Consider the following 115,343-nt stretch of genomic DNA (forward strand, 5'->3'; position numbering starts at 1 on the left):
CGTCCGGCGGAAGAGTTCGAGCAGGTCAAGGAATTATTAGCCATCACGACGGAAGCAACGACGGTTTACCGGTTGCGTGACCGTTATCCGTTCGGTGGATTGACAGATGTCCGCAGTGAAGTGAAACGAGCAGAAATTGGTTCGGTCCTCTCGACGAGTGAACTTTTATCCGTCGCAGACGTCGTTTATTCAGGACGTCAAGTGAAGGCGTTCCAAGAACGATTGCATGAGGATCACCCGGATCTACGATTACCACGACTCGATAGTCGAATCGAACAGATCACGAAGCTCGTTGAGATCGAACAGGGGATTCGTCATGCCATTGACGACCAAGGAACTGTTCAAGATTCGGCAAGTGATAAATTACGAGCGTTACGTAGTCAGTTGCGTTCGCTCGAAGGACAAGTTCGTTCAAAAATCGATAGTGTCTTACGTAGTAAAGCGAAGATGCTGTCTGACGCCATCGTGACGATGCGAAATGATCGCTACTGTGTCCCGGTCAAACAAGAATATCGTCAAGCGTTCGGTGGGATCGTCCACGACCAGTCAGCTTCTGGAGCGACGTTATTCATCGAACCGCAAGCCGTCGTTTCTGCGAACAACGAGATTCAAGAAGCGCGTTTGAAAGAACGGGCGGAAATCGAACGAATCCTCGCCCAATTATCAGCACTTGTCGGGAGTGTCGGTGACTCGCTGCGCATCAATCTTGATGTATTAGCAGAACTTGATTTCATCATGGCGAAAGCGTTGTATGGTCATCAGATCGGAGCGGTTGAACCACGCTTGAATGAAAATCGCCATATCATTCTGAAGGAAGCACGACATCCCTTCATTCCAAAAGAAGAGGTCGTACCGATCACTGTCTCGCTAGGTGGCGATTTTACATCACTCGTCATCACCGGTCCTAACACCGGTGGTAAGACAGTTACTTTAAAGACGATTGGTCTTTTGCAATTGATGGTGCAATCAGGACTATACGTACCGGCAGCAGATGAGACGGAGCTCAGTGTCTTCGATGCGATTTATGCCGATATCGGGGATGAACAGTCGATTGAACAAAACTTGTCGACGTTCAGTTCGCATATGACGAACATCGTCTCGATGATGGAGAAAATCGATTTCATGAGTTTGGTGCTGTTTGATGAATTAGGAGCGGGAACGGATCCGACAGAAGGAGCTGCCCTGGCGATCGCGATTCTTGATGAAGTGAAACGGCGCGGAGCACGTGTTGCAGCGACGACGCACTATTCGGAGTTAAAAGCGTACGGCTATAACCGAGAAGGAGTCGTTAACGCGTCGATGGAATTTGATGTTGAATCCCTCAGTCCGACGTATCGCTTACTCATTGGTGTACCGGGACGTTCGAACGCGTTCGAGATTTCAAAACGTCTCGGACTCGAAGACCGGATCATCGATGCGGCACGTGGTCAAATCGGTAGCGACGCACAGTCTGTCGAGACGATGATCGAACGACTGGAAGAGGCGAAACAGCGTGCTGAAACGTTAGAGGCTCAGTTGCTAGAAGAGAAGAAACGACTCGTTGCAGAGCGTGAGCAATTCGAGCAAGAACAAGCCGAGATCCAGGAAGAGAAAAATGAGATTCTGGCAAAAGCGGAAGAAAAAGCAGCACGTGCAGTCGAACGTGCCCAAAAAGAAGCGGAAGGCGTCATTAAACGTTTGAAGGAATTACGAGACGCTGGTGCCGTCAAAGAGCATGAATTGATCGAGGCACGTAAAAAACTTGAAGATGCGAAGCCGAGTCTGCAAGAAAAACGGATCGCTAAAGTTAAAGCGAAATACGATCAAACGCCACGTTTTGATAAAGGGGAAGAAGTTAAAGTCACGACCTTCAATCAAAAAGGCTATATCATCAACCAACAGGCGAACGGCGAGTACACCGTTCAAGTCGGCATCATGAAAGTGAACGTCAAACCGGAAGATCTCGCGAAGATCGGCAGTACTCCAAAACGTCCTCAAACAAAAGGGCGTTCTGGTGGTACGAGTGTGACGAAACAATCGGCGCCTTCAGCTGAACTGGATTTACGTGGCGTCCGTGTTGAAGAAGGATTATCGAAGCTCGAACGCTTCATGGACCAAGCTTTGTTATCGAACTACGACCATATTCGTGTTATCCATGGTCTGGGTACGGGAGCGATGCGTCAAGGTGTCCAAGAATTCTTGAAAGGTCATCGTCACGTCAAAGGTCACCGCTTAGGTGGTCAAGGTGAAGGCGGACACGGTGTGACGATCATCGAACTGAAATGAGGAAAGCAGGATGAACATTTTTGAGAACGTCTATGTCTATACGACAGCGCTCTATTCGGTCGCGGGATTACTGATCATTTTAGGACTTGCACTTTTTGAGTTGACAACCCGGTATAAAAACTGGGAACATATCAAGAGTGGCAACATCGCCGTTGCGTTAGCAACAGGTGGAAAAATCATCGGACTCGCCAATATCGTTCATTTCGCTGTTCAAGGGGAAGAACGGGTCGGGTCGATATTTCTTGAAAGTGCTTTTGGCTTCTTACTGTTGATATCGACATACTGGATCTTTGAATTCCTGACACCGAATTTGCCGGTAGACCGTGAAATCGAGAACGGCAACATTGCTGTCGGTATTATTTCATGTGCCTTATCGATCGGCATGTCCTACGTCATCGGATCAGCGTTAGTGGGGTGAATCCGTGTTAGAACGTTTAGCGAAAATCATGTTCGGGGTTTCGATCGCCTTTTTGGTCGTCGGTATCCTTTGGATTGTATTTAATTAAAAGAACCGGTCTTACCGTGTGATCATTCCGTACTGACATCGTTTCAGTACGGAATTTTTATTGGAAGCCACGCCTAATCAAAAAAGGAGGAACGCATATGAACGTACGAAAAACAACAACGGCAGAAACAAGACGCCGTGCTTTTGAAGCAATGCAATTAATTTCTTGGAAGGATATTTTTTGGGTCATCATTGGATCAGCCATTCTTGCCTTTGGCATCAATTACTTTACGATTCCAAACGATTTATCAGAAGGTGGATTGATCGGGATCACGGTCATCTTCTACTACCTCTATGGCTGGGATACGGGACTTGTTTCCCTGATTGCGAACGCTTTGCTGTTCGTCGTCGGTTATCGATTCCTTAGCCGGAAGACGATGCTTTACTCCGTCATCTCGGTCGCCGTCACATCGTTTGTCCTCTCTTCGACAGCAAATCTAGCGACATCATCGGATAGCCGTTTAATTGGTACGGTCTATGCGGGTATTCTAATTGGTGTCGGAATCGGACTTGTTATTCGTGCTGGAGGAACGACGGGTGGGGGTGTGATCATCGCTCGATTGATGAATAAGTATCTCAATCTCAGTATCGCGGTTTCGATGTTCATCATCGACGTCGCAGTCGTCGGCGCATCAGGGTTCCTATTCGGAGAAGAGACGATGCTGTATACGTTGATTGCGATCATCATCGGTTCGTACTTGATTGATCTCGTCAGCGAAGGATTGAATGTCCGCGAAGCGGTCACGATAATCAGTCATCGCCAAGAGGAAATCGCGACAATCCTGACAGAGACGCTCGGCCGTAGTGCAACGGTCATTCACAGTCACGGTCATTTCACGAAACAAAAAAATGATATGTTGTATATGATCGTCGATAAACGACAACTGGCACCGTTGAAACAGATCGTCGAAGCAGCGGATCCCCGCGCCTTCGTCGTCATTCATAAAGTGCGCGAAGTCATTGGAGAAGGATTCACGTATCCATCCCGGTGATGTCTATTAAAAAGCAGTGCTGCTTCTTTTTCGGAAACGAGAAAGGGAAGTGCTGCTTTTTTGTATGATTCTCGATTGAAAGAATCGAAAAAAAACAAGCAGATTCGATTTCTTTTTTTGGATTTTACTGGCATGTCGAATTGGAATCAACGTATAATAAAAATGAATAGTAATTCATTATCTGGGAGGGAAACGTATGGAATCCGTTTGGTTATCTGATTATCCCGAGCAAGTACCCGCATCGATTGATTATCGAGAATTACCTCTTTATCAGGCACTCGATGAGGCAGCGACCGATTTTCCAGAACAACGTGCCTTGAGTTTCTTAGGAAAACGTATGACGTTTCGTGAAGTACGTGACGAGGCCCGCGCACTTGGGAGCCTGTTACAAGAGCACGGACTAAAAAAAGGGGATCGCGTCGGACTGATGTTACCGAACTGTCCCCAGTATATGATCAGTTATTATGCGGTTCTCTATGCAGGTGGTATCGTCGTCCAAGTGAATCCACTCTATACAGACCGTGAACTTGAACAGATTCTCGTCGATTCGGGAGCACATCTACTCGTGACGCTTGATCTACTTTATCCGAAAGCGTCTCGTGTCAAAGCGGCGACGACACTTAAGACGGTCGTGACGACAAGTATCGCGGATTACCTTCCCTTCCCTAAAAATAAACTGTATCCGATTAAAGCACGGAAAGATAACAACATCATCATTGATACGACAGGTTCGATTCCGTTTTTATCTTTGCGGGGGTATGAGCCGATTACACCAGTCGCGATTCAACCGAAGGAGGACGTCGCGGTTCTCCAATATACGGGTGGAACGACAGGCGCACCCAAAGGTGTCATGTTGACACACTTCAATTTGAGTGCAAACGTCGAACAGATTGACAAGTGGTTCTATAAATATAATCGAGGAGATGGACGGAAGCTGTTAGCAGTCGTTCCTTATTTCCATGTCTATGGCATGACGTGTAACCTCAATTTCGGCATATTTAATGCCTATGAACAAATCATCGTTCCAAAATTCGATATTGAACAGGTACTCAAGACGATTCATAAGGAAAAACCGAATCTGTTCCCAGGTGCTCCGACGATGTATGTCGGTCTATTGAATCATCCGAAGCTGAAGAAGTATGATCTCTCTTCGATTGAAGCCTGTATTTCTGGTTCAGCTCCACTACCTGTCGAAGTGCAGGAAAAATTCGAAGCGCTGACGGGTGGGCGGATCGTTGAAGGATACGGTCTGTCTGAAACGAGTCCGGTGACGCATACGAACTGTATCTGGGATCGTCGGATTCCTGGAACGGTCGGTATTCCGGTGCCCGATACGCAAGCGAAAATCGTCCAAGCAGACGGAGAGACACCAGCTGCTCCAGGTGAGATTGGTGAGATCATCGTCACAGGTCCGCAAGTCATGAAAGGATACTGGAAACGACCAGAAGACACGCAAGCGGTACTGCGAAACGGTTGGTTGCATACGGGAGACCTTGGATATATCGGTGAGGATCATTACTTCCGAATCGTCGATCGGAAAAAAGATTTAATCATTGCTTCTGGATTCAACATTTATCCACGTGAAGTCGAAGAAATCCTATATGAACACCCAGCCGTCAAAGAAGCGGTCGTCATCGGTGTTCCAGATGTCTACCGCGGAGAGACCGTCAAGGCGTTCATCGTCGTCAAGGATGAGATGACGGTCACGGAAGAAGAACTCGATCAATTCTGTCGTAAACAGTTAGCATCGTTCAAAGTACCGAAGCAGTACGAATTCCGGCAAGAGTTACCGAAGACGTTCGTTGGTAAGATTCTCCGCCGTGTTCTCGTTGAAGAAGAACGTGCCAAACAACTCGAAGAAAGCAGTTGACAGGATAAAATGGCATGATAGAATAAATATGAATGAACCATCATTCATTTTATGCGTTAGGAGATAGTGGAATGAAACGAACAATGTCAAAGAGTGACCGCATCATTGATGCCGCCGTAAAAGTCATCGCTAAGAACGGCTACCATGGAGCGAAAGTGACTGCCATTGCAAAGGAAGCCGGAGTTGCGGATGGAACGATTTATCTGTACTTCAAGAATAAAGAACATCTCTTGATTTCGCTCTTCCAAGCGAAAATGGGAAGTTTCATCGAATATTCCGAAGGACAAATCGCGAGCCATACGTCAGCGACGGAACAATTGGCAGCATTGATCGAGGCGCACCTCGAGCAATTATCCGTCGACTATGATTTAGCGGTCGTCACGCAGATCGAATTGCGTCAATCGAACCAAGACATGCGTCAAAACATCGCTGCCGTCTTGAAACCGTACTTGCATCTGATTGACCGAGTCGTCAAGCACGGGATGACGACAGGTGAGTTTTCAAACGAACTCGATTATCGATTAGCACGTCAGATGATTTTCGGAACGATCGATGAGGTCGTGACGAGCTGGATGGCAAGTGGATTCAAATATGAGTTGCTTGAGACACGTGACGGGATTCATCGGATGTTGATCAAAGGGCTGAGTTAAGCCCTTTTCATGACAACAATCATGTAAGCGGATACAAAGAATGATGGTGAATAGACGACAAGGGGGAGCATGAGATGGAAATCTATGTACTGTTGAAACGCACGTTTGATACGGAAGAAGCAATCCAACTCGAGAATGGTCAAATCGATGAGGATGGCGCTGAGTTCATCATTAACCCGTACGATGAGTATGCGGTAGAAGAAGCGATTCGTGTCCGTGATGCACAAGGGGGAACGGTGACGGTCGTGACGGTCGGACCGGAAGATGCGGACAAGGAATTACGAACAGCACTCGCAATGGGAGCGGACCAAGCAGTTCGCATCTCGATTGAAGATGATATCGAAGAGGCAGATCATTTCACGATTTCTGAAGTGCTCGCTGGTTATTTGAAGGAACAAACGGTTGATCTCGTCATCGCCGGAAACGTCGCAGTTGATGGCGGAAGTGGTCAAGTAGCACCACGCGTCGCAGAATTACTCGACATCCCTTATGTGACGACGATCACGAAACTAGAGCTCGACGGTACGAAAGCTGTCGTAACACGCGACGCTGAAGGGGATACGGAGACAATCGAAACAACACTTCCGTTACTCGTGACTGCGCAACAAGGGTTGAACGAACCACGTTACCCAAGTCTTCCGGGGATCATGAAAGCGAAGAAAAAGCCGCTAGAAGAACTCGAACTTGATGATCTCGAACTGGATGAAGACGAACTCACACCACGTCTAGAGACGATCGAGCGTTTCTTACCACCGAACAAAGCAGCCGGTAAGATCCTTGAAGGTGAACTAAACGAGCAAGTCGCACAGCTCGCATCATTATTACACAACGAAGCAAAAGTGGTCTAAGGGGGAGAAACGAATGACAAAAGCATTAGTACTCGCAGAATCACGGGATGGCAGTTTACGGAATGTGTCGTTTGAGGCAATCGCAGCAGCGCGACGTGTCGCTGACGAAGTCATCGCAGTCCTGATTGGACACGATGTTGCAAAGGATGCGGATGCACTAGCATCACGCGGAGCGGACCAGGTGCTCGTCGTCGAGGATGAGCGTCTTCTACACTACACGCCAGACGGTTACGGACAAGTCTTCCTCGAGTTGATGAACCGGACGTCACCCGACGTGCTCGTCTTCGGACATACGTCGCTCGGCAAGGATCTATCACCGAAAATCGCGGCAAAATTGCAAGCCGGTTTGATCAGTGACGTGACGGCGATTGAAGGGGAAGGCGCGGATGCGTCATTCGTTCGCCCGATCTACTCGGGGAAAGCATTTGAAAAAGTCAAAGTCGCAGAAGGCAAGACGCTCTTTACGGTCCGCCCGAACAACATCGATCCACTCGAAGCAGGTAGTTCACAAGGGACGGTCGAGTCGGTCACAGTCGAACTGAAGGATTTACGGACGATCGTCGCAGACATCGTACGCAAAGCAACTGGCGGCGTTGACTTATCAGAGGCAAAAGTCATCGTCGCAGGTGGACGCGGTGTCAAGAGCTCGGACGGCTTCGCACCGTTACAAGAACTAGCAGATGTCCTCGGAGGAGCAGTCGGTGCTTCGCGTGGTGCTTGTGATGCGGATTACTGCGATTATGCCCTTCAAATCGGTCAGACGGGGAAAGTCGTTACACCGGACCTTTATATCGCGTGCGGGATCTCAGGTGCGATCCAACACTTAGCAGGGATGTCAAATGCGAAAGTCATCGTTGCGATCAATAAAGACCCGGAAGCGAACATCTTCTCTGTCGCGGACTATGGCATCGTCGGAGATTTGTTCGACGTCGTGCCATTATTGACAGCAGAATTCAAAAAAATGCTCGTTCACGGATAAGTTTGAAGGCCGGTACCATTATCATGGTGCCGGTTGTTTTTGCGGATTTTTCGCGTGAGCAGTTTCGTTTGTTGGAAGAGACTGCTATGATATACTCGAATCAATAAAGAGATCACCCATTTTTTTACCGGGTCGATCTACTCATTAGGAGGTTATGATCAATGGCAATCGTACACGCAACTAGCCAATCATTTAAAGAAGAAACACAAGAAGGACTCGTCCTTGTTGATTTTTGGGCAACATGGTGTGGACCATGTCGTATGCTCGCACCTGTTCTTGAAGAACTCGATGCTGACATGCAAGATGTAAAAATCGTCAAAGTCGACGTAGATGCAAACCCAGAAGTAGCTGGAGCATTCCAAGTTCAAAGTATTCCGACACTCGTTCTCTTCAAAGATGGACAACCTGTCAACAAAACAATGGGCTTCATGCCAAAAGACGCACTTAAAGAATTCGTTGAAACATCTAACTAATTCTTTCCTGCATATCAAAACAGACCGTTCTGCACAGGCAGAACGGTCTGTTTTTTTAGATTACATTGGCGTACAAAGTTCAATCAGGTGACCATCGGGGTCGAGGACATAGGCGACGACTTGCCCCCATGGTTTTTGAGTAGGAGCGAGGATGGTCTCATATCCTGCCTCCACCACCTTCTGAAAAAGAGTCGGGACGTCATCCGTGATGAAACCAATCTCTAACGTCTGTTGTGTTTTTCCACTTGGTATCGGGTAATCCGGAATCAACTGTTGCACGTCTTCACGCGTATTGAAGGCGAGTGTCGTCTGACCGGTCTCGAACTCGATGTAGCTCCCGTGCTCCGCCTTGACGGGTAGTCCAAGAACGTCTCGATAGAATGCCAGCGTCCGTGCCGTGTCTTCAACGTATAAAATCGTATAGCCGTATTGGATCATCCAAAAGCCTCCTGTCAATCCTCGAATAACGAAGCGATGTCTGAAGCAGGTGTCGGGTAAGCGAATCCAGTCTGTTGCATCGAAGTACTTGGAATCCGGTGCTGCATCGCAAACGAGAAATAGTTTGCTAGTTCCGCTGCATTGACACCGATGAAGTGTGCGCCAAGGACTTGATCATCTTCCCCGACGAGCACTTTCGCCCGAGCGAAACTGTCCTTGATCCGTACGTTCGTTTGCCAAGCGGACGTATCAATCAAGCGACCACGATAAGGAATACCTGCTTTTTTCAAAGCAGCTTCCGTCTCACCAACGAGGGCGAGGTTCGGCGCGGTGAATACGACGCTAGGTACAGGAAGCAGCTCTAGTTTCCGATTGTTCCCTTCGAGCATGTTATCAGCAGCGAGTCGTCCTTCGGTTCCAGCGAACGGTGTCAAGGCAGGATTCCCGCTGACAGCGACGTCTCCTGCAGCATAGATATGTTCCACAGAAGACTGGAGATATTCATTGACGTGAATTCCTTTTTCATTATGTGCAACGCCGATAGTTTCAAGTCCGAGCTGATCGATACTCGCGACACGTCCAGTCGCGTTCAAGACGACGTCGGTCTTCAACACGTCACCGTTCGATAAACGAAGTGAGTCCTCTTCGTAAGCGACGACTTCTGCTTCTTTGATGATCGAGATACCAAGTGCCCGTGTGGCTTCTAACAGCACATCGACCAATTCACTTTCGAATTGTTTTAAGGCGTTAGAACGTAAGACGATCGTGACGTCTGCGCCAGCAATACGAGCGAGATGGGCGAACTCGAACGAGATATAACCGCCACCGATGCAGACGAGTCGGCGTGGAAGTTCTTTCAGTTCAAGAAACTCATTACTTGTTATGAAACGCTCACTACCGGGTACAGATAATTCGCGAGGTCGTAAACCTGTTGCGATTAAAAACTGTTTCCCTTCGATTTCTTCTTCACCAATTCGAAGACGATGTGAAGACACGAAATGCGGTTCTCCATGGAAATAGTCGATGTCCGTTTCCGCGTACCGTTTTCGTGTTTGCTCAGGAATAGCACGTGTATATTCATTCTTACGCTCCATCAATTGGCGCCAATCAATCGAAATTAATCCTTTGACGCCGTATCCGAGTAAACGTTCGACAGCATCTTTCGTCTCACTACCCGTCAATAAGATTTTTTTGGCGTCACATCCACGCTGTGCGCATGTACCTCCTGGAGTGAAATTCTCAACGATGGCAACACGTAGTCCTTTTTCGATGAATTTATAAGCCGCTTGATTTCCAGCAGAACCCGTTCCAATCACAATGCAATCATATGTACGCATTTTTCATCCTCCGTATGTCATAATCAATGTATGGTATTTACCCGAACGAGTAAAACTAAAAACGGTGAAAGGAGACATTTATTTGGGACATCAAGAACATATCAAAGCGAAACTATCCCTTTTGCCGGATGAGCCGGGATGTTATCTACACAAAAACGAATTCGGCGAAGTCATCTATGTCGGAAAAGCAAAAAATCTCAAAAACCGAGTCCGCTCTTATTTCACGGGAGCACATGATATTAAGACGGAACGTCTCGTCGCGGAAGTCCGTGATTTCGAATACATCATCACAGCCAGTGAACTCGAAGCGTTGCTGCTTGAGATGACACTAATTAAGAAACATGATCCGAAATACAATATCATGCTGAAGGATGATAAATCTTACCCGTACTTGAAAATTACGAATGAGACCTATCCTCGCTTGATTACGACACGTAAGTTAAAAAAGGACGGCGGTCATTACTTCGGTCCGTATCCGAATGCGTATGCAGCGAACGAAACAAAACGTCTGTTAGATCGTTTATATCCGTTACGTAAATGTCAGCCGATGCCGAAGAAACTCTGTCTGTATTATCATATTGGACAATGTCTCGGCCCATGTGAAATCCCGAATCTTGAATCGGAACAAAAAGCACTCGTATCGGAAATCCGACGGTTCTTGTCGGGCGACACGAAGGAACTCGTTGAAAGCTTGAAGCACAAGATGGCGGAAGCAGCCGAGACGATGGAATTCGAACGTGCCGGAGAATTGCGCGACCAAGTGCGAGCGATTGAATCGATCATGAACAAACAGAATATGATTACAGCAGATTTGACGTCGCGTGATGTATTCGGGATTCATGTCGATAAAGGCTGGATGTGTGTCCAAGTGTTCTTCCTCCGTGGAGGAAAGATGATCGAGCGCGATGTCTCGCTCTTCCCGATCTATGGTACGCCGGCAGAAGAGCTCGAGAGCTTCATCGTCCAGTTCTACGAAAAGAACATCAAGCCAAGTGAAGTCTATGTACCGCCACTCGTCAATCAGTTGTTACTCAAAGAGGCGCTATCGATTAAAATTCACGTTCCGGTCCGAGGATCAAAACGGAAATTACTTGATTTAGCGACGAAGAATGCTGAAAATGCGATCTCGGAACGCTTCGAGTTGTTAGCGAAAGACGAGAAACGGACCGTTCAAGCAGTCGAAGAACTCGCCGATGCGATTGACGTTCATCCATTGTCCCGGATCGAGATCATCGATAATGCGAACATTCAAGGAGCAGACGCCGTTTCGGCACTCGTCGTCTTTGAAGACGGTAAGCCACTTAAAAAGGAATACCGAAAATTCAAGATTCGAACAGTCCAAGGACCGGACGACTATGAATCGATGCGAGAAATCGTGCGTCGGCGTTATCGACGATTGTTACTTGAAGGAGCGCGCCTTCCGGACCTCGTCCTGATTGACGGAGGAGTTGGACAGTTGAATGCTGCTTTAGAAGTCATTCAAGATGAACTCGGCTTATCCCTTCCAGTCGGGTCATTAAAAAAGGATGACAAACACCGAACAAGTCAATTGTTGTTTGGAGAAGGTGCACAGTTAATTGAACTAAGTCCGCGTTCGAGTGCGTTTTATTTGCTCCAACGCATGCAAGATGAAGTCCACCGGTTTGCAATCACGTTCCACCGCTCGCTCCGCTCGAAAGGGATGACCCGTTCCTTGCTCGACGAGATTCCAGGAGTTGGACCGAAACGACGCCAGCAGTTGATTCGTCATTTCGGATCGATGCGCAGCTTGCGACGCGCAACGATCGAACAGTTGGCGGAAGCAGGATTACCTGTCAAGTTAGCGGAAACCGTCGCTGAATATTTAAGTCAAGCGAATGAAGAATGAAAAAAGCCGTCCTCTTGAAGAGGGCGGCTTTTTTAGTGATTAGTTGTTGATGTACTTTTCGTAGTATGAACCAAAGTCACGCTGGTTCCACTGATGGTAGTGACCTTGTAGCCACTCGAAGGATTGTTCAGACAACTCCTTGAATGTTTGCGGTACGTTCATATCACCTTGACGAAGTCCGCCGAGAATCGTGACCGAATGATTCAATGAGCTGTTCGCGAACTCGAGCATCTTTTGTCCTTCATACTGTTTTTCAGCGATGGCAAGAAGTGTTTTGTAAAGATCTTTCACATGTTCGAGTTGTTTTTTATCGACGTCGATCGAATAATGTTTGCCACCGATCTCGAATTTGATCTCGACATCAAGATCGACCGTTCCCGCCGTTTCGAACATGACGTGGCGAATCGGATAATGTGCATACGGATAGCGGTAGAGTACACGTTTTGAACTGACGGCACTTTCTCCATCGAGGTGAATCAAAGCCAGATTCGTAAAGCAATACTCGTCAGATTTAGATTTGATCAAGAAGTAGATTTTCTCGCCGTCTTCATGTAAGACATAATCGTCAGCGGCTGCTTTGTCGAAATCATCAGGATGAATGACTTGTCCGATATCACTGAATCCCGTTAAATCTGCTGCTAGTTTTTTGAACATGTGAAGTTCCTCCTCGCGATTTGTGTACGAATGACTTTACGAGCACTTACTGCAAAAAGTTTCATGAATCTACTTCGATGTTGAAAATCAAGATTCCTGTCACGTTTTATGTAAATTTCACTTGAGCGGTTCAAGTGGATCTTTAGGATCGATTTGGACCGTGATTTGAACGAGCTCTTTAGTTAACTCGGCATATCCTTCCGCGACACATCCGTTAAAACGGGAGAACTGTTCAGCGAGGAAACCGGCTTCGAGTTGGAAGTATCCATGTGGTCGTTCATCTCTCGTCGTATCAGGAGGAGACAGCACGAACAAGACGACCGTGCCTTTACGTTTCTTGATTTCGAGCGTTCCCCAACCTGCTTGTTCAAAAAATGAGGCTAATTCAGATTCATCTACGACAGGGAATTGACGCGCTAGACGTTTACCTGCCCAGTAGATGACTTGCCGATAATCCGATCCGAGAAGATCGGTCAGCACATAATCTCGGATCAATTCGATACCGAAAAGTGGTGTTTGTTTTGGTGTAGCATCCATCATGATTCACTCCTATCTGTGAACCATTATACCGAGATGATTCTTGTCGGTCATTGTTTTCCTAAAAAAATTTGCAGTTAAATGCAACGGCTCGGGTTGTCTTCTAAAAAGGACAGGAGTAGAATAAGTGATGAAAAGACGAATTTCCTTATGAAAGCGCTTTTCTACCAAAATGCGCCAACGGTTGATTGGCAAACAAAAGGGGGGATTTGGATGGCGAATCATCGTGATTTCGTGAGTCGTAAAATACACTCACTGCTCGGCGTCATTCCAATCGGGTTATTTTTACTTTCGCACTTAACGACGAACTACTTCATCGTACGTGGTGAGGAAGACTTCAATAAGGCCGCGGAATTCGTGGGGAACGTTCCGTATCGATTGTTCTTAGAGATCTTTGTCATCTTCATTCCAATCATCTTGCATGGCGTCTACGGTGTGTACATCGCATTCACCGGATCTGCGAACACAGGGCGTTATACATACTTCCGGAACTGGATGTATGTACTGCAACGGTTCAGCGGTGTATTCCTTGTCGTGTTCATCACGTGGCACGTTTGGGAAACACGGATTGCCGCTGCGATGGGAACACCAGTCGATGCAAGCATGATGCAGAACATCGTCGATAACGGATTCATGCTCGCGTTCTATATCGTCGGGATCTTGGCGACGACATTCCACCTTGCGAACGGACTTTGGACGTTCTGCATCACATGGGGAATCACGCAGTCACCAGCATCTCAACGGGCGATGTCTTACGTGGCAGCACTCGTATTCATCGGTTTATCGTTTGTAGGCGTACGCTCGATCTTAACGTTTGCAGGCGTGTTGTAAGGAAAGGGGAACTGACAACATGGCGAACAAGAATCTTGTCATCATCGGCGGAGGGCTTGCCGGTCTGATGGCTACGATAAAAGCAGCGGAGCAAGGCGTACCAGTTAAGTTATTCTCACTCGTACCCGTCAAACGCTCACACTCTGTTTGTGCACAAGGTGGCATCAACGGAGCGGTCAATACAAAAGGGGAAGGCGATTCACCATACCAGCATTTCGATGACACGGTATACGGTGGGGACTTCCTCGCAAATCAACCACCTGTTCAAAAAATGGCGGAAGCAGCGCCGAAAATCATTCATATGTTCGACCGGATGGGCGTCATGTTCAACCGGACACCGGAAGGCTTACTCGACTTCCGACGTTTCGGCGGAACGTTGCATCACCGGACGGCATACGCTGGAGCGACGACAGGACAACAACTGTTGTACGCATTAGATGAACAGGTTCGTAAGTTCGAAGCGCAAGGTTTGGTAGAAAAATATGAAGGATGGGAATTCCTTCGTGCCATCATCGATGACAATGGCATCTGTCGTGGAGCAGTTTGTCAAAACCTCCGGACGATGGAAATCGAGGCATTTGCCGCGGATTCTGTCATCCTCGCGACGGGTGGTCCTGGGGTCATCTTCGGAAAATCGACGAACTCGGTCATCAACACAGGACAAGCTGCAGCTGCTGTCTATCGTCAAGGTGCGATCTATGCGAACGGTGAATTCATCCAAATTCACCCGACAGCGATTCCTGGAGACGATAAGTTACGTCTCATGAGTGAATCAGCACGAGGTGAGGGTGGTCGCGTCTGGACGTATAAAGACGGTAAGCCTTGGTATTTCCTCGAAGAGAAATATCCGGCATACGGAAACCTTGTTCCACGGGATATCGCGACACGTGAGATTTTCGACGTCTGTGTCAATCAAAAACTCGGCGTCAACGGGGAGAACATGGTCTATCTGGATCTATCGCATAAAGACGCAAAAGAACTTGACGTCAAACTCGGTGGGATCCTTGAAATCTACGAGAAGTTCGTCGGTGACGATCCACGAAAAGTACCAATGAAGATATTCCCTGCTGTTCACTACTCAATGGGTGGACTATGGGTCGACTACGATCAAATGACGAACATCCCTGGATTGTTCGCAGCTGGTGAATGTGATTATTCGATGCATGGTGGTAACCGTCTCGGAGCGAACTCACTTCTCTCTGCGGTATACGGCGGAATGGTCGCTGGACCATCAGCCATTGCTTATATGAATGAACTCGAGACATCGGTTCATGAGATGAGTGAGGACGTGGTCGAAGCGCATAAAATCGAAGAAATCAACCGCTTCAACGATATCCTATCAATGGAAGGTACGGAAAACGCGTATCAAATCCACCGTGAGCTTGGAGAAATCATGACGGATAACGTCACGGTCGTCCGGTACAACGATAAGCTCGAAGAGACACTGACAAAAATCAAGGAACTCCGCGATCGCTTCACACGCATCTCGGCAACGGATACAGCACGTTGGAGTAACCAAGGGGCATCGTTCATCCGTCAGCTCGATCACATGCTCGACCTAGCTGAAGCAATCACGCTCGGTGCTTTAAAACGTGACGAGAGTCGCGGAGCGCACTATAAACCGGACTTCCCGGAACGTAATGATGAACAGTTCTTGAAGACGACGATGGCACGTTACACGAACGGTCATCCGGAAATCTTCTATGAAGACGTCGACACGTCGTTGATTCCACCACGGAAACGCGATTACAGCAAGAAGTCGAAGAAAGAGGTGAAAGCATAATGGCGACACCACTCGAATCATCTACTACGCAAAAATCGGTTCAATTCATCGTTCAACGTCAAGATGGACCTGATGGTAAACCGTATGATGAAGCGTTTGAAATTCCGTACCGTCCGAACATGAACGTCATCTCTGCTTTAATGGAGATTCGCCGGAACCCTGTGAATGCAGCCGGTGAAAAAACGACACCGATCAACTGGGACATGGGTTGTCTAGAAGAAGTCTGTGGCGCTTGTTCGATGGTCATCAACGGTACACCACGTCAGTCGTGTACGGCACTCGTTGATAAACTCGAACAACCGATCCGCCTTCAACCTATGCAGACGTTCCCGATCGTTCGTGACCTTCAAGTCGACCGTCAACGCATGTTCGATGCGCTGAAGAAAGTCAAAGCATGGGTCCCGATCGATGGAACGTACGACTTAGGTCCAGGACCACGGATGCCAGAGAACAAACGTCAATGGGCATATGAGTTATCGAAATGTATGACGTGTGGTGTGTGTCTCGAGGCATGTCCGAACGTCAACGATCGTTCGACATTCATCGGACCAGCATCGATCTCACAAGTTCGTCTATTCAACTCGCATCCGACAGGTGCCTTCCACAAGGAAGAACGCCTTGAAGCGTTAATGGAAGATGGCGGGATCATGCAGTGCGGTAACGCTCAAAACTGTGTTGAGGTTTGTCCGAAAGGGATTCCGCTGACGACTTCAATCGCGGCGATGAACCGTCAGACGACACTTCATTCATTCAAAAAGTTCTTCGGTAGTGACGAAGGACGAACAGGTGAAGCCGTTAGTTCATGATTTATCAAAGAAGGAGCTTGCTCCTTCTTTTTTCATTCAGACAGGAGGAACTCATTGTGCGCGTACCAGCTTATATTCCAGAACTTGAGTCATGGCTTGAACAGATGAAACATGGCACACGACTCGACGTCGCTGTTCGTTTTGCGGAGACGGATGCCTATGGTCATATGAATAACCGAGTACCGTTCGTCTATTTTGAAGACGTTCGGACATTGATGTTAGAGGAAACAGGATATTCGCTTGCAGAAGACGGCATTATCGTCGTCGCCGATGCTCAGTGTAACTATATTCGCCAAGTCTATCCACGGGCGCGTCTCGCTGTCTATGCGTATCCGGTACATGTCGGTAGTGCATCGTGTGACGTCCACTATGCGGCATTTGATGAGCAAGGTGAATTGATGTTCACGGGACGGACATCTATGGTACAAATCGATCGTTCGGGGAAAGCATTCCCATGGAGTGAAGCGTATAAAAATTCCTTGCAGAATCGATTCGAATCCGTTATCATTTGATAATGAGTTCACATATTCGAAAACGACTCACTAGTACGTTATTAGTGAAGGGAGATTTCTTAATCATGGAAAAAACATTCAAAGTCATCGCGGATTCAGGCATTCACGCTCGTCCGGCTACTCAGCTCGTCAACACAGCTTCTAAATTCCAATCAGACATCAACTTGGAATACAACGGGAAGACTGTCAACTTGAAGTCAATCATGGGTGTTCTTTCACTCGGAATCGCGAAAGATTCAGATATCAAAATCGTTGCAAACGGTGACGATGCTTCTGAAGCAATCACGACTCTTTCAGATATGCTGACTAGCGAAGGTCTTGCTCAGTAATCCTGTAATCGTACATTCTCGGACGCCGGTCTTGCACCGTCGTCCTTTTTTGTTACCATAGGAAAGAGAGAAAGAGGTGGAGAAGAGTGAATCGAGCGATTGGAGTACTGGATTCCGGAGTCGGTGGGTTGACGGTCGCACGTGAATTGATGCGACAGTTGCCCCATGAGCGAATCATCTATGTCGGGGATACATTGCGGTGTCCGTATGGTCCTCGTCCAGAAGAAGAGATTCGTGAGTTTACGTGGGAGATGATTGATTATCTCGTGCAACAAGATGTGAAATTGATCGTGATCGCCTGTAACACAGCCACGGCTGTCGTCTTAAAAGAAGCGCGAGAACGTTTAAATATACCTGTCATCGGTGTCATTGATCCGGGAGCCCGCGCGGCAGTTAAGGTGACGCGTACGAAACGAATTGGTGTCATTGGAACGAAGATGACGATTACAAGTAATTCCTACGAGAAGGCGTTACGCCACGTCGAAGGGCAAGTCGTCGTCGAATCGTTAGCGTGCCCGCCATTCGTTCCGCTCGTCGAGTCGATGCAGACAGATGGTGCGTACGTCGAACGTGTCGTTGCCAATACATTACGACCATTGATGAATTACGATATGGATACATTGATCCTCGGGTGCACCCATTACCCGCTTCTAGCAGATGTGATTGGACGGGTCATCGGACCAGGCGTCCAGCTAATCTCTTCAGGAGACGAGACAGCGCTCGAGGTAGCAGCACTACTTGATTACAATACGATTTCAGCAGATGTGACACAAATTCCGGAACATCGTTATTACGCGACAGGCGATATCCGCTCATTTGATCAGATTGCGACGGACTGGCTCGATCAGACCATCCATGCGGAGCGCATCGTGCTTGGAACGGAGGAAGATTAAATGCGGATAGACCAACGAACGGCGGATGATCTCCGTCCTATTCAATTATCGATTGATGTCAATAAACACGCAGAAGGTTCTGTCTTGATTGAACTGGGAGATACGAAAGTCCTCTGTACGGCGACCGTCGAGGAGAAGGTGCCACCGTTCCTTCGCGGTAAACGCCAGGGCTGGATCAATGCGGAATATTCGATGTTGCCGCGTGCGACGGCTCAGCGGACCGCACGAGAAGCCGTCCGCGGCAAACAGACGGGACGGACGATGGAAATCCAACGTCTGATCAGCCGCTCGCTTCGGGCCGTCGTTGATTTAGAGAAGCTCGGGGAACGAACGATCTGGATCGATTGTGACGTTATTCAGGCAGATGGCGGTACACGAACGGCATCGATCACTGGTGGTTTTTTGGCACTCGTCCGAGCAGTCGATCAATTGATTCAAGCGGGAAAACTGACAGATACACCGATCAAAGAGGGCATCGCAGCCATCTCGGTTGGAATCGTCGAGTCGAATGTCTTGCTCGATCTATGCTATGAAGAGGACGCTGCGGCGGAAGTCGACTTCAATCTCGTCATGACCTCATCGGGTAAAATCGTCGAGATGCAAGCAACAGGAGAAGAGTCGACATTTTCCCGTCAAGAGATGCTCGAAATGCTCGAACTTGGGGAAAAAGGTATTAAGGAACTGATTGAGGCTGGCCGTGAGGCACTCGGTGTCTCTTGGTGGTATGTAGGAGAAGAAGTGGGGGAACATAGATGAAGGTCATCGTCGCAACACACAATGCAGGTAAAGTGAAGGAACTTGAAAGCATGCTGGGTCGTCTCGGTTATACGGTCGAGTCGTTACTCGATCACGCCGATGCTCCGGAAACGGATGAAACAGGTGAGACATTCGAGGAGAATGCACTTTTAAAAGCAACAGAGGCAGCAGCCTACTTTGGCCACGCTGTACTTGCTGATGATTCAGGTCTTGAAGTCGATGCTTTAGATGGCGCTCCCGGCGTCTACTCAGCACGCTTTGCGGGTTTTGAAAAGTCCGATGCGGCGAACAATGCTCTACTACTTGAAAAGTTAGAAGGTGTTCCGGAGGAAGAGCGGACGGCGCGCTTCGTTTGTGTACTCGCGCTAGCGAAACCAACGGGTGAGACATTGACGGTTCGTGGAACGATGGAAGGGCGAATCGGTTTTGAGGCGTCGGGTTCGAACGGTTTCGGTTATGATCCATTGTTCGTCACAGAAAGCGGACAGACGGCTGCTGAATTGACGAAAGAAGAAAAAGCGATGATTAGTCATCGTGGCAATGCATTGCGCAAGCTCGAACAGGACTTAACTACTTTCTTAGGAGTGTGATGAAGATGAGAGCGTTGATCGTTAGTGATAGTCATGGACTAGAACAAGAATTGCTTACGATATTCGAACGTCACCAAGACGTAGATGCGGCATTTCATTGTGGGGACTCCCAATTGACGCGCGACATCGAATCATTATATCCATATCGTGTTGTGCGAGGGAATTGCGATTACGGACACGATTTTCCGGAAGAAGTCGTATCGGAAATGGATGGTCATACCATCCTCTGTGTCCACGGACATCGGCAGGACGTCAAATACAGTCTAGATGTCTTACAGCATCATGCGAAGGAAAAGCAGGCGGACATCGTCTTATATGGTCATTCCCATGTGGCGAAGGCTGAATATCGGGACGGTGTGTTATTCATCAATCCAGGTTCAATCCGGATGCCACGTCATCGACCAGACAAGACGTATGCGATTCTTGAAGTGGATCAAAACCGTTATTCTGTCGATTTTCTTGATGTGAACGGTGATCCGGTAAATGCCCTTCATCTGGACGGAACATTTTTGTAATAAAATAAATGCAATGTTTGTAATGTGATTGACACGAAAGAATTGTTCTAGTATAGTTTATTCGTGTTGACACGTCCCAATAGCTCAGCAGGATAGAGCAACGGCCTTCTAAGCCGTCGGTCGGGGGTTCGAATCCCTCTTGGGACGCTATAATTAAAATAGAGACTGCCCTTACGAGGGTGATCTCTTTTTTTTATTCCGATTTTCGATTATAATTAAGGTATCATGAACTCGAAAGGGATGAATGCTATGTGGAAGAAAGTTGGAGCAGTCCTTGTGCTAAGTACGTTTCTTGCTGGATGTAGTGAGATTTCAAATACAGTCGACGATGCAAAACAACAAGTCAACGATGTAAAAAATAGTGTCGATTACGCTGGAGAACTTCAAGGCATTGCAAAAGATACAGCACAAGTCACGTCAGATTTGTCGGCTTCCTTGAATGAGGCGGCTACGACAGCGCGTGAATCTGCGAACCCTGAACAGGCACTCGATCAACAAATCGAAAAGTTGAAGGAAAACGGAACGATTGATCAGTTCAATCAAGAACTGGATCAAATCGATCAACGATTAGCGGGACTTGAAAATCCGCCGCAAGAATTGCAAAATTTAAGTGCAAAACTCGAGCAGTACGTGAATCAATCGGAAGATATCGCTCGATTACTTGAAGCTGACGTCTCATTAGATACGTTGAATCGATTAGGAATCGAGCAGGCGGGACAACTTCAAGAAGCGATCACGAACTGGACGTCTTTACTCGATCCATTTACGAAATAAGAAGTTGAATATGAAGGAGTGCCGGAATATGGGGACATCGCGCTGGATGGAACATGAACTAGAAGTAGAACGAGCGCGGATTCTTCGTTTGCCCGCTTCTAAACAAGAACAATTGATTATGGAATTAGAGACTGACCAATTGACAGGAGAAGATGTCTTACACCGGCTCTATGTCATTCAACCACTCTTAATGCATGACCGTGAACGATTTGAAACAGTGGCAGAACGATTTCTTGAAGTCGAGGGTGTCGAGCAAGTGCTCGCACTCTTTCTTTATGAACTCGGAGAACGTTATCCGATGAAACTCGCTTTGCGCTCGGCGTCACCGTATCTGCCTTATGGGCTCGCGCTTCGATTAGATGAAATCAAACAACAGATGCGTGTTCGCGAACAAAAGCCGGCAGTTCAAAACAACCCTGTTGCGAAGCGTGAGGTAACAGCAGCAACGAAATTGATGCATGTGTTGCGACACGGCAGTTGGGTCGAACAAATGCGCCAATTGACCGGTGTGGAATTCGAACGGACACATGAGCTCATTGCATACATCACACAAAAATACCTTCAGGCGCAAGAGACAGCACATCAAAGTCTACTCGTCATTGATCAGTTATTAGGAAGCGTGCTTCATCACGTGCCATATCCGGTAAGCATTCATGTGCCACACGTAGATGTAGACTGGACGATCTCGTCACGTGAAGAGTTAGAAGAAATCCTGCTGGTACATCAACAGGAGCAACAAGCGTTACTGGCATCGATGCATACGTTAGAGCGAATGGATCCGTTCCGAGCGTTGCTCGTCTTGCGATCGGATCAACTGATTCATCTTGAAGAACGAGAACGAATCGGGTCAGACATGGAGAAGTGGCTCGCAGCATGCGAAGAACTCGCAGGTCTGACATTTGAACGTGAAGAACCGGAACGTATCCTCAGTCCGCTGGCGAAGCGGTTATATCGAGCGGCACATATCCTTTATCCGGAAGTCATTGCATTCGAGCAAATTTACTTCGATTGAGACATCAGGAAACGATTCGTTCAACAGTGGTAATCGTCAGAACGATTGTGCTATAATGTGACTTGTTGTACACACATGTACGCTAATTGACAATTTTGGAGGGACTCAGCATGACTGCAAAATGGGAAAAACAATCAGGTAGCCTCGGCGTCCTCACGTATGAAGCGCCTGCTGAAGCATTTGATAAAGCGGTAGACCAAGCGTTCAAGAAAGTCGTTAAGACTTTGAACACACCTGGTTTCCGTAAAGGAAAAATGCCACGCGCAATGTTCAACAAAATGTACGGTGAAGAAGCACTGTACCAAGATGCACTCGATATCCTTTACAAGGACACAATCGAAGGTGCAGTCGTCGAATCAGGAATCGAGCCAATCGCGCTTGAGAACATCGACGTTGAAACACTCGAAAAAGGCAAGCCAGTCGAATTCAAAATCACGTTCGTCATCGAGCCAGAAGCTACACTCGGTGAGTACAAAGGTCTTGAGTACACAGCAGTTGAAACGAACGTTACTGACGAAGACGTCGACGCTGAACTCAAAACATTGCAAGAACGCGGTGCAGAACTCGTCGTTAAAGAAGATGGCGTCATCGAGAATGGCGATACAGTCGTATTCGACTTCGCAGGTTTCGATGGGGAAAACCAATTCGACGGCGGAACTGCTGAGAACTACTCACTCGTCATCGGTTCTGGAAACTTCATTCCTGGATTCGAAGAGCAAATGGTCGGTTTAAAAACTGGCGAGCAAAAAGATCTTGAAGTGACATTCCCAGAGGAATACCACGAAGCATCACTCGCTGGAAAACCAGTTACATTCAAAGTAACAATCCATGAAGTTAAAGCACAAGAGCTCCCTGAATTGACAGATGAGTTCGCAAAAGAAATGGATGAAGAAGTTTCTTCACTCGACGAGTTGAAAACAAAAATCCGTACGCGTCTCGAAAACACACGCAAACAAGAAGCTGATGCTTCAATGCGCGATGAGTTAGTCGAAGCGGCTACGAAAAACGCGACAGTTGATCTTCCAGAAGTCATGGTCGAAAACGAAGTCGAGCGTATGGTTCAAGAGTTCACACAACGTATTCAATCACAAGGCATCGACCTCAACATGTACTTCCAGTTGACTGGAACGACAGAAGAGGCAATGCGTTCTGAAATGAAAGAGCAAGCGGAAGAGCGCGTTAAAGCACGTCTCGTCCTCAAGCAAATCGTTGCTGACGAAAAAATCGAAGTAACAGATGAGGAAACTCAAACTGAACTTCAATCAATGTCAGAACTCTACAACATCCCTGCAGATCAACTTGAAACGATGCTTGCACCACAAGGTGGTCTTGAAACGCTTAAAGGCGATCTTCAATTCCGTAAAGCTATCGATGTTCTCGTCGACAACGCAAAAGCAAAATAAGCCATTTCATGGTTTTCGATCGACTTCAAGCCCAATTTCTGGTCTTGGAGTCGATTTTTTTGTACGATAGGTCAAACAAGGACAAACGATCCTTGGTTCAGAACATCAAACTGTAAATCGTTCGTCCAGGATTTGAAAGACTTTCCTTGTTCATGCTACAATCATAAATAGTAAAACGTGAGACGGGATGCTACAGGCATCCATACAATTTCCACGTTAAAGGGGTGGACCTTTATGTTTAAATTTAACGAAGAAAAAGGTCAGCTAAAATGTTCTTTCTGTGGAAAGACACAAGAACAAGTACGCAAACTTGTTGCTGGACCTGGCGTTTACATTTGCGACGAGTGTATCGAACTCTGCAATGAAATCGTAGAGGAAGAACTCGGCACTGAAGAAGAAGTCGAGCTAAAGAATGTTCCGAAACCGCATGAAATTCGTACGACACTTGACGATTATGTCATCGGTCAAGAAAAAGCGAAGAAGTCGTTGTCTGTAGCGATGTATAATCACTACAAACGAATCAATGCTGGTGGTCGCGCAGATGATGTCGAGCTCTCAAAATCGAACATCGTCATGATTGGACCAACAGGTAGCGGTAAGACACTTCTTGCCCAAACGATGGCACGTATCTTGAACGTACCGTTTGCGATTGCAGATGCAACAAGTTTGACGGAAGCCGGTTATGTCGGTGAAGACGTCGAGAACATCCTGTTGAAACTCATCCAAGCAGCGGATTACGATGTTGAGAAAGCTGAAAAAGGCATCATCTACATTGATGAAATCGATAAGATTGCTCGTAAATCAGAAAACCCGTCGATTACACGTGACGTATCTGGTGAGGGTGTCCAACAAGCCTTGCTGAAGATTTTGGAAGGAACGGTTGCGAGTGTACCGCCACAAGGTGGACGGAAACACCCACATCAAGAATTCATCCAAATCGATACGACGAACATCTTGTTCATCGTCGGTGGCGCATTCGATGGGATCGATCAGTCAATCAAACGTCGTCTTGGTAAAAAAGTCATCGGATTCGGAAACGATTCAGAAAACCGTAACCTTACACAAAAAGAAATTCTGGCAGCTGCATTACCAGAAGATCTTCAAAAGTTCGGTTTGATTCCGGAGTTCATCGGTCGTTTGCCGGTCATGGCGACGCTCGAGCCACTTGATGAAGAGGCACTCGTTCAAATCTTGACGAAACCGAAAAACGCCCTCGTGAAACAATATAAGAAAATGCTTCAACTCGATGATGTCGAACTCGACTTCACGGAAGATGCACTTCTTGAGATTGCAAAACTTGCAATCGAACGTAAAACAGGTGCACGTGGTCTTCGTTCCATCATCGAAGAAACTATGCTTGATATCATGTTCGAAATCCCATCGCGTGAAGACATCGCGAAAGTCATCATTACAGCAGAAACGTTGACTGGTAAACGCGGTCCAACGCTTGAGTTGAAAGATGGTACAATTGAACATGGGAAAGAAAAAGAAACGGCGTAACACCGTGACAAATCGGCTCGGAGGCTACTTGTACGCCTTTCCGAGTCTTTTTGTTTAGGAGGAATTCGAATGAAGAAAAAACAATATCCACTTTTACCGTTACGCGGTGTCGTCGCGTATCCATTGATCGGATTGACGATCGATGTCGGGCGTCCGGTATCCTTGAAAGCCTTACTTGCATCAAAGGAACACGAAATCGATCTCGTCGTCGTCACACAACGTGATCCAGAAGCAGAGCCGTCTGTCGACGGGTTGCATCAGGTTGGTACGCTCGTTCAAATCGCGAAGATGAGTGAACTCGGGAATGATACGGTCCGTGTCCGCGTCATCGGGAAGGAACGCGTCCGGATTGAAAACGTCGAGGAGACGGACGAGGGTTATCAAGCTGTCATCGAACCAATCGAGAAGATGGACATCAAAGGAGCGAAACAAGAAGCGCTCGTTCGTCTCATCAAAGAACAGTTTGGTCAACTCGTCTCCCGGATTAAAGGAATCGGAACCGATGAACGTCGCCGGTTCGAGACATACGAACGCCTCGATTCATTGACGGACTATATCACGTCGAAGCTACCAATCGATATTTCGAAGAAGCAGGAGTTTCTCGAACAACAGGATCCGGTCGAACGAGGATTGATGTTGCTTGACGTCATGAAACACGAATATGAAGTCGTCGAACTCGAACGTGAGATGCGTGAACGGACGAAGAAGACGATTGAACAATCGCAACGCGAGTATTACTTGCGGGAACAATTGAAGACGATTCAACAAGAACTCGGTGGCGAGTCGGCTTCTGTTGAAAGCGATGCGACGAAATACCGGGAGCAGCTTGCGATGCTTGATTTACCAGAAACGACGGTTGCGAACGTCGAGAAGGAAATCAGTCGTTTAGCGGTCGTACCGGCGACGAGTCCCGAACATGGGGTCATTCGCAACTATCTCGAATGGTTCTTCTCATTGCCGTGGAATGAAGCAACCGATGATTTCTTGAACGTCTCAGCTGCTTCGGAACAGCTTGAAAAGGACCATTACGGTCTAGAGAAGGTCAAAGAACGAATCCTTGAGTATCTTGCCGTTCGTCAATTGACCGACTCATTGCGTGGACCGATTCTTTGTCTTTCTGGTCCTCCAGGAGTCGGGAAAACGTCGCTTGCCCGTTCGATTGCTACAGCACTTGAGCGGAAGTTCGTCCGTGTCTCACTTGGTGGCGTGCGCGACGAAGCGGAAATCCGTGGACATCGCCGGACGTATATCGGTGCGATGCCAGGACGGATCATTCGCGGTTTAAAACAAGCAGGAACGAACAACCCGGTCTTCCTGCTCGATGAGATCGATAAGATGTCAAATGACTTCCGTGGTGATCCGTCGTCCGCGATGCTCGAAGTTCTTGATCCAGAACAAAACAACAGCTTCTCCGATCACTATATCGAAGAACCGTTCGATTTATCGAATGTCCTGTTCATCGCGACAGCGAACGATGTCTCGAACATCCCCGGACCGTTGCTTGACCGGATGGAACTGATTCAAATCGGTGGCTATACGGAACAAGAGAAGACGGAGATCGCTGTTCGTCATCTCTTATCGAAGCAACTGGCTGAACACGGTCTGAAAAAGAGTCAATTGACGGTCAAAGCAGACGCGCTAGAAGAAGTCGTCCGTCGTTATACGCGAGAAGCCGGTGTTCGGAATCTCGAACGTGTCCTCGGCTCACTTTGCCGGAAAGCAGCGAAACAAATCGCGATGGGGGAGAAGAAACGGGTGACGGTGACGAAGCGTAATCTGGACGATTTCCTAGGCAAACCGATTTACCGCTATGGTCAAGGCGAGCTCGAAGATATGATTGGCGCGGTGACTGGTTTAGCGTATACTGCTTTTGGGGGCGATACGTTGACGATCGAAGTCAGCCTTGCTCCGGGTAAAGGGAAATTGCAGTTAACCGGGAAACTCGGTGATGTCATGCAAGAGTCGGCTCAGACCGCCTACAGCTTCGTCCGAGCGAATGCGACGTCGCTTGGCATCGAACCGAACTTCTACGAAACGCAAGACATCCACATCCACGTTCCTGAGGGTGCCGTACCAAAAGATGGTCCATCTGCTGGGATCACACTCGCGACAGCATTGATTTCCGCTTTAACAAAACGTCCGGTTCGCCGAGACGTCGGAATGACGGGTGAAATCACGTTGCGTGGACGTGTCTTACCAATCGGTGGACTAAAGGAGAAGTCACTCGCAGCACACCGTGCGGGCTTGACGACCGTTCTGCTGCCGCAAGACAATACGCGGGACATCGATGATATCCCGGAAAGCGTCCGCGCAGGAATGGAATTCATTCCGGTCGCGACGATGGAGCAAGTGCTCGAACATGCATTAAAAGGAGAGTAACATGAAAATTTATAAAGCTGATTTTATTACGAGTGGCGTCAATCCGGAACATTATCCGGAGCCATTGTTGCCAGAAGTGGCACTCGCAGGGCGATCGAACGTCGGAAAGTCCTCTTTCATCAATAAACTGGTCCAGCGTAAAGCACTCGCGCGGACATCTTCGAAACCAGGTAAAACGCAAACCTTGAACTTCTTCAACATCAATGATGAAGTCATGTTCGTCGATGTACCGGGTTACGGATATGCGAAAGTTTCGAAGACGGAGCGTGAAGCGTGGGGCAAGATGATGGAGAAGTACTTCACACAACGTGAAATCCTTAAAGGTGTCGTACAGCTCGTTGACATCCGACACGATCCGTCTGCGGATGATGTGACGATGTATGATTTCTTGAAGTATTACGATCTACCGGTCATCGTCGTTGCGACAAAACTCGATAAAATCAAGAAGAGTCAACGTGATAAACATATCGCGGCGATTAAACGTAAGTTGCAATTTGATGGTCAAGATACATTGATTCCTTTCTCGTCCGAGACAGGAGAGGGCGTCGATGCAGCGTGGGAAGCGATTTATCGCTTATTGTAAAGATTAAAGCCTACGAAATCTGCAGGATTTCGTAGGCTTTTTTACTTTCTATACATAAAAAGTGCTTTGTGAAAAATCTATTATTTCGTAATATAGTGTGTAAGAATAGCTATAATGACTATGTAATAAATGGGAGTGTGAATGGTTTGGATTTGCTTCGAAACAAATGGTTTAAGGCATTAATCTGGGTATTAGTGATTTTTCTCGTTATCTGGGTCGGTACAAAGATCTCATTTTTATTCCAGCCGATTAAAGTCATGCTGGCATTGATCTTCCCGCCGCTGATCATTGCGGGGATTTTCTATTATTTCACGCTCGGTATCGTAGATGCATTGCAAAAACGCGTCAAGAAACGTGGTCTTGCCGTGTTGATCGTCTTGCTTGGTTTCATCACGGTTCTGACGATTGCTGTCGCTTCGATCGGACCAATTTTAGTCGAGCAGGTGACGGATTTTGCGACAAGCATTCCGACGCTCGTCATCGAATTACGCGATCAGACGTTAAACTTACGCGATCAATTGATGGACAATCGTTTCATCTCGACATGGGTTCACGAGAATACGGACTTATTTGACAAGTGGACGAATGAAGCGACGTCGTATATCGGTACAGTCTTTAAGTCTGTCTCGACGTCTGTCGGAACGATTTTCGGTGTCATCTCTTCGACCGTCTTAATCATCGTCTTAGTGCCGTTCATCTTAGTTTATATGTTGCTTGACGGCTATAAGTTTCCGGATTCCGTCGTGAAGCTGTTGCCGAAAAGCTATGAAACAGAAACGCGTAAAATCTTGCACGATATGCACGTGACAGTGAAGCATTATGTCAATGGACAGGTTATCGTCTCAATCTGTGTCGGTCTCATGTCATTGATTGGCTTCTTCATCTCAGATATTCAATATGCGTTACTGCTTGCCTTATTCTGTACGGTCACGAACATCATTCCGTATCTTGGACCTTACATCGGTGCTGTACCGGCGGTCATCGTCGGGTTCATCGATGATCCGATCAAAGCCGTCTATGCGATCGTCACGATCGTCGTCGCGCAGCAAATTGAGTCGAACTTGATTTCTCCTTATGTCCAAGGGAAAACACTCAAGGTTCATCCGCTGACGATCATCATCGTCTTGCTCGTTGCTGGGAAAATCGGTGGAATCATTGGTGTCATCCTAGCAGTTCCGACCTATGCGGTCACAAAAGTCGTCATTCAAAATATCGCTCGGATCTATCGTTTACGTCAGCAACGTCTCGACGTACCGGACGTGACGGTATCACCTGAATCCTTGAAGTAAAGTGTAACCCTCTGACCTTTTTAGGAGCAGAGGGTTTGTGATTTTCATGAGAGAGGGATAAGGTAGAAGAAGAGAAAAAATGAAGAAGATTTCACAACTTCGACTCATTTTAGTTTATAAATTGATTGGAATCTTTTTTATAATGGTTATAATGTAGGATAGAGAACGAAAAGATAGATCGGAACGAAATCTTTGGACGTAAGGGGTAGAGCGCATGCATATCGTAGTGGTCGGCTTGAATAACAAAACAGCGCCTGTATCAATACGCGAACAAGTCTCATTTGGGGAGCATGAGATGAAGGGAGCGGTCGTCGCATTGCGCGATGAAAAAAGTATTTTTGAAAGTGTCATCGTCTCGACATGTAATCGGACGGAACTGTACGTCGTGACGGATCAGCCACATACAGGACGATATTATACGAAACGTTTCCTTGCAAACTGGTTCGGTTTGACGATGGAGGAACTCGAGCCGTATCTCTTCATTCATGAAGGGTTTGATGCGATGAAGCATCTGTTCCGCGTGACAAGTGGACTTGATTCGATGATTGTCGGTGAAACGCAGATCCTTGGTCAAGTGAAGACAAGCTTCTTCATGGCGCAGAAGCTTGAAACGACAGGAACGGTCTTCAATAAACTCTTCAAAGAAGCGGTCACGCTCGCCAAACGGGCTCACGCAGAAACTGGAATCGGTGAAAATGCCGTTTCTGTCAGTGCTGCTGCTGTCACGCTTGCCGAACAGTTACTTGGATCGCTTGAAGATAAATCAATCGTCGTCATCGGTGCGGGAGAAACCGGCGAATTGACGACGCTCAACCTATATGAAGCAGGGGCACGCGATATCACGGTCTTTAACCGGACGTTAGCTAAAGCAGAAGAGGTCGCGAATCGGTTCGAAGGATCGGCACATTCGATTAACGAGATGCAGTGCGGTTTGCTTCGGGCAGACATCGTCATCTCTTCAACAGGTGCCAAACGTGCCATCATCAAACGGGAAGACATCGCGGCAGCACAGCTGTTCCGGCACGATCGTCCATTCCTCTTGATCGATATCGCCGTACCAAGGGACATTGAACCGACCGTCGGTGATTTACCGGGTGTTCATTTGTACGATGTCGATGATTTGACATCGATTGTCCAACAAAACATGGCGGAACGGATGAAGGAAGCGGCGAAAATCGAACAACGGATCGAAGCAGCAATCGCTGAGTTCGAAGGTTGGATGACGACACTCGGTGTCGTACCGATCATCACGGAATTACGAGACCAGGCATTGCGGATTCAACAAGAAACGATGCAAAGCTTGGAACGGAAATTACCGGATATGTCAAAACGCGAAAAAACCGTCATTGGCAAACACATGAAATCAATCATCAACCAGTTGTTGCGTGAGCCGTTGTCTTATATTAAAGATGCGGCAGCGAAGCCAGATGCCGATGAGCGGATTGCGCAGTTCATGGATACGTTTGCATTAAACGAAGACTTGTTCGAAGGGCTCGAAGATGATGTCATGACATCAGAAGAGACGACACCTTCTGCAAAAGCTGTGAACCGGTGAACAAAGCACGATTTGTGTTACAATAGAAAATGCATGGGGCGGACTTGTGCCGCCCCTTTATCATTGTACAGGGGGATTTTAGCATGCGAAAAATCATTGTTGGATCGCGAAGCTCGAAGCTAGCGATGACACAGACGAAATGGGTCATTGACCAGTTGAAACAAGCCGGCGCGCCGTATGAGTTCGAAATCAAGAACATCATCACAAAAGGGGACCGCATTTTGGATGTGACGCTCTCGAAAGTCGGCGGTAAAGGATTATTCGTAAAAGAGATCGAGCAACAGATGATTGACGAAGAAATCGATTTTGCCGTTCACAGCATGAAGGATCTACCTTCTGAATTACCGGATGGTCTCATCATCGGTGCCACACCAGCACGTGTCGATGCGCGTGATGCCTTGATCACGAAAACAGGCGAAGGTCTTGCTTCCTTGCCAGAAGGTGCAGTTGTCGGCACGAGTAGCTTACGTCGTGGGTCGCAATTGCTAAAACTCCGCCCTGATTTAAAAATCGAATCGATTCGCGGAAACATCGACACACGACTCGATAAATTAAAGAATGGTCCGTTTGACGGAATTTTGCTCGCAGCAGCTGGTCTACAACGGATGGGTTGGTCTGAAGACGTCGTCTCGGAATATCTCTCGACAGATGACATGATTCCAGCCGTCGGTCAAGGAATCCTCGGTATCGAATGTCGCGAACATGATCAAGAAGTACGTGACCTTCTGCACCTGATCCATGATCAGATGACGGAAAAAGTAGCTTACGCAGAGCGCGCGTTCTTAGCGGCGATCGAAGGTAGCTGTCACGTTCCGGTCGGTGGATTCGCAACGATCAACGAAGACATGTCAACGACACTTGTCGGATTCATTGGATCCGTCGATGGTGAGCAAATCCTACTCGAGCGCGAATCAGGTCTTGACCCGATGCAACTCGGTCAAGATGTTGCAGAACGTCTGCTTGCTTCGGGCGGTCGTGAGATTCTCGCGACACTTCCGGATGACTTGTAAGCAGGTACTCTTCACGGGCAGCCGACCACCGACGACCGAGCAGATGGCGCGACTGCGCGCCGTCGCGATCGAGTCAGTGCACTATCCTGTCATTGAAACGCGACCGGTTTCGTTTACATTGCCTAAGGGAATGGATTGGCTAATCGTGACGAGTCCGAATGGTGTCCACCGGATTGCTGATGCGTTGCCTGAATTAACAGCAACACGTATCGCGGTCGTTGGACGAAAGACGGCAGACGCACTTGCGAAGTACGGTCGAACGGCCGACTTCTGTCCGTCGACCTTTACAGGAGACGCACTCGTCGCAGAACTCGGACCACACTTGTCTGACGGCGATCATATCGTTTTTGCGCGTGGGAATCGGTCGCGTCAAGCACCAGTCGATCAGTTACGGAAACTGAATCGATTCACAATTGAAGATATCATCACCTATGAAACCGTCACCCGTCGACTACCTGAAGCACTTGTCAGAACTGCCACCTATATTGGACTGCAGAGTCCTTCCGCTGTCGAAGCGATTGCGCCGTTAGCCCCACAGACGATATTCATCGTCATCGGGACGGTCACGGAGCAAGCAGCAAAAGCAGCCGGACTTCAACCGATCCATGTCGCCCGTGAATTCACGGTGGACGGCATGATTGATCGTATCATTGAGGAGGAATCAGCATGAACACATTAGAATACGCACGTCACCGTCGTTTACGTCATACCGCATCACTCCGGTCACTCGTCCGCGAGAATCAGTTGCATAAATCAGATTTGATTTATCCGATTTTTGTCGCTGAAGGCGAAGACATTAAACGCGAAGTCAGTTCGATGCCTGGCGTCTTCAACTTATCACTCGATCATCTGACGGCTGAGATTGAAGAAGTCGTCGCACTCGGAATCGAATCTGTCATTTTATTCGGTGTCCCGCACGACCACTTGAAAGACGAGCAAGGATCAGGTGCGTTTCACGATCACGGGATCGTTCAAGAAGCGACACGTCTCGTCAAGAAGGTTGCCCCGCAGCTAACGGTCATCGCCGACACATGCTTATGTGAATATACGTCGACAGGTCATTGTGGAATCGTCGCCGACGGTACGGTCGATAATGATGCGTCATTACCGCTTCACGTCAAGACAGCAATCTCACAAGCCCGAGCAGGTGCCGACGTCATCGCGCCATCATCGATGATGGACGGATTCGTCGCAGCGATTCGTCAAGGATTAGACGAGAACGGCTTCAGCCACATTCCGGTCATGAGCTACGGTGTTAAATATGCGTCTGCTTATTACGGTCCATTCCGTGATGCAGCGAACTCGGCACCGGGAGAAGGCGACCGGAAAGGTTATCAAATGGACCCGGCAAACCGTCGCGAAGCGTTCCGCGAAGCAACAGCGGACGTCGATCAAGGAGCTGACTTCATGATCGTTAAACCTGCACTTGCGTTCATGGATATCATTCGCGATGTGCGCGAGCGAATCGATCTACCAATTGTCGCATATAACGTATCGGGTGAGTATGCAATGGTCAAAGCCGCTGCCTTGAACGGCTGGATCGATGAAGAACGAATCGTCCTTGAGACGATGCTTGGCTTTAAACGAGCAGGCGCTGATTTAATCATCACCTATTTCGCAAAAGACATTTGTCGTTACCTGGAGGGGTCGAAATGAGCTTAATTAACCAGAACTCAAAATCAAAAGAAGCATTCGAGCGGGCACTCCCGCTCATGCCGGGTGGTGTCAACAGTCCGGTCCGTGCTTATAAATCGGTCGGGATGACACCGATTTTCGCAGATCATGCGAAAGGATCGAAGCTCTATGATATCGACGGAAAAGAATATATCGATTATGTCTTGTCATGGGGACCAATGATTCTCGGTCATGCCGATCCAATCGTCACGTCAGCAATTCAAGAACAAGCAACGCGTGGCTGGAGCTACGGGACACCAACGGAAATCGAATCAGCGATGGCGGAAGTCGTCATCAGTCGTGTGCCGTCGGTCGAAGTCGTCCGGATGGTCAACTCAGGGACTGAAGCGACGATGGCTGCCCTTCGTCTCGCACGTGGCTACACAGGTCGGACGAAAATCTTGAAGTTCGAAGGCTGTTACCATGGTCACGGTGACTCGCTCTTGATCAAAGCAGGTTCAGGTGTCGCGACACTCGGATTACCAGATTCACCAGGCGTTCCGGCGCAAATCGCGAGCATGACGCTGACAGTTCCGTACAATGATTTGGACGCTGTCCGGATCGCGTTCGAAAAACATGGCGACGATATCGCCGGTGTCATCGTCGAACCGGCTGCTGGGAACATGGGCTTCGTGCCACCAGAACCAGGATTCCTCGAAGGCTTACGGGAAATCACGTCAGAAAACGGCGCTTTACTGATCTTTGACGAAGTCATGACCGGTTTCCGTGTCGGATTCCACTGTGCCCAAGGACATTTCGGTGTCACACCGGATATCACGTGTCTCGGTAAAGTCATCGGCGGCGGAATGCCAGTTGGTGCTTACGGTGGACGTCGTGACATCATGGAGCAGATCGCACCACAAGGTCCAATCTATCAAGCAGGTACGTTATCCGGGAACCCACTCGCGATGGCAGCAGGTCTAGCGACATTGACACAATTGAAACCAGAACACTATGCAGAGTTCGACCGGAAAGCGAGCTGTTTGTCAGAAGGCTACCTGAACGCTGCGGCGAAGTATAACATTCCGTTGACGACGAACCGTGCAGGCGCGATGTTCGGTGTCTTCTTCACGGATGAGCGCGTCACGAACTTCGAAAAAGCGAAAACATCGAATCTTGAGATGTTCCGTTCGTATTATCAAAAGATGGCGGCGCGTGGTGTCTTCTTACCACCGTCACAATTCGAAGGTCTCTTCCTGTCAATCGCCCACACGGACGAAGACATCGAGCGGACGATCGAAGCCGTCGAATTGACGTTCCAAGAACTCCAAGTTGAATTTGGTCGTTAAGCAGTTCTTGACGATTGCTTGAACTCTCGGCTAAAATAAGTAAAGAAGAAAATGGCAACAGCGATGACGGGAAGAGTAGTCCTGTATTCGTACCGGTGTAGAGAACACATCCTTGGCTGAAAGATGTGACGGGCGAACAGGAGGAAGGTCACCCCACGAGCTGGTATCGTGAGTCTTACGAGCGATATCCGTCCTCCACACGTTACGTGGCTCGAGGGCATCCGATTGTGGATGAACTAAGGTGGTACCGCGGAAAAAAGCAACGGCTTTCTTTCGTCCTTAGCATAGGACGAGAGAAGCCGTTTTTATTATGGACAAAAAGGGAGCGATCAGGATGCAGGAATTATCAATGCCAACGAAGTATGATCCGCAGGCAACGGAAGAAAAATGGTACGACTTTTGGGTGAAAGGTGACTATTTCAAAGCCGATCAGGATCCAGAAAAAGAGCCGTACACGATCGTCATTCCACCACCGAACGTCACAGGTAAATTGCACCTTGGTCACGCGTGGGACACAACGTTACAAGACATGCTGACACGGATGAAGCGGATGCAAGGATTCGACGTTCTTTACCTACCAGGAATGGACCATGCCGGTATCGCGACGCAAGCAAAAGTCGAACAAAAACTGCGGGCAGAAGGACAATCACGTCTTGAAATGGGTCGCGAGAAATTCCTCGAGCAATCATGGGCATGGAAAGAAGAGTACGCGTCAACGATCCGTGCACAATGGGCAAAACTTGGTCTCGGACTCGATTATTCGCGTGAACGCTTCACGCTTGACGAAGGATTGTCAGAAGCGGTTCAAGAAGTCTTCGTGAAACTTTACGAAAAAGGCTTAATCTACCGCGGCGAATACATCGTTAACTGGGACCCAGCGACGAAAACAGCGATCTCGGATATCGAAGTCATCTACAAGGATATCGAAGGTGCGTTCTATCACTTCAGCTATCCACTAACGGACGGTTCAGGTCACGTTGAACTAGCGACGACACGTCCTGAGACGATGCTCGGTGATACAGCGATCGCCGTGAACCCGAAGGATGAGCGTTATGCTCACCTCGTCGGAAAAACAATCACGTTACCAATCGTTGGTCGCGAGATTCCGATTGTTGCCGATGACTATGTCGACATGGAGTTCGGTACAGGTGTCGTTAAGATCACACCAGCGCACGACCCGAACGACTTCGAAGTCGGTAACCGTCACGAGTTACCACGTGTCCTCGTCATGAATGAAGATGGAACGATGAACGAGAACGCAGGGAAATACGAAGGTATGGATCGCTTCGAATGCCGGAAACAAATCGTTGAAGATTTAAAAGCAGAAGGTGTTCTAATCAAAATCGAACCACACTTGCACTCTGTCGGTCACTCGGAGCGTTCAGACGCGATCGTTGAGCCGTATCTTTCACTCCAATGGTTCGTCAAAATGGAACCACTCGCGCAAAAAGCACTCGAGGAACAACAAGGACCAGACAAGGTCAACTTCGTTCCACAACGCTTTGAGAACACGTATGTGCGCTGGATGGAAAACATCCGTGACTGGTGTGTCAGCCGTCAACTCTGGTGGGGACACCGGATTCCGGCTTGGTACCATAAAGAAACAGGCGAAGTCTACGTTGGTAAGGAAGCACCAGCCGATATCGAGAACTGGGAGCAAGACAACGATGTTCTTGATACGTGGTTCTCTTCAGCGCTTTGGCCGTTCTCAACGATGGGATGGCCGAACACGGACGCAGCGGATTATCAAAAATACTTCCCGACATCGACACTCGTTACGGGTTATGACATCATCGCTTTCTGGGTATCACGGATGATCTTCCAATCGTATGAATTTACAGGACAACGTCCATTCCAAGACGTCTTGATCCACGGATTGATTCGTGATTCGGAAGGACGCAAGATGTCGAAATCACTCGGGAACGGAATCGACCCGATGGATGTCATCGAGAAGTATGGTGCCGATTCTCTTCGTTGGTTCTTAACGACAGGATCAACACCAGGCAACGACCTCCGCTTCTACTGGGAAAAGATCGAAGCGACATGGAATTTCTCGAACAAATTGTGGAACGCAAGCCGTTTTGCCTTAATGAACATGGATGGTCTAACGTTTGATCAGATCGATTTGACAGGCGAGAAGTCACTCGCAGATAAATGGATCCTGACACGCCTACAGACGACGATTGACGACGTAACGCGTTTATCTGACAAATACGAGTTTGGTGAAGCGGGACGTATTCTCTATCACTTCATTTGGGAAGACTTCTGTAACTGGTACATCGAGATGGCGAAGTTACCGCTCAACGGGGAAGATGAAGCAGCAAAACAGACGACGCGTTCGGTTCTTGCCTATACGCTCGATCGGATCATGCGTCTGATGCACCCGTTCATGCCGTTCATCACGGAAGAGATCTGGCAACACTTACCGCATGAAGGCGAGACGATTACACGTGCTGCATGGCCAACACGTGAAGCGTCACTCGACTTCCCGGAAGCCGTTCCAGCATTCGAAGCGGTTCAGAACGTCATCCGTTCGGTTCGTAACATCCGCGCGGAAGTGAACGCACCGATGTCGAAACAGATCCAACTGTTCATCTCGACGAATGACGCACGTGTTCAAGACGACCTGTCGTCAAACAGCTCGTACTTGCAAAAGTTTACGAACGCATCTGAACTTCGAATCGAAGAACAGATGCCAGCACCAGAAAAAGCAATGAGTGCGATCGTAACGGGAGCAGAATTGTTCATCCCACTCGCGGACTTGATCAACATCGAGGAAGAAATCGCGCGCTTGAATAAAGAACTCGTCAAGTATACGAAAGAAGTCGAACGGGTCGAGAAAAAACTCAACAACCCTGGCTTCGTTGGCAAAGCACCGGCACATGTTATTGATGAAGAAAAGGCGAAGGCACTTGATTATACGGAAAAACGTCAAGCTGTCGAAGCACGCATCAACGAACTCTCACACTAATTACAGCAGTGGCTCAAGTTTCCTTGAGCCACTTTTTTTAAAGGAGCGAACAACATGAGGACGCGAGAAGATGTATTGGATTGGTTATCGAGCTTACTAGCATTTGGCGTCAAACCAGGTCTTGAACGGATGCAGGCGATGTTACTGGAATTACAGATTGACCCGGACGCGATTCCGACGATTCATGTCGCTGGCACGAACGGGAAAGGATCGACGGTTGCGTTCTTACGTGAGATGGGAATTGCGGAAGGATTACGCATCGGGACGTTCACGTCGCCGTATATCATTCAGTTCGAGGAACGGATCATGTTGAACGGGGTACCGATCGCAGAAGATGATCTCGTCGCTGCTGCGATCGCCGTTCAAGCTGCCATCCAGCACATCGATCCGGCACTCGGTACGGTCACTGAGTTCGAGGCATTAACAGGACTTGCCTTCTATTATTTTGATCAGATTCGTCCCGATTTCGTCATTTATGAAGTCGGACTCGGTGGATTGTATGATTCGACGAACGTCTTCAAGAAGCCGGTCGCAGCGATCATCACGTCAATCGGGCACGATCATCAAGCGATTCTCGGAGATACGCTCCAAGAGATTGCTTTACAGAAGTTCGGGATCATCAAACAAGGGACACCGGTCATTGCCGGAAAACTGCAGGAAGAGCTGACGGTACCTTTAATGGCGTATTGCGGTGACCGAAATGCGACGTTGAAATGGAGTCAGGAAGCAATCATCCGTTACCGTCTGAAAGAGACAGGTACCTGGGCGACATATGATGGGATTCCGGAGACACGTCTTGGTCTAGAAGGTCACCATCAAGTCCATAATGCGGCGAATGCCGTCGTCTGTGCGCGGCGACTCGGGTGGTCGAAAGCGGCGATCCGAAAAGGACTACGGGAAGCAAAACATCCGGGACGGTTTGAGATCATCTCACGCAAACCACGAATCATTCTCGATGGTGCCCATAACCCGGAAGGCATCACGGCACTTGTGGAACGGTTAAAAGAGGAATCAAAACCGGTAACGTTACTTTGTTCGATTTTGCGTGACAAAGACCGGACGGCGATGCTAACGCAGTTACGTAGCATTACACCGGATATTTACGAGACGACATTTGATTTCCCGCGAGCGCGGACACTCGATGAGTTAAAACAAGACAGCGCCAATGTAACGACGATTGAAGCGTTCTTCGATCAATTAGAGATGGACCGGACATACGTCGTGACGGGATCACTCTATTTCATTAGTGAAGTGCGTCAAATGTACACAAACTCTTTTACAAAATAGGGAAAATGCGATTTCGCTCGTTATAATGAAATTGGGGAAGTATAGTCCCGGATTTCAACGAAATGATGAGGAGACGATGAGCGATGAGACAGTGGGTCCGTTTGTTAGTAGCAAGCTTACTGATTTTTTCAAGCTTTACGTATATACATGAACCGCATTCAAAAGCGGCAACAGGGGAAAAGTTCAAGATTTTAGAGATTCGTGATGACTGGTCGACGACGAACCGGATTGATCCGGGAACGACAATCACGTCGTTATCATTGTTAAAAGAGTTGAATACCAGTCAATACGAAATCAAGATGATGACGGTCAAAGAGTTGAATGCGTCTCGTTTCTCACTTGATGGTGCATTTGATGCGATCGTCTTTGATCCATCTATTTTTACAGGAACAGACCGTTATTCGATTACAGTATCTGATTCGAAATCCAAACAGCATAATACCAGTAACATCGAAAATGATATTACGAAGTTAAAAGCGAATGAAATTTTGAAGAATTACATTCAAAAAGGATTACCAGTCTTTTTACACGCTGATGTGTTAACACATGCAACGAGTAATTTCACTTCGATTTTTAAGCCAAGCATGACGTCTGGTGCTGCGATTGCCTATACGGATTCAAAACAGGTCGTCTCCCGATTACAATCCGAAAAAATTGAACGACCTCGTTTAAGCAAAGTAGCGGTTTCGCAGGCTGGTCAATCGTTAACATCGGTGGATAAAGCAGCACCGGCTTCACCAGATAAACCAATTGATTTTAATTTTACGCTTGATCAAACTACGGCTAATACACGCGTTCAATTGTATATTGATTTCAATAGTAATGACCAGTTTGAGGAATCCGAAAAGGTCGATGAAAAACCAGCGACGATTTCTGGCTCCTTGTCCTATCAATTTGATGCACCGAGTTATACAGGACCACGGAACTGGATGATTAAAGTCGTAAGTGAAGATGGACTTTCGGATTATAAGACCGGTAGCTTCTTAATGAAGGATCAAGTAGCCCAAGCGAAGATTTTACAAGTCACGCGTTCGGGATCAACCGGCTCCATTAATGGATTCATGTCGGGCACATTGTTGAAACAAGACGGATTATATGACTTTAATGTCGAAGTATTATCTGCAACAACATTCAACTCGGACTTTCAAAAGAAAAATTTAAATACAAATTATGACATGTTGATTTTCGGGTTTCAAGATTCATATGGTGCTGCTGCACTAAGCGATCCTGCATCGAATGCAATCCTTGATTTTACGAATACTGGTCAAGGATTGATGTTGACGCACGACACGATCTTCAGACCAGCTCAATCTAGTAAACCAGAGCTGTTCTGGGAAACGAAATTTGCCGATCTCGCTGGTCAAAAGAACTTTACGAATATGGGATACGGGGCGCAACGACCATCAGGACAGGCAGTCAAACAAAATGCCGGAGTCATGACTTCTTATCCATTTGCTTTGGCAGATACAGTAGCGATAGCAACGACCCACAATCAATACTTCGGCTTGGATCTTGAGCAACCGGACCTTATTCCGTGGTATAACATCCGTGAAAAAGATCTGAATACCTCGAACCAGGCTGCAGGTCGAACGATTGGGGACGCACGCAACCACTACTATATGTACACAAAAGGGAACGTTACGTATTCTGGAGCAGGACACACAACAAAATTTGATCAACAACAAGAAAAAGAATTGTTCTCGAATACGATGTATCGTGCTTTCATCGGTGCGAACCACAAGCCATTAATCAAGAATATCTTGCCAACGGACAAATCGAGCTATCTTGAGAATGAGCCGTTGACGATCTCGTATCAAGTCAACGACTATGATCTGCAAGACCGTGAGCTAAAGACACGGATCTATATTGATAATGAGAAAGTCTTTGAAAACAATAAGTTGAAGAATAACTCGTTCGTCAGTCAATCCTTCGAATCAAAATTAAAAGGTAAAACAAGTGTTACGATTCGAATCGAAGCAGAGGATCAGCGGGGAGCTAAGGCAATCGAGACACGGACCGTTCAAGTTGTTCGACCTGCTGTTTCTGCTCCTTTCGTATTATCTCGTTCTATTGATCCGGCTACTATTCCTAATGGTGAGACGGCTGAAATTTCATATACCATTAAAACAACACCTATGAAGCAACAAGAAGCTATTGGGGAGAATGGCTATATCAAAGGGAAATTTTCTGTGACGATGGAAAATATACTGTTCAATGAAAAATTACCGAGTAATTTAGAAGTGGTTTCAACTAGTGGGTTAAAGGATGCTATTATTTCTGGACAGTCTATAAAAGGCTACGCACCAAACATTGAATACGATGAAGCACTTGACGGCATTTACCAAGGGCAGTGGGTAGCTAAACAATCAGAAATAACATTTAAAGTAAAAGTAAAAGCTAAAGAATCTGTGGGCATTTACACGCTCGATAAAAAAGATAATGTGCTAACATCAACTAAAAATGTCTATAAAAATGAAACAAATCGTTCAGATAAACTAACGACAGTAAATAATGATCCACAAGCATTTCCGACACTTGGCTACGCATTGACACCGGCATTTGCGACAAGTGCGAAGATTCCATCCGTCAAGATGGATATCACGACACCATCGTATAAAGTCTTGCCAGAAATTAATCCGACAGGTAGCCAATACGGAACGTTGAAATGGTCGATCGTCGATCCGACGATTGCCTCAATCGATGAAGCAGGAGTCATTAAACCGAAAAAAGTCGGTACGACACAAATCAAATTAGTCGTTCCTGTAGGTAATGGAAAAGAACTCACGACGACATCTGATCTCGTGATCAATGATGTATTTGGTGGACTGATTGTAAGAAACGTACCGGATACACTGTACGTTGGTGAAACGAAATCCATGACGGGACTCGCTTCGATGATTTCAGGAAACGAGACACCGATTCAATGGATCATCACGAATGATTCGCATGTCAAAACGAATGGTTTATCGAAAAACACATTAGATTTGACCGGGAAAACACCTGGAACGATCACAGTTAAAGCTGTCGTTCCGGCAGAAGCAGGAAGTTCGACATACCTTGCCCAGTCTACGACCTATACAATTCAAGTGAAGCTACCGGAACTTTCGGTCGCCCCAAGTAATCTTGAACTCTGGGTCGGATCAACACAAGATGTGACGGCAACATTCAAACCGAATTACCCGTTACCATTTACGACGTCTACGTTGAGTAGTGCGATTGAACTGATACCAACAGCGAACGGTTATACGATTACAGGTAAGACCGGTACTCCAAATGGAGCTGTCGAAGCATTACTCACGTTGACGGATTTCCCAGATACGGTAGCAAAGACACTCGTTCGAGTCCGTGAGAACCCGACCAGCGTAACAGCTGATGATTTAATCATGACGATGAAGGATGAAAACAAACGACCACTCTTAGGGTGGTTCCCGGAAACGACGACTGAACGATTTTACCGGATGGAAGTGACGCAAGGGAAAGAGTACGTCAAAATCGATCCGACGGGCCAAGCGTTGCAACCGTTACGTCCTGGTGTGGCTCGCATTAAAGTCACTGTGCTAAAAGAAAATAAAGATGTGTTGGAAGTCTTGAAAAATGATAAGAAAACACCTTTGAGTACAACATTCAAGGTGACGATTGGTTCAGATTCAGGATCAACCGACTTGGATGGAGATGTATATTAAAAAGTGGGGAAGTTGGATATGAAACGAAAACGCATCGTTGTCATCCTTTTGATCGTGATTTTGACTGGAGTCGGAGTTACAAGTTACGTCATTCAATCGAATCGAAAAACTGAACTAGAACAGGCGTTACGTTCAGAAAAGCCTATGGAATTAGCATCCGCGTTAAAAAGTTCAGACATGTCTACATCGGAAAAAAATCGTTATATTGGTCGTTTTCAAGAGACGCTTGCATTTGAAAAGGCTGAATTGCTATTAGATTCTAAGACATCTCAAAATCAAATGAATTGGTTTTATGCGGCGCAGTTTGCTCCTCGGGATACAGTGGCTACTTGGCTAAAAAAGGGAGCAAAAGTGAATCAGTTAAATCAGAAGAAACAATCTGTTCTTCATGTGGCAACAAGTGTGAATCGTTCCAGTGATGCGTATGCTTTACTCGTCAAGCGCGCAACGTCTAAAGATTTAAATCGAATCGATGCGTACGGTCATACCCCTTTGTTTTATGCCACACTTGATCAAAATGAGACAGTCATCGAGTTACTTTTAGGGGCTGGTGCCAATCCGAACTTAGGAAAAGAACGTCCGATCTATGAGACAGTCAAACAAAATCGAAAAGATTTATTTGAATTGTTGAAACAGCACAAGGCAAAGGTAGAAACGAAACAAGTAAAGAAGATTGCAAAAATGTATCGTGCTACGACATTCTAAGCAATAACGAAGAGCCCCTCATCGAGTTGATGAGGGGCTCTTCTGATTACTGTTGAATACGTTTTGGTGTTTCGACATACATTTGGACAGAACGATTTAAAGGTAATAAGGAAGTTGGATTTTTCAAAACGGTTGCATCATAGGCCATGCGTAATCGAGAAGCCTCAGCATCCGCAGATTTATTGGCAATCATGAGTCGTTCTAAATCCCTCACATTGGCAGGGAACTGATTCTCTGCTAAATCGAGTTTTCCACGATAGGCGTTTACTTCTAGTTTCCCTTTTGTAAAGATTCCACCACGTACGTTCATCGTCGACCCGACAGAGTAGATCGTATTGATTTGATCGTCATCGCTGTAAAGGAACGCATTTAGGTCGGGCGTAGCTGTTCGGGGTGTTGAAAATTTATTCACCCGATTGATGACGAGTGTTCCTTTACTGAGTAGGATTAACGTGTTTTGTTTCGTTGAGGAAGTGAGACCTTGAATATTCGCATCATCGAGACGACTTGTACCTGTCGTATAAATCGTTGTCGCAAAACCAACATTCCCTCGAACGAGAAGGTTACCTAGGACGACAAGCGGCCGTTTGATTTCCAACGGCTGATCAACGGAATTCAGTGAAGAAATTGTCAGATTCCCATTGATGATCAAAGGCTCGAGCGTCTCTTGTACTAAATCATCCGTCAACGTGATCGTGTTATTTGTGTTCGGTGCGGGGCTAATCATCTGTCGTTTCGTATCAAGTGCCGTCAGAAACGGACCTGTTAAGACTGATTGTGGAATAGCCGAGTCCTTTAAGGAGGTAGTGATTTGTGTAATCGGTGTATTCACCGGCAGCTTCAAAAAGTCATTCAAAGCGTAGTTGAAGTCGAATGGCACAAGCGCTTCTTTCGTTGAGACGAGGTCCGTTGATCCTTTTGGATCAAAAATACTACGGTCACAAGATAAATAATCTTCACATTGCAGCAAAGGTAGATTTTTTTCTTGGAACACCCGAATTTGACCAGCGACATAGGGAAGTGCTTGTGTATTTGTGAACGTCCCATTTTCATTATTGTATTTAAAATAAGGAGTAGCGGTTGCTTTTAAAGGATTTCGCGAGAAGATATTACCTTCGATGAAAGGTGCACCTTTGATAATGACTTGGTTATCCGAACCAAGCGTATAGTACAAGAAGCTTGGAATAGCAGACAGATACACGCGTTGGCGATATGTCTTGCGAATCGCAGGCTGATCGCCCTTTTGTTTCTCGACTGTTGCGGTTAAATCTAATGCTTTAACTCGGATATTCGAGGCGGTCTCGTTTACTTCGACCGAGACACTCGGGACGATGGATTTTAAAGGTAAGATGATTGAGCTATTCAAATTACTGAATAGTGCTTGTGAAGATGTCGTAGGTGAAGTGCCCGTCGTCTTGACGACGATTTGCTGTAATGCAGCAACGGCTTGATCCAAATCATTTTGAGTGGATGTCTCGACATCGATATCCGTTTCACGGATTTCAGTTAATCGTGTGGACTGTAGACTGATACCAATCGTGGCTATGGCAAGAACGGAAAGTACCGTTAGCGTGACGAGTACGAATAATAAGGTGTAGCCTTGTTCAGATTTACGCATGATTAGTTCCTTTCTGAATTAAAATCCAATCGTACTCGTGAAGGTCTGTACTTCTTCTTGATCAGTTGACTGGATTCGAGTCGTGATGGTCAAAATACCATGGATGACATAACGACCAGGATATGTACTTCCGGTGATCGTTTGATATTCAGGACTAGATAATGTGAAGGTTTGAAAAAGTTCGGATTGCTCATCGATTGATTGTGGCTCTGACGTATAGACGAGTTTATCGCCTTGTTGCTGTTCGGTCAGGAATGTATATGTAACAGGCTTCACGGTAGATGCGGATGCTGAAGCTTCTTCTGTTGCATTGAACGGTTGAAATCCACTAGCTCGTTCAAGTAATCCCGTCTCATTGTTTAGCGTAGGCAACGTTCTTTTATAAAAAGAGAGTGTTTTAGATTCATCGATGCGAATCGCATCAAAGCCACTGACCTCATTTAAAATGATACCGATCCGACTATCCGCTTCACTACGTAATTCACTAATGATACCAGTTGCTCGAAAACTTTTCGTTCCGGAAATGAATACCGTCAAGATGACAGCACTGAAAATAGAAGCAACGACGATCGAGACAAGTAGTTCGACGAGTGTGAATCCTTCACTTTGTTGTTGGAAAACTTTGGTTGAGCGTCGCATTCGTAATCGATCCTTTCAAAGTCGTAATCGGTTCAGTCGTTCCTTCTACATACACGTATACATAAAGATCGAGTAGATTCGGATTCACTTCACCTTCCATTTTATGAGGTGTCACACTGTACTTCACATCAAATGAAATATTGTTGATTTCAGGATCAGTAAAAATTGACGTACAAATAGCCGATACACCACAAGAAGGAGTGGCGGGTTCTGGAATCACATAATTTCCATTCAGATAAACGGCCTTCAGTGCTTCTTGAGATAATGAAACGAAAGAAAAGGCTTCATTCGTTGTCGCTTCAATCGCTTCTCGCTTTATGTAAGAAGTAGCATTTTTAGCTAAATAGTTCGCAAACGTCAATTCCGTGCTAGTGCGTGATGCTGAAAGAGATTGCGAAAAGATACTGATCAATGAGACAGAGATAATCGACAGAATCGTAATACTGACAAGGACCTCGATTAATGAAAATCCATCTTGTTTGTGTTGCATATGCTCACCTCTTCATTTCTATCGGAAAAAACATCAATTGGATGAAGTTCAAAAACCTACAGACATTCACAGTTAGAGAAAAGAATTGTCAGGATAGACTTATGTTTCATCATGATATTCATTATAATGGAAATACTAGGCACCTGAAATGATTAATTCATACAGAAAGGAAACAGATGATGCTCAATACAAAGCGTTTTGCTGTACATACACTTTTACTCGTCTTACTCGTGGTTTTGATTTATGTGCCATCTTTCGCCTTAATTTCCTTTACCGGAAAGGCGACTGAACAGACGACTTTTTCTGAAACGGCTAAAGTTGGATCTGTTCCTGTAAGCGGGATGAGTCGTAAAGAAGCTGAATCCGCAGTCCAAAAAGCGATTACGGAATGGTCCAAAAAAACACCGTTGACGACGGGTACAGGAGAAGAAACGTTACCGGTACCAACTGAATTGGTGACATTTGATTCTGAGGAATCTGTTAAAAAAGCGTCTCTGAAAACGGGAGGAGACTTAATTCTCTCAATCGATGACGAAATGCTACAAAGTTTTCTATCTACGCAACCTGTCAGCTATTCACAAGAACAAACGGAAGCGTTTAAAACATGGTTAACGAATACAAGCAAGACATTAGCTGAAGGGAATTTTGATCCTTCACAAACGTCAGAGTCGTCTGCTGAAGGTGAGGTCGTATCAAGTATCACGTTTTCAACACGTTCAGCAGCAGAAGAACAGATGATTACAGGCATGGCAAACGTCGAAATCAAGCCAGATCAATTAATGAATGTGAAAACGTATGGTATGGATCCAATCGCCGCTTCTTACGTTGGAAGTAAATTATACGAATTGTTCGCAAAAACACCATTTGAAATCGTGGAACGCATGCCACATGCGACACTCCCCGATGATATTACACTAGGTTACGATGTCAAAATTGACGAAAAAACAGATTTTGCTGTTCGCAATACGCAAGCATCAGTTTATCGCCTCGTCGCCACGCAAGAGGGAAGCGACGTGACGATTGAACTACGTGGAGCACCGATAAAAGAGGCAGTGACTGTCGTGTTGGAAGGAGAAAAGACAATTCCATTTAGAACCATTACTCGTTACTCAGCTACGCTTTCAGCCGGGACGACGAATGATACGCAAGCTGGCGAAGAAGGAAAATCGATTGAAGTCTACCGTGTAATGAAGACCACTAAAGGGGAACAGAAAAAACTTCTTTCCTTGGATTTTTATGCAGCGATTCCTGCTGTCATCACGAAAAGCAGTCAAGAAGAACAGGCTCCTGTCGTAGTTCCACCAACCGAAGAAACACCATCTGAAGAAATGGATTCAGAGACATCAACTGATCCGAATTCTGAAGATCCACAAACGGATGGAACAGTTGAAACGCCAGAGACACCTACTTCACCGGACAGCCCAGATTCACCAACGACACCAGATGAGAATAATCAAGGTGATCCCGCTTCGCCGGTAGAAGATGAGTCGACAGGAGAAGCTGTCGGCTAAACGAGGAGGGAAGAGTATGAATTGGACGACGATTGCAATTGAACTTGGAATCATCATCGGACTTGCGACAATCATTTGTGGATTGATGTTTGCGGTGACGATTCCATATGTGACCTCGATTCAGGCGAAGTCAGTATTATCCATCGCAGCGATTATCATGGTGACACTGATCTATTTTAGTGTTCAGTTGGATTGGATTAGTAATCCTTTTGTAGCGATCGGTATGGTATTACTGTGTGTCGTAACGGGAGGCGTTACGAGTCTGATTGATGAAAAGAAACAAAAGCGAACTGTAATGATTGAAGACGAATCATGGCATGCGGAAGGATGACGGACTAAATGGCGATGAAGCGAAAACGACTCGGTGAAATGTTAATCGAAGAGAGTTTAGTGACAGAGAGTCAAATCGATGAGGCACTTTCTGTAAAACGACCAACTGAAAAATTGGGTGACGCGTTACTCCGCCTCGGTCATTTGACGGAACAACAATTACTAGAAGCGCTCCATCATCAGTTAAAGATTCCGATCATTCAACTGTATAATTATCCGGTCGATGTCGCGGTGACGAAATTGATTTCAAAAGAGTTAGCACAGCGGCATACGTTAGTTCCGGTCTACCGTGAAGGAAATCGTTTATTTATTGCCATGGCGGATCCGATGGACTTGATTGCAATCGATGATTTACGGATGCAGACGGGTCTAGTGATTGACGTAGGTATTGCGACACGGGACGAAATCAGACGAACGATTTTGAAGTATTATGATATCGATTCATCGTTGCGCGATTTGTTGGAGTCAGATGATATGACGGAGATGGACCAGTCGCGCGACGTGGTGACACGTGAAGATGCGCCAATCATTCGTCTCGTTAATCAAATCTTAGAAAATGCGATTGCACAACGGGCATCCGATATTCATATGGATCCCCAGGAAACATCGATGACGATTCGAATTCGAATCGATGGAGAACTTCGAACGGAAAATAATTATCCGAAGCAGATTCAAAGCATTTTAACGACACGAATCAAGGTCATGAGTGAGCTTGATATTACAGAATCTCGGTTACCGCAAGATGGGCGAATCAAATATGTCTTTAATGGACTAGCTTACGACTTCCGTGTTTCTACACTACCTACCGTATACGGGGAAAAAGTCGTTATTCGAATTCTTGACAGTTCCAACTCAAATATTTCTATCTCTAAAATTGGTTTCAGCTCACGGAATGAATCACAGTTCCGAGAAATGTTAAAACGACCGAACGGTATTATTTTGATTACCGGGCCAACCGGTTCAGGGAAATCATCGACATTGTATGCAGCCTTAAATGAGTTGAATGACGAGTCGCGGAACATCATTACCGTCGAAGATCCGGTTGAGTACCAGGTCGATGGTATTAACCAGGTTCAAGTGAACTCAAAAATTGGTTTAACATTTGCGAGTGGTCTTCGATCGATTCTCCGTCAAGATCCGAACGTCGTCATGGTCGGTGAGATTCGCGATATCGAAACGGCAGAAATATCGATCCGTGCTTCTTTGACGGGACACTTAGTTCTATCCACGCTCCATACGAACTCAGCAGTCAGTTCGATTACGCGGTTGATTGATATGGGCGTTGAATCGTTCCTCGTTGCAGCTTCGCTTAGTGGGTTAATCGCACAACGACTCGTCCGCCGTGTTTGTCGGGACTGCGGAGAAGCCCACTCGTTATCAACGCGGGAACAGGAGCTGTTTGATCAAGAAGGAATCGAAGCGACGACTGTCATGCGAGGTCGTGGCTGCTCATCTTGTAATATGACTGGATATCGAGGTCGTGTCGCGATTCAGGAAGTCATCATGATTGACGAAGTCTTACGGCGCATGATCATGAACCAGTCGACGGAAAGTGACATCACAGCGTACGTTAAATCGCAAGGACAACGTTTCCTTCTAGCTGATGGTCTATCGAAAGTAGCTGATGGTATCACGACGACAGAAGAAATTTTACGGACGGTGATTTCAGAATGAATCAAACGATGGAACGTGCCCAAATCGAAGATATTCTTCGTTCCTCGAAGGAACGAGGGGCATCCGATGTTCATTTGACTGCCGGATCCCCTCCTGTGTTTCGGATCAATGGAACACTGACACCATATGGATCCGAGAAGATGAAACCAGTCATCATTGATGGGTTCGTTCGTTCGTTGATCACGGAAGACATGTATCAGCAACTGAAGCAGGATCGAGATATTGATTTTTCGTTTGGTGTGACAGGTGTAGCACGATATCGGGTCAATTGTTTTTATCAGCGAGGCGCATTATCGATGGCCTTTCGAACGATCCCGACAGAAGTGCCTTCGCTTGAACAGTTAGGACTTCCTCCAGTCATCAAACGATTTTTGACGAAGCCACATGGTCTCATCCTTGTCACGGGTCCAACAGGTTCCGGGAAGTCGACGACGCTTGCTGCGATGATCAACGAAATCAATCAGACGATGTATAAACGGATCATCACACTGGAAGACCCGATTGAATACTTACATAGTCATCGAAAGAGCTTAATTGATCAACGGGAGATTGGAATTGATGCGCCACGTTTTTCGACAGGATTGCGCTCAGCGCTTCGCCAAGATCCGGATGTGATTTTACTGGGAGAAATGCGCGACCTTGAGACGATTGCTACCGCGGTAACGGCTGCTGAAACCGGTCATCTTGTCTTTGCGACGGTGCACACGGCAACAGCAGCTTCAACGGTCAGTCGCATCATCGATGTATTTCCGTCGGAGCAACAAGATCAGATTCGGGCACAGCTAGCGAACGTCCTAGCGGGTGTCATCTCACAACGACTCATGCCACGATCGGACGGAACAGGACGTGTCGCTGCTTTAGAAATCATGGTTGATACACCAGCTGTCTCCAACTTGATTCGGACAGGTAAGGAATATCAGATTCAATCCGTCTTACAGACGGGTAAACAATATGGCATGCAAACGATGCAGATGGCCTTACAGGATTTGGTCAGTCGCGGTTTGATTCCGGCATCTGCTGCAACACCATACATATCGGGGTGAAGGGATGGCAGTATTCATTTACGAAGGTCGAACGATGGCCGGAAAACGAAAAAAAGGCAAGATCACTGCCTTGTCAAAGCGCGAGGCGGCAGAACGTCTTCGGACAGATCAAATTGCCGTAACATTGCTTGAAAAGCAAGAATCAAAAGGGTTAAATACCGAGATTACGTTTTTAAGTGCTAAACCGAAAATCGAGCATCTTGTCATGTACGCGCGTCAGTTTGCAACGCTCGTTCGATCGGGTGTTTCGATTGTTAGAGCAACAGAAATTCTACGTAAACAAACAGAATCAAAACCACTCGAGCGAGCGCTTGTCGAGGTAGAAGATGACTTGCGTAGTGGGATTCAGTTTTCCCAGGCAATCGAAAAACATCCTCGTGTATTTGATACGTTTTTCGTTAGTATGGCGATGGCGGGAGAAGCGAGTGGTAATCTCGAAGAGGCGCTAGATAATATCGTGACGCAGCTGCAAAAACAATATGAGATCAAACGAAAAGTCATTTCGGCCTTAATCTATCCGGCGGTCGTATCGCTTGTCGCGATCGGCGTCGTTGTCTTCCTGATGATGAATGTCGTACCGACGTTCGCTTCGATCTTTGATCAGTTAGGCAGTGAGTTGCCACTGATCACGAAACTCGTCGTCGCTGTCTCCGACTTTTTTGTCGCCTATTGGTGGGTGCTTCTATTGATTGCATTTGGCTTAATCGGACTGTTGTATTTTAACCTCAAGAATGAGCGACAGCGTCTCTTTTTTGACCGTTTCTTGTTAATGATTCCAGTCTTCGGACCGCTGATTCAAAAATCACAAATCGCGCTGATGACACGTGGTCTATCTGTATTGCTCAATGCGTCAGTACCGATTTTAGCTTCACTTGATATTACTGAACGAATCGTTACGAATCGGATCATTCGTAAAGGGATTGCTGGTGCGAACGAAGCGATGTCGCGCGGTATTCCGATGCACGAACCATTAGAGCGAAACAAGTACTTCCCACCGCTCGTCACACAGATGATTGCGATTGGGGAAGAGTCAGGTCGTCTCGATTCGATGCTGACGGAAGTCGCGAACTTCTACGAAACCGAAGTGGAAACGACGACGGATCGTTTGAAATCGATCATCGAACCATTATTGATTGTTGTATTAGCCGCAATCGTTGGTGTTATTGTCATTGCCGTCGTTGTACCAATGTTTAAGATTTATTCCGATATTCAAGCAAGTTGACAATTGTAAAAACATTTACCTGTTGTTAAAAAAAGACATAAACTACAAAAAATGTGGTGCTACTATAATAGTATTCGTTTGGATAGTAAGTCTTACTAACCAAGAACAGTAAAAAAGCACTAGGGAGGCATAATGAAATGATCGAACGTTTAAAAGAAATTTGGTTAGATGCAAAACAAATGCGCGATGAGCGCGGACTGACATTGATCGAGTTACTCGTCGTCGTCGTTATCTTAGGTATCATCGCAGCAATCGCTGTCGTCGCAATTGGTGGATTGATTGATAACTCACGTAAGGATGCACAGGTATCAAATGCAAAACAGTTATTAAGTGCTGCAAAACTTTATACTTCTCAAAACACTCTAGAGAGCGGTGAAGTAGTTCAGTTAGGACTATTAAAAGGTGGAGCAACTATGACTGACTCAACTGACAAAGGTACAACAGCTGCACCAAGAACAGGGAATTTGGACAAATTTGTTGATTCACTTAAGGATCCTATGGATGGTGATGCTGATTATCAAGATGCTTATGTTCAAGTAACAGAAGCCTCGGGTAAATATACATATAAAGTATATTTAGTTGGTTCAAAAAGTTACTTTAACGGTGATGGTCCTGGTGGCTTAAAGCGTGCAGGAGTATCATCAAATACCGTGACACCATAACTTCCCCCCTCCTCGGGGGTTTTTTTCTGAACTTTTTTGAAAGGGAGGTCGTGTCATGACGATCGTCTTCACGGTATATTTTTTCTTGTTAGGTTTATTGATCACATCGTTTACAAATGTCGTCGGTTTGCGTGTTCCGGTCGGGGAGTCGATCGTTCATCCACGTTCCCATTGCCCGACCTGTGGACATGTGCTTGGACCACTCGAACTGACGCCAGTACTCGGATATGTAGTACTCGGTGGGAAGTGTCGTTCTTGTGGACAGGCGATTTCAATCAAGTATCCAGCGCTTGAACTACTCGGTGGTGTGCTTTACGCCTATGCGTTTTGGCAGTTCGGTTGGTCGATGGAACTTGCGTTGACACTCACTCTAACTAGTCTCTTGTTTATTCTTACGATGTCTGATCTTGCCTATATGCTCATACCGAATAAAATTTTACTGTTCTTTTTACCAATTGCTTTGATTGTGCGCTACCTTTCTCCACTTGAAAACTGGTATAATCCAATTATTGGAGGAATTGTCGGATTCGTTCTATTGTTCGTCATTTTTCTTGCATCACGACGCGGTATGGGAGCAGGAGATGTCAAGCTCTTCGGTTTACTTGGGATTTTCCTTGGACCCCTTCATGTCGTCATCGCGTTGTTTGTTTCAGCATTTGTTGGTTCAGTGATCGGGCTGACGCTACTCGGAACGGGACGCGTCAGACGAAAACAACCGATACCATTCGTTCCCTCCATTGCGATCGGGACATTACTTACATATTATTTTGCGGATGATTGGGTGTCGTGGTACCTCGATTTACTGCTTTAAGAAAGGAAGAACGTACATATGACGCAACGGCGTAAAGGTACATATGTTTATTTTAATTTTACGGACGTCGCTATTTTTGGTGCGGTTGTCAAAAAAGGGGTCTTGAAACGACGTGCTGTCGTATCTCTTCCAGCAGGTACGTTACAGGGTGGATGGCTTCAACCGGAAGCGTCGCTCGATCTGATTTTTGATAGTCTATTGACGAAGTTGAAAGTTCCTCGCGGATCGAAAGCCGTTCTTGCGCTGGATGGTTCACTCGTCCTTGCACGGAAACTCGATATTCCGGAGACGATTGCGACGAATCAGATCCGGGGTTATCTATTCATGGAGATTGGTCATAGCATTGTCCTTCCTTTTGAAGAACCGTACTTCGACTACACTGTCCTTGAAGACGGTGAAAAGCGTGAAATCATGCTGTATGCAGCACCGAATGAAGCACTGAAACAATATACGCAATTGTTTAAACAAAAGCACCTTCGATTAGTGGCAGCGGAACCGCAACCACTGTCTACCTACTTTGGTCTTGAAGCGCACTATCCGGCAGCAGATACCGATACGCTGCTGATTTGGAATGCGAACGCGACGAACCATCAATTGATTATCATCGAAGATCGTGTACCACGCCTGATTCGCTCAGTGGATACGTTTTCGGCAGATGCTTGGGATGTAGACGTGATCGAGGATCAATTGCATTATCGCTATCGATCAGATGATCAGACAGTCGAACTCGTCTTGGATGAAATGCTGTTAGAATTTTCGCGTGTGCTAGACTTTTACCGCTTCTCGCTCGCTCGAGAAAGCCGCGAAATCAAGACGGTTGTCCTTGCGGGAGACTTCCCGTTTCGAGATGAATTAGCGACACGATTCCGAACGAACTTTGATCTTCAGTTAGATGAAGTACCGGACATGATGACGATCGATAGTCAATCGGTTCCACGCATTTACTTACCGATCGTCGGTCTAGCCACTGCGCGACCAGATCGTATCAATCTTTTACCGGAAAGTGACGAGGCACCGAAATATCCGCTTGTCGCTTCGCTGATTTTATTATTATTTGGTGGATTGATTGGTGGTTATTTATATTGGCAAACGGATCAGTTCGCTAACCGAGTGGAATCCGTAGACGATCAGATTCAAATCGTCCGACAATTACAATCCGAATCCGATCAGTCGTCTAAACAAGAAGTCGTTCAATTGAAACAGACGGTCGAGTCGCTAGAAGAAGCACCTAAGCCAGCTGTTCCAACACTTGAGCGAATCACACGTTACTTACCGGAACGCGGATACATTCTTCAGTACGCATATGGAGCGGATGATACCGTTGCTATGACGGCTCAGTTTGAGACACTCGATGAGCTGAATGATTTTTACCGAGAGTTGCTGACCGATAAAGTGTTCTCCGGTACGACACTGGCAAGCGTTACGACAAAAACGATGAATGAAAAAACAGATGTCGTGACAACGACAACGGTTGATCCGGCGACCGGTCAAGAGATTCCAACGACGGAAATTACTCCGAATGATGACACGAAGACAGAAGAACCGCGATATATCGGTCAGTTTTCTATGGAAGTCAATCCTGAGGAGGTTGTTAAGGGAGAGACCAATGAGGCAGACCCGGCAGTACCGAAAGAAGATAAGCCATCTGAGCCAGAAATTGAAGGGGACGGTCAAACACCGGATGATCCTTCAGGAGAAGTCATCTCGACAGAAGTTGAGGAGGTGCCTGAAAATTGAAGCGATATAGCAGTTACCTCCTTCTCTTTTTATCAATTCTCATCGTTTTAGGTGGCATTGGGTATTTTGGATATACGACGTATATGACACATCAAACCTTGCAACAAAAAGAGGCGACACTCAAACGAGAGCAAATGGCGTTAGAGCAAGCAAAAGCAAATGAGCAAAAAGTGGACGTGGCAGAATCGAGTTTCCTACAACAAAAAGTTCCGGTGACGGCATCGAATGATGATGTTATCGATGCGATCAACGCAGCAAGTCAGATTGCTGGAGTAAAAGTACAGTCGATTACTTTCGGTCAGTCGACAGAGACTACACCACAATCTCCCGTAACGTCCACACCGGCTGTTGACGGAGCGATGGCGACCGAATCGGATCAAGCGACAACGCCTACAGCGACTACTCCCGCAGCAAATGCGACACCGTTACCAGCTTCTTTGACGATTGAAGCACCGTCATATCTTGAATTGATGGCCTTCTTGAAACAAATTGAGCGAACAGATCGCATTACGATTCTTCGCCAGATTCAGTTGACTGGTCCAGAAGAACAAGGACCTGGCGGTGGCGCAATTCAATTGGAAAACGAAATGCTATCTTTCACAGTCGAAATTGAATCGTATTACCGTCCGGATTTAACGAAGTTGACGCCTGATAAACAGACGCCGCTTAAAGAAAAAACACCAAAGTCAGATCCATTTGTCGATGTGACAGGAAATTAAGATGAGTTTGGCGGTTCCTACTCTGTTAGGGACCGCTTGTTTTTTGTTAGACTATACGATGACTCGAATTATCCGATTCGAAATTAACGGGAAAGAACGTGATACTAATGGTAACGCAACCACACTTGATCCTTGCCTCGGCTTCACCACGCCGGACGGAACTTCTAAAGCAAATTGGAATCCCTCACGAAGTCGTACCTGCGAATGTCGTCGAAGAGGCACCATTTCCGATGTCACCGCATGAGTACGTCCGTTATCTATCGCAAAAGAAAGCGCGAGCGATTACGATAGACGGCGTCATTTTGGCTGCGGATACGGTCGTCGCGATTGATGACATGATTCTTGAGAAGCCAGCAAATAGTTCTGAGGCACGGGCGATGCTTGCGCGTCTGTCAGGACGCGCTCATGAGGTCGTGACAGGCGTGACGATTCGCTTTGGTGAAAAGGAGGAGACGTTCGACGTGACGACACACGTTCGTTTTGGTGCATTGTTAAACGAGTGGATCGAAGGGTATATCGCGACGAACGAGCCTTACGATAAAGCGGGTGGCTATGGTATCCAAGCGATGGGAGGGCTATTCGTCGAGGCGATTGAGGGCGATTATTATAATGTCGTTGGATTGCCCATACACGAGATCACGAAACGTCTCGCGTCGTTTAAAATCAAGCCGATGTTTGCGTAATTCTGAAACAGAGAGGTCGGATGCTGTGATTGAATGGCCGAAGGATATGGTTCAGTTGAAAGGCTTGGCACAAGCGACGACAGTCGAACTGCTCGCGTGTCTTGTCCGAAGTGGGACACGGGACCGGACCCCGCTTGAAATCGCGGAAGAATTACTGCATATCTATCCTTCGCTGATCGAACTCGAAGCGGCTGGAGTCGGAGGACTCGAAAAAGCACCAGGGGTCGGAAAGGCGAAGGCATTGCAAATCATGGCGGGACTGGAACTGGGTCGTCGTCTCGTCACGGAACCGAAGTGGGTGCGACCAACGATTCGTTCACCGGAAGACGCAGCGGAGCTGTTGTTAGAAGAGATGCGTCTTTATCAACAAGAACACTTCATCTGTCTGTATTTGAATACGAAAAATGAGGTCGTTTCGAAAAAGACGTTATTCATTGGAGGATTGAACACGTCGATCGTCCACCCGCGTGACGTCTTCCGGGAAGCGATTCGTTGTTCGGCTGCGAATTTCATCGCTGTGCATAATCATCCGTCGGGTGATCCGACACCGAGTCGAGAGGATATCGAGGTATCAGAGCGGCTCGTTGAGGCAGGACGGCTCATTGGAATCAGTTGTCTTGACCACATCATCATCGGGCACGGACAATTTATTAGTATGAAACAGCGCGGATTTATGTAAGAATAACGTCTGAAGGGAAAGTTTCGTTTCTTTCCATCAGACGTTTTTTTGTGTGTTTTCTAAGGCGAACTGTAAACAAGCTGTAACGTTTTAACGCTTTCCAATGAAGGCTTTTCCGTTATAATTAGTGAAGTGTATTCTCAGAGAGGGGTTTTTTGAATAATGTTTGGATCATTCAGCCGTGAAATCGGCATTGACTTAGGTACGGCTAACACGCTCGTGTATGTAAAGGGGCAAGGAATCGTCGTCCGCGAACCGTCCGTCGTCGCTTTCCGTACGGATACAGGAAAAATTGAAGCGGTCGGTAACGCAGCGAAAAACATGATCGGTCGTACGCCGGGTAACGTGACAGCACGACGCCCGATGAAAGACGGGGTTATCGCGGATTATGAAACAACCGCTACGATGATCAAATACTTCATGGATCAAGCTTCGAAGAAAAAAGGTTTGTTCTCTTCAAAAACAAACGTCATGATCTGTGTACCAAGTGGGATTACATCGGTCGAAAAACGTGCGGTTGAAGATGCAGCGAAACTTGCTGGAGCGCGTGAAGCGTACACGATTGAAGAACCATTTGCAGCAGCAATCGGTGCAGGTCTTCCGGTTTCAGAACCAACAGGCTCGATGGTCGTTGATATCGGTGGTGGTACGACGGAAGTTGCTGTTATCTCACTCGGTGGTATCGTCACGAGTCAATCGATTCGTGTCGGTGGAGACGAGATGGATGAATCCATCATTCGTTACATCAAGTCGAAGTACAACCTGATGATCGGGGAGCGGACAGCTGAGACGTTGAAAATGACAATCGGTTACGCACGCATCGATGAAGAATCAGAAAATGAAACGATGGAGATCCGTGGACGCGATCTCGTGACAGGTCTTCCAAAACAGATTGAAGTCACAAGTGCCGAAATTTGTGATGCACTTTCAGATACGGTCGATGCGATTCTTGCGGGTGTCAAGCACACGCTTGAGCAGACACCTCCTGAATTATCAGCAGACGTCATGGACCGCGGTATCGTTCTGACTGGCGGTGGGGCTCTCTTAAAGAACCTCGATGCTGTCATCGAAGACGAAACACGTATTTTGACACTCGTTGCAGAAAATGCACTCGATTGTGTCGCAATCGGTACAGGAAAATCACTCGAGATGATGAATGTCCTTCGTTCGAAATCAGGCATCTCGCAAAAAAGATAAGGATGGGATGAGCGATGAAGCGATTTTTAAACAATCGAAAACTGCTCATCACACTCCTTAGTTTTCTCCTTTTGGTGATTTTGATCGGCATTTCGCTGCAAGGGCGTAACCAATCCCACTGGTATCAAAGCTTCGTGCGTGATACCGCGGGCGTCGGTCAACGCCTTTTCGCGACACCGATTGGCTGGATTGATGATACGGTCACTTCGATTAGAGAAGTGCGTGACGTTTACAAAGAGAACGAACACTTGAAATCACGATTGAATGACTATGCTGGTAATGCGGTCAAAGTCCGTGATCTTGAGCGTGAGAATAAAGAATTGAAGGATATGCTCGACCTGAACGGATCGATCCGCGACTACAAGTTGTTACCGGCAGAGATGATTGGTCGGACGGCATCTGAATGGCAACGGTTCGTGACGATCAACATCGGTGAACAAAAGGGTGTCAAGGCGAACATGGCCGTTGTAACAGCAGACGGACTAATTGGTCGCGTCATCCAAGCGAGCGCCTATACGTCTCTCGTACAGTTGATGTCGGATACGAGTCGGACGAATAACGTCTCGGCAACGGCTGACGATACGAAGGGAAAAGGTGTTTTCGGTACGATCGAGGGGTTTGATGAAGAAACGAAATTACTCAAGTTCACGAAAATTCCGAACGACGCGAAGCTGAAAAAAGGGCAGACCGTCACGACGTCAGGTCTTGGTGGAAAGTATCCGAGTGGGATCGTCATCGGAAAAATCACGGAAGTGAAATCCGATCAGTATGGGGCTTCAAAAATCGCATACGTCAAACCGGCAGCAGACTTCGAACAGTTCGGTCATGTCTTCGTGATTGAACGCGAAGCGAAGGAACCTTTCGCTGAGACCGATAAGGGAGGGGACACTCGTGAATAACGTTAAGTTGTTTTTCGCCGTGTTCCTTCTTTTCATCTTGGAAGGAACGTTGTTCGCAGGACCTCTCGGAGATGGATCGCCGTATGTCATTCATGCGACATTGATCGGTTTGATGTTCCTTGGTCGATATGGAAAACTCGAACAGGCACTCGGATTCGGACTCGTCTTCGGATTGTTGTATGATTTCGTCTATTCGGATATCATCGGCATTTACTTATTTGCGTTATCCGCCATTCCGCTTTTTAGTAGCTTCGTGCTAAAATATGTAAAGGAGAACGTATTAACGATTCTTGTCACGTTCACGTTCAGTGCCATTTTGTATGAACTCGATATATATTTCTTCACGGCTTCGGTCGTTGGTGTCGGGGTATCCTTCCAGGAACTCGCGACACAGATCATTCCAAGGAGTCTGGTTGCGCAGTTGATCGGGATCATCATCCTGTATTATCCGATGACCCGACTCGTGCAGTCGACCCTTGACGAGAAAAGAGGATGAGTCATGATTGAGCGTAAACGTTATGTAACGATGAAAGGTCATCGTGGTGGCCTCGCCGTCTATGTGAATGAAAGGTGCAGTGTGGATGAATTTCTTGACGATTTAGAGTTGACGCTTGCGGACAAATCCGTCGAGAACGGACGCGCCGTACCGATCACCTTCTTCTTCGGTCGACGTTATGTCGATGAAGGGGTGTTGACGGCCGTCGAATCTATCGTCGCGCGACATGATTCCTTCTCTTTCAAAGGTTATGACAGTGAGTGCATCACGAAGGACGAGGCAAAAGCCTTGTACGGAGAGCGAACGTTCCACTATTTCGGTGGCACGGCACGCAGTGGGCACGTATTAGACGTCGAAGGCTCGATCGTCATCATCGGAGATATCAATCCGGGGGCGGTCGTTCATGCGACAGGAAGTATCTATTGTCTCGGTGCGTTACGGGGGACCGTTCATGCGGGGAAAGGTGGCAATACGGAAGCCGTCATCGCGGCGAGCGTGTTGCAACCGAAGTGGATTGCGGTCGCTGGCACCGTCCATGAGGAACCGGAGGACGCACCAATTCCTGCTCTCGATATGGGTTGTGCATTTTTAGGTGAAGACGGGGTCGAATTCTCCCGCCTTCAAACCGTTCCGCTCGCGCGGATGGATCAGTTTGCGATTGATAGTGAAAGAGGGTGACGGATATGGAACAAGTGAAAGAACAGGTACATATGGAGGCGAAGACGAACATGGGACGCGCCATCGTCGTCACATCCGGTAAAGGTGGCGTCGGAAAGACAACGACGACTGCAAACATCGGAACAGCACTTGCATTGATGGGACATTCCGTTTGTCTCGTTGATACGGATATCGGGTTACGTAATCTGGATATCGTGCTTGGTCTCGATAACCGGAGTATCTATAACATCGTTGACGTCGTGACAGGGCAATGTAAATTGCACCAAGCACTCGTCCGCGATAAACGTTTTGAAGAGATGTATCTGTTGCCTGCTGCTCAATCAAAGGATAAGTCCTCCGTCACACCCGAACAGGTGAAGGCAATCATCGATACACTGAAACTCGAATATGACTTCGTCTTGATTGATTGCCCTGCAGGAATCGAACAAGGCTTCATGAATGCGATCGCTGGGGCCGATGAAGCCGTCGTCGTGACGACACCGGAAAAAGCAGCCGTTCAAGATGCGGACCGGATCATCGGAATGCTCGAGCGTTCAGAACGTAACATCGTTCCGAAACTCGTCATCAACCGGGTGCGTTCACACATGATGGCATCTGGTGATATGCTCGACATCGATGAAATCATGCGTATCCTTTCGATTGATCTGCTTGGTTTGATCATCGATGATGAAGAAGTCATCGCCGCTTCCCACCGTGGTGTGCCTGTGACGATGAATCCGGATAACCGGGCTGGACTCGGCTACCGGAACATTGCCCGCCGGATTCTCGGAGAATCTGTACCACTGCTTGATTTAAATGAACAACCGCAAAAAGGGTTCTTCGTCAAATTGAAGAAGATGCTTGGGATGAAATAAGAATGGGAAATTAGACTAGGACGACATCGTCGCGCCTAGTCTAATTTTTTTGGAGGGATCAGTATGCGATGGATTAGTGAACAGACCGCTTCGCTTGAACGATTGGCATTGGTCGAAGGCGGTCGATTGATTGAATACCATGAGCGGATGCGTGACGAGATTCGGGTTGGCACTTTCGTCTATGCCAAGGTCGACCGGTTGCATCCGACGCTCGGAGCAGCCTTTTTGATTGCGACCGACGGTACACCGCTTTACTTACCGCTAAATGAGACGATTGAAGCGTTGCACCGTTATCCGGACGTACCGACGATCGGACAAGCCGTCCAGGTCGGACAGACGTTACTCGTCCAGGTCGTCAAAGAGGGCGTTGCACCGAAACAACACAAAGTGACGCAAAACATCACCTATGGTGGACGTTATCTCGTTTATTTCCCGTACGGTCGACGCATCCGTTTCAGTCGAAAGCTGGATCTCGTCGTCCAGCGTCAACTGGCGGAACAATTGACGACAACAGAAGAAGAAGGAATTCTCTACCGGACGGAGGCAGCAAAAGCATCAATCGACGAATTGAAGCAAGAGCTGCAGTCGTTACGGACACGACATAAAGAACTCATGCAGGCACCGCGTCTTGAACAAGACGAGGCACTGATCGTCCAAGAAGCGAAACGTCTTCCGCACGTCATGGAAGCACTCGTCATGACGCGTCAGGAAAAGGAACGACTCGAACTACTCGGTCTGTCCGTCGAACGGTCGCTACGAAAAGGGCGCTTACCCGAGATGGAAGCAATCGACGGGGCGATCGAGAAGGCGATGCAACGCGTCGTCTGGCTCGACGGAGGAGCGTATCTCTTGATTGAAGAAGTCGAGACGATGACTGTCATCGACGTCAACAGTGGGAAGACGATTTCCGTCAAGGAACAAAAGCGGACGTTTGACCAGATAAATGAAGCGGCTGCTGTCGAAGTCATGCGGCAATTACGATTGCGCAACATCAGTGGCATGATTGCGATCGATTTCTTACGTGGCTCAAGTAAAGGTCAGACACGGGTGACCCAACTCCTTAAAGAACGGGCAGCGCTCGAGACGAAGCAAATCGAAGTCTATGGGTTTACGAAGATGGGTTTATGCGAACTGACACGACAACGTCACGGGAAATCGCTACAGGAACGTTCACAGGAATCCGGGCAGTGGACGCGATTGAGTGTCTATCGCTTGATTGAACCGAAGTTACTTGAGATTGCTACCTATGCGGAAGCGGTCGTGATTCGTGCACCACGGCATCTGTTGCAGGACGAATTCGTTTCCCGTCAACCGCTCGAAGTCCATGTGCTCGAAGGCGATCCAGCGGTCCTGTTCACGGGGTCGTCACAAGACTGTCTCGATTTCATCAAACGATCGGAATAATCCTTCAGAACAGCATTGACAAGGTAGAAGAACGTTTGGTATTCTGAATAACGTTAGTTCGTTTGGAAGCACCCAAATGACTACAACCGCACAGACCGGGTTTTAAAGCATTCGCTGCCCGTGATGGCGAGTCTGAGTTCCTAAGAGGAGGTGCACGTAATGTACGCAATTATCAAAACTGGTGGTAAACAAGTCAAAGTCGAAGCTGGCCAAGAAATCTACGTTGAGAAATTAAACGCAGACGTCGACAGCACAGTCGAATTTGGTGAAGTATTGATCCTTGGTGGTGACGATGTTAAAGTCGGCGCTCCACTCGTAGAAGGTGCGAAGGTCGTAGCAACGGTCATCAAACACGCTCGCGCGAAAAAGATCACTGTCTTCAAAATGAAAGCGAAAAAGAACTACCGTCGTAAGCAAGGTCACCGTCAACCTTACACGAAGGTCCGCATCGAGAAAATCGAAGCGTAAGCCATGATACGTGTCAAGATTCGACGAGATGAAGCGGAACTCGTCCGCTCCATCGAAGTGACAGGACATGCCGAGTTTGCAGAACCAGGTCTCGACCTTGTCTGCGCCGGCGTCTCGTCGGTGATCTTCGGGGCATACAATGCCATAGAAGCATTACTCGGGCAGGTCCTGCTCCTTGAAATGGCAGAACAACAAGAGGGTGGCTACTTTTATGTAGAACCGTACGCTGACTTAGCACCGGATGTCAGTGAGCGCACCCAATTGTTACTGGAAGCGACTTTGGTCCAACTTGGTACCATCGCTGAAAGTTACGGTGAGTTTATCCAACTTGAACAAGTATAGGAGGTGGATTCCACATGTTGAAACTTAATCTTCAGTTCTTCGCATCGAAAAAAGGGGTAGGTTCGACAAAGAACGGTCGTGACTCGCAATCGAAACGCCTTGGGGCGAAACGTGCAGACGGTCAAACTGTTTCTGCTGGTTCAATCCTCTACCGTCAACGCGGTACGAAGATTCACCCAGGTATGAACGTCGGACGTGGTGGCGATGATACACTTTTCGCAACTGCAACTGGTGTCGTTCGTTTCGAACGTCTCGGACGCGACAAGAAACAAGTCAGCGTTTACCCAGCATAAGGATCGACGAAGCAGACTCTAGCCACTTTCGAGGGTTAGGGTCTGTTTTTTTTAGGAGGGAACGACCGATGGAGGAACAGCAGGTACTTGATCTTTTGAAGACTCTTCGTCACGAGTGGTTGAACCGGATACAACTCGTCCGTTCGTATGGCGCGATCGGAGACGAACAAGCAGTCGAGTCGATCTGTTCGGCGTACCGGGAGCAAGCATCTCGGGAAGGACGTCTAGCGCGAATCGGATTACCGAAAACCGCACTGGCGTTACTGCAAGCTGAATGGTCAGGCAAAACTGTGACGTATGATGTCATCGGAGCACCCCACATGGAAGATGAGCGGTTGAAGCAACTCGTCGAAGCAGCCATCGCCATGATTGATGTAGGAGTAGGTGAAGTATCCGTGACCTTCCACGAGGGCGTGACCATCGAGATCTATCGGGATCTACTAGATATGTCGCGCCTTGAGGATCTAGTGACGCCGATGGAAATCGAGTCGCAGACGGAAAATGAGTGTGTGATTGAGATTGAAAGTCTTCCGTTTGAGGAAGAGAAGTAAGAGGAGGGATCCGACATGTTTGTCGATCAGGTAAATATTTATGTAAAAGCAGGTGACGGAGGACGTGGGCAAGTAGCGTTCCGTCGCGAGAAATATGTTCCGGACGGCGGTCCTGCCGGCGGTGACGGTGGTCACGGGGCACACGTCGTCCTTGAAGTTGACGAAGGACTTCGGACATTGATGGACTTCCGTTACAAACGTCACTTTAAAGCGGTTCAAGGTGAAAACGGCATGTCAAAAGGGATGCACGGTCGTAAAGCCGAGCATCTAATCGTCAAGGTTCCACCGGGCACAGTCGTCTACGATGACGATACGAATGCGGTCATCGCTGACCTCGTCCATCACGGACAACAAGCAATCGTCGCAAAAGGCGGACGTGGCGGACGTGGGAATACACGTTTTGCGACACCAGCCAACCCAGCACCTGAGCACGCTGAAAACGGTGAGCCAGGAGAAGAGAAGTACTTGAAGCTTGAGCTGAAGATGTTAGCAGACGTGGGTCTCGTCGGTTTCCCGAGTGTCGGAAAATCAACGATGTTATCGGTCGTTTCAGCAGCACGCCCGAAAATCGGCGCGTATCACTTCACGACGATCACACCGAACATCGGTGTCGTCGAAACGGAAGATAGCCGCAGCTTCGTCATGGCTGACTTGCCAGGATTGATCGAAGGTGCAAGTGAAGGGGTCGGACTCGGTCACCAGTTCCTCCGTCACGTCGAGCGGACGAAAGTCATCGTCCACGTCATCGACATGAGCGGAATGGAAGGTCGCGATCCAATCGAAGACTACAACATCATCAATAAAGAACTCGCGGACTATAATCTGCGCTTAACAGAGCGTCCGCAAGTCGTCGTCGCGAATAAGATGGACATGCCGGATGCGGCAGAACATCTTGAAGCCTTCAAAGAAGCTTTCCCAGAGCTTGAAGTATTCGAGATTTCAGCGGCAACACGTCAAGGGCTACGCGATCTGTTATTCCGAATCGCTGACCTCGTCGATGCGACACCAGAATTCGGTCTTGAGGAACTCGAAGAGAAAACAGCGACACCACGTGTCGTCTACGGTTATGAAGCACCAGAAGCTGGCTTTACGATTTCGAAAGATGAAGACGATTGCTTCGTCATCAAAGGACCACGCATCGAAAAACTCTTCACGATGACGAACTTCATGCGTGAAGAATCGATTAAACGTTTCGCTCGGACACTGCGTCAAATGGGTGTCGACGAAGAGTTGCGTCGTCTTGGTGCGATCGACGGCGATGTCGTTCGTATCCGTGATTTCGAGTTCGAATTCGTCGAGTCATCATTCTAAGCGGTTCATTCCATTAGGAAACGGAGTGTGAAAGCATCGTGGACCCATTGCCCATGATTTCAGTCGTTTGGTTAATTCCGATTCTCATGTTATCTGCGTTCTTTTCCTCAGCTGAGACGGCACTCGCGAGTGTCAATCGGTTGCGGTTGTTGCACCAATCGGAAGCAGGGGACGCGCGTGCGTCCCGTGTGTTTCGCTTACTTCAACGCTACGAAGAGACACTGACGTCGATTTTGATTGGGAATACGATCGTCAACGTCGCCTTTATCTTATTTGGTGGCTGGTGGATCATCCAGTTCGTCGAGACGATCGCAACACAAACCGTTGCCTTTCTTGCGCTGTTTTTTCTGTTGCTGTTGTTCGGAGAATTGATACCGAAGTCGTATGCTCGTGAACATACGGAACGTTACGTGTTATTGATCGGACGTCCACTGCGTTTCTTCTTACTGTGCTTTCGACCGCTCGTTTTCCTGTTACTCCGCTTACGCCAATTGGCGCTACGATTGATTGGGGCTGATCCGAAAGGACCGCTCGTGACCGAACAGGAACTCAAGGCACTCGTCGATATTAGTCAGGAAGAAGGGATCATGGGGCTTGCAGAGGCTGAACTCGTTCATCAAGCAGTTGATTTTCAACATGCGACGGTCGAAGATGCGCTGACGCCACGGATGGATATTCAAGCGATCGATATTGATGCGCGGCTCGAAGACATCATTGCAGAAGTCCAAAAGGGTGGCTATTCTCGTCTACCGGTCTATAAAGATTCGATTGATCACGTCATTGGTGTATTATCGGAGCGGGACTTTCTGCGTGCATACGTGAAGAACGGCTCCGTTGATATCCGAGAATGGATTCGACCGGTATCGTTCGTCGTACCACAGACGCGATTGATGGATTTATTACCGGAACTCAAAGTCAAGCAGTCCCACATGGCAGTTGTCCTTGATGAATTCGGAGGGACGGCAGGTCTGATCACCCTTGAGGATATTTTAGAAGAAATCGTCGGGGAGATTTGGGATGAACACGATGAATCGTTGGAATATACGAAACGGATTGGTCCAGAGCAATACGAATGTCTAGCGGAGTATGACATTGAAGACTTCTGTCAGCAATTTCAATTGACGATGCCGGACACCGATGCCCAGTCACTTGGGGGATGGATCATGGAGGAGAGCGGTCAATTGCCAGACGTCGGAACGGCGATGCGTTATGAACGTGTCACGTTGACCGTCTTGCATATCGAAAACCGACGCGTCCGCAAAGTCTTAGCAACGTTCGATCCTCCTGCTACGATGCCGGAGACACGACTTGAACCGATTGAACGATAAAAAAACCGCTTATTCCTTAGGAATAGGCGGTTTTTTGATGTTCAGACATCGAGTTCCGAAACGAGAATTCCGAGACGATCGAGTTTAGCGATAGCGGCTTCCAGTGCGTCTTCATGATCAGCCTCAAGCGTATGAATATGGACTCCGTCCGTCAGGCTCGAGAGTGGAGTGGCTTGCGTCTCATGTAACTTCTCTAGCAATACCCGGACATCCCGGCGGCTTTTTAGCATCAATTCTCCAGTGATGAAGCCGTAGACGGGATGTTCGATGATGACATCGCGGATGACGACCCCTTCGTCAACAATGGCGTCACACTCATCCTTTAATTGATCGATGCCGTGACGACAAACGATCTTGCGACGTAATTTCGATCCGTCGATTTCAGGATCATTGATTAAATAACCTCGAGCTGTCGCGATGACAGGATATCCTTTTGCCTTTAACAAAGATAAATCCTGCACGATCACTTGACGACTGACGCCTGCTTGTTTCGCCAGTGCCGTTCCCGTGACAGGTTGCTCACTTTCCTCAATCATACGAAGTAATGATTTCCGGCGTTCTTCTCCGGAGATGCGTTTCCCCATCATGTCTCCTACCTTTCTTCAGTGTCATGAGATCGTGTTCAACACATCAATGCACTGTTCGATTTCTTCGTTCGTCGTCTGTCTTCCAAAACTGAGTCGTATCAACCCGTGAGCCGCTGATTCGTCAAAGCCGATGGCACGTAATGTCGCATTCGGACCGTTTTCTCCAGCACGACAAGCACTACCAGCGGAAACCGCGATTCCAGCACGATTCAAGGCGAGCAATGCGTATTGACCATCCCGTTGCTTCGTATGGATGGCGCAGATAGAAGCGAGTTGCGTCGGCGACTCGATGATCGTGTAACGAGACGAAGACAATGTTTTTTTTAGCATACCACGAAATCGACGGCTTGAAGCTTGGATTCCTGGATTTTCGAAGCGAGACGCCTCACAGGCAGCGATGAAGGCGGCAATTCCTGGAACGTCCACTGTGCCTGGGCGGATTCCGAATTCGTGATGTCCCTCGTAATAAGGGCTGAAGAGCGGACGCCGCAAGTACAAAGCGCCCAATCCTTTTGGTCCATACACTTTATGACTACTCATCGTGTAGGCATCAAAAGCGTCGATGTTGATTGCATCTTTTAAAAATCCTTGGACACCATCGCAATGAAACAGAATCTCGCGCGATTGACAGTATGCTGCAATCCGTTCGACCGGAAAGCGAAAACCCGTATCCGAATTGACATGTTGAATCGAGACAACACCGATTTCATCCGTACAAGCTGCAACGAATTGTTCCCAATCGAACGTTCCGTCCGGTAATAAAGAAAGGTGTCGTGTTTCTTGTGCCCAGCGCGCAAGCGGAAGCAAGACCGAGTCGTGTTCACATCGAAGTGTCAAGACAACTGATTTGTTACTCTGTCGCATCAGATGGGTCAAAGCGATGTAGTTTGCTTCAGATCCACTCCCTGTAAAGATGACGGTTCCTTCTTGTTGAGCCAATTGTTGCATCAGATACTGACGGGCTCGTTCGAGTAAACGTTCAGCGTTGCCACCGATGTCATGAAGAGAAGAACTGTTGCCGTAGAACGACTGAGCGGCTTGTTGATAATGATCGAGTGCTTGTGGATGCAGCGGAGTCGTCGCTGCGTAATCGAGATAGATCATGAAAAAATCCTGTCCTTTCGTCTTGTCACTCAGCTAAAAGTATGCCAAACTTATTGTCAAGTCAATAGTAAACATTTAGATATAGAGGTGTAAAACATATGTCTTTACATAAAAGACTTGAGACGGATGTGTTGATCATTGGAACTGGGCTCGCCGCAATATCGGTCGCTCTGCATCTTCCACCCGGAACGGAAGCGTTGCTTGTCACAAAAGGTACGCGGTTTGAGACAAATTCCGTTCGAGCACAAGGTGGGATTGCTTCCGCTTATGCAGAAGTCAATCATCGTGGTCACTTTGAAGATACGTGCCAAGCAGCAAAAGGGCGTTTCAATCCGTCCGTCGTCGATTACGTCACTCGATCGGGAACCGAGGCGATGGAATTCTTGTTACGACAAGGCGTTCCATTCGATCAATCCGAGGGAGAGTTTTTGCTCGGTCGTGAAGGAGCGCATCGTTTGTCGCGGATTTATCACTGTGGCGGGGACGAGACTGGTAAACGGATCATGGAGACGTTGATGCCGCGAGTACCATTTCCGATTCTTGAGCAGACGTGTATCACGGAGTTGATTCAAGTCAACGGGCAGGTAGTAGGTGCAGTCGGATATAGCGAGGGAGAGCCAATCGAGATTGTGGCGCGCGCGACGATTCTTGCGACCGGTGGAGTGGGTGGATTATTCGCGGCGTCGACGAATGATCCTTTGATTCAAGGAGACGGGATTGCGCTCGCCTTTGAAGCGGGGGCGACGATTCGTGATCTCGGTTATATCCAGCATCATCCGACGGTACTCGTTCATGCTGGTCGTTCGGAAGGTTTGATCACGGAAGCACTACGAGGTGCAGGAGCGACGCTTGTAACGAAAAATGGTGACCGGATCATGGCGGATCATCCGATGCAAGATTTAGCAGCGCGAGATGAAGTCGCAAAACGAATCCATGAGGTGCGAAAATGTGAACCGGTCTATCTCGATACGTCAAACGTCGTCGACCGGACGAAACGGTTTCCAACGTTTGTTGAAAAATGTGAAAGTCTGAACATAAATCCGGATCTCGTTGAAATTGCACCAGGCATCCATTTCTTGATGGGTGGGATCGAAACGAATCTGACGGGGCAGACGCATGTCGAAGGACTTTACGCGGTCGGTGAGACGGCATCGATTGGACTACACGGTCGAAATCGTCTGGCGTCGAACTCGCTCCTTGAATGTGTTGTTATGGGGAAAGCAGTAGCAGAACAGCTCGAGTTGTTACCGAAACTTTCAGTAAAACAAGTGAAACGACGCCCGGGAACACTTCGTTCCGTAACCGACCGTCTATCGCAGGTCATTGGTGTTGAAATGGATATTAAGCAAATAGAAGATAGTTTAGAAGAGTTAAAAAGCTGGACATTAGACGAATCCGGACAGGAAGCGGAAGAGAATCGATTACGTCATGTAACGGCATGTCTGTTGCTTGAAGGGGCGCGAAGTCGGTTGACAGGAGAGGATGAGAACGTTGAACAAGTGGCAGTTACGGCAACAACTGGAAGCATTTTTAATCGAGGACATCGGACAGTGGGATATCACGAGTGAAGGATGTCTGACGGGACAAGAACGCGGGACCGGTCGTTTTCTAGCAAAGGAAGACGGTGTCTTTTGCGGAGTCGACATCATTCGGGAGATGGCACATCTCTTACAAGTCGACGTGACGATTCATGTAGCGGAAGGGACGATCGTCACGCGAGGAACACTCCTTGCCGAGTGGTCGGGTTCGTTACAGGACATCTTAAGCGGAGAACGGGTCGCCTTGAACCTGGTGCAACGCTTATCCGGGATCGCGACAAAAACTCGTCAAGCAGTCGAGGTAGCGGCAGGACGGATTCGGATCACGGATACACGAAAGACGACCCCAGGGTTACGAATGCTCGAAAAACACGCTGTTCGCGTCGGGGGTGGCTATAGTCATCGCGGACGACTCGATGACGCCGTCATGATCAAGGATAACCACATCACGGTCGCGGGATCGATCACAGAGGCGGTGGCGCGAGCAAAACGTGTCGCAGGTCATACAACACCGATTGAAGTCGAAGTCGAAACGGAAGCGGAAGTGCTAGAGGCAGTAGCTGCAAAAGTTGATATCATCATGCTCGATAACCGGACACCAGCAGAGATCAAACAGCTTCGGCAATTGATTCCACCGCATATCACGGTCGAGTTATCCGGCGGAATCACGATAGACACGTTATCAGACTTCGCGGATAGCGGAGCAGACGTCATCTCACTCGGGGCACTCACCCATTCAGCAACAGCGCTTGATATCAGTATGAAAATCGAAGGAGGAAAAAAAGATGTCATTTGACTTATTACGTCATGAGGGGATTCCGGCGTCGTACTTACAGCAATCGGAAGCAGAATTAATTGCGATCATTGAAGGGGTCAAAGCACGGATGGGCAGTCGCTTGTTCTTACCTGCCCACCACTACCAAAAGGATGAAGTTGTCCAGTTCGCGGATGCGACGGGAGATTCGCTCCAGCTCGCGCAAGTCGCGAAGCAGATGACAGAAGCGGAATATACAGTCTTTTGTGGTGTCCACTTCATGGCAGAGACGGCAGACATGCTGACGGATGCGTCACATACAGTTGTTTTGCCTGACATGCGTGCTGGCTGTTCGATGGCAGATATGGCGAATGATACGCAAACGGAGCGCGCCTTTACAATCTTGACGGAACGATTCGGGGAGTCGATTTTACCGTTGACGTATGTCAATTCGACGGCAGCCATCAAAGCATTCGTCGGTCGTCACGGTGGGGCAACGGTGACGTCGTCAAATGCTGTCCAGATGGTTGAGTGGGCGCTTGCTGAACGCGACATCTTATTCTTCCTGCCCGATCAACACCTCGGTCGCAATACGGCGCACGCACTCGGAATTCCGTTAGAACAGATGGCGATTTGGGATCCGATCAAGGACGAACTCGTTTTTGATGGAGAAGACCAGGACGTCCGCGTCATCTTGTGGAAAGGACACTGCTCGGTCCATGAAAAATTCACGGTCGGTCAGATTGAACAGTTCCGCAAGACGGATCCGGAGCGAAAGATTCTCGTTCACCCGGAATGTTCGCACGAAGTCGTGACAGCGTCTGATCTCAATGGATCCACCGCGTACATCATTCAACAAATCGAACAGGCTGTTCCCGGAACGAAGTGGGCGATCGGAACAGAGATGAATCTCGTCAATCGACTCGCGACGACGCATCCGGAACTCGATATCGTGTCGCTCAATCCATTCATGTGTCCGTGTCTGACGATGAACCGGATCGACTTACCGCACTTGGCGTGGGCGCTCGAACAAGTCGAAGCCGGTGAGCCGGTCAACATCATTACGGTAGATGCAGAGACGACGCGGCATGCCGTGCTGGCGCTCGACCGGATGCTTGCGCGTTCGTAAAATAAAGGGGGAGAGCGTGGTCGTGCGAACGATCACGCTTTTTTGTCTTCTGTTTGAGAGAGCGAACATATGTATTGATTTTTGCTGAAGAACGCTTTGAAGCCAAACGAAGATGTATGCTACAATAACACGAGAGTTTGTTTAAAGATGGGAGCGTTCCACATTGATAGAATTCGTACGCGGCGAAGTCGCTTATGTCTGTGCGGAATTCGTGACGGTAGAAGTTGGCGGGATTGGCTACAAGATCGTAGCACCGAACCCGTTTTTTTATCGGACCGGAGACGAACAGATCATCGTATATACGTATCATTATGTCCGTGAGGACCAAGAAGTCTTATTTGGATTCCGTTCCCGGCGTGAGCGTGCCTTATTCACGAAGTTGCTCGGTGTCACAGGAATCGGACCTAAAGGAGCGCTCGCGATCGTCGCATCAGGGAATGTCGATGCGCTCGTTGAAGCGATTGAACAAGAGAAGGAAAGTTATCTCGTCAAATTCCCAGGTGTCGGCAAGAAAACAGCGAAGCAAATGACGCTCGACCTAAAAGGAAAGTTAGCCGAGCTCGCACCGGATTACGTACCGAGCGAAGGCTTGTTCGCACAAGGCAATGCTGAGCTGAATGAAGCTTGTGAAGCTCTGACGGCGCTTGGTTACAGTGATCGAGAAGTCGAGAAAGTCAAAAAAGCGTTGCAGGCAGAAGTCCTGTCGACAGATCAATATGTCAAACGGGCACTCCAGTTGTTATTGAATGTGAGGTGAGGACATGGAAGAGCGCATTTTGTCAGAATCCGCCCATGCGGAAGATCAAGAAGAGTGGAGTCTGCGTCCTCAGACGCTCGAGCAATATATCGGGCAGGAGAAAGCAAAAGGAAATTTAAGTGTCTTCATCGAGGCGGCAAAAATTCGTCAGGAAACACTCGATCACGTTCTTCTCTATGGTCCTCCGGGTCTCGGGAAGACGACGCTTGCGACAATCATCGCAAACGAGATGGGAGTCGGCATCAAGACGACAGCCGGTCCTGCGATTGAACGACCGGGTGATTTAGCTGCTATTCTCTCATCACTGGAACCGGGTGATGTTCTGTTCATCGACGAGATTCATCGATTGAGTCGATCAATCGAAGAGATTCTGTATCCGGCGATGGAGGATTATTGTCTCGATATCGTCATCGGTCAAGGGGAACTCGCACGCAGTGTCCGAATTGATTTACCACCGTTTACGCTCGTCGGAGCGACGACACGTGCGGGGATGCTATCGGCACCGCTCCGCGATCGTTTTGGCGTGACGCTGAAGCTTGAATATTATACGATGTCAGAGTTGTCTGCTATCGTGACCCGGACGTCACGATTGTTCGGATTCGAAGCGGATCGTCTTGCAGCAGAAGCCATCGCGCTTCGTTCACGTGGAACACCACGTGTCGCGAACCGGTTGTTACGGCGTGTCCGTGATTTTGCTCAAGTCGCCCATCAAACCGAGATCGATGCCGTGCTCGCGACAAGTGCGCTTGATCGCTTGCATGTCGATGCGCTTGGACTCGACGATGTCGACCATCGTTTACTTCGATCGCTTGCAGAACGGTTTGCCGGTGGTCCGGTAGGTCTCGAGACAATCGCTGCAACGATTGGTGAAGATGCGCAGACGATCGAGGATGTATATGAACCATATCTACTGCAACAAGGATTTTTACAACGTACTCCGCGAGGACGTGTCTTAACACCGTTCGCTCGCCAACATTTAGGACTGAAAGAAGGAAATTGAACCAATGGATGTAAACTTATTTGATTTTCATTTACCAGAAGAACAAATTGCTCAAGTGCCATTGCTCGACCGGACGAGTTCGAAATTGATGGTTCTCGATCGGGAGACAGGTGCGATTCAGCATCAGCACTTCCATGATATCGTCGACCACTTCCTGGAGGGCGATACACTCGTCATCAATGATACAAAAGTCTTACCGGCACGTCTCTTTGGTGTGAAGGAAGAGACGGGTGGGAAGATCGAATTGTTACTCTTGAAGCAAACGAGTGACGATGTTTGGGAAACACTTGCGAAACCGGCAAAACGCGTCAAACCAGGAACGATTTTGTCGTTTGGTGACGGATTACTCCGTGCTGAGTGTGTCGAAGCACTTGAAGACGGGGGACGAATCCTGAAGTTTTTCTATGACGGCATTTTCTATGAAGTGCTCGACCAACTCGGAACGATGCCACTGCCACCATACATTCATGAACAACTCGAGGATCAAGATCGTTATCAGACGGTCTACGCTCGCGAACGCGGAAGTGCTGCAGCACCAACAGCCGGGCTTCATTTCACGCCGGAATTGCTTGAAGCATTAAAAGCGAAGGGCGTCCGGATCGCACCGTTGACGCTACATGTCGGACTTGGCACATTCCGTCCTGTCTCGGTCGACGACGTCGATAGTCACAAGATGCACAGTGAGTACTACGAACTGCCGGAAAGTTCAGCAGCTCTGCTGCGTGAAACGAGAAAACAAGGCGGACGGATCATCGCGGTCGGAACGACATCGACACGGACGCTTGAGACCGTCATTCGCGACCACGGTGACTTCGTCGAAGCAACGGGCTGGACGGACATCTTCATCTTCCCGGGTCAGGAAGTCAAAGGGATTGATGGTCTGATCACGAACTTCCACTTACCGAAATCAACATTGATCATGCTCGTGTCCGCGTTATCGACACGGGAACACATTCTACATGCCTACGAAGAAGCAGTTGCAAACGGCTATCGTTTCTTTAGCTTTGGTGATGCGATGTTCTTAACGAGAGAGGAACGAAACTAATGACAAAACACGCGGTAACATACGAACATATCAAAACATGTAAACAATCCGGAGCGCGGTTAGGAATCGTCCACACGCCGCACGGTAGTTTCGAGACACCGGTCTTCATGCCGGTTGGAACGCAAGCGACGGTCAAGACGATGGCACCGGAACAAATCAAGGACATGAACGCGAACATCATCCTCGCGAACACGTACCACCTCTGGGTGCGTCCAGGACATGATGTCATCAAGGAAGCGGGCGGTCTGCATAAATTCATGAACTGGGATGGCGCGATTCTCACGGATTCAGGTGGCTTCCAAGTCTTCTCACTTGCTGATCTTCGGAACATTTCTGAGGAGGGTGTTCATTTCCGTAACCACTTGAACGGGGACAAATTGTTCTTATCACCGGAAAAAGCGATGGAAATTCAAAATGCACTCGGTTCAGATATCATGATGGCGTTTGACGAGTGCCCACCGTACCCAGCTTCTCACGAGTACATGAAAGCATCTGTCGAACGGACGAGCCGCTGGGCGGAACGTTGTCTTGCTGCGCACGAACGTCCACACGATCAAGCGCTGTTCGGTATCATCCAAGGCGGAGAATACGAAGACTTGCGTCGCCAAAGTGCAAAAGACCTCGTTGCCCTTGATTTCCCGGGTTATGCGGTCGGTGGTCTATCGGTCGGAGAGCCAAAAGACGTCATGTACCGTGCGCTCGAATTCACGACACCACTCATGCCGGAAGACAAACCACGTTATTTGATGGGCGTTGGTTCACCGGACGCATTGATCGAAGGTGCGATTCGCGGAATCGATATGTTCGACTGTGTCTTACCGACACGGATCGCACGAAACGGCACATTGATGACATCACAAGGACGTCTCGTCGTCCGGAACGCGAAATATGCACGTGATTTCCGTCCGCTCGACGAGAAATGTGATTGCTACGCGTGTAAGAACTACTCGCGTTCGTACATCCATCACTTGATTCGTGCGCAAGAAACGTTCGGTCTGCATCTTTGTTCGACACACAATCTTCACTTCCTCGTCAAGTTGATGGAAGGCGTTCGCCAAGCGATTCGTGAGGATCGTCTACTTGATTTCAAGGAAGAATTCTTTGAAGAATACGGTTACAATTTACCGAACGCAAAGAATTTCTAACAAATCGTCTGACAAATCAATTCTTTCACGGTATAATGAACGTGATTTGAATGATAAAAGGAGCTGAATCAGATGGAAGGCTTAATCACATTCCTCCCGATGATCTTGATCTTCGTGGTGTTCTATTTCTTGTTGATCCGTCCACAGAACAAACGCCAGAAGCAAGTGCGTCAGATGCAAAATGAACTCTCACGCGGCGACTCGATCGTTACGATCGGTGGTCTTCACGGGGTTGTCCAAAAAGTTGACGACATGACGGTGACATTGAAGTCAGGTAATGCACAATTGACATTCAACCGGAGTGCTGTCGCAGAAGTGACGAAAAAATCAACGACTGTCATGGACGACGAAACTGTCGAATAAGGCATCGAAAAGGCGCTTTCCGGATTCCGGAGCGTCTTTTCTGTTTATATATGAGAAAAACGTTTGCTAAGATTACCATTTCTTTTGTAAGCTAGGATAGGAGAACAAAGTTGTCTGAAAATATACTGGGAACTAGAGAAAGGACAATGTAGCATGATCAAGAAAGGGAAACTTGCCACATTCTTCATCGTCGTCATCGCGTTGCTCGTACTGATTGGTACGACATCGTCATGGTTGTTGAAGGATACGAAGCTTGGCCTTGACCTTAAGGGTGGCTTCGAAGTCTTGTATGAAGTACAACCGCTTAAAGAAGGAGACGTCATCGATCAAAATGCGATGAGTGCGACGCTGACGGCAATCGAGAACCGTGTCAACGTCCTCGGTGTCTCTGAACCAGACATCCGGATCGAAGGCGATAACCGGATTCGCGTTCAGCTTGCTGGCGTCAAGGATCAGACGGAAGCGCGTCAAATCCTATCTTCGACAGCACAATTATCATTCCGTGACATCAACAATAAGTTGTTACTGGATGGATCGGATTTAAAAGCCAAAGGCGCAAAAGTCGGATACGATCCACAAACGAACCAACCGCTTGTAGAACTTTCACTTAAATCAAAACAAAAGTTCTATGATGTGACTCAAAAGATTTCACAAATGCAACCACCTGCGAATCGTCTCGTCATCTGGCTCGATTACGAGAAAGGTGATTCGTACGAAAAAGAGATTCAAAAGAAAAACTCGAAAATCGTTTCGGATGCATCTGTTCAAGAACCAATCAATTCGGACAAAGCGATCATTTCTGGTGGCGATATCGATGCCGCATACGGGAAACAATTGTCTTCGATCCTAAACGCCGGTGCGTTACCGGTCAAACTCGAGGAAATCTACTCGACGTCGGTCTCTGCTGCTTTTGGACAGGATGCACTTGATCAAACATTGTTCGCGTCAGCAATTGGTGTAGCCGCTGTCTTCTTGTTCATGCTACTGTTCTACCGGATCTCTGGATTCGTTTCGATCATCACGTTGCTGTTCTACATCTATCTTGTCATGATCTTCTTTAACGGGATCAACGCCGTCCTCACGTTACCGGGGATCGCCGCACTCGTTCTTGGAGTCGGGATGGCGGTCGATGCGAACATCATCACCGCTGAACGGATCAAGGATGAATTACGAAGTGGAAAATCCGTCTTGTCTGCATTCAAAGCCGGTAACCGTCGTTCGTTCGGTACGATTCTTGATGCCAACTTGACGACGTTGATCTCTGCTGGCGTGTTGTACTACTTTGGTACAAGTACGGTCAAAGGATTCGCCATCATGTTGATGGTTTCGATCGCCGTCACGTTCGTCACGAACGTCTTTGTCTCACGTTACCTGATGCAACTCCTTGTCAGTAGCCGATGGTTCGATAAGAAGAAATCATGGTTCGGTGTAAAGGAGAGTGAAATCCGTGAGCTTTAATCCTACGAAATTCGATTACATCAAACATCGAAAAATTTATTTCGCGATCACGATCGCGCTTGTCATCGTTTCTGTACTCTTGTTGTCGTTCCGTGGTCTGAACCTTGGGATTGACTTCACGCAAGGAACTCGCGTCGAGATTTCTTCTGAGAATCAAATTAAGGAAGCGGACGTTCGCTCCGTCATTGAAGATGCCGGGATCGATGCGGAAGAAATCGATGGCATTCAGTTCGCTCAAGGCGGAAAGTTAGCGAACGTCACGTTCGTTGGTGAATTTAGTCAGGATCAAATTTCTGAAATGAAACAAACGATTGAAGCGCAGTATGATAAGGAACCGAGCATCTCGACGGTTTCCGCACAAGTTGGTCAAGAAATCGCGCGTAACGCGATTTATGCCGTCTTGCTCGCGTCACTCGGGATCGTCATCTACGTCTCGTTCCGATTCCAACCGTTATACGGAATTGCGACAGTACTCGCATTGCTACATGATGCGTTGATGATCGTGGCATTCTTCTCGCTGTTCCAGATCGAAGTCAACTTGTACTTCATCGCAGCAATCCTGACGATCATCGGGTATTCCGTCAACGATACGATCGTTACGTTCGACAGGGTACGAGAAAATCTCGGACTCGCTGAAAAAGGTGGTCGGAAAGTCTCGTTTGATGAATTGGCGCATATCGTCAATGAATCAATCCAACAGACGATCATCCGCTCGATCAATACCGTCGTCACGGTCGTCATGACAGCAGCAGCGCTCTACATCTTCGGTAGCGAAGCAATCCGTGGATTCAGTCTCGCCCTGCTTGTCGGGTTGATCATGGGGATGTATTCTTCGATCTTCATCGCCGCGCAACTCTGGCTCGTCATGAAGGGTCGGACACTTGGTCGTACAAAACGCGCTTCTTAAAAGAGTATCCGCATCAGCTATCGCTGGTGCGGATTTTCAATTATAATGGGGAAGTTGATTGGAGGGTTTGAGATGTACCATGCTAAAAAAAAATGGCTTGATAAAGTCATCGATTCAGAACAAATCGAACAATTGACGGCGGATGGCACAATCTCACCGCGCGTCGCACAACTACTTATCCAACGGGGATTCACGACTCGTGAAGCTGCCCGTGATTTTTTAGAGACCGATCAAATGGCATTTCATGATCCATTTGCTTTCAAAGACATGCCAAAAGTCGTCGAACGGATTCAACGTGCCGTCGACGAGGGCGAGATGATTTTGATTTACGGTGATTATGATGTCGACGGCGTGAGTTCCGCTGCGATTCTCTGGCATGCCTTGATTGAAATCGGAGGAATGGCAGAGTGTTATATCCCGAACCGTTTCACGGAAGGCTATGGACCAAACGAAGCCGCGTTTCGCTGGGCTGCAGAAGAAGGGTTCAGCCTCGTTATCACGGTCGACTGTGGGATTTCCGGCATTCATGAAGCCGATGTCCTAAAGGAACTCGGGGTCGATTTAATCATCACCGATCACCACGAAGCAAAAGAAACGTTACCTGATGCCTTTGCCTTAATTCACCCAGGTGTCGATCCAGACTATCCGTTCTCGAAGCTTGCTGGGGCAGGTGTTGCCTTTAAAGTCGCACATGCACTCCTTGACCGTGAACCCGTCGAGTTACTCGATCTTGCCGTGCTCGGAACGATTGCCGATCTTGTGCCGCTCGTCGGAGAGAACAGGTTGCTTGCGATCCGCGGCATCGAGGCGCTGAATGCGAGTGAACGTCCGGGTATCCTTGCGTTACGGGACGTTTGTAGTTTGACGGAAGACGAACTGACGGAAGAATCAGTCGGATTTGCATTCGGTCCGCGGATCAATGCGGCAGGTCGTCTTGATTCAGCGATGCCAGCGCTCGAGATGTTACTAGCGGAAAGTAAGGATGAGGCACTTCATCTCGCGAAACAACTCGACCAACAAAATAAACAACGTCAAGATATCGTCAAACAGATTGCAGAGGAAGCAACGGCACTTGTCGAAGAACGTTTTAAAGATGACCGCGTGCTCGTCGTCGATGCGGCAGACTGGAATCCAGGTGTCGTCGGGATTGTCGCCTCGCGACTCGTTGAAAAATATCACCGTCCCGTCATCATGCTGTGTCATGATGCTGAAAAAGGAACAGCGAAGGGTTCTGGACGATCGATTCCAGCCTTTGATCTCTTCGCTGAACTCACGAAATGTGAAGACATCTTGCCGCATTTCGGTGGACATCCCGCTGCTGCCGGTATGACGCTCTCTTCCGATGACGTCGAGACGTTACGTCAACGTTTGAATGAACAAGCAAGTACATTGCCAGACGATGCCTTCATCGCGACAATTGATGTCGATCTACGTCTACAGGTCAGTGATGTCTCAATCCAGTTGATTGAAGATATTCAGCGACTCGCGCCGTTCGGGATGGGAAATCCTGCGCCACGAATCGTCATCGAGCAGGCGAAGATCCGTGACATGAAACGGATCGGTCGCGATTTGACGCATGTCAAAGCACTACTATCAGGCGATGGGAAGGAACTCGATGCGATCGGTTTTGGCTTCGGCGACCTTGTCGATGAAGTCTCGACCTTATCCGAGATTCACTTGATGGGCAGTCTGAACATCAACGAGTGGAATGGCTTCCGTAAACCACAATTGATGATTCAAGACGTCGCTGTCGAAGATGTTCAAGTATTCGATTACCGTGGCGGTAAGCGACCGCTGAGCGAACTATTCGCCTTACCGCATGAGACGACGACATTCGTTGCCTTTACTGATGAGGTGAAGGAGAAGTACGCGGAACGTCCGTTGAACGGACCGATTCGTCAAAACATCGTCTTCCTCGATCTACCGGAAGAAGAAGTTGCGTTTCATCCATACGTCCAACAGGCAGAGCGGATTTATTGTGCCTTTAAGGACGAGGGCTATTATTTTGAGACGATTCCATCGCGCGAGGACTTCAAGCATTACTTCCAGTATTTCGCGAAATGTCCACGCGACGAGCTCCGAATTGGTCTCGTACGTTTGTCGAAATCGCGAAAATGGACGAAACGATCGATTAACTTTATGCATTCGGTATTCTCGGAACTTGATTTTCTTGTTACAATGGAGGACGGGCTGCCGGGTGTAAACCCAAATGCTGCAAAACGAGATCTGACGGAAGCTCCGACGTACCAGCGTCATGAAGCGCGTCAAGAGCTCGAGCAACAATACATTTATTCGTCACTCGCTCAGTTGAAAGAGCGTTTTGATACTTTGGTAGAAGCGGCGAAGCAGGAGGAAAAGACATGGAGTTCAAACAGCATATAAAAGAGGTCGAAAACTGGCCGAAAGAAGGAATCAGTTTCAAAGACATCACATCACTCATGCAGAACGGACCAGTATACAAACAATCGGTTGATGCACTTGTCGAATATGCACGCAGTAAAGGTGCTGATGTCATCGCGGGTCCGGAAGCACGTGGATTCGTAGTTGGTTGCCCAGCCGCTTACGCGATGGAAATCGGATTCGTACCTGTCCGTAAAGAAGGAAAATTACCACGTGAGACAGTCCGTGTCGAGTATGGTCTTGAGTACGGAAAAGACGTCTTGACGATGCATGAAGATGCGATTCAACCAGGACAACGCGTCGTCATCCTTGACGACTTGCTTGCGACAGGTGGTACGATCGAAGCGACGATCCAAATGATTGAAAAATTAGGCGGAACGGTTGCCGGAATCGGATTCTTGATTGAACTCGATGGTCTTGGTGGACGTGAGAAACTCGAAGGATACGACGTTCTTTCATTGATTCGTTACGAAGACTAAAGCATATATACTCTCTTGGTACATGGTGACCAAGGGGGTATTTCTTTTTATTTTGACATCTTCTCAAGATTTCACGATAATAAGAACTATATATTAGGGATTCCGTTGCAGACGATCCCGGGGACTGGGTGAGGAAAAGGGATGACAAACAAACAAATCGTAAATGTAGAAGACCTTCTCGCTCGATGTGCGGAATACATGACGCAAGCTGAAGTCAAAGACATCGAACGGGCTTACCAATTCGCGAAAGACGAACATGATGGGCAATTCCGCCGTTCTGGGGAACCCTACATCATTCATCCGGTACAAGTTGCCGGTATCTTAGTCGATATTGGTTTGGATGCAACGACGATCGTCGCTGCGCTTCTTCATGATGTCGTCGAAGATACGGACATTACACTCGAAGAATTAACGGAACGATTCGGACCCGACGTCGCGATGCTCGTTGACGGCGTCACGAAACTCGGGAAAATCAAATATAAATCGAAACGCGAAGAATTGGCTGAGAACCACCGGAAGATGTTCATCGCGATGGCAGAAGACATTCGCGTCATCTTGATCAAACTGGCTGACCGTCTGCATAACATGCGAACGTTGCAACATATGGTCAAGGAAAAGCAGGTGCAAAAGGCAGAAGAGACGCTCGAAATCTTTGCACCGCTTGCGCATCGTCTCGGGATCTCGACGATCAAGTGGGAACTCGAAGACATCAGTTTGCGTTATATCAATCCACAACAGTACTACCGGATTGTCTCAATGATGAAACAAAAACGGACGGAACGCGAAGCGCTAGTCAGTTCGGTCATTGAAGAGGTCAACGAAGTACTCGATGATGTACAAATCGCAGCGGAAGTCGATGGACGTCCGAAGCATATCTATTCCATTTATAACAAGATGCAAAACTCGAAAAAAGAGTTCAGCGAAATTTATGACTTGATGGCTGTGCGCATCATCGTCGATTCAATCAAGGACTGTTACGCTGTTCTCGGAATCATTCATACGCAATATAAACCGATGCCGGGACGTTTCAAGGATTATATCGCGATGCCGAAGCCGAACATGTATCAATCGCTGCATACGACGGTCATCGGACCGAAAGGCGAGCCGCTCGAGGTCCAAATTCGGACACGGGACATGCATTTTATTGCCGAGTACGGGATTGCCGCTCACTGGGCGTATAAAGAAGGCAAGGAACAGGAAGCGAAATCAGGCTTTGAGGATAAGATTGCCCATTTCCGTGAAATTCTTGAGTTACAGAAGGATACGGCGGATGCTGAAGAATTCATGGAATCGGTCAAAGTCGATTTCTTTAGTGACATGTTGTACGTCTTTACACCAAAAGGCGACGTCATCGAATTGCCGAAAGGCTCTGTTCCGATTGATTATGCCTACCGGATTCATACAGAGATCGGTCACCGAACGATCGGAGCGAAAGTCAACGGACGGATGGTACCGATTGATTATAAGCTGAAGACAGGCGACATCATTGAAATCGTCACATCAAAACACAGTTATGGTCCAAGTAAGGACTGGCTCAAGATTTGTGTGTCGAGTCAGGCGAAGAACAAGATCCGTCAATGGTTCAAACGTCAGCAACGCGAAGAGAACGTCTCTAAAGGACGGGAACTGATCGAAGCGGAAGTCAAGAAACTCGGATTCGAGCCGAAGGAAGTCATCAATGAAAAGACGCTCGAAGACGTGACGCGGAAGTTCAACTTCGCGCAAGAAGAAGACATGTATGCTGCTGTTGGGTATCATGGTCTGACCGCTGCCCAAGTCGCGCATAAATTGACGGAAAAGTTACGCAAAGACAAAGAGTCCAAAAATCTTGAACTGAACGAAGCCATCAGTGAGATGAAGACGTTTGATCGTCCGAAGAAGGAAAATCCAGAAGGCGTTCGTGTCAAAGGAATCGATAACATGCTCGTTCGCATGAGTCGTTGTTGTAATCCAGTACCAGGGGACGATATCGTCGGGTATATCACACGTGGACGGGGTGTCTCGATTCACCGGACGGATTGTTTGAATGTCATTCATGAACAAAATCCAGAACGCTTGCTCGAAGTCGAGTGGGAACACGAAGGCAAAGCCGTTAAGAGTTATAACGTCGAAATCGAAATTTCTGGATTCGACCGGGCTGGATTATTGAACGATGTCCTGCAGTCGGTATCTGCGACGAATACGAACATTGTTGCCGTCAGCGGGAAAGGCGACGACAGTAAACAAGCCAAAATCACGATGACGATCGCGATCAACAACGTCAACCATTTACAAAAAGTCGTCGATCGGATCAAACAAATCTCTGACGTGTATGCTGTGCATCGCGTCATGATGACGTAAGGAGCGGATGAGTCATGCGAGTCGTATTACAACGAGTCAAAGAAGCAAGTGTCACAGTCGATCAGGAGGTCATCGGTCAAATCAAGCAAGGTTTTCTCTTGCTTGTCGGTGTCACGCACGAAGACACGATCGATCAGGTGAACTGGTTAGCTGATAAAATCGCAGGACTCCGCGTGTTTGAAGATGAAGAGGAACGGATGAACCGCTCGTTGCAAGATGTCGACGGTCAGATTCTATCCGTCTCGCAGTTCACGTTGTATGGTGATGTCAAAAAAGGACGTCGCCCAGCGTTTACGGAAGCAGCGAAACCGGATGTTGCCAACGAATTGTATGAAGCGTTCAATGAACGTCTTCGCGCGCAAGGACTGACAGTCGAGACAGGTCAGTTCGGTGCGATGATGGATATCGCGCTCGTCAATGATGGACCGGTGACATTGATTCTTGAAAAAGAAGCAAACGCTTGACAGGAACCGAGAGACGAGGCAATATTAGACGTAACCAAATGATTCATACGACCGAAGACGAAGAGGAGTAATCAAGACCTCGTCTGCTTAGAGAGTCGCCCCTTGGCTGGAAGGGCGAACAGACGAACTCGATGAAAGACCCTTCCGAGGTATCTTCCTGAACCGATAGTAGGGAAGGTCGTACGCAGGCGTTAACTGCACCGAGTGGTCAAATGTGATTTGACAACCAGGGTGGTACCACGGGATCTTCAAGTTCTCGTCCCTTTGCGGACGAGGACTTTTTTGTATTCAAAAAAGGAGGAATTTGAGATGAAATTACCACGCGGTACGTTTGATGTCCTTCCAGGAACAGTCGAACGCTGGCAGTACATCGAGCAACAATTACGTGACATTAGTAAGCGTTACAACTATAAGGAAATCCGGACGCCGATTTTTGAGGAGACAGAACTCTTTAAACGTGGCGTCGGTGAGACGACGGATATCGTTCAAAAAGAGATGTTCATGCTTGAGAAACGCGGAAAAGACCAGTTGACGTTACGTCCAGAAGGAACGGCTGCTGTTGTTCGTTCATTCGTAACGAACAAGCTGTTCGGTTCACCAAACCAACCGACGAAATTGTTCTACATTGGACCGATGTTCCGTTATGAACGTCCGCAAGCAGGTCGTTTCCGTCAGCTCCACCAATACGGAGTCGAAGCACTTGGCAGTGAACAACCAGCGATCGATGCGGAAGTCATCAGTCTCGCGATGAGCATCTACCGTTCATTTGGATTGAAGCACCTTAAGCTCGTCATCAATACACTCGGGGATAACGAAAGTCGCGCCGCACACCGGGCAGCACTTGTCGATCACTTCAAACCGGTCGTTCACGAGTTATGTCAGGACTGTCAGAACCGTCTCGAAACGAATCCACTTCGTGTCCTTGACTGTAAGGTCGACCGCGATCACCCGAGCATGGCAACAGCACCATCAATTCTCGATTACTTAAACCCGGCATCAAAAGCTTACTTCGACGAAGTATTGCTTCACTTAGATGCACTCGGCATCGAGTATGTCGTTGATCCAACGCTCGTTCGCGGAATCGATTATTACAATCACACGGCGTTCGAGATCATGTCAGAAGCAGAAGGCTTCGGAGCAATCACGACACTATGTGGTGGTGGACGATACAACGGTCTCGTCGAACAAATCGGTGGACCGGCAACACCGGGAATCGGATTCGGAATCGGCATCGAGCGTTTATTGATGGCGCTTGAGAATGAGAACGTCTTACCGGCAGTCGATGATCAAATCGATGTCTTCATCGTTGCACAAGGCAGTGACGAAGTCGAAAAGACAGCAACACGTCTCTTACAATTGATGCGTCTCGAAGGACTTGTCGCCGATCGGGATTATCTCGGTCGGAAGTTCAAAGGACAATTCAAAGCAGCCGATCGCTTGAAAGCACGCTACACGGTCATCCTCGGGGATGAAGAAGTCGAGCGTGGTGCAGCGGCGCTGAAGAACATGGCTACAGGGGAACAGACGGACGTTCCGTTATCAGCAGTCGCTGATACGATCGTCGCGAAATTAAAGGAGGAAGCACAATGATCGGACGCACGCATATGAACGGTCAGGTGACGGAAGAAGTCATCGGACAACACGTTCAACTTAAAGGATGGGTTCAAAAACGACGTGACTTAGGAGGATTGATCTTCCTTGATCTCCGCGACCGGAGTGGTATCGTCCAAATCGTCTTCCAACCGGAAAACGAGCAGGCACACCGCCTTGCAGAATCAATTCGTTCAGAGTATGTCCTCGATATCAAAGGACACGTCATCGCACGTGAGAATCCGAACCCGAACATTCCGACTGGGCAAGTCGAGGTCGTCGCGGATGAAGTCGTCATCTTGAATGCAGCGAAGATGACACCATTCCCGATCAGTGAAGAAGCAGAGCAGACGTCAGAAGATTTACGTCTTAAATATCGTTATCTTGACTTGCGTCGTCCGTCGCTTCAAGAGACATTCCGTCTTCGTTCGAAAGCATCGAACATTATGCGGAACTTCCTCGATGAGCAAGACTTCTTGGAAGTCGAGACACCAATCTTAACGAAATCAACACCAGAAGGCGCACGTGACTATCTCGTTCCGAGTCGTGTTCACCCAGGTGAGTTCTATGCCTTGCCACAATCACCGCAATTGTTCAAACAATTGCTGATGGTGTCTGGTTTTGAACGGTACTTCCAAATTGCACGTTGTTTCCGTGACGAAGACTTACGGGCAGACCGTCAACCTGAATTCACGCAAGTCGACATCGAGACGAGCTTCATGGACATCGAAGACTTGTATGCGATGATGGAATCGATGATGACGCGTGTCATGAAGGAAACGCTTGGTAAAGATATCGTGACACCGTTCCCACGGATGCCGTACGCGGAAGCGATGAGCCGGTATGGTTCGGATAAACCGGATACACGCTTCGGTCTCGAATTGATTGATGTCGCGGAAGCCGTCAAAGGGGCAGGATTCAAAGTATTCGACATGGCACTAGAAGCTGGTGGCGAAGTTAAAGCCTTGAACGTCAAAGGTGCAGCAGAGCGCTTCTCGCGGAAAGATATCGATAAGTTACAAGAATTCACGGCGATTTACGGTGCAAAAGGTCTCGCGTGGGTCAAAGTGACAGGGGACGGACTTAACGGTCCGATCGCGAAGTTCTTCGACGAAGAAGCAGCTGCTCGCCTGACAGCGGCGACAGGTGCGGAAGCAGGCGACTTATTGTTGTTCGTCGCAGCAAAAGCATCGATCGTAGCAGACAGCTTAGGTGCGCTCCGTCAGAAATTAGCGAAGGAACTGGACTTGATCGATGAGTCGGTCTTCAACTTCCTTTGGGTGACGGACTTCCCACTCGTCACGTATGAAGAAGAAGAAGGTCGTTTCTACGCGAACCACCACCCGTTCACGATGCCACGTCGTGAAGATCTCGAATTGCTCGAGACGGATCCCGGAAAAGTCCTCGCCGTCGCGTACGACCTCGTCTTGAACGGATACGAGCTCGGCGGTGGATCACAACGGATCTACGAACGGGATATCCAAGAGCGGATGTTTAAGTTGCTTGGCTTCACAGAAGAAGAAGCAAACGAGCAGTTCGGTTTCTTGATGGAAGCATTCGAATACGGAACACCACCACATGCGGGGATCGCACTTGGTCTAGACCGTCTCGTTATGTTACTCGCAGGACGTTCAAACTTGCGTGATACGATTGCCTTCCCGAAAACAGCATCAGCAAGTGATCTGTTGACGGCAGCACCAAGCCCAGTCTCGGATGCACAATTAAACGATCTCTCGATTCGAACAGCGGTCAAACAATCTTAAGATACGACAAGCGAATCTTCCGGTATGGGAGATTCGCTTGTTTCATGAAGGAGGATGAACGGATGGAACGACACTTTTTTGAACGGTCTCCGGTTGAAGTCGGTCCAGACTTCTTAGGAACACAGATCACAGTCGATGAGGTGACGATGCGGATCGTCGAGGTCGAAGCCTATCTCGGTCCTCACGATCAAGCAGCGCATTCGTTTTCCGGAAAACCAACGAAACGGACGGCACCGATGTTCGGTCCACCGGGGCATCTCTATGTGTATTTCACATATGGGATGCATCACTGCATGAATATCGTTTGTGGACATGAAGGGGAAGGATACGGATTATTGCTACGAGGTGCGGAAATCATTAGTGGGCACGATCTCGTCGCGGAACGTCGTTTTGGTTGTTCCTACGCAGAGTTGACAGCGGCGCAACGACGCAATCTCGTCAATGGACCGGCGAAACTGTGCCAAGGATTCGGTCTAACGACAGCTGATTCGGGACAGGATCTTTATCAAGACCGTTTCCGACTTGTTGCTGACTCGGTCGACGCGGTCGTCCAGACGACACGGATCGGTATTCCGAATGCAGGAGAAGCGACAGCCTATCCATGGCGGTTTTATGTAGAGGCGAGTGAAGGGGTAAGTAAACGTTAAAAAATGGACGCTCCGATAAGGAGACGTCCATTTTTTATTTAGGGTTGTTGATTGATTTTTTCGACTGTTGCTTTTTATAGAATTTATAGACGATTGGACCAACCGTCGTTACGAGCGTCATTAATGTTCTGAGTTTACCGCGTTTTGCTGCCATTGATTCATTCACTCCTCTGATTTGTTGTACTAATCATATTCCACGAAAACAACGTCTTAAAACCTCATCGGCACATCAAGTGGTTTTCTATCTACCTTGGTCGGGTCATAGTATAAGGAGAAGGGAGTCGATCAATATGGGAGCAGTCGTTTGGTATCGTCATGATTTACGTGTCGATGATCATGAGGCACTTCGGAGTGCGTGTGAAGAACAGGACGTCATTCGTGCCGTATACGTCAAAGACCAAAAGAAACGCGATTTTAAAAGAGGTACACAACAAGCACGGTTCGAACAAGAGACACTTGATAACTTAGCGGGCCATCTGTCTCAAATCGGGATTACGTTAGATATAGTAGAAGGGGAGACAAGTGAGGCACTCGATTCTTATCTGCAAGCGGATGATACCGTCTATTTCCATAAGATGACCGGAACAGAAGAAGCGACAAGTGAGCAGTATATCGAAGACAGATATACCGTCCGCTCTTTTGAAACACAGACGTTACATCGTCGGGAAGATATCGGAAGTGATGAATTAAAGCGCGTCTTTACGGCATTTCGAAAACGGGTCGAGGCGAAAGGGACCTTCTACGATCCACTCGATCCACCAACCGGTATTCAGCTAATAAAAGAGGAATCAGTTGAAGCGCCCCCAGAGACCGCGTTCCCATTTCGGGGAGGCGAATCAGCGGGAAGGGCACGCCTTCAGGAATATCTCGCCGAGCCCGTATTCACCTATAAAGAAACACGGAATGGGTTCTTACGAAATGATTCTTCGAAGTTGTCTGCCTGGCTAGCGAACGGTTCACTCTCACCGCGCCGCGTCATGGCTGAATTACAAGAAGCCGAGCGAAAACAGGGAGCGAATGAATCGACGTACTGGTTGTATTTCGAATTGTTATGGCGTGACTTCTTCCATTTGACGATGCGTGAGACAGGAAGCCGTCTGTTCCGTGCGAGCGGATTACAAGAAGGTCAATACACGTGGAAGGCGGACCAGCTGGCTGTCGTACGCTGGATAGAAGGAAAAACTGGTGTGCCATTCGTCGACGCCTTCATGAACGAGATTCGCGAGACGGGATGGATGTCGAACCGCGGCAGGCAGATCGTTGCCAGTTATCTAATTCATGAATTAAAGCAGGACTGGCGCATCGGAGCGCGATATTTCGAACAGCAATTGATCGACTATGATGTCGCTTCGAATTATGGGAACTGGGCGTTCATCGCGGGTGTTGGGAATGCAACACGCACACCACGATTTGATCCTGCATTCCAACAACAACGATATGATCCGAATCAACACTTCACGAAACGTTGGACCTGAAAAAAGCATCTTTTTCTGGAGTGGGAAGTAGTTGCATTTCAGAGGGGAGGATGCTATATTAAATGCATCAGATGGGGTTCCTGAATTGTACGAGAGCCGCCTTTTATCTTTGAGCCACTCTTTTTTGATAGGGAGTTTGACGTTCCAACTAGTAGTACATGCCTCGTAACACAGCAGGAGGACGTACGAATAGGAATCGGATAAGACACCCACCTGCACAGCAGGTTCAAAAATAAGGTATCGACACGGCACTTCGGGTCCCATCGTCTTATTATTTTGTTGTTTGACACGTCGCATGACGTTTTTTTTTATGATATAATTCCGAGTAAAACAGTATGAGTATTGTGAGGTTATGAGATGTTACATCAATTTTCGCGTAATGAATTAGCAATCGGTAAAACTGGACTTGACGCATTGGCATCCAAGTCCATCGCTATTCTGGGTATCGGTGGTGTTGGATCGTTCTCAGCAGAAGCACTTGCCCGCAGTGGTGTAGGTCGTTTGATTCTTGTCGATAAGGACGATATCGACATCACGAACGTCAACCGACAAATCCATGCTTTGCTTCCGACGGTTGGTCAACCGAAGGTCGATGCGATGGCAGAACGTCTTGCGTTAATCAATCCGGATCTTGAAATCGTTCGCTTGAAGATGTTCTACAATGAAGAGACATTCGAGTCGTTCTTCGAACAGCAACCGGATTATGTCATCGATGCATCGGACACGGTCTCGTTCAAGATTCACTTGATTCAGGAATGTAAGAAACGTAACATTCCAATCATCTCAAGCATGGGGATGGCGAACAAGATGGATCCAACACGCATCAAGATCGTTGACATCAAAGATACAAGTTATGATCCACTAGCGAAGGTCATTCGGACGAAACTCCGGAAAGCCGGCATCCATAAAGGTGTTCCTGTCGTCTTCTCTGATGAACCGCCCGTTAAGATCATCGAAGAAGTCCGTCAAGTCGTCGGAAACGATGCGGCTGCAATTCGTAAGGCAAAGATGCCGCCAAGTTCGAATGCGTTCGTTCCATCAGTTGGTGGATTGATCGCAGCGAGCTACGTCATCAACGAGATCGTCCGTGAAGCCGGCGTGACGATCGAACGCGTTCGTTAAAAAAAAGCGACCTTATGGTCGCTTTTTCTGATGTGTGGCTGTTTGTTTGTTCCAAAAATCAAGTCGAGCTTGCAGTTGTTTCTCAAAACCGCGTGGGCTTGGACGATAAAAGACCGGTTTTGTCCGGGCAAGGTTCTCCGGCCAGTAATTCTGTGGCACATAGGCATGTTCGAAGTCGTGCGGGTACTGATAGGTGACGCCATTCCCAAGTGCCGCTGCCCCCGGATGATGGGCATCGCGCAAATGTGGCGGTACCGGACCGCCGTCTGAACGGCGAACGAGTGTCAATGCTTGATCGATTGCTGAGATGACAGCATTCGATTTCGGTGCCGTCGCGAGATATAAGACGGTTTCAGCGAGCGGAATCCTTGCTTCAGGGAAACCGACGTACTCGCACGCGCGTGCGCAGGCATCGACCATCAATAACGCTTGCGGATCAGACAGACCGATGTCTTCTGCCGCATGGACGTAGAGACGCCGTACGATGAAGCGCGGACTTTCGCCAGCTTCAATCATGACAGCGAGCCAGTAGAGCGCAGCGTCGGGATCGGAACCCCGAATCGATTTGATGAAGGCGGAGATGACATCATAATGCCGATCGCCGTCCTTATCGTACTTCAATGCTTTTTGTTGAATCGATTCCTCGGCGACAGCGAGATCGATCGTGATCTGACCATCGATTTCCGGTGTCGTTAAGACGGCGAGTTCAAGCGCATTCAATAATGCCCGGTAATCACCGTCTGACAACTTAACGTAATGATCGATCGCGTCATCCGTGATCGTGATCGGATATTTGCCAAGACCACGCTCTTCGTCTTTTAGGGTCCGGTCGAGGACGATCCGTAAGTCATCTGGCGTCGGGGGTTCGAAACGAAAGACTGTTGCCCGCGATAACAGAGCGGCGTTGACCTCAAAACTCGGATTTTCAGTCGTTGCCCCGATCAACGTGATCGTACCTGCTTCGAGCGCTGGCAGTAAGGCGTCTTGTTGCATCTTATTGAATCGATGGATCTCATCGAGAAAGAGAATCGTTTTTTGATCCTCGAACTGAAGACGGGCTTCGGCTGCTTTTAAAATTTCCCGTAATTGTTCCAGTTTCGCCGTGACCGCGTTCAATTGCTCGAACGCTGATTTCGTATAACTGGAGATGACACGCGCGAGCGTCGTCTTACCGGTTCCGGGTGGACCGTAAAAAATGACGGTTCCGAGACGATCGGCTAAGATGGCACGCCGCAGGAGCGTCGTCTCTCCAATCAGATGGCGTTGTCCGACGATTTCATCCAGATTCTGCGGACGCATTCGATTCGCGAGCGGTCCGGCAGGTGACTGGGATTCAAATAAATGTGCCATACACATACGCTCCTTCCACTTTTAGCTACTACTATACTAGAAAGGATGATCCTTCGCATGATGAAAATCTCGACGAAAGGGCGATATGGTCTGACGATCATGATCGCACTCGCGAAAGAAGCTGAATCTAAACCATTATCCCTAAAAAAAATCGCGCAGATGTATGACCTATCTGAGCATTATCTTGAACAGTTGATTGCCCCCCTTCGTAATGGAGGTCTCGTCAAAAGTGTACGCGGTGCTTACGGCGGGTATAAGCTCGGTCGTGAAGCGCAAAACATCACAGCGGGTGAAATCATCCGCCTGCTTGAAGGACCACTCGTCGTCGTCGAAGGCGATGCGTGTGACGAGGTCACAAAACGCAAACTGTGGGATAAAATCCAGCAAGCAGTCGATCAAGTACTCGATTCAACGACGCTACAAGACTTAGCGGAAGAAGAAGATACAGGATACATGTTCTATATTTGAGAGGTGAAAACGAATGAATTACTTTGACCACTCGGCGACGACGCCGATGCGTCCGGAAGTCCTTGAGGCGATGACGCCTTATTTGCTCGAACAGTATGGCAACCCATCTAGTGTCCACGCGGCTGGTCGGTCTGCTCGGGCAGCAATTGACAAAGCACGCCGGCAGATCGCACAAGAATTGAACGCGAAACCAACCGAACTGATTTTCACGAGCGGTGGAACGGAATCGGATAATTATGCGATTTTCGGTGCGGCTGAGGCGGCGCGTGAAAAAGGGCGTCATCTCATTACGACACGGTTTGAGCACCATGCTGTATTGCATGCGTTCGAAGAGCTCGAAAAACAAGGCTATGACGTCACGTATCTCGATGTTCCAGATACAGGTGTCGTCTCAATGGCTGCCTTGCAAGAAGCGGTCCGGGAAGATACGACACTCGTCTCGATCATGTTCGGCAACAATGAAGTCGGAACGATTCAGCCGATTGCGGCATTCGGTCAATTTTTACGAGAACGCGGTGTTTTGTTCCATACGGACGCGGTGCAAGTGTTCGGAAAACAAGCAATCGATGTCGAAGCGTTACAAGTCGATCTTTTATCCGCATCTGGTCATAAAATCAATGGACCAAAAGGAATCGGATTGTTGTATGTGCGGACTGGTGTGAAGTTAGCGCCTCAAACATTCGGAGGAGAACAGGAACGCAAGCGTCGCGCTGGTACAGAGAACGTACCGGGAATCGTCGGTTTAGCGAAAGCGCTCGAACTGATGATCGCAGAGCGTGAACAACAACAGGACCACATCAAACAACTGCGTAACGTTTTGCTAACACGCTTGGATGAAAGTGGCATCACTTACGAAGTCAACGGTGTTGAAGGATTACCGAATGTCCTCAATCTTTACTTCCCGCAAATTGAAATCGAACCGTTCCTGATCATGCTTGATATGCGCCAGATGGCCGTATCGAGCGGGAGTGCATGTACGGCAGGGTCCGTCGAACCTTCGCATGTCTTATCGGCGATGTATGGCGAAGATGAACGGACACGAGCATCGGTCCGGATCAGTTTTGGTCACGGAAATGAGCTCGCGCAAGTCGAACTACTCGCACAAGCCTTGCAAGATGTCGTAAAATCGTTTCAGAATTAACTAAGAGGTGAAATAAATGAATACACGAGCGAAAGCCCCGAGTGAAACGACAGTCGTCGTTGGGATGTCGGGCGGTGTCGATTCTTCTGTGACGGCTCATTTATTAAAAGAGCAAGGCTATAACGTCATCGGAATCTTCATGAAAAACTGGGATGACACGGATGAGAACGGCTTTTGTACGGCGACGGAAGATTATGAAGACGTCATCGCGGTAGCCAATCAAATCGGCATTCCGTACTATGCAGTCAATTTCGAGAAAGAGTACTGGGATAAGGTCTTCACGTACTTCCTCGATGAATATAAACTCGGTCGGACACCGAATCCGGACGTCATGTGTAACAAGGAAATCAAGTTCAAAGCCTTCCTCGATCACGCGATGCGTCTTGGTGCCGATTTCGTCGCGACAGGGCACTATGCGCGTGCCGTCTATGAGGATGGAGAACATAAATTGCTTCGAGGCGTTGATGCAAACAAGGATCAAACATATTTCTTGAATCAATTGTCGCAAGAGCAAATCGCGAAGGCGATGTTCCCGATCGGGCACATGGAAAAATCAGAAGTGCGCCGGATCGCAGAAGAAGCGAACCTCGCAACGGCGAAGAAAAAAGACTCGACAGGCATTTGCTTCATTGGCGAGCGGAACTTCAAACAGTTCCTCGGTCAATATCTGCCGGCGCAACCCGGTGAGATGCGGACACTTGACGGCAACGTCATGGGACGTCACGATGGATTGATGTACTATACGATGGGGCAACGTCATGGACTCGGTATCGGTGGCGACGGAGAGCCTTGGTTCGTCGTCGGGAAAAATTTAGAGGAGAACATCCTCTATGTCGATCAAGGATTCCATAACGAATTGTTGTATTCGGAAGGATTACTTGCTTCAGATGTCAGCTGGACATCTGAGCGTCCGGTCGGTGAGACATTCCGTTGTACGGCGAAATTCCGTTACCGTCAACAAGATACAGCCGTCACGGTTCGTGTCCTCGAAGATGGACTCGATGTTTCATTTGACGAGCGTCAACGAGCAATCACACCAGGACAAGCAGTCGTATTCTATGATAGGGACATCTGCCTCGGTGGTGCGACGATCGATGCAGCCTATAAAGCAGGCGAACGCCTCGCTTATCTAGCGTAAGGAGCAAAAGAAGATGAACTATAATGAAGTAGGATTCCGGCATCTAGAAGCTGGAAATTATGAATTAGCAGCGCAAGCGTTTAACGACGCGATCGAAGAAAATCCAAAAGATCCGACAGCGTACGTCAATCTTGGAACATTACTCCAATCGATGAACGACGCTGATCGTGCCCTTCGTTTTTATGATCGGGCACTGATGATCGATAATACGTTTGCGAGTGCCTATTATGCAAAAGGGGCGCTGTTCTTTGCTGCCGATCAACTCGTCGAAGCAGAGGAATCATTGCGGGCAGCGTTATTATATGGACTTGACGACGCGGATCTCCATTTCATGCTTGGGATGACGTATCAAAAACTAGGTGATCCAGTCCGCGGGTTGCCCCGTTTACAGCGTGCGTCAGAACTAAACGGTGTCGATATCGAGATCGCATTCCAATACGGACTTGCCTTAGCGCAAAACGAGAAGTTGGAAGAAGCGGTCGAGATGTTCGAGCACGTCTTGATGCTTGACGAAACGCATACGGATGCACGATACAATTATGCGATTGCCCTTGCTTTCCTTGGTCAACAGGAAGCCTGTTATGCAGAACTCGAAGCCGTTCTTGCCTACCAGCCGGAACACGCCCTTGCGCGGGACGCGAAAGCGAAGATGGATGCGTTATTAAAACAAGCAGACTGATATAAAAAAGACGATTCCGCTTGGAGTCGTCTTTTTTTATGCTATTTAATTCCCAACTTCACGGATGACACGAAGTGGTGGACCGGAAAAGTCTTCATAGGCGTCATCCATGTTTTTCGTATACAGTTCGATGACGTTATTTTCCGTGTCCTTGAAATAAGCAGAATGCTCTTTTTGATTCGATGTCTCCTGTTCGTCCCATTCTCTGAGCTTCACGGTGATCGATGCTTCCCGCAATTGATTCAAGGCTTGCTGGAACTCGTTCTTCTCAACGTAGAAAGCACAGTGGACATGGACACCACCTTCATCGTACAACGTGTCCCATTCGGACACTGGTAAGTGTTTGACGGTCCGTTCTTCCATCGTAAAGTCCCGTTTCAGCCACAAACCGAGTCGAGTGTTACCGCCGATGTAAAGCCACGTTGCCCAAACCCCGTCTTGTTTAGATTGTTCTTTACTTGGTTCCGCATCCTCAGGAGCCCATTGCTCAACGACTGGAATGCCTAGTGTCCCATTCCAAAAGCCAACCGCACGGTCCATATCCTCGACTTCAAGTACTAATTCACACAATCCTGCAATCGGTAAACGTGCCATCCTTAAACTCCTCCTCTTAACGAAATGTTTCAGGGTATCTTTCCCTGATTTAAAATCCGGTAAACGAATGCTATGATGAAAGCAGCGAATGAAAAAGAGAGAAAGAAGGTGGAGTGATGGAGCACCCCCATCAAGTCGTCGGGCGCGTCAAACGTGTGCTCTTTTCTTCTGAAGAAGAAGCACACTCCATTGTATTGGTCGCCGTCAAAGAAAAGAACTTTGAACTGAAAGAACCCGAACTCGTCATCACGGGTACTGGGGTTGGGATCGAACTCGGAGGAACGTATCAAGCATTCGGTCGTCTCGTTGATCATCCTCGCTTCGGAAAACAACTGAAGGCGGAACTGATTCGGCGATCGGTTCCGATGACAAAACATGCGACGATCCGCTTCTTGACGAATGGTTCGTTCACCGGCATTGGTCCGAAGACAGCGAAAAATATCGTCGATGCTCTCGGAGAAGAGGCAGTGGATCTCATTTTGAAAGATGAACGGGTACTGAATCAGGTGCCTGGGTTAAAACAAAAACAAGCTGACATCATCTTGAGTCGACTCGCCACCTTATACGGTGTCGATCAGTTGATGCTGTTCTTAGCACCATTTGATGTTACGCCGAAGCTAGCGGCAAAGATTTATGCTGCTTACGAAGGGGACGCCATGGCGCGAATACGAGAGAATCCATATTCCTTGATGTATGAAGTGAATGGGATTGGTTTTAAGACAGCCGATCATATCGCATCACATCTTGGACTCGTCGGATTACACCCGGAGCGCGTCGCTGCTTCGATCATGCACATATTAGAACAAGAAGCAGGAGAGGGACATGCCTTTGCGACAGTCGACTCGCTATTGCAACGGGCGCCCCGGTTGCTTGGTGAAGACCCAGGGGAACGGCTAGAACAAGCGATTGAACTGTTGCTCGCTGAAGATAAGGTCAAGCTCGAAGAAGGCTGTCTGTATTTACCGACGATCTTTTATGCGGAAGTTCGGGCGGCGAAGGAACTCGCACGCGTCATGGCGAACGGTGCCGAACAGGAAGTCGATGTCGCGACGATCCTTGAAGCAATCGGGCACCTCGAAGAACAGTTTGGCATGGAATATGCGGCGCAACAGCGGGAAGCGATCGAGTTAGCGGTCAAAGCACCGTTAATGGTTCTGACCGGTGGACCCGGTACCGGTAAGACGACCGTCATCAAGGGAATTTTACATGCCCTGCAAGAAATTCATGATTGGCCGCTTGAGAAAAGTCGCGTCAAGACGGGGGATGTCTATCCGTACGTCCTTGTTGCACCGACCGGACGCGCCGCTAAACGTTTGTCGGAAGCGACGGACGTCCCAGCGATGACGATTCATCGTCTGTTGAAGTATGACGGAACGAATTTCCAATTAAATGAAGATCAGCCGATCACGGGGAAAGTACTGATCATCGATGAGTCGTCGATGATTGATATCTACTTGTTATCGAGTCTGCTCCGTGCTGTGCCGAACGGCATGAAAATCTTGTTCGTCGGTGACCGCGATCAGTTACCATCCGTCGGTCCAGGGCAGGTGCTGGCAGATTTGATGGATACGGAAGGGATTCCCGTCGTTCGTTTGAACGTCGTCCATCGCCAAGCGGAAGATTCTTCGATTTTACGACTCGCGCACGATTTGAAGAACCGGACGACGTCAGCTGATTTGTTATCACCACTTGCGGATCGTCGCTTTTACACCGCGTCTCCGCAAGAGACGTTACGTGGCATCTCAACCTTCGCGGAAAAAGCACTTGCAAAAGGGTATTCGAAATTCGATGTTCAGGTTCTGGCACCGACTTACCGTGGTCAGGTCGGAATCGACGAACTGAATGTCGCCTTGCAACGCGTCTACAATCCGGAGGAACCGAAAAAACGCGAAGTCAAACAAGGCACTCGGATTTACCGGACCGGGGATAAGATTCTTCAGCTCGTCAATAATGCGGAAGAGAACGTCTATAACGGAGATATCGGCGAAATCGTCAATATCTTCTTCGCCAAAGAGAACGTCGACAAGGTGGATAAGATCATCGCCCGCTTCGACCAGACGGAAGTCGAGTACAACCGGAGTGACTGGGATCAATTCACGCATGCCTACGCGATTACGATCCACAAGGCACAAGGGTCCGAGTTTCCGATCGTCTTGATGCCGGTCTATTTCACGGGGGCATTCAAGCATTCCCGAAACTTGATTTATACGGCGGTTACCCGTGCGAAGTCGAGTTTATTATTGTTCGGCGATCCACGAGCGTTTCATAAAGCGTCGCAAGAAGAGGAGCCTCGGCGCCGAACACGATTGATTGAACGACTCGGTGGCGTGACAAAGACTTGACGGATGCTGTGCGATAGGTAATAATCACGATAGATGAATGGACGTAACACGTTGATGGAAGATAAGTAAAAGGAAAACTCGAGTCCAGAGAGAAGTGAGTCTGCTGCAATCACTTTCTCGAGTCCCTTTGAAGCTCCTTCCGGAGTCGGGTGTAAACACCTGCGGGTCATCCCCGTTATCAGATGTTCGAGGTAAGCAATGGATTGCTTACGAACGAGGGTGGTACCACGGAAGCGATGCTTTCGTCCCTTTTCAGGGATGAAGGCATCGCTTTTTTGCGTCCAAATAAAACCAATGGGGGTAACTGTTCATGAAAGCTCTAAAACCATTAACGGGTGCGCAAATCCGTCAGATGTATCTTGATTTCTTCCAAAGCAAAGGGCATGCGATCGAACCGAGTGCTTCACTCGTACCGGTCGAGGATCCATCGCTCTTGTGGATCAACTCAGGGGTTGCGACACTCAAGAAGTATTTCGATGGTCGTGTCATTCCTGATAATCCACGTATCGTCAACGCACAAAAATCAATCCGGACGAACGATATCGAAAACGTCGGGAAAACAGCACGTCACCATACGTTCTTCGAGATGCTCGGAAACTTCTCTGTCGGTGATTACTTCCGTGAAGATGCAATCAAATGGGGCTGGGAACTCTTGACGAGTGATGACTGGTACGGTCTTGACCCGGAACGTCTCTCGGTCACGATTCATCCGGAAGATGACGCAGCGCGTCAAATCTGGCTTGAACTCGGCGTACCGGCTGAGCGGATCATTCCACTTGAAGATAACTTCTGGGAAATCGGTGAAGGTCCATCTGGTCCGAACACGGAAATCTTCTTCGACCGTGGACCTGCTTTTGGAGACGATCCGAACGATTCAGAACTCTACCCAGGTGGCGAAAACGAACGCTATCTCGAGATCTGGAATATCGTCTTCAGTCAGTATAACCACGATGGACACGGCAACTACACGGAACTTCCGCGTAAAAACATCGATACAGGAATGGGACTTGAGCGGATGGCATGTGTCATGCAGGACGTGCCGACGAACTTCGATACGGATCTGTTCATGCCGATCATTCACAAAACAGAAGAGATCAGCGGTAAAATCTACCGTGATGATTCGAAACTCGATGTAGCATTCAAGGTCATCGCAGACCACATCCGTACCGTATCATTCGCGATCGGTGATGGTGCGCTTCCTTCGAATGAAGGACGCGGATATGTCCTTCGTCGTTTACTGCGCCGTGCGGTGCGTTATGCGAAGATGCTTGGAATCGAGCGTCCGTTCATGTATGAACTCGTCGATACGGTCGGGAATGTCATGGTCGACTTCTACCCACAAGTGCCAGAAAAAGCAGACTTCATCAAACGTGTCATCAAAAACGAAGAAGAACGTTTCCATGAGACACTGCATGACGGTCTTGCAATCTTGAACACAGTCGCTCAGACGTCTAAGGCGAACGGTGAGCATGTTATCAGTGGCGAAGATGCGTTCCGTCTGTATGACACGTATGGTTTCCCACTCGAATTGACAGTCGAGTATGCGGAAGATCATCAGATGTCTGTTGATGAAGAAGGCTTCAAACTAGCGATGGATGCACAACGTCAGCGTGCACGTGCAGCGCGTGAAGAGAGTGGTTCGATGCAACAGCAATCGGAAGTCCTCTCGACGCTAAAAGATAAGAGTACGTTCGTCGGCTATACCGACCTTAAGGCGGATGCGAAAATCATCGCATTGTTGCATGATGGAGAACGAGTCACAGAAGTCGCTGCTGGTGAAGAAGCACAAGTCATTCTCGACATCACGCCGTTCTACGCTGAAAGTGGTGGTGAAGTCGCGGATACAGGAACAATCGAAGGCAAAGACTTTGTTCTTGATGTCAAAGATGTTCAAAAAGCACCAAACGGTCAAAACTTGCATACGGTCATCGTTCGTACAGGGATCGCAACGGAAGCTGCAGACGTCGTTGCAAACGTCGAAGCAGCAGAGCGTAAAGCCGTCACGAAAAACCATACGGCAACACACTTGCTTCATAAAGCATTGAAAGATACGCTCGGAACACACGTCAACCAAGCAGGATCACTCGTTTCTCCAGATCGTCTTCGTTTCGACTTCTCACACTTCGGTGCAGTGACACAAGAAGAGTTGACGAAGATTGAACAAGACGTCAACCAAGCAATCTGGGCATCACTACCGGTTGATATCGAAGAGATGAACATCGCTGATGCAAAAGCAAAAGGCGCAATGGCATTGTTCGGTGAAAAATACGGTGAAATGGTCCGTGTCGTCTCAGCAGGCACATACTCGATTGAGTTGTGTGGCGGTATCCACGTCGGGAACACAGCAGAAATCGGCTTGTTCAAGATCGTTTCAGAGTCTGGTATCGGTGCAGGTACACGCCGAATCGAAGCGGTAACGGGTGCAGGCGCATATCGTGTCATGAATCAACACTTGGAAACACTCGAACAAGCAGCAGCTGTCTTGAAGACGAAGACGACAGAAGTTCCTGTTCGCATCGAAGCACTGCAACAACAGCTCCGTGAGACGGAACGGGCGAATGAATCGTTGCAAGCGAAACTCGCGAACATCGAAGCTGCTTCATTGAAGGACGATGTTGAGGAAATCAACGGTGTGCGTGTGCTTGCGAAACGCGTCGATGTCTCAGATATGGATGCTCTTCGCGGTATGATGGACGAGTTGAAGAGCTCGCTCGGATCGGCAATCATCGTTCTCGGAAGTGCGCAAGGCGAGAAAGTCAATCTCGTCGCAAGCGTCTCAAAAGATTTAATCGACCAAGGATATCATGCTGGTAAATTGATCAAGGAAGTCGCAACACGCTGCGGTGGTGGCGGTGGCGGTCGCCCTGACATGGCTCAAGCTGGTGGAAAAGATGCGTCGAAATTAGAAGAAGCACTCGCGTACGCTTCACAATACGTGCAATCACTGGCATAATAGAAACGTAGTGTATATGAAAGAGGTGATGAACGTGAGTCAGATGGATCAAACGATGAAATTCAACTTTCCGGAAGACGATAACAAAGCAGCGACACGTGATGTGTTGTTGACGGTCTATCATGCTTTAGAAGAAAAAGGATATCATCCGATCAACCAAATCGTCGGCTATCTCCTTTCAGGAGATCCTGCTTACATTCCTCGTCATAATGACGCACGTAATTTAATTCGTAAGATTGAACGCGACGAATTGCTCGAAGAACTCGTGAAATCTTATTTGGCGGAGAGTGGAAATTCAAAATGAAACGTGCAATGGGACTAGATGTCGGTTCGAAGACGATCGGGGTAGCGGTCAGTGACTTGATGGGCTGGACGGCGCAAGGCGTCGAGACGGTCAAGTGGACGGAACCGGATTACCCAGAAGCCTTCAAACGGCTCGATGTCATCATGAAGACATACAATGTCGAAATCCTAGTCATTGGTCTTCCGAAAAACATGAACGGTTCCATCGGTCCCCGCGCAGAAGCAAGTGAAGCTTTTGCGAAGGAAATCGAACAGCATACCGGGCTTGAAGTCGTCTTCATGGATGAACGGTTGACGACGATGCAAGCAGAACGGATGCTGATCGATGCCGATGTCAGCCGTAAAAAGCGTAAACAAGTCATCGATAAGATGGCTGCCGTCATGATCCTGCAATCGTACTTGGATCGGACGAACCGATGAAGGGGGAGAAACCGATGGCTGAAGAAAAACGTCAGTATCTCTTTCCAGATGAAGAGGGCGGCGAACATCTTTTCGAAGAATGGTACCGTTACTCGAGTGAACGTACAGGAAAAACCTATCTGTTTCTTGAAATGATCGGTAACCCTGACGAAGGAGCAGATGATCTGATCATCTGTGAGATCGATGAATATGGAGAAGGCGAAGATGATTTCGAATTGAGCCTGATCGATGAAAATGATGAGCAAACTTGGGATGAACTCGAGCTTGCGTTAAAGGAGCGGATCACTGATGCAACAGAATGAACCAACACGTTACGTAATTCCGGACGGCGAAGGAAATGATTTCGAATTCGTAGAACGTCTGCGTTACGAAAGCCCACGTTCGAGTAAGACATACATCTTCCTTGAGCCAATCGGAGCAGACTACGACGAAGCAGAAGAAGTCGATATCTTCGTTTACGAACTTGACGAATACGGTGATGGAGACAATGACTTCAACCTCGTACCGATCGATGAAGATGATACAGCGACTTGGGATGAAATCGAAGAAGTCTTTAACACGCTCGAAGATCAGTTAGACTAACCCGACTCATGACAGGTGACGTCGTAAGAGACTTTCTCTTACGATGTCACCTTGTTTTAAGAGAAGAAGGAGGAACCGATGGAGAACGAATGGAAGCAAAATGCCGAAATCGAAAAAAGGCGACGCCGGACATCACGGCGGATTACGCTAATCATCCTTTCTGTATTGTTGACGATTTTTCTAGTTGCCAGTGCGGTCGTCTATGTCTTTTTGAAAAATGCGCTTGAACCAGTCGATGAAGCAGCGACGAAATCTGTCAAAGTCGAAGTTCCTTTAGGAGCAGGGACGAGTACGATTGCTTCCTTACTAAAGGAAAAAGGCTTGATTGCGAACGAGACGATTTTCCGTTATTACGTCCGTTATAAGAATGAATCGTCATTCCAGGCGGGTACGTATACACTGTCACAAGCCATGTCCCCGGATGAAATCATCAATGAATTAAAGACGGGAACGGTCATGAAGGCAGCGGATGTGAAAATCACGTTACCTGAAGGCATCACGATGGATCGTCAAATCGCTTTGATCGCGAAAGCAACGAACTTCAAGGAAGAGACGGTCCGTAAAGAATTGACGGATGCGACATTCATCGACAGCATGATTGAAAAATATCCGATGTTGACGGATGAAGTGAAAAAAGATGGTGTCCTGTATGCACTTGAAGGGTACCTCTTCCCAGCAACGTATGAGTTTGATAAAGGAAAAAGCATTGATCAAATCGTCGAGACGATGCTCGATGAAACAGAAAAAGTCTACGATGAGAATGCGGATGCCATTCAAAAGTCAGGCATGACCTTCCATGAAGTGCTCAGTCTCGGTTCCATGGTCGAGCGCGAAGCGGCGACACCAGATGATCGTCGTGAAATCGCCGGTGTTTTCAAAAACCGTCTGGATGATGGGATGAAGCTTCAATCCGATCCAACGGTTTGGTATGGAACAGGTGAAAATACGGCTTTAACGACGCTGAAGGATCTCGAGAACAATTCGAAGTACAACACGTACAAGTACGAGGGGATTCCGATCGGTCCGATTTCAACGGTCAGCAAAGATTCGGTACTTGCCGTGTTAAATCCGAATAAAACGAAATATGTCTATTTCTTCGCCCGTCCACCAAGTGATAAACATCCACGAGGACAGATTCTATACGAAGAGACATATGAAGAACATCAACGAAACGTCGTTAAGTATAAGCCGGAATGGGTGGAATACGAAGCGAGTAAAGAGCAATGAGCAACGGGTTGGGTTGAAGCGGGAAGTTCGCTTCAAGTCAACCTGTTTATGCGGAAGAGGGAGTGAATGGCGTGAATGATTTCACGACCTATGTCGAATCAATGATTCATCCTCGAGATGCTCTGTTAGAAGAAATGGAGCGTTATGCGGAAGAACATCATATACCAATCATCGAACTGACAGGTTCCGAAGTCTTGTTATCGCTCCTGCGATTACAACAACCGAAGCGCATTTTAGAAGTCGGAACCGCAATCGGATATAGTGCGATTCGGATGGCCCGTGCGCTACCGGATGCGCGCATTACGACGATTGAACGAAATGCAAAGCGGTATGAAGAAGCAAAAACCTTCATCGCCCGGTCAGATGTGGCGGACCGGATTGACATCATTTTTGGTGATGCAGTAGAATTAGCCGAAACGCTTGAAGACCAGTTCGATGCGGTCTTCATTGATGCAGCTAAAGGACAGTATAAAAAATTCTTTGCAGGATATGGGCGACTCATTCCTGAGGGCGGCGTGCTCTATACGGATAATCTCTTCTTACACGGAGATGTCCTCGAGTCTGATCCGAAGACATTCGATCGAAGAAGACGTCGACTCGTGCGTCTCGTCAAGGAATTCACGGTCTGGATGATGGAACAAGAACAATACGATACGACGATTTTTCCGCTCGGTGACGGTGTATCTGTCAGTCGGAAAAAGTCGAAATGATGGAGGAACGAATGACATGCAAAAACCGGTAGTAATTGGTGTAGCGGGCGGAACGGGTTCAGGGAAGACGACGGTGGCACGTTCACTCGTCGATGCGTTTCCAAGTGAATCAATCGTTATGATTGAGCAGGACGCGTATTATAAAGATCAAAGCGATTTATCAATGGAGGAGCGGTATCAGACAAACTATGATCACCCGTTCGCTTTTGATAATGGTCTGTTGATTGAGCACATTCAGTCGCTCCGTGAAAACATTGCCGTTGAAAAACCGGTATATGACTATGTCGCCCACACGCGGGCACAAGAAACGATTCGTCTCGAACCACGCGATGTCATCATCGTAGAAGGAATTTTAGCGCTTGAAGACGAACGGTTACGGGAACTAATGGATATCAAGGTGTTCGTCGATACGGATGCGGACGTTCGCATTTTGCGTCGGATGCAACGTGATATCAACGAACGTGGACGTTCGATCGACTCAGTCGTTGAGCAGTACACGAACGTCGTTCGTCCGATGCATCTGCAGTTCTGTGAACCAACAAAACGGTATGCGGACATCATCGTACCGGAAGGCGGCGAGAATCATGTCGCGATCGATTTACTCGTGACGAAGATTCGAGCGATTCTTGATTATCGTTCAGCACTCGATCAAAGAGGATATTGATTCCAAAAAAGATGTGAATATACTATACTAGTGGAATAAAAAGGAGCGTGACAAAAATGGCAGAAAAGCAATACTACATGACGCTTGAAGGTAAAGCGAACATTGAAAATGAATTGAATGAATTGAAGTCAGTCCGCCGGAAAGAAGTCGTCGAGAACATCAAGATCGCCCGTTCGTTCGGTGACCTTTCAGAGAACGCTGAGTACGATTCAGCAAAAGAAGAGCAAGCGATGGTCGAAGGCCGGATCGCTCAACTTGAAGAGATGCTTCGTAATGTTGCCATCATCTCAGAAGAAGAGAAGGATATCTCGGTCGTCGGTATCGGAACGACGGTCACTTTCTTAAGTGTCGAAGATAACGAAGAAGATACGTATACGATTGTCGGTAGTGCCGAAGCAGATCCGTTCACGGGTAAAATCTCGAACGAATCACCAATCGCGAAAAGTTTAATGGGGCACCAAGTCGGAGATCAAGTCTCTGTACCAGCACCCGGCGGCGAATACGCAGTAAAAATTACATCGATCAAATAAAGAACACAGGAGCCGGAGCAATCCGGCTTTCTGTTTGATGGAGGAATGAATTATGCCAATCGCAATCATCGGCGCAATGGAAGAGGAAGTCAACTTATTGCGTAATGAGTTATCAGAACGTAAAGATACAGTCATCGCAAACTATCATTTTTATGAAGGGCTTTTAAATAGCGTTCCTGTCGTCATCTTGAAGTCAGGAATCGGGAAAGTGAACGCTGCGATCGGGACGACATTATTGCTAGACCACTACAAACCAAGTGCTGTCATCAATACGGGCTCAGCAGGCGGATTCAAGGAAGGCTTAACGGTCGGGGATGTCGTCGTCTCAACAGAAGTACGTCACCACGACGTCGACGTGACGGCATTTGGATACGAATATGGTCAGGTACCTGGAATGCCAGCTGCCTATCAAGCAGATCCGAAGCTTGTTGCAACGGCAGAAGCCGTCATCGAGCGGATGGATGCGATTCGCGTCGTTCATGGATTAATTGCGACAGGCGATTCATTCATCCACGATTCAGAGCGCTCTGCTCAAATCAAGGCGCACTTCCCAGAAGTCGCAGCCGTCGAGATGGAAGCAGCACCAATCGCACAAGTCTGTCATCAGTTCGGTGTTCCGTTCGTCGTAACGCGGTCGATTTCAGATAGCGCCAATGAAGAAGCGTCACTCTCGTTTGATGAATTCCTCGAGATTGCGTCAATCAATTCCGCTAAAATGGTCATGGAAGTCGTACGGACGTTAGCAGAATGAGGTATGGGGGAAGGGCACGGGAGACCATGCTCTTCCTTTTTTCTTTGACAAAAGCATATTAACGCTTTATATTAGTACCAGATACTAATAACAAAAGGGGATGCCTTATGAAGATCGGGATTGTAGGATTAGGAACGTCTTTGCCGTCACGCCGCGTGACGAACGATGAATTAGCAACGACGCTCGATACGAGCGATGAATGGATTCGGACACGGACAGGAATCGGGGCACGACGGATTGCAGCCGATGATGTGGATGTCACTGACTTAGCGACAGAAGCTGCTCAGAAAGCGCTTGATGATGCTGGATTGACAGTAGAGGACATCGGGTTGATCGTCGTCGGAACGGCAACAGGACGAGCATTTCCGTCTACTGCCTGTATCGTTCAAGAGCGTCTTGGAGCACGCGGAGCGACTGCATTCGATATTAGTGCGGCATGTAGTGGTTTCATCTTTGCATTACAAACAGCTGCTAGCATGTTAGCAACAGTCGAAGGAAAACATGCGCTCGTCATCGGTGCTGAAAAAATGTCGAGTATCGTCGACTGGTCAGACCGGTCAACTGCCATCTTATTTGGAGACGGTGCAGGGGCAGTCGTCATCGGATCAACTGAGCAAGAGGGTCTTAATGCCTTTGAGCTTGGAACAGATGGACGCGGAGCACATTTGTTATTTAAGGACATCGATGGACCAATCGAGATGAATGGTCGTGAAGTCTTTAAGTTCGCTGTTCGCAAATTACCGGAAATCGTTGAAAAAGTCATTCAAAAAGCGGATAGCACACTCGAAGACATCGATATCTTGATTCCGCATCAGGCAAACCTACGAATTATCGATGCAGCGTGCGAACGACTGCATATACCGCAAGAGAAAGTCATCGTCACCATCGATGAGCATGCGAATACATCGGCTGCTTCAATCCCACTCGCGCTCGAAGAAGCACGTCAACAAGGACGCTTGACACCTGGTACGAAGCTCGTACTTGCTGGATTCGGTGCCGGATTGACTTGGGGAGCAGCATACATTACTTGGACTAAAGGAGAGAACACATAAGATGATGAGAAAACGCGTTGTAGTCACAGGAATCGGAGCACTGACACCAATCGGGAACGATGCTAATACATTCTGGGAAGCATTAAAAGAAGGAACGAACGGGATTCGACCGATGGAGCGTCTCGATATCGATGAATATCCAACAAAGGTCACTGGCGAATTGCAGAACTTCGACGTGACAGAATTCATCGAGGCGAAAGAAGCACGCAAGATGGACCGCTTCGTTCATTACTCACTTGTCGCAAGCATGGAAGCTGTAAAAGATGCTGGAATTGATATCAAGTCGATTGCTGAACGTGCAGGTGTCTGGATTGGATCAGGGATCGGTGGCGTGGAGACAATCGAGAAACAAGCAAAAATTTACTTCGAGCGCGGACACCGTCGTGTCAGCCCGTTCTTCATTCCGATGATGATTCCGAACATGGCAAGCGGTCAGGTATCGATCTATACCGGAGCCAAGGGGCCGAATAACTGTTCTGTCACAGCATGTGCTTCAGGAACGAATGCGATCGGGGAAGCACTTCGTGTCATCGAACGGGGCGATGCAGATGTCATGATTGCTGGTGGAGCGGAAGCACCAATCACGAACTTAGCGTTTGCTGGTTTTTGTTCCAACAAAGCGATGTCAACGAATCACGATCCTGAGACAGCAAGCCGTCCGTTTGACGAAGGACGTGATGGATTCGTCATGGGAGAAGGAGCAGGCATCTTGATTCTTGAAGAGTACGAGCATGCGGTAGCACGTGGCGCAAAAATCTATGCCGAAGTCAGTGGGTATGGATTAACAGCTGACGCCTACCACATCACAGCTCCAGATCCAGATGGAGACGGTGGAGCACGTGCGATGGCAATGGCAATCCAAGATGCAGGTATCGCACCAGGAGCAGTCGGATATATCAATGCACACGGAACGAGTACACCGATGAACGACATTCTTGAAACGAAAGCGATCCACAGTGTCTTCGGTGAACAGGCAAAACAACTCGTCGTCAATTCGACGAAATCGATGATTGGTCACTTGCTTGGTGGCGCAGGTGGGGTCGAGGCGATTGCGACGATTAAATCGCTACAAGAACAAACCGTTCACCCAACGATTCATCTCAAACAGCCGAGTGAAGGTTGTGATCTTGATTACGTGACGGAAGGTGCACGGAGCGTCGAATTGAATTACGCCCTGAGCAACTCGCTCGGGTTCGGTGGACACAACGCATCACTCGTCTTCAAACGTTACGAAGCTTAAGCTTAAGCGATTCCCTTGGAAAAACGAGGGGGTCGCTTTTTTGCTGATTTTCTGATTCAATAGAGAAATGCGTGTTTGACGCAGAAAGGAGTCGTTTATGACTAACATCACAAGAAAAACATCAATCCTGATACTGATCCTATTTTTATTGATTGGTCTCAGTGGTACGCTCATATATCGTCTATCATCTCAAAAGACGAAAACAGATCAGGAGACCCAAGCAGTGAAGGTTGAATTAATTGAATCATCACTCCCGAAAACATCCGATATTGCGTTAGCGACGGATAGCCGTTCTCAGACACTGTTAGCACAACTGTATGAAGGATTATATGTCTTTACTTCTGGGACATCCGTCCGTAGAGGATTAGCACAGGATATGTCAGTCTCAAAGGATCGTCTGACGTATACGATTCAACTCAAACAAACGAAAAATGCGCAGGGTCAGTCGATCACGGCACAAGACTTTGTCGATAGTTTCCGACGTGTAGCAGCTAATAAGACGAATTCTCCTTATGGTTTTTTATTTGAAGTGTTTGAAAATGGACGTGCCGTCAACGACGGAAAAATGAAGCCAGAGCGTTTAGGTGTAAAGGCGAAAGGACGCGATCAACTTGTCATCACGCTGAATCAGCCGGTTTCGAATCTAAAAGAATTACTCGCGATGTCCGTCTTTTATCCCCAACCGGAATCTAAGAAGTGGCAGGAGCTCACGGGTAATGGTGCGTTTACACTAGAACAGATGTCGAAAAACGGATATACGCTTAAGAAAAACAACCAGTATCATCAACAAAATGTTGTCACGGTCGAGAAAGTGAAAAGTCGCATCATCTTTGATCATCAGACGCAATGGAGTACGTATGAGAACAGTAAAGCAGCGATTCTTCCGTTACAAGAGAGTGTCGAAACACAAGAAGATCAAGTCTCTCGACCAACCTATCAAAAAAAGCGAAGCGGTGTCTTTTATATCGCATTTAATCAAAAAAATGAAGCCTTCCGCGAAAAAACACTCCGACAACGAATTGCTTACGCCTTGATAGAAAAAGAGTCCGTTCAACTTCCTTTAGGATATGCAGGCATTCCGACGAATCGATTCGTTGTCACAGATACGAATGTATTAATGACAGAACCGGTACAAGTAAAAAAAGAAAATGGTAAACAACAGAAGAAACAACGAATCGAGATGCTTAATTTTGATGATCCACAGGCAAAACGGATCGGGAAACAGCTCGAGACGTATCTTGAGAAACAGTTGCCTGATATTGATATCGTCCTTAAACCCGTTGCGATTGAAGAGAAAATAAATAAAGAACAATCAGCACAATATGCGATGACACTTACAGGTTGGATGCCAGATTATCCAGGTCCACTTGCGTATTTGAATCAGTTCGTTTCGGATAATCCGTTAAATTCCGTAAACTATCAATCCGATACGTATGATCAGACGATTGAAAAAGCACGACAGACACAAGATGTAAAGAAAAAACAAGCACTGTATCATCAAGCGGAAAAACGTTTAATTAAACAAGATGCTGTCATCGTTCCTTTGTATCAGACGACTGAAAAATTATATGTTTCTGATACGATTCAAGGAATTGAAGTCCCCATCTATGGACCAGAATACCTACTTCGATCGATGAAAATTCTAAAATAATTATTTAACTGGGACTATTTTTGCGTGTGGTCCCAGTCTTTTTTGAAAAAATATTTAGAAAAATCGGATAAAAGGTTTGCAAAATTATCAGAACATTGTAAACTATTTGTAACGAAGGGTTTGATTCGAATATAGTAATTCTTTTTTTTTCGGTCAAAAACCTGACAGTATCATGCTTTTAGAATTTTAGGGGGGTCATCGTAACATGAAGAAGAAAAGCTTTGCTCTAGCTACATCTGTAGCTCTCGTATCAAGTGCGTTCCTCGCAGCTTGTTCGACAACGGATTCAGGCGACAAATCGGGCGACACAGGTTCAAGCAAAAAATCAAGTGAACAAACGCTTAACTTGATTGAATCAGCTGATATTCCTACACTGAACCCGACGACTTCGACGGACTCAGTCTCATTCAACGTGTTGAATAACACGATGGAAGGTCTGTACCGTCTTGATGACAAGCAGCAACCAACACCAGGTATTGCTGAAAGCCACAAAGTATCGGACGACAAGTTGACGTACACGTTCAAATTACGTGATGCGAAATGGTCTGATGGTACACCACTTACGGCAAAAGATTTCGAATATGCATGGAAAGAAGTTCTAAATCCTGAGAACGCTTCACAGTATGCATATGTCTTCTACAATATCGAAGGTGCAGAAGAGTACAACACGAAAAAAGGCGATCGTGATGCTGTCGGTGTTAAAGCAGTCGATGACAAAACGCTCGAAGTTAAGTTAAAAGCACCTGCAGATTACTTCCTCGGTCTCACTGGATTCGGACCATTCATGCCGAAATCAGAAGAACTTTCGAAGAAAATCGGGAAAGACTTCGGTTCGACTGCAGATAAGTCGCTCTATAACGGACCATTCAAATTAACAGAGTGGACACGTGAGCAAGGCTGGAAAATGGTTAAAAACGATAACTACTGGGATAAAGATGCGGTCAAACTTAAAACGATCAACGTTAAGGTCGTTAAAGAGACAGCGACAGGTGTTAACCTTTACGAAAAAGGTGACATCGATCGTACAGGTCTAACTTCTGAGTTTGTTGCTCAGTACAAAGACAATAAAGAGTTTAAAACAAAAGGTGAATCAACAATCTTCTACCTTTACCTCAACACAAAGGTAAAAGCACTTGATAACGAAAAAATCCGTCGCGCCATCGATATGGGTTACAACAAAAAAGGAATCACGGATGTTATCCTTGCAAACGGATCACTTCCAGCAAACTATCTTGTACCAAAAGATTTCGCGAAAGACGCTGACGGAAAAGACTTCCGTGACAAGTATCCAACATTCAACGAATACAATGCAGACGAAGCGAAAAAACTCTGGGAAGAGGGCTTAAAAGAAATCGGTCAAAAATCGGTTGATCTTGAACTCTTGAACTATGATAGCGATGATTCGAAGAAAATTGGTGAGTTCTTGAAAGGCGAGCTTGAGAAAAACCTTCCAGGTATGAAGGTTACGATCAAGCAACAACCGTTCAAAAACAAACTTGATCTTGAGAACAAAGGCGATTTCGAGTTCTCAGTAGCGGGCTGGGGTCCTGACTATCAAGATCCAATGACGTTCCTCGATCTCTTCGTCACTGGCGGACCATACAACCGTGGTAAATGGTCAAATGAAGAGTACGATAAACTCATCAAAGACGCACAAACACAAACAGATGCAGCAAAACGTTGGTCTGAATTGCAAGAAGCTGAGAAAATCCTTCTTGATTCTGCAGCGATCTCACCTGTTTATCAGCGTGGACGTGCATTCCTCGTTAAACCATACGTCAAAGGAGTCGTCGAGCATAACTTCGGCGCAGACTTCTCTTACAAATGGGCTTCGATCGAAGGAAAATAAGCAAAATAAAAACTACTTCCGATTTCATCCGGAAGTAGTTTTTTTGTTTGGAAATATCAAAAAAGACCGGAGCATTCCGATCTCTTTTGGAGAAAAACTTATTTTTTTACTTTGGCACGCTTCCGCTGTAAGCCCATTGCCTTCTCGATTTTCGCGAGTTTTTTAGCGGCAACGGCTTCAGCACGGTCACGCCCAGCATCAAGAATCTGATCGAGTTCTTCCGAATCAATCAATTCATAGTAGCGTTGTTGAATCGGTTCAAGTTCCGAAATGATCGCTTCGGCGACATCTGCTTTAAATGTTCCGTAGTTCGAACCTTCATATTTAGTTTCGAGATCTGGAATCGAGATGCCAGCGAGTAGGGAGTAGATCTCAAGCAAATTCGACACACCTGGTTTGTTTTCTCGATCGAATTTGACGATACCTTCCGAGTCCGTGACGGCAGATTTCACTTTTTTACGAATGACGTCTGGTGCGTCAAGCATCGAGATGAAGCCTTTTGGATTCTGATCAGATTTTGACATCTTTTTGTCTGGCGTCGTCAGGCTCATGATCCGAGCTCCTGACTCAGCGATGATTGGTTCTGGTAATGTGAACGTCTCATAGTAACGACTATTGAAACGCTGAGCTAGGTCGCGCGTTAACTCAATGTGTTGTTTTTGATCATCCCCGACCGGAACGAGTTCCGCATCATAGAGTAGGATATCGGCTGCCATGAGTGTTGGATAAACAAACAGACCTGCACCAATCCGGTCTTTTCCTTGAGATTTATCTTTATACTGTGTCATACGCTCGAGCTCACCCATCCCGGAGAGACACGTCAACATCCAGCCGAGTTGCGCATGCGCTTTGACTTCCGATTGAACGAAGATCGTTGATTTTTCTGGATTCAGACCACTTGCGATGTAAAGTGCAGCGAGTGCACGTGTATTGTTCATCAGTTCGACACGATCGATATCGACCGTGATCGAATGTAAATCAACGACGCAATAATACGCATCATGCCCGTCCTGTAAGTTAACGAAGTGTTTCATGGCACCTAAGTAATTTCCGAGTGTCACTGTTCCTGTTGGTTTGATACCTGAGAAAATCGTTTTCATAGTGAAATCCCTCCAAATAATAAAATCAAAATAAAAAACGTCCCTTGAAAATCAAGGGACGAATCATCGCGTTGCCACCCAAGTTGCTATTCGCATAGCCGCTCAATTTGCTGTAATGGGCAACCCCATCTGACTCTACTTGATTCAAGTCAGCCACTCGAAAGTCCATTCACGTAGGCATCACCTGTCCATTTTCAGCACCATGGACTCTCTGAAAGGGATGTACCTAAGTTACTACTCTTTGTCGTCGTGTTTTCTTGTTTAATTCCTTTAAGTTTACCATACGATAGAAGACACGTCACGGTGATTTCGATTAAAAGTAAGAGATGATCAGCGATACGATAATGAAGATGACACCGCTAGATACATAAGGTTTTGTTCGCGCAGAAGCCCGATTTTGCTTTTTACGGAGGACTTCTTCCTCTTCGTCATCATCTTCGTAGTAATCACCATCAATCTCTCGAAGCTTTGCTTCCCGTTGTTTTTTAAATCCAGCTGTCATGCCACGGAAGAAGCCGTTAGCCGACATGTTGGAAAAGAATCCGATTGCCATCAGCAAAAAGCCTCCAATGAACAACCCACCGGATAGATGGTATATAATACCGTGCGTCGAATCGATGATAGTCGCCCATATCGTATAAAGTAACACCAGAATGACCGCAGTGATGACCGGTCGGAAATAGGTCGATCGCATGAAAAATCCCCCTTTATTGCATTGATACTCTTAGTATACGAAACTTTTAATCCTGTTACGAATCAGTAACAGACGAATGATGCAAAATAGCAAATAGTGTGACTATTTACTTGACGTTAATGCTATTCTCACATAAAATCAATTTATCACTTCGTTTAGGTTTTTGAAACTAGGTCAATGGATTTTGGGGAATACATTGCAGTTTCGACGGGACGTTATTGATGTCATAGGCATTATGGCAACTTGGAAATTGAAAAGGAGATGACTTACCGATGAAGAAAAAAACAGTCGGTCTTGCTTTATCCGTCATGCTTGCAGGAAGCGCTGTGCTTGCTGGATGTTCGACAGGTGGAGGAGACAGTGATTCAGGTTCGACAGACGGAAAGAAAAATTTACGTTTGACGGATACATCGGATATCACGACAGTTGACCCAGCGAAAGCTACGGATGCTGTCGCGTTCAACATGATCGGGAACACGATGGAAGGTCTTTATCGTTTAGACAAAGACGGAAAAGCGATTCCAGCACTTGCAGAAAAAACAGATATTTCAAGTGACAATTTAACGTATACGTTCACACTTCGTGATTCGAAATGGTCTGACGGTACGCCGGTCAAAGCACAAGACTTTGAATTTGCATGGAAGCGTGCAGCTGA

At 47.6% G+C, this 115,343-nt stretch carries 107 protein-coding genes, 1 tRNA gene, 1 other RNA gene, 1 pseudogene and 5 other annotated features (2 of these 115 cut by a window edge); of the genes and pseudogenes, 97 read left to right on the plus strand and 13 right to left on the minus strand.

Features of this window, described 5'->3' with window-relative positions; all coding sequences use genetic code 11:
- The 8 genes from EXG77_RS04475 to trxA all read left to right on the plus strand — a co-directional run.
- On the plus strand, positions 1 to 2,265 hold the 3' portion of the coding sequence (locus EXG77_RS04475; protein WP_035396573.1) for an endonuclease MutS2. It extends 102 nt beyond the left edge of the window; 2,265 of the gene's 2,367 nt are visible here — the last part of the coding sequence; the start codon falls outside the window, past its left edge; its stop codon occupies positions 2,263 to 2,265.
- A gap of 10 nt (positions 2,266 to 2,275) precedes the next feature.
- The gene (locus EXG77_RS04480; protein ID WP_023469001.1) at positions 2,276 to 2,683 is read left to right on the plus strand and encodes a DUF350 domain-containing protein; all 408 of its coding nucleotides are present in this window, start codon (positions 2,276 to 2,278) and stop codon (positions 2,681 to 2,683) included.
- A 185-nt stretch (positions 2,684 to 2,868) separates the two neighbouring features.
- Positions 2,869 to 3,762 (plus strand): YitT family protein, encoded by an 894-nt coding sequence (locus EXG77_RS04485; protein WP_023469000.1) that lies wholly within the window; start codon positions 2,869 to 2,871, stop codon positions 3,760 to 3,762.
- A gap of 196 nt (positions 3,763 to 3,958) precedes the next feature.
- A complete protein-coding gene (locus EXG77_RS04490; protein WP_035396576.1) occupies positions 3,959 to 5,632 on the plus strand; it encodes an AMP-binding protein in 1,674 nt (557 codons plus the stop codon).
- Positions 5,633 to 5,703: 71 nt separating this feature from the next.
- Positions 5,704 to 6,282, plus strand: coding sequence for a TetR/AcrR family transcriptional regulator (locus EXG77_RS04495; protein ID WP_023468997.1), 579 nt, complete (start codon positions 5,704 to 5,706; stop codon positions 6,280 to 6,282).
- Between the two features lie 74 nt (positions 6,283 to 6,356).
- Positions 6,357 to 7,130 (plus strand): electron transfer flavoprotein subunit beta/FixA family protein, encoded by a 774-nt coding sequence (locus tag EXG77_RS04500; RefSeq protein WP_035396578.1) that lies wholly within the window; start codon positions 6,357 to 6,359, stop codon positions 7,128 to 7,130.
- A 13-nt stretch (positions 7,131 to 7,143) separates the two neighbouring features.
- Positions 7,144 to 8,109, plus strand: a complete 966-nt coding sequence (locus tag EXG77_RS04505) for an electron transfer flavoprotein subunit alpha/FixB family protein (protein WP_035396582.1) — start codon at positions 7,144 to 7,146, stop codon at positions 8,107 to 8,109.
- 161 nt (positions 8,110 to 8,270) lie between these two features.
- The gene (trxA, locus tag EXG77_RS04510) at positions 8,271 to 8,582 is read left to right on the plus strand and encodes a thioredoxin (protein WP_023468994.1); all 312 of its coding nucleotides are present in this window, start codon (positions 8,271 to 8,273) and stop codon (positions 8,580 to 8,582) included.
- A 60-nt stretch (positions 8,583 to 8,642) separates the two neighbouring features.
- Here the strand turns inward: trxA and EXG77_RS04515 are convergent, their stop codons facing one another.
- Both EXG77_RS04515 and EXG77_RS04520 read right to left on the minus strand, forming a co-directional pair.
- Complete coding sequence (locus EXG77_RS04515; RefSeq protein ID WP_023468993.1) at positions 8,643 to 9,020, minus strand: VOC family protein; 378 nt, start codon at positions 9,018 to 9,020, stop codon at positions 8,643 to 8,645.
- A 14-nt stretch (positions 9,021 to 9,034) separates the two neighbouring features.
- Complete coding sequence (locus tag EXG77_RS04520; RefSeq protein WP_035396585.1) at positions 9,035 to 10,357, minus strand: NAD(P)/FAD-dependent oxidoreductase; 1,323 nt, start codon at positions 10,355 to 10,357, stop codon at positions 9,035 to 9,037.
- Between the two features lie 82 nt (positions 10,358 to 10,439).
- On the opposite strand from EXG77_RS04520, the gene uvrC reads away from it, so the two are divergent.
- Complete coding sequence (uvrC, locus tag EXG77_RS04525) at positions 10,440 to 12,224, plus strand: excinuclease ABC subunit UvrC (RefSeq protein WP_023468991.1); 1,785 nt, start codon at positions 10,440 to 10,442, stop codon at positions 12,222 to 12,224.
- Positions 12,225 to 12,263: 39 nt separating this feature from the next.
- Here uvrC and EXG77_RS04530 read toward each other — a convergent pair whose 3' ends face one another.
- Entirely contained in the window at positions 12,264 to 12,878 is a 615-nt protein-coding gene (locus EXG77_RS04530) for a PH domain-containing protein (protein ID WP_023468990.1), read from the minus strand.
- A gap of 117 nt (positions 12,879 to 12,995) precedes the next feature.
- On the minus strand, positions 12,996 to 13,418 hold the full coding sequence (locus EXG77_RS04535; protein ID WP_235147587.1) for a YslB family protein: 423 nt from the start codon (positions 13,416 to 13,418) through the stop codon (positions 12,996 to 12,998).
- A gap of 210 nt (positions 13,419 to 13,628) precedes the next feature.
- Here EXG77_RS04535 and EXG77_RS04540 point away from each other — a divergent pair, with 210 nt between their 5' ends.
- From EXG77_RS04540 to EXG77_RS04665, 26 genes are all read left to right on the plus strand, one after another.
- Positions 13,629 to 14,246, plus strand: coding sequence for a succinate dehydrogenase cytochrome b558 subunit (locus EXG77_RS04540; protein ID WP_029342294.1), 618 nt, complete (start codon positions 13,629 to 13,631; stop codon positions 14,244 to 14,246).
- A gap of 19 nt (positions 14,247 to 14,265) precedes the next feature.
- A complete protein-coding gene (gene sdhA, locus EXG77_RS04545) occupies positions 14,266 to 16,029 on the plus strand; it encodes a succinate dehydrogenase flavoprotein subunit (protein WP_023468987.1) in 1,764 nt (587 codons plus the stop codon).
- Positions 16,029 to 16,835 carry a succinate dehydrogenase iron-sulfur subunit gene (gene sdhB, locus EXG77_RS04550; protein WP_023468986.1) on the plus strand — a complete coding sequence of 269 codons (807 nt, stop codon included), beginning with the start codon at positions 16,029 to 16,031 and terminating at the stop codon, positions 16,833 to 16,835. Before sdhA ends, sdhB begins: the two co-directional genes overlap by 1 nt.
- 56 nt (positions 16,836 to 16,891) lie before the next feature.
- Complete coding sequence (locus tag EXG77_RS04555; protein WP_023468985.1) at positions 16,892 to 17,347, plus strand: thioesterase family protein; 456 nt, start codon at positions 16,892 to 16,894, stop codon at positions 17,345 to 17,347.
- Positions 17,348 to 17,412: 65 nt separating this feature from the next.
- On the plus strand, positions 17,413 to 17,676 hold the full coding sequence (locus tag EXG77_RS04560; RefSeq protein WP_012371023.1) for a phosphocarrier protein HPr: 264 nt from the start codon (positions 17,413 to 17,415) through the stop codon (positions 17,674 to 17,676).
- Positions 17,677 to 17,762: 86 nt separating this feature from the next.
- Positions 17,763 to 18,569 carry a glutamate racemase gene (racE, locus tag EXG77_RS04565; RefSeq protein ID WP_023468984.1) on the plus strand — a complete coding sequence of 269 codons (807 nt, stop codon included), beginning with the start codon at positions 17,763 to 17,765 and terminating at the stop codon, positions 18,567 to 18,569.
- Positions 18,570 to 19,325, plus strand: a complete 756-nt coding sequence (gene rph, locus EXG77_RS04570) for a ribonuclease PH (protein WP_023468983.1) — start codon at positions 18,570 to 18,572, stop codon at positions 19,323 to 19,325.
- Positions 19,322 to 19,915, plus strand: coding sequence for an XTP/dITP diphosphatase (locus EXG77_RS04575; RefSeq protein ID WP_035396589.1), 594 nt, complete (start codon positions 19,322 to 19,324; stop codon positions 19,913 to 19,915). The genes rph and EXG77_RS04575 overlap by 4 nt, the downstream gene beginning before the upstream one ends.
- Positions 19,916 to 19,920: 5 nt before the next feature.
- A complete protein-coding gene (locus EXG77_RS04580) occupies positions 19,921 to 20,430 on the plus strand; it encodes a metallophosphoesterase family protein (RefSeq protein WP_035396591.1) in 510 nt (169 codons plus the stop codon).
- Positions 20,431 to 20,503: 73 nt separating this feature from the next.
- Positions 20,504 to 20,577, plus strand: a tRNA-Arg gene (locus EXG77_RS04585).
- Between the two features lie 102 nt (positions 20,578 to 20,679).
- The gene (locus EXG77_RS04590; RefSeq protein ID WP_231681742.1) at positions 20,680 to 21,204 is read left to right on the plus strand and encodes a hypothetical protein; all 525 of its coding nucleotides are present in this window, start codon (positions 20,680 to 20,682) and stop codon (positions 21,202 to 21,204) included.
- Between the two features lie 28 nt (positions 21,205 to 21,232).
- On the plus strand, positions 21,233 to 22,216 hold the full coding sequence (locus tag EXG77_RS04595; protein WP_035396596.1) for a hypothetical protein: 984 nt from the start codon (positions 21,233 to 21,235) through the stop codon (positions 22,214 to 22,216).
- 110 nt (positions 22,217 to 22,326) lie between these two features.
- The gene (gene tig / locus EXG77_RS04600) at positions 22,327 to 23,619 is read left to right on the plus strand and encodes a trigger factor (RefSeq protein WP_023468978.1); all 1,293 of its coding nucleotides are present in this window, start codon (positions 22,327 to 22,329) and stop codon (positions 23,617 to 23,619) included.
- Positions 23,620 to 23,853: 234 nt separating this feature from the next.
- A complete protein-coding gene (gene clpX, locus EXG77_RS04605) occupies positions 23,854 to 25,119 on the plus strand; it encodes an ATP-dependent protease ATP-binding subunit ClpX (RefSeq protein WP_023468977.1) in 1,266 nt (421 codons plus the stop codon).
- 69 nt (positions 25,120 to 25,188) lie between these two features.
- Complete coding sequence (gene lon, locus EXG77_RS04610; RefSeq protein ID WP_023468976.1) at positions 25,189 to 27,498, plus strand: endopeptidase La; 2,310 nt, start codon at positions 25,189 to 25,191, stop codon at positions 27,496 to 27,498.
- A gap of 1 nt (position 27,499) precedes the next feature.
- Entirely contained in the window at positions 27,500 to 28,081 is a 582-nt protein-coding gene (yihA, locus tag EXG77_RS04615) for a ribosome biogenesis GTP-binding protein YihA/YsxC (protein WP_023468975.1), read from the plus strand.
- Between the two features lie 146 nt (positions 28,082 to 28,227).
- Complete coding sequence (locus EXG77_RS04620) at positions 28,228 to 29,370, plus strand: AI-2E family transporter (RefSeq protein WP_023468974.1); 1,143 nt, start codon at positions 28,228 to 28,230, stop codon at positions 29,368 to 29,370.
- Positions 29,371 to 29,584: 214 nt separating this feature from the next.
- Entirely contained in the window at positions 29,585 to 30,925 is a 1,341-nt protein-coding gene (gene hemA / locus EXG77_RS04625; protein ID WP_035396598.1) for a glutamyl-tRNA reductase, read from the plus strand.
- Between the two features lie 83 nt (positions 30,926 to 31,008).
- A complete protein-coding gene (hemC, locus tag EXG77_RS04630) occupies positions 31,009 to 31,935 on the plus strand; it encodes a hydroxymethylbilane synthase (RefSeq protein WP_023468972.1) in 927 nt (308 codons plus the stop codon).
- Entirely contained in the window at positions 31,925 to 32,605 is a 681-nt protein-coding gene (locus EXG77_RS04635; protein ID WP_035396604.1) for a uroporphyrinogen-III synthase, read from the plus strand. The genes hemC and EXG77_RS04635 overlap by 11 nt, the downstream gene beginning before the upstream one ends.
- A complete protein-coding gene (gene hemB, locus EXG77_RS04640) occupies positions 32,602 to 33,591 on the plus strand; it encodes a porphobilinogen synthase (protein ID WP_023468970.1) in 990 nt (329 codons plus the stop codon). The genes EXG77_RS04635 and hemB overlap by 4 nt, the downstream gene beginning before the upstream one ends.
- A complete protein-coding gene (hemL, locus tag EXG77_RS04645) occupies positions 33,588 to 34,898 on the plus strand; it encodes a glutamate-1-semialdehyde 2,1-aminomutase (protein ID WP_035396606.1) in 1,311 nt (436 codons plus the stop codon). The genes hemB and hemL overlap by 4 nt, the downstream gene beginning before the upstream one ends.
- Positions 34,899 to 34,952: 54 nt before the next feature.
- Positions 34,953 to 35,182: a binding site (T-box leader), on the plus strand.
- Positions 35,183 to 35,232: 50 nt separating this feature from the next.
- The gene (locus EXG77_RS04650; RefSeq protein WP_035396608.1) at positions 35,233 to 37,869 is read left to right on the plus strand and encodes a valine--tRNA ligase; all 2,637 of its coding nucleotides are present in this window, start codon (positions 35,233 to 35,235) and stop codon (positions 37,867 to 37,869) included.
- A gap of 54 nt (positions 37,870 to 37,923) precedes the next feature.
- Positions 37,924 to 39,156, plus strand: coding sequence for a folylpolyglutamate synthase/dihydrofolate synthase family protein (locus tag EXG77_RS04655; protein WP_035396611.1), 1,233 nt, complete (start codon positions 37,924 to 37,926; stop codon positions 39,154 to 39,156).
- 83 nt (positions 39,157 to 39,239) lie between these two features.
- Positions 39,240 to 42,839 carry a DUF5057 domain-containing protein gene (locus EXG77_RS04660; protein WP_035396614.1) on the plus strand — a complete coding sequence of 1,200 codons (3,600 nt, stop codon included), beginning with the start codon at positions 39,240 to 39,242 and terminating at the stop codon, positions 42,837 to 42,839.
- 18 nt (positions 42,840 to 42,857) lie between these two features.
- Positions 42,858 to 43,544 carry an ankyrin repeat domain-containing protein gene (locus EXG77_RS04665; RefSeq protein WP_023468966.1) on the plus strand — a complete coding sequence of 229 codons (687 nt, stop codon included), beginning with the start codon at positions 42,858 to 42,860 and terminating at the stop codon, positions 43,542 to 43,544.
- Between the two features lie 46 nt (positions 43,545 to 43,590).
- Here the strand turns inward: EXG77_RS04665 and EXG77_RS04670 are convergent, their stop codons facing one another.
- Genes EXG77_RS04670 through EXG77_RS04680 form a run of 3 tightly spaced genes read right to left on the minus strand, consistent with a single transcriptional unit; the run spans position 43,591 to position 46,291 of the window.
- Entirely contained in the window at positions 43,591 to 45,162 is a 1,572-nt protein-coding gene (locus EXG77_RS04670; RefSeq protein WP_035396616.1) for a type II secretion system protein, read from the minus strand.
- A gap of 18 nt (positions 45,163 to 45,180) precedes the next feature.
- Positions 45,181 to 45,801, minus strand: coding sequence for a PilW family protein (locus EXG77_RS04675; protein WP_023468964.1), 621 nt, complete (start codon positions 45,799 to 45,801; stop codon positions 45,181 to 45,183).
- A complete protein-coding gene (locus EXG77_RS04680; RefSeq protein ID WP_023468963.1) occupies positions 45,764 to 46,291 on the minus strand; it encodes a prepilin-type N-terminal cleavage/methylation domain-containing protein in 528 nt (175 codons plus the stop codon). The genes EXG77_RS04675 and EXG77_RS04680 overlap by 38 nt, the downstream gene beginning before the upstream one ends.
- 176 nt (positions 46,292 to 46,467) lie before the next feature.
- Between EXG77_RS04680 and EXG77_RS04685 the strand changes: the two genes are divergently transcribed.
- From EXG77_RS04685 to EXG77_RS04795, 23 genes are all read left to right on the plus strand, one after another.
- Entirely contained in the window at positions 46,468 to 47,802 is a 1,335-nt protein-coding gene (locus EXG77_RS04685; protein ID WP_035396618.1) for a G5 domain-containing protein, read from the plus strand.
- Between the two features lie 16 nt (positions 47,803 to 47,818).
- The gene (locus EXG77_RS04690; RefSeq protein WP_023468961.1) at positions 47,819 to 48,133 is read left to right on the plus strand and encodes a hypothetical protein; all 315 of its coding nucleotides are present in this window, start codon (positions 47,819 to 47,821) and stop codon (positions 48,131 to 48,133) included.
- Between the two features lie 8 nt (positions 48,134 to 48,141).
- Positions 48,142 to 49,806 (plus strand): GspE/PulE family protein, encoded by a 1,665-nt coding sequence (locus EXG77_RS04695; protein WP_035396624.1) that lies wholly within the window; start codon positions 48,142 to 48,144, stop codon positions 49,804 to 49,806.
- Entirely contained in the window at positions 49,803 to 50,849 is a 1,047-nt protein-coding gene (locus EXG77_RS04700) for a type IV pilus twitching motility protein PilT (protein WP_023468959.1), read from the plus strand. Before EXG77_RS04695 ends, EXG77_RS04700 begins: the two co-directional genes overlap by 4 nt.
- A gap of 4 nt (positions 50,850 to 50,853) precedes the next feature.
- Positions 50,854 to 52,071 carry a type II secretion system F family protein gene (locus tag EXG77_RS04705; RefSeq protein WP_035396632.1) on the plus strand — a complete coding sequence of 406 codons (1,218 nt, stop codon included), beginning with the start codon at positions 50,854 to 50,856 and terminating at the stop codon, positions 52,069 to 52,071.
- A 137-nt stretch (positions 52,072 to 52,208) separates the two neighbouring features.
- The gene (locus EXG77_RS04710; RefSeq protein WP_052017095.1) at positions 52,209 to 52,733 is read left to right on the plus strand and encodes a type II secretion system protein; all 525 of its coding nucleotides are present in this window, start codon (positions 52,209 to 52,211) and stop codon (positions 52,731 to 52,733) included.
- 55 nt (positions 52,734 to 52,788) lie between these two features.
- Complete coding sequence (locus tag EXG77_RS04715; protein ID WP_035396633.1) at positions 52,789 to 53,544, plus strand: A24 family peptidase; 756 nt, start codon at positions 52,789 to 52,791, stop codon at positions 53,542 to 53,544.
- A gap of 18 nt (positions 53,545 to 53,562) precedes the next feature.
- Positions 53,563 to 55,281, plus strand: a complete 1,719-nt coding sequence (locus EXG77_RS04720; protein WP_035396635.1) for a fimbrial assembly protein — start codon at positions 53,563 to 53,565, stop codon at positions 55,279 to 55,281.
- Positions 55,278 to 56,000 carry a hypothetical protein gene (locus EXG77_RS04725; protein ID WP_023468954.1) on the plus strand — a complete coding sequence of 241 codons (723 nt, stop codon included), beginning with the start codon at positions 55,278 to 55,280 and terminating at the stop codon, positions 55,998 to 56,000. The genes EXG77_RS04720 and EXG77_RS04725 overlap by 4 nt, the downstream gene beginning before the upstream one ends.
- 107 nt (positions 56,001 to 56,107) lie before the next feature.
- On the plus strand, positions 56,108 to 56,683 hold the full coding sequence (locus tag EXG77_RS04730) for a nucleoside triphosphate pyrophosphatase (RefSeq protein ID WP_035396637.1): 576 nt from the start codon (positions 56,108 to 56,110) through the stop codon (positions 56,681 to 56,683).
- Between the two features lie 46 nt (positions 56,684 to 56,729).
- Positions 56,730 to 57,362 carry a DNA repair protein RadC gene (radC, locus tag EXG77_RS04735; RefSeq protein ID WP_050677672.1) on the plus strand — a complete coding sequence of 211 codons (633 nt, stop codon included), beginning with the start codon at positions 56,730 to 56,732 and terminating at the stop codon, positions 57,360 to 57,362.
- Between the two features lie 162 nt (positions 57,363 to 57,524).
- Entirely contained in the window at positions 57,525 to 58,559 is a 1,035-nt protein-coding gene (locus tag EXG77_RS04740) for a rod shape-determining protein (RefSeq protein WP_023468951.1), read from the plus strand.
- A 14-nt stretch (positions 58,560 to 58,573) separates the two neighbouring features.
- Positions 58,574 to 59,458 carry a rod shape-determining protein MreC gene (gene mreC, locus EXG77_RS04745; protein ID WP_023468950.1) on the plus strand — a complete coding sequence of 295 codons (885 nt, stop codon included), beginning with the start codon at positions 58,574 to 58,576 and terminating at the stop codon, positions 59,456 to 59,458.
- Entirely contained in the window at positions 59,451 to 59,954 is a 504-nt protein-coding gene (gene mreD, locus EXG77_RS04750) for a rod shape-determining protein MreD (protein ID WP_023468949.1), read from the plus strand. The genes mreC and mreD overlap by 8 nt, the downstream gene beginning before the upstream one ends.
- 3 nt (positions 59,955 to 59,957) lie before the next feature.
- Positions 59,958 to 60,632 (plus strand): septum site-determining protein MinC, encoded by a 675-nt coding sequence (locus tag EXG77_RS04755; RefSeq protein WP_023468948.1) that lies wholly within the window; start codon positions 59,958 to 59,960, stop codon positions 60,630 to 60,632.
- A 50-nt stretch (positions 60,633 to 60,682) separates the two neighbouring features.
- Complete coding sequence (gene minD, locus EXG77_RS04760; protein WP_029342255.1) at positions 60,683 to 61,486, plus strand: septum site-determining protein MinD; 804 nt, start codon at positions 60,683 to 60,685, stop codon at positions 61,484 to 61,486.
- A gap of 63 nt (positions 61,487 to 61,549) precedes the next feature.
- Positions 61,550 to 62,890: a ribonuclease E/G gene (locus EXG77_RS04765; protein WP_035396639.1), complete on the plus strand. Its 1,341-nt coding sequence runs from the start codon at positions 61,550 to 61,552 to the stop codon at positions 62,888 to 62,890.
- A 74-nt stretch (positions 62,891 to 62,964) separates the two neighbouring features.
- Positions 62,965 to 63,034: a sequence feature (ribosomal protein L21 leader region), on the plus strand.
- A 15-nt stretch (positions 63,035 to 63,049) separates the two neighbouring features.
- On the plus strand, positions 63,050 to 63,358 hold the full coding sequence (gene rplU / locus EXG77_RS04770) for a 50S ribosomal protein L21 (RefSeq protein WP_012370978.1): 309 nt from the start codon (positions 63,050 to 63,052) through the stop codon (positions 63,356 to 63,358).
- 3 nt (positions 63,359 to 63,361) lie between these two features.
- The gene (locus EXG77_RS04775) at positions 63,362 to 63,700 is read left to right on the plus strand and encodes a ribosomal-processing cysteine protease Prp (RefSeq protein WP_023468945.1); all 339 of its coding nucleotides are present in this window, start codon (positions 63,362 to 63,364) and stop codon (positions 63,698 to 63,700) included.
- A 14-nt stretch (positions 63,701 to 63,714) separates the two neighbouring features.
- Positions 63,715 to 63,993: a 50S ribosomal protein L27 gene (rpmA, locus tag EXG77_RS04780; protein ID WP_012370976.1), complete on the plus strand. Its 279-nt coding sequence runs from the start codon at positions 63,715 to 63,717 to the stop codon at positions 63,991 to 63,993.
- A gap of 68 nt (positions 63,994 to 64,061) precedes the next feature.
- A complete protein-coding gene (locus EXG77_RS04785; protein ID WP_023468944.1) occupies positions 64,062 to 64,544 on the plus strand; it encodes a Spo0B domain-containing protein in 483 nt (160 codons plus the stop codon).
- A gap of 15 nt (positions 64,545 to 64,559) precedes the next feature.
- Positions 64,560 to 65,855, plus strand: a complete 1,296-nt coding sequence (gene obgE / locus EXG77_RS04790; protein ID WP_023468943.1) for a GTPase ObgE — start codon at positions 64,560 to 64,562, stop codon at positions 65,853 to 65,855.
- A gap of 53 nt (positions 65,856 to 65,908) precedes the next feature.
- Positions 65,909 to 67,183, plus strand: coding sequence for a hemolysin family protein (locus tag EXG77_RS04795; RefSeq protein ID WP_074668414.1), 1,275 nt, complete (start codon positions 65,909 to 65,911; stop codon positions 67,181 to 67,183).
- Between the two features lie 41 nt (positions 67,184 to 67,224).
- Here EXG77_RS04795 and EXG77_RS04800 read toward each other — a convergent pair whose 3' ends face one another.
- On the minus strand, positions 67,225 to 67,767 hold the full coding sequence (locus tag EXG77_RS04800) for a transcription repressor NadR (RefSeq protein WP_023468941.1): 543 nt from the start codon (positions 67,765 to 67,767) through the stop codon (positions 67,225 to 67,227).
- A gap of 24 nt (positions 67,768 to 67,791) precedes the next feature.
- Positions 67,792 to 68,874: a cysteine desulfurase family protein gene (locus EXG77_RS04805; protein ID WP_023468940.1), complete on the minus strand. Its 1,083-nt coding sequence runs from the start codon at positions 68,872 to 68,874 to the stop codon at positions 67,792 to 67,794.
- Positions 68,875 to 68,972: 98 nt separating this feature from the next.
- Here EXG77_RS04805 and EXG77_RS04810 point away from each other — a divergent pair, with 98 nt between their 5' ends.
- From EXG77_RS04810 to EXG77_RS04900, 19 genes and pseudogenes are all read left to right on the plus strand, one after another.
- A complete protein-coding gene (locus tag EXG77_RS04810; protein WP_052017097.1) occupies positions 68,973 to 70,442 on the plus strand; it encodes an L-aspartate oxidase in 1,470 nt (489 codons plus the stop codon).
- Entirely contained in the window at positions 70,366 to 71,208 is an 843-nt protein-coding gene (gene nadC, locus EXG77_RS04815) for a carboxylating nicotinate-nucleotide diphosphorylase (RefSeq protein WP_023468938.1), read from the plus strand. The genes EXG77_RS04810 and nadC overlap by 77 nt, the downstream gene beginning before the upstream one ends.
- The gene (gene nadA / locus EXG77_RS04820; protein WP_035396641.1) at positions 71,198 to 72,295 is read left to right on the plus strand and encodes a quinolinate synthase NadA; all 1,098 of its coding nucleotides are present in this window, start codon (positions 71,198 to 71,200) and stop codon (positions 72,293 to 72,295) included. Before nadC ends, nadA begins: the two co-directional genes overlap by 11 nt.
- A gap of 163 nt (positions 72,296 to 72,458) precedes the next feature.
- Positions 72,459 to 73,052, plus strand: a complete 594-nt coding sequence (gene ruvA / locus EXG77_RS04825) for a Holliday junction branch migration protein RuvA (protein ID WP_023468936.1) — start codon at positions 72,459 to 72,461, stop codon at positions 73,050 to 73,052.
- A 4-nt stretch (positions 73,053 to 73,056) separates the two neighbouring features.
- Positions 73,057 to 74,052 carry a Holliday junction branch migration DNA helicase RuvB gene (gene ruvB, locus EXG77_RS04830; RefSeq protein ID WP_023468935.1) on the plus strand — a complete coding sequence of 332 codons (996 nt, stop codon included), beginning with the start codon at positions 73,057 to 73,059 and terminating at the stop codon, positions 74,050 to 74,052.
- A gap of 4 nt (positions 74,053 to 74,056) precedes the next feature.
- Complete coding sequence (gene queA, locus EXG77_RS04835; RefSeq protein WP_035396643.1) at positions 74,057 to 75,097, plus strand: tRNA preQ1(34) S-adenosylmethionine ribosyltransferase-isomerase QueA; 1,041 nt, start codon at positions 74,057 to 74,059, stop codon at positions 75,095 to 75,097.
- On the plus strand, positions 75,097 to 76,242 hold the full coding sequence (tgt, locus tag EXG77_RS04840; protein WP_029342245.1) for a tRNA guanosine(34) transglycosylase Tgt: 1,146 nt from the start codon (positions 75,097 to 75,099) through the stop codon (positions 76,240 to 76,242). The genes queA and tgt overlap by 1 nt, the downstream gene beginning before the upstream one ends.
- A 72-nt stretch (positions 76,243 to 76,314) precedes the next feature.
- Positions 76,315 to 76,605: a preprotein translocase subunit YajC gene (yajC, locus tag EXG77_RS04845; RefSeq protein WP_029342244.1), complete on the plus strand. Its 291-nt coding sequence runs from the start codon at positions 76,315 to 76,317 to the stop codon at positions 76,603 to 76,605.
- A 153-nt stretch (positions 76,606 to 76,758) separates the two neighbouring features.
- A pseudogene (secD, locus tag EXG77_RS16515) lies at positions 76,759 to 78,970 on the plus strand (protein translocase subunit SecD).
- A gap of 72 nt (positions 78,971 to 79,042) precedes the next feature.
- Positions 79,043 to 81,352: a single-stranded-DNA-specific exonuclease RecJ gene (gene recJ, locus EXG77_RS04855; protein WP_035396645.1), complete on the plus strand. Its 2,310-nt coding sequence runs from the start codon at positions 79,043 to 79,045 to the stop codon at positions 81,350 to 81,352.
- Complete coding sequence (locus EXG77_RS04860) at positions 81,331 to 81,849, plus strand: adenine phosphoribosyltransferase (RefSeq protein WP_023468928.1); 519 nt, start codon at positions 81,331 to 81,333, stop codon at positions 81,847 to 81,849. Before recJ ends, EXG77_RS04860 begins: the two co-directional genes overlap by 22 nt.
- A gap of 141 nt (positions 81,850 to 81,990) precedes the next feature.
- The gene (locus EXG77_RS04865) at positions 81,991 to 84,189 is read left to right on the plus strand and encodes a bifunctional (p)ppGpp synthetase/guanosine-3',5'-bis(diphosphate) 3'-pyrophosphohydrolase (protein WP_023468927.1); all 2,199 of its coding nucleotides are present in this window, start codon (positions 81,991 to 81,993) and stop codon (positions 84,187 to 84,189) included.
- A gap of 14 nt (positions 84,190 to 84,203) precedes the next feature.
- Complete coding sequence (gene dtd, locus EXG77_RS04870; RefSeq protein WP_035396647.1) at positions 84,204 to 84,653, plus strand: D-aminoacyl-tRNA deacylase; 450 nt, start codon at positions 84,204 to 84,206, stop codon at positions 84,651 to 84,653.
- Positions 84,654 to 84,698: 45 nt separating this feature from the next.
- Positions 84,699 to 84,920: a binding site (T-box leader), on the plus strand.
- A gap of 42 nt (positions 84,921 to 84,962) precedes the next feature.
- A complete protein-coding gene (hisS, locus tag EXG77_RS04875) occupies positions 84,963 to 86,243 on the plus strand; it encodes a histidine--tRNA ligase (protein WP_023468925.1) in 1,281 nt (426 codons plus the stop codon).
- Complete coding sequence (gene aspS, locus EXG77_RS04880; RefSeq protein ID WP_023468924.1) at positions 86,240 to 88,006, plus strand: aspartate--tRNA ligase; 1,767 nt, start codon at positions 86,240 to 86,242, stop codon at positions 88,004 to 88,006. The genes hisS and aspS overlap by 4 nt, the downstream gene beginning before the upstream one ends.
- Positions 88,007 to 88,068: 62 nt before the next feature.
- Positions 88,069 to 88,653, plus strand: coding sequence for a DNA-3-methyladenine glycosylase (locus tag EXG77_RS04885; RefSeq protein ID WP_023468923.1), 585 nt, complete (start codon positions 88,069 to 88,071; stop codon positions 88,651 to 88,653).
- Positions 88,654 to 88,943: 290 nt separating this feature from the next.
- Complete coding sequence (locus EXG77_RS04890) at positions 88,944 to 90,128, plus strand: DASH family cryptochrome (RefSeq protein ID WP_035396649.1); 1,185 nt, start codon at positions 88,944 to 88,946, stop codon at positions 90,126 to 90,128.
- 74 nt (positions 90,129 to 90,202) lie between these two features.
- Positions 90,203 to 90,392, plus strand: a non-coding RNA gene (gene ssrS, locus EXG77_RS04895) — 6S RNA.
- A 93-nt stretch (positions 90,393 to 90,485) separates the two neighbouring features.
- Positions 90,486 to 91,250, plus strand: a complete 765-nt coding sequence (locus EXG77_RS04900) for a ThiF family adenylyltransferase (RefSeq protein WP_035396651.1) — start codon at positions 90,486 to 90,488, stop codon at positions 91,248 to 91,250.
- A 12-nt stretch (positions 91,251 to 91,262) separates the two neighbouring features.
- Here EXG77_RS04900 and EXG77_RS04905 read toward each other — a convergent pair whose 3' ends face one another.
- Positions 91,263 to 92,600, minus strand: coding sequence for a replication-associated recombination protein A (locus tag EXG77_RS04905; RefSeq protein WP_023468919.1), 1,338 nt, complete (start codon positions 92,598 to 92,600; stop codon positions 91,263 to 91,265).
- A 60-nt stretch (positions 92,601 to 92,660) separates the two neighbouring features.
- Here EXG77_RS04905 and cymR point away from each other — a divergent pair, with 60 nt between their 5' ends.
- Genes cymR through EXG77_RS04925 form a run of 4 tightly spaced genes read left to right on the plus strand, consistent with a single transcriptional unit; the run spans position 92,661 to position 96,026 of the window.
- Positions 92,661 to 93,068: a cysteine metabolism transcriptional regulator CymR gene (gene cymR, locus EXG77_RS04910; RefSeq protein ID WP_029342236.1), complete on the plus strand. Its 408-nt coding sequence runs from the start codon at positions 92,661 to 92,663 to the stop codon at positions 93,066 to 93,068.
- A 13-nt stretch (positions 93,069 to 93,081) separates the two neighbouring features.
- Positions 93,082 to 94,209: a cysteine desulfurase family protein gene (locus EXG77_RS04915; protein WP_035396653.1), complete on the plus strand. Its 1,128-nt coding sequence runs from the start codon at positions 93,082 to 93,084 to the stop codon at positions 94,207 to 94,209.
- A 16-nt stretch (positions 94,210 to 94,225) separates the two neighbouring features.
- Positions 94,226 to 95,347: a tRNA 2-thiouridine(34) synthase MnmA gene (gene mnmA / locus EXG77_RS04920; RefSeq protein ID WP_035396655.1), complete on the plus strand. Its 1,122-nt coding sequence runs from the start codon at positions 94,226 to 94,228 to the stop codon at positions 95,345 to 95,347.
- Between the two features lie 13 nt (positions 95,348 to 95,360).
- The gene (locus tag EXG77_RS04925; RefSeq protein WP_023468915.1) at positions 95,361 to 96,026 is read left to right on the plus strand and encodes a lipopolysaccharide assembly protein LapB; all 666 of its coding nucleotides are present in this window, start codon (positions 95,361 to 95,363) and stop codon (positions 96,024 to 96,026) included.
- Positions 96,027 to 96,071: 45 nt separating this feature from the next.
- On the opposite strand, the gene EXG77_RS04930 is transcribed toward EXG77_RS04925, so the two are convergent.
- Positions 96,072 to 96,620, minus strand: a complete 549-nt coding sequence (locus EXG77_RS04930) for a VOC family protein (RefSeq protein ID WP_035396657.1) — start codon at positions 96,618 to 96,620, stop codon at positions 96,072 to 96,074.
- A 116-nt stretch (positions 96,621 to 96,736) separates the two neighbouring features.
- On the opposite strand from EXG77_RS04930, the gene EXG77_RS04935 reads away from it, so the two are divergent.
- From EXG77_RS04935 to EXG77_RS05005, 15 genes are all read left to right on the plus strand, one after another.
- On the plus strand, positions 96,737 to 98,962 hold the full coding sequence (locus tag EXG77_RS04935) for an ATP-dependent RecD-like DNA helicase (protein WP_035396659.1): 2,226 nt from the start codon (positions 96,737 to 96,739) through the stop codon (positions 98,960 to 98,962).
- A 42-nt stretch (positions 98,963 to 99,004) separates the two neighbouring features.
- Positions 99,005 to 99,215, plus strand: a binding site (T-box leader).
- 57 nt (positions 99,216 to 99,272) lie between these two features.
- Complete coding sequence (gene alaS, locus EXG77_RS04940) at positions 99,273 to 101,915, plus strand: alanine--tRNA ligase (protein WP_035396661.1); 2,643 nt, start codon at positions 99,273 to 99,275, stop codon at positions 101,913 to 101,915.
- Positions 101,916 to 101,949: 34 nt separating this feature from the next.
- The gene (locus tag EXG77_RS04945) at positions 101,950 to 102,219 is read left to right on the plus strand and encodes an IreB family regulatory phosphoprotein (RefSeq protein WP_029342229.1); all 270 of its coding nucleotides are present in this window, start codon (positions 101,950 to 101,952) and stop codon (positions 102,217 to 102,219) included.
- A complete protein-coding gene (ruvX, locus tag EXG77_RS04950; RefSeq protein ID WP_023468910.1) occupies positions 102,216 to 102,638 on the plus strand; it encodes a Holliday junction resolvase RuvX in 423 nt (140 codons plus the stop codon). Before EXG77_RS04945 ends, ruvX begins: the two co-directional genes overlap by 4 nt.
- A gap of 14 nt (positions 102,639 to 102,652) precedes the next feature.
- A complete protein-coding gene (locus EXG77_RS04955; protein ID WP_023468909.1) occupies positions 102,653 to 102,940 on the plus strand; it encodes a DUF1292 domain-containing protein in 288 nt (95 codons plus the stop codon).
- Positions 102,927 to 103,220 carry a DUF1292 domain-containing protein gene (locus tag EXG77_RS04960; protein ID WP_023468908.1) on the plus strand — a complete coding sequence of 98 codons (294 nt, stop codon included), beginning with the start codon at positions 102,927 to 102,929 and terminating at the stop codon, positions 103,218 to 103,220. Before EXG77_RS04955 ends, EXG77_RS04960 begins: the two co-directional genes overlap by 14 nt.
- Positions 103,221 to 103,298: 78 nt before the next feature.
- Entirely contained in the window at positions 103,299 to 104,447 is a 1,149-nt protein-coding gene (gene mltG / locus EXG77_RS04965; RefSeq protein WP_035396664.1) for an endolytic transglycosylase MltG, read from the plus strand.
- Between the two features lie 71 nt (positions 104,448 to 104,518).
- Complete coding sequence (locus EXG77_RS04970) at positions 104,519 to 105,157, plus strand: O-methyltransferase (RefSeq protein ID WP_023468906.1); 639 nt, start codon at positions 104,519 to 104,521, stop codon at positions 105,155 to 105,157.
- A 16-nt stretch (positions 105,158 to 105,173) separates the two neighbouring features.
- Positions 105,174 to 105,821: a uridine kinase gene (gene udk / locus EXG77_RS04975; RefSeq protein ID WP_023468905.1), complete on the plus strand. Its 648-nt coding sequence runs from the start codon at positions 105,174 to 105,176 to the stop codon at positions 105,819 to 105,821.
- Between the two features lie 56 nt (positions 105,822 to 105,877).
- Positions 105,878 to 106,351 (plus strand): transcription elongation factor GreA, encoded by a 474-nt coding sequence (gene greA, locus EXG77_RS04980; protein WP_029342224.1) that lies wholly within the window; start codon positions 105,878 to 105,880, stop codon positions 106,349 to 106,351.
- Between the two features lie 52 nt (positions 106,352 to 106,403).
- Entirely contained in the window at positions 106,404 to 107,102 is a 699-nt protein-coding gene (gene mtnN / locus EXG77_RS04985; protein WP_023468903.1) for a 5'-methylthioadenosine/S-adenosylhomocysteine nucleosidase, read from the plus strand.
- Positions 107,103 to 107,209: 107 nt separating this feature from the next.
- On the plus strand, positions 107,210 to 108,154 hold the full coding sequence (locus tag EXG77_RS04990) for a beta-ketoacyl-ACP synthase III (RefSeq protein ID WP_023468902.1): 945 nt from the start codon (positions 107,210 to 107,212) through the stop codon (positions 108,152 to 108,154).
- 1 nt (position 108,155) lies between these two features.
- A complete protein-coding gene (gene fabF, locus EXG77_RS04995) occupies positions 108,156 to 109,394 on the plus strand; it encodes a beta-ketoacyl-ACP synthase II (RefSeq protein WP_023468901.1) in 1,239 nt (412 codons plus the stop codon).
- A gap of 223 nt (positions 109,395 to 109,617) precedes the next feature.
- Positions 109,618 to 111,045: a peptide ABC transporter substrate-binding protein gene (locus EXG77_RS05000; protein WP_158408701.1), complete on the plus strand. Its 1,428-nt coding sequence runs from the start codon at positions 109,618 to 109,620 to the stop codon at positions 111,043 to 111,045.
- 205 nt (positions 111,046 to 111,250) lie between these two features.
- Positions 111,251 to 112,894 (plus strand): peptide ABC transporter substrate-binding protein, encoded by a 1,644-nt coding sequence (locus EXG77_RS05005; RefSeq protein ID WP_023468899.1) that lies wholly within the window; start codon positions 111,251 to 111,253, stop codon positions 112,892 to 112,894.
- Positions 112,895 to 112,992: 98 nt separating this feature from the next.
- On the opposite strand, the gene trpS is transcribed toward EXG77_RS05005, so the two are convergent.
- Positions 112,993 to 113,994: a tryptophan--tRNA ligase gene (gene trpS, locus EXG77_RS05010; protein WP_029342196.1), complete on the minus strand. Its 1,002-nt coding sequence runs from the start codon at positions 113,992 to 113,994 to the stop codon at positions 112,993 to 112,995.
- 51 nt (positions 113,995 to 114,045) lie between these two features.
- Positions 114,046 to 114,251, minus strand: a binding site (T-box leader).
- A gap of 56 nt (positions 114,252 to 114,307) precedes the next feature.
- Positions 114,308 to 114,688, minus strand: a complete 381-nt coding sequence (locus EXG77_RS05015; RefSeq protein ID WP_035396667.1) for a DUF3899 domain-containing protein — start codon at positions 114,686 to 114,688, stop codon at positions 114,308 to 114,310.
- Positions 114,689 to 114,960: 272 nt separating this feature from the next.
- Between EXG77_RS05015 and EXG77_RS05020 the strand changes: the two genes are divergently transcribed.
- Positions 114,961 to 115,343, plus strand: partial view of a peptide ABC transporter substrate-binding protein gene (locus tag EXG77_RS05020; protein WP_035396669.1) — the 5' end (the start) only. The gene runs 1,231 nt beyond the window's last position; the window shows 383 of its 1,614 coding nt (coding positions 1-383); the start codon lies at positions 114,961 to 114,963; its stop codon lies off the right edge, out of view.

Source organism: Exiguobacterium sp. OS-77 (assembly GCF_000414195.2).
In the GTDB taxonomy this organism is placed as follows: Bacteria; Bacillota; Bacilli; order Exiguobacteriales; family Exiguobacteriaceae; genus Exiguobacterium_A; species Exiguobacterium_A indicum.

Excerpts from the sequence above, each read along its gene's own strand:
- EXG77_RS04635 (WP_035396604.1), top strand. The coding sequence starts at position 31,925 with ATGACTTGTAAGCAGGTACTCTTCACGGGCAGCCGACCACCGACGACC.
- EXG77_RS04810 (WP_052017097.1), top strand. The coding sequence starts at position 68,973 with ATGTCTTTACATAAAAGACTTGAGACGGATGTGTTGATCATTGGAACT.
- hemA (WP_035396598.1), top strand. The coding sequence starts at position 29,585 with ATGCATATCGTAGTGGTCGGCTTGAATAACAAAACAGCGCCTGTATCA.
- ruvX (WP_023468910.1), top strand. The coding sequence starts at position 102,216 with ATGAAACGTGCAATGGGACTAGATGTCGGTTCGAAGACGATCGGGGTA.
- aspS (WP_023468924.1), top strand. The coding sequence starts at position 86,240 with ATGATCGGACGCACGCATATGAACGGTCAGGTGACGGAAGAAGTCATC.
- greA (WP_029342224.1), top strand. The coding sequence starts at position 105,878 with ATGGCAGAAAAGCAATACTACATGACGCTTGAAGGTAAAGCGAACATT.
- tgt (WP_029342245.1), top strand. The coding sequence starts at position 75,097 with ATGACAAAACACGCGGTAACATACGAACATATCAAAACATGTAAACAA.
- lon (WP_023468976.1), top strand. The coding sequence starts at position 25,189 with ATGAAGAAAAAACAATATCCACTTTTACCGTTACGCGGTGTCGTCGCG.
- EXG77_RS04700 (WP_023468959.1), top strand. The coding sequence starts at position 49,803 with ATGAATCAAACGATGGAACGTGCCCAAATCGAAGATATTCTTCGTTCC.
- EXG77_RS04890 (WP_035396649.1), top strand. The coding sequence starts at position 88,944 with ATGGGAGCAGTCGTTTGGTATCGTCATGATTTACGTGTCGATGATCAT.
- hemC (WP_023468972.1), top strand. The coding sequence starts at position 31,009 with ATGCGAAAAATCATTGTTGGATCGCGAAGCTCGAAGCTAGCGATGACA.
- EXG77_RS04490 (WP_035396576.1), top strand. The coding sequence starts at position 3,959 with ATGGAATCCGTTTGGTTATCTGATTATCCCGAGCAAGTACCCGCATCG.
- EXG77_RS04580 (WP_035396591.1), top strand. The coding sequence starts at position 19,921 with ATGAGAGCGTTGATCGTTAGTGATAGTCATGGACTAGAACAAGAATTG.
- alaS (WP_035396661.1), top strand. The coding sequence starts at position 99,273 with ATGAAAGCTCTAAAACCATTAACGGGTGCGCAAATCCGTCAGATGTAT.
- EXG77_RS04720 (WP_035396635.1), top strand. The coding sequence starts at position 53,563 with ATGACGCAACGGCGTAAAGGTACATATGTTTATTTTAATTTTACGGAC.
- EXG77_RS04885 (WP_023468923.1), top strand. The coding sequence starts at position 88,069 with ATGGAACGACACTTTTTTGAACGGTCTCCGGTTGAAGTCGGTCCAGAC.
- mreC (WP_023468950.1), top strand. The coding sequence starts at position 58,574 with ATGAAGCGATTTTTAAACAATCGAAAACTGCTCATCACACTCCTTAGT.
- EXG77_RS04685 (WP_035396618.1), top strand. The coding sequence starts at position 46,468 with ATGATGCTCAATACAAAGCGTTTTGCTGTACATACACTTTTACTCGTC.
- udk (WP_023468905.1), top strand. The coding sequence starts at position 105,174 with ATGCAAAAACCGGTAGTAATTGGTGTAGCGGGCGGAACGGGTTCAGGG.
- nadA (WP_035396641.1), top strand. The coding sequence starts at position 71,198 with ATGTCATTTGACTTATTACGTCATGAGGGGATTCCGGCGTCGTACTTA.
- yihA (WP_023468975.1), top strand. The coding sequence starts at position 27,500 with ATGAAAATTTATAAAGCTGATTTTATTACGAGTGGCGTCAATCCGGAA.
- EXG77_RS04660 (WP_035396614.1), top strand. The coding sequence starts at position 39,240 with ATGAGACAGTGGGTCCGTTTGTTAGTAGCAAGCTTACTGATTTTTTCA.
- mltG (WP_035396664.1), top strand. The coding sequence starts at position 103,299 with ATGGAGAACGAATGGAAGCAAAATGCCGAAATCGAAAAAAGGCGACGC.
- trxA (WP_023468994.1), top strand. The coding sequence starts at position 8,271 with ATGGCAATCGTACACGCAACTAGCCAATCATTTAAAGAAGAAACACAA.
- EXG77_RS04800 (WP_023468941.1), bottom strand. The coding sequence starts at position 67,767 with ATGGGGAAACGCATCTCCGGAGAAGAACGCCGGAAATCATTACTTCGT.
- hemL (WP_035396606.1), top strand. The coding sequence starts at position 33,588 with ATGAGCTTAATTAACCAGAACTCAAAATCAAAAGAAGCATTCGAGCGG.
- EXG77_RS04530 (WP_023468990.1), bottom strand. The coding sequence starts at position 12,878 with ATGTTCAAAAAACTAGCAGCAGATTTAACGGGATTCAGTGATATCGGA.
- EXG77_RS04905 (WP_023468919.1), bottom strand. The coding sequence starts at position 92,600 with ATGGCACATTTATTTGAATCCCAGTCACCTGCCGGACCGCTCGCGAAT.
- EXG77_RS04715 (WP_035396633.1), top strand. The coding sequence starts at position 52,789 with ATGACGATCGTCTTCACGGTATATTTTTTCTTGTTAGGTTTATTGATC.
- rpmA (WP_012370976.1), top strand. The coding sequence starts at position 63,715 with ATGTTGAAACTTAATCTTCAGTTCTTCGCATCGAAAAAAGGGGTAGGT.
- EXG77_RS04680 (WP_023468963.1), bottom strand. The coding sequence starts at position 46,291 with ATGCAACACAAACAAGATGGATTTTCATTAATCGAGGTCCTTGTCAGT.
- EXG77_RS05005 (WP_023468899.1), top strand. The coding sequence starts at position 111,251 with ATGAAGAAGAAAAGCTTTGCTCTAGCTACATCTGTAGCTCTCGTATCA.
- EXG77_RS04650 (WP_035396608.1), top strand. The coding sequence starts at position 35,233 with ATGCAGGAATTATCAATGCCAACGAAGTATGATCCGCAGGCAACGGAA.
- sdhA (WP_023468987.1), top strand. The coding sequence starts at position 14,266 with ATGGCGAACAAGAATCTTGTCATCATCGGCGGAGGGCTTGCCGGTCTG.
- EXG77_RS04990 (WP_023468902.1), top strand. The coding sequence starts at position 107,210 with ATGAAGATCGGGATTGTAGGATTAGGAACGTCTTTGCCGTCACGCCGC.
- hemB (WP_023468970.1), top strand. The coding sequence starts at position 32,602 with ATGAACACATTAGAATACGCACGTCACCGTCGTTTACGTCATACCGCA.
- EXG77_RS04665 (WP_023468966.1), top strand. The coding sequence starts at position 42,858 with ATGAAACGAAAACGCATCGTTGTCATCCTTTTGATCGTGATTTTGACT.
- queA (WP_035396643.1), top strand. The coding sequence starts at position 74,057 with ATGGATGTAAACTTATTTGATTTTCATTTACCAGAAGAACAAATTGCT.
- EXG77_RS04485 (WP_023469000.1), top strand. The coding sequence starts at position 2,869 with ATGAACGTACGAAAAACAACAACGGCAGAAACAAGACGCCGTGCTTTT.
- EXG77_RS04590 (WP_231681742.1), top strand. The coding sequence starts at position 20,680 with ATGTGGAAGAAAGTTGGAGCAGTCCTTGTGCTAAGTACGTTTCTTGCT.
- EXG77_RS04505 (WP_035396582.1), top strand. The coding sequence starts at position 7,144 with ATGACAAAAGCATTAGTACTCGCAGAATCACGGGATGGCAGTTTACGG.
- EXG77_RS04560 (WP_012371023.1), top strand. The coding sequence starts at position 17,413 with ATGGAAAAAACATTCAAAGTCATCGCGGATTCAGGCATTCACGCTCGT.
- EXG77_RS04775 (WP_023468945.1), top strand. The coding sequence starts at position 63,362 with ATGATACGTGTCAAGATTCGACGAGATGAAGCGGAACTCGTCCGCTCC.
- EXG77_RS04935 (WP_035396659.1), top strand. The coding sequence starts at position 96,737 with ATGGAGCACCCCCATCAAGTCGTCGGGCGCGTCAAACGTGTGCTCTTT.
- EXG77_RS04705 (WP_035396632.1), top strand. The coding sequence starts at position 50,854 with ATGGCAGTATTCATTTACGAAGGTCGAACGATGGCCGGAAAACGAAAA.
- EXG77_RS04925 (WP_023468915.1), top strand. The coding sequence starts at position 95,361 with ATGAACTATAATGAAGTAGGATTCCGGCATCTAGAAGCTGGAAATTAT.
- EXG77_RS04955 (WP_023468909.1), top strand. The coding sequence starts at position 102,653 with ATGGCTGAAGAAAAACGTCAGTATCTCTTTCCAGATGAAGAGGGCGGC.
- EXG77_RS04480 (WP_023469001.1), top strand. The coding sequence starts at position 2,276 with ATGAACATTTTTGAGAACGTCTATGTCTATACGACAGCGCTCTATTCG.
- EXG77_RS04915 (WP_035396653.1), top strand. The coding sequence starts at position 93,082 with ATGAATTACTTTGACCACTCGGCGACGACGCCGATGCGTCCGGAAGTC.
- EXG77_RS04540 (WP_029342294.1), top strand. The coding sequence starts at position 13,629 with ATGGCGAATCATCGTGATTTCGTGAGTCGTAAAATACACTCACTGCTC.
- EXG77_RS04960 (WP_023468908.1), top strand. The coding sequence starts at position 102,927 with ATGCAACAGAATGAACCAACACGTTACGTAATTCCGGACGGCGAAGGA.
- EXG77_RS04710 (WP_052017095.1), top strand. The coding sequence starts at position 52,209 with ATGATCGAACGTTTAAAAGAAATTTGGTTAGATGCAAAACAAATGCGC.
- EXG77_RS04675 (WP_023468964.1), bottom strand. The coding sequence starts at position 45,801 with ATGCGACGCTCAACCAAAGTTTTCCAACAACAAAGTGAAGGATTCACA.
- tig (WP_023468978.1), top strand. The coding sequence starts at position 22,327 with ATGACTGCAAAATGGGAAAAACAATCAGGTAGCCTCGGCGTCCTCACG.
- EXG77_RS04900 (WP_035396651.1), top strand. The coding sequence starts at position 90,486 with ATGTTACATCAATTTTCGCGTAATGAATTAGCAATCGGTAAAACTGGA.
- EXG77_RS04865 (WP_023468927.1), top strand. The coding sequence starts at position 81,991 with ATGACAAACAAACAAATCGTAAATGTAGAAGACCTTCTCGCTCGATGT.
- fabF (WP_023468901.1), top strand. The coding sequence starts at position 108,156 with ATGATGAGAAAACGCGTTGTAGTCACAGGAATCGGAGCACTGACACCA.
- EXG77_RS04535 (WP_235147587.1), bottom strand. The coding sequence starts at position 13,418 with ATGATGGATGCTACACCAAAACAAACACCACTTTTCGGTATCGAATTG.
- EXG77_RS04520 (WP_035396585.1), bottom strand. The coding sequence starts at position 10,357 with ATGCGTACATATGATTGCATTGTGATTGGAACGGGTTCTGCTGGAAAT.
- EXG77_RS04795 (WP_074668414.1), top strand. The coding sequence starts at position 65,909 with ATGATTTCAGTCGTTTGGTTAATTCCGATTCTCATGTTATCTGCGTTC.
- mnmA (WP_035396655.1), top strand. The coding sequence starts at position 94,226 with ATGAATACACGAGCGAAAGCCCCGAGTGAAACGACAGTCGTCGTTGGG.
- EXG77_RS04690 (WP_023468961.1), top strand. The coding sequence starts at position 47,819 with ATGAATTGGACGACGATTGCAATTGAACTTGGAATCATCATCGGACTT.
- sdhB (WP_023468986.1), top strand. The coding sequence starts at position 16,029 with ATGGCGACACCACTCGAATCATCTACTACGCAAAAATCGGTTCAATTC.
- EXG77_RS04515 (WP_023468993.1), bottom strand. The coding sequence starts at position 9,020 with ATGATCCAATACGGCTATACGATTTTATACGTTGAAGACACGGCACGG.
- EXG77_RS04595 (WP_035396596.1), top strand. The coding sequence starts at position 21,233 with ATGGGGACATCGCGCTGGATGGAACATGAACTAGAAGTAGAACGAGCG.
- radC (WP_050677672.1), top strand. The coding sequence starts at position 56,730 with ATGGTTCAGTTGAAAGGCTTGGCACAAGCGACGACAGTCGAACTGCTC.
- EXG77_RS04695 (WP_035396624.1), top strand. The coding sequence starts at position 48,142 with ATGGCGATGAAGCGAAAACGACTCGGTGAAATGTTAATCGAAGAGAGT.
- yajC (WP_029342244.1), top strand. The coding sequence starts at position 76,315 with ATGGAAGGCTTAATCACATTCCTCCCGATGATCTTGATCTTCGTGGTG.
- hisS (WP_023468925.1), top strand. The coding sequence starts at position 84,963 with ATGAAATTACCACGCGGTACGTTTGATGTCCTTCCAGGAACAGTCGAA.
- EXG77_RS04755 (WP_023468948.1), top strand. The coding sequence starts at position 59,958 with ATGATTGAGCGTAAACGTTATGTAACGATGAAAGGTCATCGTGGTGGC.
- EXG77_RS04655 (WP_035396611.1), top strand. The coding sequence starts at position 37,924 with ATGAGGACGCGAGAAGATGTATTGGATTGGTTATCGAGCTTACTAGCA.
- EXG77_RS04930 (WP_035396657.1), bottom strand. The coding sequence starts at position 96,620 with ATGGCACGTTTACCGATTGCAGGATTGTGTGAATTAGTACTTGAAGTC.
- EXG77_RS04765 (WP_035396639.1), top strand. The coding sequence starts at position 61,550 with ATGCGATGGATTAGTGAACAGACCGCTTCGCTTGAACGATTGGCATTG.
- EXG77_RS04860 (WP_023468928.1), top strand. The coding sequence starts at position 81,331 with ATGGAGTTCAAACAGCATATAAAAGAGGTCGAAAACTGGCCGAAAGAA.
- EXG77_RS04495 (WP_023468997.1), top strand. The coding sequence starts at position 5,704 with ATGAAACGAACAATGTCAAAGAGTGACCGCATCATTGATGCCGCCGTA.
- dtd (WP_035396647.1), top strand. The coding sequence starts at position 84,204 with ATGCGAGTCGTATTACAACGAGTCAAAGAAGCAAGTGTCACAGTCGAT.
- EXG77_RS05015 (WP_035396667.1), bottom strand. The coding sequence starts at position 114,688 with ATGCGATCGACCTATTTCCGACCGGTCATCACTGCGGTCATTCTGGTG.
- EXG77_RS04805 (WP_023468940.1), bottom strand. The coding sequence starts at position 68,874 with ATGATCTATCTCGATTACGCAGCGACGACTCCGCTGCATCCACAAGCA.
- EXG77_RS04670 (WP_035396616.1), bottom strand. The coding sequence starts at position 45,162 with ATGCGTAAATCTGAACAAGGCTACACCTTATTATTCGTACTCGTCACG.
- recJ (WP_035396645.1), top strand. The coding sequence starts at position 79,043 with ATGTACCATGCTAAAAAAAAATGGCTTGATAAAGTCATCGATTCAGAA.
- trpS (WP_029342196.1), bottom strand. The coding sequence starts at position 113,994 with ATGAAAACGATTTTCTCAGGTATCAAACCAACAGGAACAGTGACACTC.
- clpX (WP_023468977.1), top strand. The coding sequence starts at position 23,854 with ATGTTTAAATTTAACGAAGAAAAAGGTCAGCTAAAATGTTCTTTCTGT.
- EXG77_RS04785 (WP_023468944.1), top strand. The coding sequence starts at position 64,062 with ATGGAGGAACAGCAGGTACTTGATCTTTTGAAGACTCTTCGTCACGAG.
- EXG77_RS04500 (WP_035396578.1), top strand. The coding sequence starts at position 6,357 with ATGGAAATCTATGTACTGTTGAAACGCACGTTTGATACGGAAGAAGCA.
- rph (WP_023468983.1), top strand. The coding sequence starts at position 18,570 with ATGCGGATAGACCAACGAACGGCGGATGATCTCCGTCCTATTCAATTA.
- obgE (WP_023468943.1), top strand. The coding sequence starts at position 64,560 with ATGTTTGTCGATCAGGTAAATATTTATGTAAAAGCAGGTGACGGAGGA.
- ruvB (WP_023468935.1), top strand. The coding sequence starts at position 73,057 with ATGGAAGAGCGCATTTTGTCAGAATCCGCCCATGCGGAAGATCAAGAA.
- EXG77_RS04730 (WP_035396637.1), top strand. The coding sequence starts at position 56,108 with ATGGTAACGCAACCACACTTGATCCTTGCCTCGGCTTCACCACGCCGG.
- EXG77_RS04575 (WP_035396589.1), top strand. The coding sequence starts at position 19,322 with ATGAAGGTCATCGTCGCAACACACAATGCAGGTAAAGTGAAGGAACTT.
- EXG77_RS04740 (WP_023468951.1), top strand. The coding sequence starts at position 57,525 with ATGTTTGGATCATTCAGCCGTGAAATCGGCATTGACTTAGGTACGGCT.
- rplU (WP_012370978.1), top strand. The coding sequence starts at position 63,050 with ATGTACGCAATTATCAAAACTGGTGGTAAACAAGTCAAAGTCGAAGCT.
- mtnN (WP_023468903.1), top strand. The coding sequence starts at position 106,404 with ATGCCAATCGCAATCATCGGCGCAATGGAAGAGGAAGTCAACTTATTG.
- minD (WP_029342255.1), top strand. The coding sequence starts at position 60,683 with ATGGGACGCGCCATCGTCGTCACATCCGGTAAAGGTGGCGTCGGAAAG.
- cymR (WP_029342236.1), top strand. The coding sequence starts at position 92,661 with ATGAAAATCTCGACGAAAGGGCGATATGGTCTGACGATCATGATCGCA.